This is a genomic window from Klebsiella sp. BIGb0132 (assembly GCF_024810075.1).
In the GTDB taxonomy this organism is placed as follows: Bacteria; Pseudomonadota; Gammaproteobacteria; order Enterobacterales; family Enterobacteriaceae; genus Klebsiella; species Klebsiella terrigena.
Map to the genome: position 1 here is coordinate 1 of NZ_JANUDW010000006.1, position 115,343 is coordinate 115,343.

Annotated in this window: 104 protein-coding genes, 2 tRNA genes, 2 pseudogenes and 1 CRISPR repeat array (1 of these 109 running past the window's edge); of the genes and pseudogenes, 49 read left to right on the forward strand and 59 right to left on the reverse strand. The window is 58.7% G+C overall.

All coding sequences use genetic code 11. The annotated features are described in order from the left end of the window. Positions 1–263 precede the first annotated feature (263 nt). The 11 genes from M2416_RS16680 to mltB form a co-directional block, all read right to left on the reverse strand. Positions 264–340, reverse strand: a tRNA-Arg gene (locus tag M2416_RS16680). Positions 341–343: 3 nt separating this feature from the next. Beyond that, a tRNA-Ser gene (locus M2416_RS16685) sits at positions 344–436 on the reverse strand. 324 nt (positions 437–760) lie between these two features. Beyond that, positions 761–946, reverse strand: coding sequence for a carbon storage regulator CsrA (gene csrA, locus M2416_RS16690; protein WP_000906486.1), 186 nt, complete (start codon positions 944–946; stop codon positions 761–763). A 238-nt stretch (positions 947–1,184) separates the two neighbouring features. Next, positions 1,185–3,812 (reverse strand): alanine--tRNA ligase, encoded by a 2,628-nt coding sequence (gene alaS, locus M2416_RS16695; RefSeq protein WP_259225819.1) that lies wholly within the window; start codon positions 3,810–3,812, stop codon positions 1,185–1,187. Positions 3,813–4,066: 254 nt separating this feature from the next. Beyond that, complete coding sequence (recX, locus tag M2416_RS16700) at positions 4,067–4,567, reverse strand: recombination regulator RecX (RefSeq protein ID WP_041147727.1); 501 nt, start codon at positions 4,565–4,567, stop codon at positions 4,067–4,069. 134 nt (positions 4,568–4,701) lie between these two features. Beyond that, a complete protein-coding gene (gene recA / locus M2416_RS16705; RefSeq protein ID WP_041146866.1) occupies positions 4,702–5,760 on the reverse strand; it encodes a recombinase RecA in 1,059 nt (352 codons plus the stop codon). Between the two features lie 80 nt (positions 5,761–5,840). Beyond that, complete coding sequence (pncC, locus tag M2416_RS16710) at positions 5,841–6,338, reverse strand: nicotinamide-nucleotide amidase (protein WP_041146867.1); 498 nt, start codon at positions 6,336–6,338, stop codon at positions 5,841–5,843. Between the two features lie 136 nt (positions 6,339–6,474). After that, positions 6,475–7,356: a metal ABC transporter substrate-binding protein gene (locus M2416_RS16715; RefSeq protein WP_259225836.1), complete on the reverse strand. Its 882-nt coding sequence runs from the start codon at positions 7,354–7,356 to the stop codon at positions 6,475–6,477. 7 nt (positions 7,357–7,363) lie between these two features. Continuing rightward, positions 7,364–8,227 carry a metal ABC transporter permease gene (locus M2416_RS16720; protein WP_259225838.1) on the reverse strand — a complete coding sequence of 288 codons (864 nt, stop codon included), beginning with the start codon at positions 8,225–8,227 and terminating at the stop codon, positions 7,364–7,366. Then, a complete protein-coding gene (locus M2416_RS16725) occupies positions 8,224–8,934 on the reverse strand; it encodes a metal ABC transporter ATP-binding protein (protein ID WP_175636959.1) in 711 nt (236 codons plus the stop codon). Before M2416_RS16725 ends, M2416_RS16720 begins: the two co-directional genes overlap by 4 nt. A 203-nt stretch (positions 8,935–9,137) precedes the next feature. Then, on the reverse strand, positions 9,138–10,214 hold the full coding sequence (gene mltB, locus M2416_RS16730) for a lytic murein transglycosylase B (protein WP_045857697.1): 1,077 nt from the start codon (positions 10,212–10,214) through the stop codon (positions 9,138–9,140). 297 nt (positions 10,215–10,511) lie between these two features. Between mltB and srlA the strand changes: the two genes are divergently transcribed. From srlA to gutQ, 7 genes and pseudogenes are all read left to right on the forward strand, one after another. Then, the gene (gene srlA / locus M2416_RS16735) at positions 10,512–11,075 is read left to right on the forward strand and encodes a PTS glucitol/sorbitol transporter subunit IIC (RefSeq protein WP_041146872.1); all 564 of its coding nucleotides are present in this window, start codon (positions 10,512–10,514) and stop codon (positions 11,073–11,075) included. Next, positions 11,072–11,960: pseudogene (srlE, locus tag M2416_RS16740) on the forward strand (PTS glucitol/sorbitol transporter subunit IIB). The gene srlA and the pseudogene srlE overlap by 4 nt, the downstream one beginning before the upstream one ends. A gap of 13 nt (positions 11,961–11,973) precedes the next feature. Beyond that, positions 11,974–12,336, forward strand: a complete 363-nt coding sequence (srlB, locus tag M2416_RS16745) for a PTS glucitol/sorbitol transporter subunit IIA (protein ID WP_115192061.1) — start codon at positions 11,974–11,976, stop codon at positions 12,334–12,336. 17 nt (positions 12,337–12,353) lie between these two features. Continuing rightward, the gene (srlD, locus tag M2416_RS16750) at positions 12,354–13,133 is read left to right on the forward strand and encodes a sorbitol-6-phosphate dehydrogenase (protein WP_041146875.1); all 780 of its coding nucleotides are present in this window, start codon (positions 12,354–12,356) and stop codon (positions 13,131–13,133) included. A 65-nt stretch (positions 13,134–13,198) separates the two neighbouring features. Next, positions 13,199–13,558 carry a transcriptional regulator GutM gene (gene gutM / locus M2416_RS16755; RefSeq protein ID WP_259225856.1) on the forward strand — a complete coding sequence of 120 codons (360 nt, stop codon included), beginning with the start codon at positions 13,199–13,201 and terminating at the stop codon, positions 13,556–13,558. A gap of 68 nt (positions 13,559–13,626) precedes the next feature. Beyond that, complete coding sequence (srlR, locus tag M2416_RS16760) at positions 13,627–14,400, forward strand: glucitol operon DNA-binding transcriptional repressor SrlR (RefSeq protein WP_259225859.1); 774 nt, start codon at positions 13,627–13,629, stop codon at positions 14,398–14,400. Continuing rightward, positions 14,393–15,358 (forward strand): arabinose-5-phosphate isomerase GutQ, encoded by a 966-nt coding sequence (gene gutQ, locus M2416_RS16765; protein ID WP_041146878.1) that lies wholly within the window; start codon positions 14,393–14,395, stop codon positions 15,356–15,358. Before srlR ends, gutQ begins: the two co-directional genes overlap by 8 nt. Here the strand turns inward: gutQ and norR are convergent. Next, the gene (gene norR / locus M2416_RS16770; RefSeq protein WP_259225865.1) at positions 15,321–16,865 is read right to left on the reverse strand and encodes a nitric oxide reductase transcriptional regulator NorR; all 1,545 of its coding nucleotides are present in this window, start codon (positions 16,863–16,865) and stop codon (positions 15,321–15,323) included. The two genes, gutQ and norR, sit on opposite strands and share 38 nt — an antisense overlap. A 187-nt stretch (positions 16,866–17,052) precedes the next feature. Here norR and norV point away from each other — a divergent pair, with 187 nt between their 5' ends. From norV to M2416_RS16790, 4 genes are all read left to right on the forward strand, one after another. Then, positions 17,053–18,504 carry an anaerobic nitric oxide reductase flavorubredoxin gene (norV, locus tag M2416_RS16775; protein ID WP_259225875.1) on the forward strand — a complete coding sequence of 484 codons (1,452 nt, stop codon included), beginning with the start codon at positions 17,053–17,055 and terminating at the stop codon, positions 18,502–18,504. Beyond that, on the forward strand, positions 18,501–19,634 hold the full coding sequence (gene norW / locus M2416_RS16780; RefSeq protein WP_259225877.1) for an NADH:flavorubredoxin reductase NorW: 1,134 nt from the start codon (positions 18,501–18,503) through the stop codon (positions 19,632–19,634). Before norV ends, norW begins: the two co-directional genes overlap by 4 nt. 492 nt (positions 19,635–20,126) lie before the next feature. Further along, positions 20,127–20,351 carry a hypothetical protein gene (locus M2416_RS16785; protein WP_076946049.1) on the forward strand — a complete coding sequence of 75 codons (225 nt, stop codon included), beginning with the start codon at positions 20,127–20,129 and terminating at the stop codon, positions 20,349–20,351. A 799-nt stretch (positions 20,352–21,150) separates the two neighbouring features. Beyond that, positions 21,151–21,672 (forward strand): hypothetical protein, encoded by a 522-nt coding sequence (locus M2416_RS16790; protein ID WP_259225879.1) that lies wholly within the window; start codon positions 21,151–21,153, stop codon positions 21,670–21,672. A gap of 201 nt (positions 21,673–21,873) precedes the next feature. Here M2416_RS16790 and M2416_RS16795 read toward each other — a convergent pair whose 3' ends face one another. Together M2416_RS16795 and M2416_RS16800 are read right to left on the reverse strand one after the other, a co-directional pair. Beyond that, positions 21,874–22,593 (reverse strand): abortive infection system antitoxin AbiGi family protein, encoded by a 720-nt coding sequence (locus M2416_RS16795; RefSeq protein ID WP_259225886.1) that lies wholly within the window; start codon positions 22,591–22,593, stop codon positions 21,874–21,876. A gap of 642 nt (positions 22,594–23,235) precedes the next feature. After that, complete coding sequence (locus M2416_RS16800; protein WP_259225888.1) at positions 23,236–24,615, reverse strand: RES family NAD+ phosphorylase; 1,380 nt, start codon at positions 24,613–24,615, stop codon at positions 23,236–23,238. 114 nt (positions 24,616–24,729) lie between these two features. On the opposite strand from M2416_RS16800, the pseudogene M2416_RS16805 reads away from it, so the two are divergent. Both M2416_RS16805 and M2416_RS16810 read left to right on the forward strand, forming a co-directional pair. Continuing rightward, a pseudogene (locus M2416_RS16805) lies at positions 24,730–25,209 on the forward strand (transposase); the annotation flags it as partial. Positions 25,210–25,707: 498 nt separating this feature from the next. Further along, complete coding sequence (locus M2416_RS16810) at positions 25,708–26,169, forward strand: SymE family type I addiction module toxin (RefSeq protein ID WP_167691247.1); 462 nt, start codon at positions 25,708–25,710, stop codon at positions 26,167–26,169. Positions 26,170–26,218: 49 nt separating this feature from the next. On the opposite strand, the gene M2416_RS16815 is transcribed toward M2416_RS16810, so the two are convergent. The 4 genes from M2416_RS16815 to M2416_RS16830 all read right to left on the reverse strand — a co-directional run bounded on the left by M2416_RS16815 (position 26,219) and on the right by M2416_RS16830 (position 31,151). Further along, a complete protein-coding gene (locus M2416_RS16815; RefSeq protein WP_041146886.1) occupies positions 26,219–27,232 on the reverse strand; it encodes a HoxN/HupN/NixA family nickel/cobalt transporter in 1,014 nt (337 codons plus the stop codon). Then, positions 27,229–29,463, reverse strand: coding sequence for a carbamoyltransferase HypF (gene hypF, locus M2416_RS16820; protein WP_259225896.1), 2,235 nt, complete (start codon positions 29,461–29,463; stop codon positions 27,229–27,231). Before hypF ends, M2416_RS16815 begins: the two co-directional genes overlap by 4 nt. A 12-nt stretch (positions 29,464–29,475) precedes the next feature. Then, a complete protein-coding gene (hydN, locus tag M2416_RS16825) occupies positions 29,476–30,003 on the reverse strand; it encodes an electron transport protein HydN (protein ID WP_076946043.1) in 528 nt (175 codons plus the stop codon). 134 nt (positions 30,004–30,137) lie between these two features. After that, a complete protein-coding gene (locus M2416_RS16830) occupies positions 30,138–31,151 on the reverse strand; it encodes a LacI family DNA-binding transcriptional regulator (protein WP_259225899.1) in 1,014 nt (337 codons plus the stop codon). Between the two features lie 265 nt (positions 31,152–31,416). On the opposite strand from M2416_RS16830, the gene ascF reads away from it, so the two are divergent. Together ascF and M2416_RS16840 are read left to right on the forward strand one after the other, a co-directional pair. After that, positions 31,417–32,859 carry a PTS cellobiose/arbutin/salicin transporter subunit IIBC gene (gene ascF, locus M2416_RS16835; protein WP_259225912.1) on the forward strand — a complete coding sequence of 481 codons (1,443 nt, stop codon included), beginning with the start codon at positions 31,417–31,419 and terminating at the stop codon, positions 32,857–32,859. Positions 32,860–32,886: 27 nt separating this feature from the next. Beyond that, the gene (locus tag M2416_RS16840) at positions 32,887–34,311 is read left to right on the forward strand and encodes a 6-phospho-beta-glucosidase (protein WP_259225913.1); all 1,425 of its coding nucleotides are present in this window, start codon (positions 32,887–32,889) and stop codon (positions 34,309–34,311) included. A gap of 262 nt (positions 34,312–34,573) precedes the next feature. On the opposite strand, the gene hycI is transcribed toward M2416_RS16840, so the two are convergent. The 9 genes from hycI to hycA all read right to left on the reverse strand — a co-directional run bounded on the left by hycI (position 34,574) and on the right by hycA (position 42,395). Then, a complete protein-coding gene (gene hycI / locus M2416_RS16845; protein ID WP_115192051.1) occupies positions 34,574–35,059 on the reverse strand; it encodes a hydrogenase maturation peptidase HycI in 486 nt (161 codons plus the stop codon). After that, positions 35,052–35,462 carry a formate hydrogenlyase maturation HycH family protein gene (locus M2416_RS16850; protein ID WP_041146894.1) on the reverse strand — a complete coding sequence of 137 codons (411 nt, stop codon included), beginning with the start codon at positions 35,460–35,462 and terminating at the stop codon, positions 35,052–35,054. The genes hycI and M2416_RS16850 overlap by 8 nt, the downstream gene beginning before the upstream one ends. Further along, positions 35,459–36,226 carry an NADH-quinone oxidoreductase subunit B family protein gene (locus tag M2416_RS16855; protein WP_041146895.1) on the reverse strand — a complete coding sequence of 256 codons (768 nt, stop codon included), beginning with the start codon at positions 36,224–36,226 and terminating at the stop codon, positions 35,459–35,461. Before M2416_RS16855 ends, M2416_RS16850 begins: the two co-directional genes overlap by 4 nt. Beyond that, positions 36,226–36,768, reverse strand: coding sequence for a formate hydrogenlyase complex iron-sulfur subunit (locus tag M2416_RS16860; RefSeq protein ID WP_076946039.1), 543 nt, complete (start codon positions 36,766–36,768; stop codon positions 36,226–36,228). The genes M2416_RS16855 and M2416_RS16860 overlap by 1 nt, the downstream gene beginning before the upstream one ends. A 9-nt stretch (positions 36,769–36,777) precedes the next feature. Beyond that, positions 36,778–38,487, reverse strand: a complete 1,710-nt coding sequence (hycE, locus tag M2416_RS16865; protein WP_045857645.1) for a formate hydrogenlyase subunit HycE — start codon at positions 38,485–38,487, stop codon at positions 36,778–36,780. A gap of 18 nt (positions 38,488–38,505) precedes the next feature. Then, the gene (locus M2416_RS16870; RefSeq protein ID WP_259225919.1) at positions 38,506–39,429 is read right to left on the reverse strand and encodes a respiratory chain complex I subunit 1 family protein; all 924 of its coding nucleotides are present in this window, start codon (positions 39,427–39,429) and stop codon (positions 38,506–38,508) included. A 2-nt stretch (positions 39,430–39,431) separates the two neighbouring features. Further along, complete coding sequence (gene hycC / locus M2416_RS16875) at positions 39,432–41,258, reverse strand: formate hydrogenlyase subunit 3 (protein ID WP_259225923.1); 1,827 nt, start codon at positions 41,256–41,258, stop codon at positions 39,432–39,434. Further along, positions 41,255–41,863, reverse strand: a complete 609-nt coding sequence (locus tag M2416_RS16880) for a 4Fe-4S dicluster domain-containing protein (protein WP_041146900.1) — start codon at positions 41,861–41,863, stop codon at positions 41,255–41,257. The genes hycC and M2416_RS16880 overlap by 4 nt, the downstream gene beginning before the upstream one ends. A gap of 82 nt (positions 41,864–41,945) precedes the next feature. Further along, complete coding sequence (gene hycA / locus M2416_RS16885) at positions 41,946–42,395, reverse strand: formate hydrogenlyase regulator HycA (RefSeq protein WP_041146901.1); 450 nt, start codon at positions 42,393–42,395, stop codon at positions 41,946–41,948. Between the two features lie 214 nt (positions 42,396–42,609). Between hycA and hypA the strand changes: the two genes are divergently transcribed. The 8 genes from hypA (at position 42,610) to M2416_RS16925 (ending at position 50,146) form a co-directional block, all read left to right on the forward strand. Then, a complete protein-coding gene (gene hypA, locus M2416_RS16890) occupies positions 42,610–42,960 on the forward strand; it encodes a hydrogenase maturation nickel metallochaperone HypA (RefSeq protein ID WP_041146902.1) in 351 nt (116 codons plus the stop codon). Between the two features lie 87 nt (positions 42,961–43,047). Then, a complete protein-coding gene (hypB, locus tag M2416_RS16895; protein WP_259225934.1) occupies positions 43,048–43,920 on the forward strand; it encodes a hydrogenase nickel incorporation protein HypB in 873 nt (290 codons plus the stop codon). Further along, positions 43,911–44,183, forward strand: a complete 273-nt coding sequence (locus tag M2416_RS16900) for a HypC/HybG/HupF family hydrogenase formation chaperone (protein ID WP_259225936.1) — start codon at positions 43,911–43,913, stop codon at positions 44,181–44,183. The genes hypB and M2416_RS16900 overlap by 10 nt, the downstream gene beginning before the upstream one ends. Then, entirely contained in the window at positions 44,183–45,304 is a 1,122-nt protein-coding gene (gene hypD / locus M2416_RS16905; RefSeq protein WP_259225938.1) for a hydrogenase formation protein HypD, read from the forward strand. The genes M2416_RS16900 and hypD overlap by 1 nt, the downstream gene beginning before the upstream one ends. Next, complete coding sequence (gene hypE, locus M2416_RS16910) at positions 45,301–46,311, forward strand: hydrogenase expression/formation protein HypE (RefSeq protein ID WP_076946031.1); 1,011 nt, start codon at positions 45,301–45,303, stop codon at positions 46,309–46,311. Before hypD ends, hypE begins: the two co-directional genes overlap by 4 nt. A gap of 231 nt (positions 46,312–46,542) precedes the next feature. Then, complete coding sequence (gene flhA / locus M2416_RS16915; RefSeq protein WP_259225948.1) at positions 46,543–48,615, forward strand: formate hydrogenlyase transcriptional activator FlhA; 2,073 nt, start codon at positions 46,543–46,545, stop codon at positions 48,613–48,615. Between the two features lie 38 nt (positions 48,616–48,653). Beyond that, positions 48,654–49,082, forward strand: a complete 429-nt coding sequence (locus M2416_RS16920) for a TOBE domain-containing protein (protein ID WP_259225950.1) — start codon at positions 48,654–48,656, stop codon at positions 49,080–49,082. Positions 49,083–49,198: 116 nt separating this feature from the next. Continuing rightward, positions 49,199–50,146, forward strand: coding sequence for an alpha/beta hydrolase (locus tag M2416_RS16925; protein ID WP_259225952.1), 948 nt, complete (start codon positions 49,199–49,201; stop codon positions 50,144–50,146). 60 nt (positions 50,147–50,206) lie between these two features. Here M2416_RS16925 and M2416_RS16930 read toward each other — a convergent pair whose 3' ends face one another. From M2416_RS16930 to M2416_RS16945, 4 genes are all read right to left on the reverse strand, one after another. After that, positions 50,207–51,607, reverse strand: a complete 1,401-nt coding sequence (locus tag M2416_RS16930) for a glycoside hydrolase family 1 protein (RefSeq protein ID WP_259225955.1) — start codon at positions 51,605–51,607, stop codon at positions 50,207–50,209. 55 nt (positions 51,608–51,662) lie between these two features. Further along, positions 51,663–53,858: a CBM35 domain-containing protein gene (locus M2416_RS16935; protein WP_374761797.1), complete on the reverse strand. Its 2,196-nt coding sequence runs from the start codon at positions 53,856–53,858 to the stop codon at positions 51,663–51,665. An 11-nt stretch (positions 53,859–53,869) separates the two neighbouring features. Next, positions 53,870–55,207 (reverse strand): maltoporin, encoded by a 1,338-nt coding sequence (locus tag M2416_RS16940; RefSeq protein ID WP_041146911.1) that lies wholly within the window; start codon positions 55,205–55,207, stop codon positions 53,870–53,872. Positions 55,208–55,434: 227 nt separating this feature from the next. Beyond that, a complete protein-coding gene (locus tag M2416_RS16945; protein WP_041146912.1) occupies positions 55,435–56,706 on the reverse strand; it encodes a PTS sugar transporter subunit IIC in 1,272 nt (423 codons plus the stop codon). Positions 56,707–56,880: 174 nt separating this feature from the next. Between M2416_RS16945 and M2416_RS16950 the strand changes: the two genes are divergently transcribed. From M2416_RS16950 to sitD, 9 genes are all read left to right on the forward strand, one after another. After that, a complete protein-coding gene (locus M2416_RS16950) occupies positions 56,881–57,195 on the forward strand; it encodes a PTS sugar transporter subunit IIB (RefSeq protein ID WP_259225959.1) in 315 nt (104 codons plus the stop codon). A 10-nt stretch (positions 57,196–57,205) separates the two neighbouring features. Then, complete coding sequence (locus M2416_RS16955; protein WP_115192044.1) at positions 57,206–58,528, forward strand: PTS sugar transporter subunit IIC; 1,323 nt, start codon at positions 57,206–57,208, stop codon at positions 58,526–58,528. Between the two features lie 23 nt (positions 58,529–58,551). Continuing rightward, positions 58,552–58,866, forward strand: a complete 315-nt coding sequence (locus M2416_RS16960; protein WP_076946024.1) for a PTS lactose/cellobiose transporter subunit IIA — start codon at positions 58,552–58,554, stop codon at positions 58,864–58,866. Between the two features lie 87 nt (positions 58,867–58,953). Next, positions 58,954–59,868, forward strand: a complete 915-nt coding sequence (locus M2416_RS16965) for an ROK family protein (RefSeq protein WP_076946023.1) — start codon at positions 58,954–58,956, stop codon at positions 59,866–59,868. A 56-nt stretch (positions 59,869–59,924) separates the two neighbouring features. Further along, a complete protein-coding gene (locus M2416_RS16970) occupies positions 59,925–60,887 on the forward strand; it encodes a LacI family DNA-binding transcriptional regulator (protein WP_041146917.1) in 963 nt (320 codons plus the stop codon). A 268-nt stretch (positions 60,888–61,155) separates the two neighbouring features. Then, positions 61,156–62,073 (forward strand): metal ABC transporter substrate-binding protein, encoded by a 918-nt coding sequence (locus M2416_RS16975; protein ID WP_259225967.1) that lies wholly within the window; start codon positions 61,156–61,158, stop codon positions 62,071–62,073. Continuing rightward, a complete protein-coding gene (locus M2416_RS16980; RefSeq protein ID WP_259225969.1) occupies positions 62,070–62,891 on the forward strand; it encodes a manganese/iron ABC transporter ATP-binding protein in 822 nt (273 codons plus the stop codon). The genes M2416_RS16975 and M2416_RS16980 overlap by 4 nt, the downstream gene beginning before the upstream one ends. Continuing rightward, a complete protein-coding gene (sitC, locus tag M2416_RS16985; protein WP_041146920.1) occupies positions 62,888–63,736 on the forward strand; it encodes an iron/manganese ABC transporter permease subunit SitC in 849 nt (282 codons plus the stop codon). Before M2416_RS16980 ends, sitC begins: the two co-directional genes overlap by 4 nt. Beyond that, on the forward strand, positions 63,730–64,572 hold the full coding sequence (gene sitD, locus M2416_RS16990) for an iron/manganese ABC transporter permease subunit SitD (protein WP_259225977.1): 843 nt from the start codon (positions 63,730–63,732) through the stop codon (positions 64,570–64,572). The genes sitC and sitD overlap by 7 nt, the downstream gene beginning before the upstream one ends. Positions 64,573–64,608: 36 nt before the next feature. Here sitD and M2416_RS16995 read toward each other — a convergent pair whose 3' ends face one another. Further along, positions 64,609–64,953, reverse strand: coding sequence for a nitrous oxide-stimulated promoter family protein (locus M2416_RS16995; protein ID WP_259225979.1), 345 nt, complete (start codon positions 64,951–64,953; stop codon positions 64,609–64,611). 76 nt (positions 64,954–65,029) lie between these two features. Further along, the gene (locus M2416_RS17000) at positions 65,030–65,311 is read right to left on the reverse strand and encodes an Rdx family protein (protein ID WP_041146923.1); all 282 of its coding nucleotides are present in this window, start codon (positions 65,309–65,311) and stop codon (positions 65,030–65,032) included. A gap of 241 nt (positions 65,312–65,552) precedes the next feature. On the opposite strand from M2416_RS17000, the gene M2416_RS17005 reads away from it, so the two are divergent. The 6 genes from M2416_RS17005 to mutS all read left to right on the forward strand — a co-directional run bounded on the left by M2416_RS17005 (position 65,553) and on the right by mutS (position 74,366). Continuing rightward, positions 65,553–67,925, forward strand: coding sequence for a TonB-dependent receptor domain-containing protein (locus M2416_RS17005; protein WP_259225982.1), 2,373 nt, complete (start codon positions 65,553–65,555; stop codon positions 67,923–67,925). Positions 67,926–67,997: 72 nt separating this feature from the next. Continuing rightward, entirely contained in the window at positions 67,998–69,038 is a 1,041-nt protein-coding gene (locus tag M2416_RS17010) for a hemin-degrading factor (RefSeq protein WP_259225984.1), read from the forward strand. Continuing rightward, complete coding sequence (locus M2416_RS17015; protein WP_259225985.1) at positions 69,035–69,853, forward strand: heme/hemin ABC transporter substrate-binding protein; 819 nt, start codon at positions 69,035–69,037, stop codon at positions 69,851–69,853. Before M2416_RS17010 ends, M2416_RS17015 begins: the two co-directional genes overlap by 4 nt. Then, a complete protein-coding gene (locus M2416_RS17020; RefSeq protein WP_076946013.1) occupies positions 69,853–70,848 on the forward strand; it encodes a FecCD family ABC transporter permease in 996 nt (331 codons plus the stop codon). Before M2416_RS17015 ends, M2416_RS17020 begins: the two co-directional genes overlap by 1 nt. Next, positions 70,841–71,620 carry a heme ABC transporter ATP-binding protein gene (locus tag M2416_RS17025; RefSeq protein ID WP_259225990.1) on the forward strand — a complete coding sequence of 260 codons (780 nt, stop codon included), beginning with the start codon at positions 70,841–70,843 and terminating at the stop codon, positions 71,618–71,620. The genes M2416_RS17020 and M2416_RS17025 overlap by 8 nt, the downstream gene beginning before the upstream one ends. Positions 71,621–71,804: 184 nt before the next feature. Continuing rightward, positions 71,805–74,366, forward strand: a complete 2,562-nt coding sequence (gene mutS / locus M2416_RS17030; RefSeq protein ID WP_076946011.1) for a DNA mismatch repair protein MutS — start codon at positions 71,805–71,807, stop codon at positions 74,364–74,366. A gap of 96 nt (positions 74,367–74,462) precedes the next feature. On the opposite strand, the gene M2416_RS17035 is transcribed toward mutS, so the two are convergent. Continuing rightward, positions 74,463–75,350 carry a LysR family transcriptional regulator gene (locus tag M2416_RS17035; RefSeq protein ID WP_259225993.1) on the reverse strand — a complete coding sequence of 296 codons (888 nt, stop codon included), beginning with the start codon at positions 75,348–75,350 and terminating at the stop codon, positions 74,463–74,465. Between the two features lie 109 nt (positions 75,351–75,459). Between M2416_RS17035 and M2416_RS17040 the strand changes: the two genes are divergently transcribed. Both M2416_RS17040 and M2416_RS17045 read left to right on the forward strand, forming a co-directional pair. Then, entirely contained in the window at positions 75,460–76,674 is a 1,215-nt protein-coding gene (locus tag M2416_RS17040; RefSeq protein WP_259225998.1) for an MFS transporter, read from the forward strand. Then, a complete protein-coding gene (locus tag M2416_RS17045; RefSeq protein WP_076946008.1) occupies positions 76,671–77,048 on the forward strand; it encodes a DUF4440 domain-containing protein in 378 nt (125 codons plus the stop codon). The genes M2416_RS17040 and M2416_RS17045 overlap by 4 nt, the downstream gene beginning before the upstream one ends. A gap of 65 nt (positions 77,049–77,113) precedes the next feature. On the opposite strand, the gene rpoS is transcribed toward M2416_RS17045, so the two are convergent. The 13 genes from rpoS to cysG form a co-directional block, all read right to left on the reverse strand. Next, a complete protein-coding gene (gene rpoS / locus M2416_RS17050; RefSeq protein WP_076946007.1) occupies positions 77,114–78,106 on the reverse strand; it encodes an RNA polymerase sigma factor RpoS in 993 nt (330 codons plus the stop codon). A gap of 152 nt (positions 78,107–78,258) precedes the next feature. Further along, complete coding sequence (gene nlpD, locus M2416_RS17055) at positions 78,259–79,386, reverse strand: murein hydrolase activator NlpD (RefSeq protein WP_041146939.1); 1,128 nt, start codon at positions 79,384–79,386, stop codon at positions 78,259–78,261. Between the two features lie 124 nt (positions 79,387–79,510). After that, the gene (locus M2416_RS17060) at positions 79,511–80,137 is read right to left on the reverse strand and encodes a protein-L-isoaspartate(D-aspartate) O-methyltransferase (RefSeq protein ID WP_041146940.1); all 627 of its coding nucleotides are present in this window, start codon (positions 80,135–80,137) and stop codon (positions 79,511–79,513) included. Beyond that, positions 80,131–80,892 carry a 5'/3'-nucleotidase SurE gene (gene surE / locus M2416_RS17065; RefSeq protein ID WP_041146941.1) on the reverse strand — a complete coding sequence of 254 codons (762 nt, stop codon included), beginning with the start codon at positions 80,890–80,892 and terminating at the stop codon, positions 80,131–80,133. Before surE ends, M2416_RS17060 begins: the two co-directional genes overlap by 7 nt. Continuing rightward, on the reverse strand, positions 80,873–81,922 hold the full coding sequence (truD, locus tag M2416_RS17070) for a tRNA pseudouridine(13) synthase TruD (RefSeq protein WP_041146942.1): 1,050 nt from the start codon (positions 81,920–81,922) through the stop codon (positions 80,873–80,875). The genes surE and truD overlap by 20 nt, the downstream gene beginning before the upstream one ends. Continuing rightward, on the reverse strand, positions 81,919–82,398 hold the full coding sequence (gene ispF, locus M2416_RS17075; protein ID WP_259226012.1) for a 2-C-methyl-D-erythritol 2,4-cyclodiphosphate synthase: 480 nt from the start codon (positions 82,396–82,398) through the stop codon (positions 81,919–81,921). The genes truD and ispF overlap by 4 nt, the downstream gene beginning before the upstream one ends. Further along, entirely contained in the window at positions 82,398–83,108 is a 711-nt protein-coding gene (ispD, locus tag M2416_RS17080; RefSeq protein WP_115192025.1) for a 2-C-methyl-D-erythritol 4-phosphate cytidylyltransferase, read from the reverse strand. Before ispD ends, ispF begins: the two co-directional genes overlap by 1 nt. Before the next feature lie 19 nt (positions 83,109–83,127). After that, positions 83,128–83,439: a cell division protein FtsB gene (ftsB, locus tag M2416_RS17085; protein WP_045857570.1), complete on the reverse strand. Its 312-nt coding sequence runs from the start codon at positions 83,437–83,439 to the stop codon at positions 83,128–83,130. 140 nt (positions 83,440–83,579) lie between these two features. Then, positions 83,580–83,906: a DUF3561 family protein gene (locus M2416_RS17090; protein ID WP_041146946.1), complete on the reverse strand. Its 327-nt coding sequence runs from the start codon at positions 83,904–83,906 to the stop codon at positions 83,580–83,582. A gap of 48 nt (positions 83,907–83,954) precedes the next feature. Next, positions 83,955–84,560, reverse strand: a complete 606-nt coding sequence (cysC, locus tag M2416_RS17095) for an adenylyl-sulfate kinase (RefSeq protein WP_133600386.1) — start codon at positions 84,558–84,560, stop codon at positions 83,955–83,957. Continuing rightward, positions 84,560–85,987: a sulfate adenylyltransferase subunit CysN gene (gene cysN, locus M2416_RS17100; protein WP_041146948.1), complete on the reverse strand. Its 1,428-nt coding sequence runs from the start codon at positions 85,985–85,987 to the stop codon at positions 84,560–84,562. Before cysN ends, cysC begins: the two co-directional genes overlap by 1 nt. 9 nt (positions 85,988–85,996) lie before the next feature. Beyond that, a complete protein-coding gene (gene cysD, locus M2416_RS17105) occupies positions 85,997–86,905 on the reverse strand; it encodes a sulfate adenylyltransferase subunit CysD (protein WP_041146949.1) in 909 nt (302 codons plus the stop codon). Between the two features lie 32 nt (positions 86,906–86,937). Further along, on the reverse strand, positions 86,938–88,344 hold the full coding sequence (gene cysG / locus M2416_RS17110) for a siroheme synthase CysG (RefSeq protein WP_259226269.1): 1,407 nt from the start codon (positions 88,342–88,344) through the stop codon (positions 86,938–86,940). A 247-nt stretch (positions 88,345–88,591) separates the two neighbouring features. On the opposite strand from cysG, the gene M2416_RS17115 reads away from it, so the two are divergent. Both M2416_RS17115 and cas3 read left to right on the forward strand, forming a co-directional pair. Beyond that, positions 88,592–89,635, forward strand: coding sequence for an aminopeptidase (locus M2416_RS17115; RefSeq protein ID WP_076946004.1), 1,044 nt, complete (start codon positions 88,592–88,594; stop codon positions 89,633–89,635). 88 nt (positions 89,636–89,723) lie between these two features. Next, a CRISPR array of direct repeats spans positions 89,724–92,192; the repeat unit is 29 nt; unit sequence CGGTTTATCCCCGCTGGCGCGGGGAACAC. A 4-nt stretch (positions 92,193–92,196) separates the two neighbouring features. After that, entirely contained in the window at positions 92,197–93,423 is a 1,227-nt protein-coding gene (cas3, locus tag M2416_RS17120) for a CRISPR-associated helicase Cas3' (RefSeq protein ID WP_259226037.1), read from the forward strand. A gap of 54 nt (positions 93,424–93,477) precedes the next feature. Here the strand turns inward: cas3 and cysH are convergent, their stop codons facing one another. From cysH to cysJ, 3 genes are all read right to left on the reverse strand, one after another. Next, the gene (gene cysH / locus M2416_RS17125; protein WP_076946003.1) at positions 93,478–94,212 is read right to left on the reverse strand and encodes a phosphoadenosine phosphosulfate reductase; all 735 of its coding nucleotides are present in this window, start codon (positions 94,210–94,212) and stop codon (positions 93,478–93,480) included. A 78-nt stretch (positions 94,213–94,290) separates the two neighbouring features. Then, entirely contained in the window at positions 94,291–96,003 is a 1,713-nt protein-coding gene (cysI, locus tag M2416_RS17130; RefSeq protein WP_076946002.1) for an assimilatory sulfite reductase (NADPH) hemoprotein subunit, read from the reverse strand. Continuing rightward, a complete protein-coding gene (cysJ, locus tag M2416_RS17135; protein WP_259226044.1) occupies positions 96,003–97,802 on the reverse strand; it encodes an NADPH-dependent assimilatory sulfite reductase flavoprotein subunit in 1,800 nt (599 codons plus the stop codon). The genes cysI and cysJ overlap by 1 nt, the downstream gene beginning before the upstream one ends. A 319-nt stretch (positions 97,803–98,121) precedes the next feature. Here cysJ and queD point away from each other — a divergent pair, with 319 nt between their 5' ends. The 4 genes from queD to M2416_RS17155 all read left to right on the forward strand — a co-directional run bounded on the left by queD (position 98,122) and on the right by M2416_RS17155 (position 100,749). Further along, positions 98,122–98,484 (forward strand): 6-carboxytetrahydropterin synthase QueD, encoded by a 363-nt coding sequence (gene queD / locus M2416_RS17140; RefSeq protein WP_041146961.1) that lies wholly within the window; start codon positions 98,122–98,124, stop codon positions 98,482–98,484. A gap of 80 nt (positions 98,485–98,564) precedes the next feature. Then, on the forward strand, positions 98,565–99,836 hold the full coding sequence (locus M2416_RS17145; RefSeq protein ID WP_259226050.1) for an FAD-dependent oxidoreductase: 1,272 nt from the start codon (positions 98,565–98,567) through the stop codon (positions 99,834–99,836). Next, the gene (locus tag M2416_RS17150) at positions 99,827–100,087 is read left to right on the forward strand and encodes a ferredoxin family protein (protein WP_143717437.1); all 261 of its coding nucleotides are present in this window, start codon (positions 99,827–99,829) and stop codon (positions 100,085–100,087) included. Before M2416_RS17145 ends, M2416_RS17150 begins: the two co-directional genes overlap by 10 nt. Before the next feature lie 86 nt (positions 100,088–100,173). Beyond that, positions 100,174–100,749 (forward strand): glycerol-3-phosphate responsive antiterminator, encoded by a 576-nt coding sequence (locus M2416_RS17155; protein ID WP_041146964.1) that lies wholly within the window; start codon positions 100,174–100,176, stop codon positions 100,747–100,749. Here M2416_RS17155 and M2416_RS17160 read toward each other — a convergent pair. From M2416_RS17160 to M2416_RS17180, 5 genes are all read right to left on the reverse strand, one after another. Next, positions 100,746–101,600 (reverse strand): electron transfer flavoprotein subunit alpha/FixB family protein, encoded by an 855-nt coding sequence (locus M2416_RS17160; RefSeq protein WP_259226058.1) that lies wholly within the window; start codon positions 101,598–101,600, stop codon positions 100,746–100,748. The genes M2416_RS17155 and M2416_RS17160 overlap by 4 nt on opposite strands. Continuing rightward, positions 101,597–102,379: an adenine nucleotide alpha hydrolase family protein gene (locus M2416_RS17165; protein ID WP_259226060.1), complete on the reverse strand. Its 783-nt coding sequence runs from the start codon at positions 102,377–102,379 to the stop codon at positions 101,597–101,599. Before M2416_RS17165 ends, M2416_RS17160 begins: the two co-directional genes overlap by 4 nt. Further along, a complete protein-coding gene (locus M2416_RS17170) occupies positions 102,357–103,769 on the reverse strand; it encodes an MFS transporter (protein WP_259226065.1) in 1,413 nt (470 codons plus the stop codon). Before M2416_RS17170 ends, M2416_RS17165 begins: the two co-directional genes overlap by 23 nt. Positions 103,770–103,880: 111 nt before the next feature. Beyond that, positions 103,881–105,335, reverse strand: coding sequence for an FAD-binding oxidoreductase (locus tag M2416_RS17175; protein ID WP_259226067.1), 1,455 nt, complete (start codon positions 105,333–105,335; stop codon positions 103,881–103,883). Between the two features lie 193 nt (positions 105,336–105,528). Continuing rightward, positions 105,529–106,314, reverse strand: coding sequence for an SDR family oxidoreductase (locus M2416_RS17180; RefSeq protein WP_045857545.1), 786 nt, complete (start codon positions 106,312–106,314; stop codon positions 105,529–105,531). Positions 106,315–106,632: 318 nt separating this feature from the next. Here M2416_RS17180 and M2416_RS17185 point away from each other — a divergent pair, with 318 nt between their 5' ends. Together M2416_RS17185 and M2416_RS17190 are read left to right on the forward strand one after the other, a co-directional pair. Next, entirely contained in the window at positions 106,633–107,931 is a 1,299-nt protein-coding gene (locus M2416_RS17185; RefSeq protein WP_259226070.1) for an MFS transporter, read from the forward strand. Between the two features lie 25 nt (positions 107,932–107,956). Continuing rightward, positions 107,957–109,435: an FGGY-family carbohydrate kinase gene (locus M2416_RS17190; protein WP_259226076.1), complete on the forward strand. Its 1,479-nt coding sequence runs from the start codon at positions 107,957–107,959 to the stop codon at positions 109,433–109,435. Between the two features lie 38 nt (positions 109,436–109,473). On the opposite strand, the gene queE is transcribed toward M2416_RS17190, so the two are convergent. Then, on the reverse strand, positions 109,474–110,145 hold the full coding sequence (queE, locus tag M2416_RS17195; protein WP_041147731.1) for a 7-carboxy-7-deazaguanine synthase QueE: 672 nt from the start codon (positions 110,143–110,145) through the stop codon (positions 109,474–109,476). A 482-nt stretch (positions 110,146–110,627) separates the two neighbouring features. Between queE and M2416_RS17200 the strand changes: the two genes are divergently transcribed. Continuing rightward, entirely contained in the window at positions 110,628–111,737 is a 1,110-nt protein-coding gene (locus tag M2416_RS17200) for an SDR family oxidoreductase (protein WP_259226078.1), read from the forward strand. A 68-nt stretch (positions 111,738–111,805) separates the two neighbouring features. Here M2416_RS17200 and eno read toward each other — a convergent pair whose 3' ends face one another. The 3 genes from eno to mazG all read right to left on the reverse strand — a co-directional run. Next, positions 111,806–113,104 (reverse strand): phosphopyruvate hydratase, encoded by a 1,299-nt coding sequence (gene eno / locus M2416_RS17205; RefSeq protein ID WP_041146973.1) that lies wholly within the window; start codon positions 113,102–113,104, stop codon positions 111,806–111,808. An 80-nt stretch (positions 113,105–113,184) separates the two neighbouring features. Then, positions 113,185–114,822 (reverse strand): glutamine hydrolyzing CTP synthase, encoded by a 1,638-nt coding sequence (gene pyrG / locus M2416_RS17210; protein ID WP_041146974.1) that lies wholly within the window; start codon positions 114,820–114,822, stop codon positions 113,185–113,187. Positions 114,823–115,046: 224 nt separating this feature from the next. Continuing rightward, a protein-coding gene (gene mazG, locus M2416_RS17215; RefSeq protein ID WP_041146975.1) for a nucleoside triphosphate pyrophosphohydrolase crosses the window boundary here: on the reverse strand, positions 115,047–115,343 show its 3' end. Its footprint extends 495 nt past the window's final position; only the last 297 of its 792 coding nucleotides appear in the window; its start codon lies beyond the right edge, outside the window — the gene reads right to left on this strand; its stop codon occupies positions 115,047–115,049.

The following is a 115,343-nucleotide window of genomic DNA, read 5'->3' on the forward strand; positions in this document are numbered from 1 at the left end:
ATCCGGGAGGATTCGAACCTCCGACCGCTCGGTTCGTAGCCGAGTACTCTATCCAGCTGAGCTACGGATGCATCAGGGGGAACTTCTTTACTACAAGCAAGTGTGGCAAATTAACCATTGCTACACTTCACAAGATGGTGCATCCGCAAGGATGACTCACTGTGCTGGCCCTACGGGCCGCTGCTTACGCAGCGCTATCTTTCCTGGTGTGCGGCTATCTCGCATACCGTGAAACAACAGGATTGCTGTTATCTCGGAGAAGATGGTGCATCCGGGAGGATTCGAACCTCCGACCGCTCGGTTCGTAGCCGAGTACTCTATCCAGCTGAGCTACGGATGCAAATGGCGGTGAGGCGGGGATTCGAACCCCGGATGCAGCTTTTGACCGCATACTCCCTTAGCAGGGGAGCGCCTTCAGCCTCTCGGCCACCTCACCACACGCCTCTTTCGAGTGCTTCGAAGAACTTGTTTCTGCTCTTCGTCGCTGCGATGGCGCACATATTACTTTCTGGTACTTATAAGTCAAACAATTTTTCGAGACCTTTTTTCTGTTTGCACACTTACCGCGCAATCAGCCTGCAAAAACGGCAAAAAGAGCGTTTAATCAACAGGAATTCAGGGGTTAGAGCCAGCTAAAAGCAAAAAATAAACGCGACGGGCGATGGACAAGTAACGGAAAAGAGAGGCGTCGGGAGTAGAAAAGAGAGAGAAATTGGCTGGCGGTGGGATGCGCCTCACGAAATCGCGAGGCGCGAAAACCTTAGTAACTGGACTGCTGGGATTTTTCAGCCTGGATACGCTGGTAGATCTCTTCACGATGCACGGAGACTTCTTTAGGGGCATTAACGCCAATACGTACCTGGTTACCCTTAACCCCTAAAACTGTCACAGTGACCTCATCTCCAATCATGAGGGTCTCACCAACTCGACGAGTCAGAATCAGCATTCTTTGCTCCTTGAAAGATTAAAAGAGTCGGGTCTCTCGTATCCCGGCATTATCCATCATATAACGCCAAAAAGTAAGCGATGACAAACGCCTCACGGCGTAAGCAGTCATGGCATCACATTCTGTTAAACCTAAGTTTAGCCGATATACACAACTTCAACCCGACTTTATCGTTATCAGTGCTTCTCTTGCAAGATACCGTAATCCGAAGATGACGGCACCTATGCGTTTATAGTTATTACAGTTTTGCGCTTACCCAGCCTTTCACACTGGCTAACGCAGAAGGGAGGGCAGACGCATCGGTACCACCGGCCTGAGCCATATCCGGACGACCGCCCCCTTTACCGCCCACCTGCTGAGCGACCATACCAACCAGCTCCCCTGCCTTCACGCGGTCTGTCACATCCTTAGACACACCGGCAATCAGAGAAACCTTACCATCCGCCACCGTGGCTAACACTACAACCGTTGAACCCAGCTGGTTCTTCAGATCGTCAACCATGGTACGCAGCATTTTTGGCTCAACGCCGACCAGCTCGCTGACCAGCAGCTTAACGCCGTTAATCTCTTCCGCTTTGCTGGAGAGGTTTGCGCTCTCCTGCGCTGCCGCCTGCTCTTTCAGCTGCTGCAGCTCTTTTTCCAGCTGGCGAGTACGTTCCAGCGCGGAGCGTACCTTGTCGCCGAGGTTATGGCTATCGCCCTTCAGCAGCTGTGCGATGTCGCCCAGCAAATCGCTTTGGGAATGCAGGCTCGCAATCGCGCCTTCACCGGTCACCGCTTCAATACGGCGCACGCCCGCGGCGGTCCCGGATTCGGAGGTGATGCGGAACAGGCCGATATCGCCGGTCCGCGCAGCGTGAGTACCGCCGCACAGCTCGGTGGAGAAATCACCCATTTTCAGGACGCGAACGCGGTCATCATACTTCTCGCCGAACAGCGCCATGGCGCCAGATTCGCGAGCCGCGTCGATATCCATGATGTTGGTTTCGATAGCCAGGTTGCGGCGAATTTGTGCATTGACCAAATCTTCAACCGCGCGGATCTCTTCCGGTTTCATCGCTTCAAAATGCGAGAAGTCAAAGCGCAGCGCTTTGTCATTGACCAGAGAGCCTTTCTGAGCCACGTGCGTACCGAGAACCTGGCGCAGCGCTGCATGCATCAGGTGGGTCGCGGAGTGGTTCAGACGGATACGCTGGCGGCGAGCGCGATCGACATCGGCCTGCACCGCGTCACCCACCTTCAGGGTACCGCCGGCCACTTTACCGATATGACCAATAGCCTGGCCGTACTTCTGCGCATCGCTGACGATAAACGAGAAGCCCGCGCCTTTCAGCTCGCCCTTATCGCCGACCTGACCGCCGGACTCTGCATAGAACGGCGTCTGATCCAGAATAACAACCGCTTCCTGGCCGGCGCTGACGCTATCAACCGCTTTGCCGTCGATGAACAGCGCGGTGATCTTGCCGTTCAGCTCGAGGCTATCGTAGCCTTTAAACTCAGAAGCACCCTCAACGCGGATCATCGCATTGTAGTCGGCGCCGAAGCCGCTGGACTCGCGCGCGCGACGGCGCTGCTCTTCCATTGCCGCTTCGAAGCCTGCTTCGTCAACTTTGATATTACGCTCGCGGCACACGTCCGCGGTCAGGTCGACCGGGAAGCCGTAGGTATCGTACAGGCGGAAGGCGGTTTCACCGTCCAGGGTGTCGCCCTTCAGCTTAGCCAGCTCTTCGTCGAGCAGCGCCAGGCCGCGTTCCAGAGTACGGGCAAACTGCTCTTCTTCCGTTTTCAGAACCTGCTCAACCTGAGCCTGCTGCTGCTTCAGCTCTTCGCCGGCGGCGCCCATGACCTCTATCAGCGGCGCAACCAGTTTCCAGAAGAAGGCATCCTTCGCACCGACCATATTGCCGTGGCGGACGGCACGGCGAATGATACGACGCAGCACGTAGCCGCGGTTTTCATTCGACGGAATCACGCCATCAGCGATCAGGAACGCACAGGAGCGAATATGATCGGCAATCACGCGCAGCGACTTGTTGGTCAGATCGGTGGCGCCGGTCACTTTGGCGACGTTCTCGATCAGCTGACGGAACAGGTCGATGTCGTAGTTGGAGTTCACGTGCTGCAGAACGGCGGCGATACGCTCAAGGCCCATACCGGTATCAACAGACGGCTTCGGCAGCGGCTCCATGGTACCGTCAGCCTGACGGTTAAACTGCATGAAGACGATGTTCCAGATCTCAATGTAGCGATCGCCGTCCTCTTCCGGGCTTCCCGGAGGGCCGCCCCAGATGTGGTCGCCGTGGTCAAAGAAGATTTCGGTGCACGGGCCGCAGGGGCCGGTATCGCCCATCTGCCAGAAGTTATCGGAGGCAAACGCGCCGCCTTTATTGTCGCCAATGCGAATAATGCGCTCACGCGGAACGCCAACCTCGTTGGCCCAGATGTCGAAAGCTTCGTCATCGGTTTCGTAAACGGTTACCCACAGCTTTTCTTTCGGCAGAGCGAACCAGTTTTCACCGGTTAACAGCTCCCATGCGTACTTGATGGCATCCTGCTTGAAGTAGTCGCCGAAGCTAAAGTTGCCCAGCATTTCAAAGAAGGTGTGGTGACGCGCGGTATAGCCGACGTTTTCCAGATCGTTGTGTTTACCACCCGCACGAACGCAGCGCTGCGAGGTAGTCGCACGGGAATAATTACGCTTGTCGAGGCCAAGGAACACATCCTTGAACTGGTTCATCCCGGCGTTGGTAAACAGCAGGGTCGGGTCGTTGTGCGGCACCAGGGAGCTGCTGGCAACTACCTGATGTCCCTTACTATGGAAAAAATCGAGAAACGCCTGACGGATCTCAGCAGTGCTCTTGCTCATAATTATCCTGAAATCAAGCTATACACTTCATCCTTCACGCCGCCTCGACGCTGGCTGCGCGCGTTCACCTCAGCTACGTACCTTTGTACGCCTCAGGGACTCACTCCGTTGCCGCCTTGATGCGGCGTGAATGATTTTGTGTATAAGGAATAATCGCCCTGGGCGCTGATTGCCTTTTAAACAGCCAGCGGCCGGACGGAATAAAGTGGGAATAAGATAAGTTTTCTTTACGGGGAAGTAAAATCCCCGATGGGTCAATCTGCAAAATTTCGCCAGATTTCCTGGATATCTTCCATTAAGTAGCCGCGGTACAGCAAAAAGCGCTGTATTTTGACTTTTTCGGCAAATACGGTGGGGAGCGGATCGCCATACTTCCTCTGCGCCTGCTCTTTCGCCAGCAGCGCCCAGTCGATTTCGCACTCGCGCATTGCGCGCTCGCCCTCTTCTCGGGCAATGCCTTTCTGGTTCAGCTCCTGGCGGATGCGCGCCGGGCCGTAGCCTTTGCGGCTCCGGCTGGCAATAAACTGGCGGACAAAGCGCTGGTCATCGAGGTAGCGGTTTTCGATGCACCAGGCCACAACGCGATCGACCTCTTCCGGCGTAACGTCCAGCGCCTCGGGGCCATTTTTCCCCATAACCGGCGCGGCCAGCTTGCGCCGCAGCTCCTGTTCGCTATGGTCGCGCATTGCCAGAATACGAATCGCGCGATCCAGCAGACGTGCGTAGCCGGAACGGCGGGATGAAGATTCAGTCACGGGCACCTCGATAATCAAAAAGCAAAAGGGCCGCATAAGCAGCCCCTTGTTTTCCCGTCTTGTTCAAATCGCACGTGCGCTGGCTTTGCCTGCCCTGCCACCTGAACGCTTCAGGAGATAATTACCTGACGGTATCAGAAATCCTGTTCGCTTGCTTCTTCGCTTTTACCATCAACCACGAAGTCCGGCGTAGCGTCCTGGTTGTTCAGCAGCAGTTCACGAACTTTCTTCTCGATCTCTTTCGCCGCAGCCGGGTTCTCTTTCAGCCAGGAGATAGCGTTCGCTTTACCCTGGCCAATTTTGTCGCCGTTATAGCTGTACCAGGCGCCCGCTTTTTCAATCAGCTTCTCTTTCACGCCCAGATCGACCAGCTCGCCGAAGAAGTTGATGCCTTCGCCGTAGAGGATCTGGAACTCAGCCTGCTTGAACGGCGCGGCGATTTTGTTCTTCACGACCTTCACGCGGGTTTCGCTACCAATGACGTTATCGCCATCTTTTACCGCACCGATACGGCGGATATCCAGACGCACGGAAGCGTAGAATTTCAGCGCGTTACCGCCGGTGGTGGTTTCCGGGTTACCGAACATCACGCCAATTTTCATACGGATCTGGTTGATGAAGATCAGCAGCGTGTTGGACTGCTTCAGGTTACCGGCCAGCTTACGCATCGCCTGGCTCATCATACGCGCCGCGAGGCCCATGTGAGAGTCGCCGATCTCGCCTTCGATTTCCGCTTTCGGCGTCAGCGCCGCAACGGAGTCGACCACCAGCACGTCTACCGCACCGGAGCGCGCCAGCGCGTCACAGATCTCAAGCGCCTGTTCGCCGGTGTCCGGCTGAGAACACAGCAGGTTGTCGATATCGACGCCCAGCTTGCGGGCATATACCGGATCCAGCGCGTGCTCTGCATCGATAAAGGCACAGGTTTTACCTTCACGCTGCGCGGCGGCGATAACCTGCAGGGTCAGCGTCGTTTTACCGGAAGATTCTGGCCCGTAGATTTCGACGATACGGCCCATTGGCAGACCGCCAGCGCCGAGGGCGATATCCAGGGAAAGCGAACCGGTGGAGATAGTTTCCACGTCCATGGAACGGTCTTCACCCAGGCGCATGATGGAGCCTTTACCGAACTGTTTTTCGATCTGGCCCAGTGCTGCCGCCAACGCTTTCTGTTTGTTTTCGTCGATAGCCATTATTACTCCTGTCATGCCGGGTGGAACCGGGTAGTGAATTCTGTTCTGTTGAAGCAATTATACTGTATGCTCATACAGTATCAAGTGTTTTGTAGAAATTGTTGCCAGAGCAGCTGCAGGGCGTAGGCCGTGGCCTGACGGCGCACCGACTCGCGGTCGCCGGCGAAACATTCCCGCTGCGTGACCCCCTGCCCGTTGGCGCAGGCCACGCCAAACCACACCGTTCCGACGGGCTTTTCCGCGCTGCCGCCGTCCGGCCCGGCCACGCCGCTCACCGAGATCGCGTAGGTGGCGCGGGCGGCGCGCAGTGCGCCAATCGCCATCTCCACCACCACCGGTTCGCTCACCGCGCCGTGCTCGGCCAGCGTCGCTTCGCTGACGCCAATCATCTGCGATTTAGCTTCATTGCTGTAGGTGACAAAACCGCGCTCAAACCACGCCGAGCTGCCGGCGATATCGGTCAGTACTTTAGCAATCCAGCCGCCGGTACAGGATTCAGCCGTGCTCACCGTGGCGCCCTGCGCCTTCAGCGCCCGCCCAACCTGCTCACTCAGCTGCATTAATTCGGAATCTGTCATCGTCGCCCCGTTTAAGCCAGATAAAGAGGCCATCAAAGATAGCACTTTCAGCACAGATGTGGGGACGAGGAGAGGAATTTACGAGGGGGCTTGCGAAAATGAACGGTCCCGAGGGCCGGGACCGTAGAATAGCGCGTTACTTCATGCTGCCGGCAATCAGCTCGACGTTATGACGCATCATTTTCACGTAGCTGTCCGCCACGCCGCCCGGTTTGGACAGCGCTTCCGGATAGAGCTCGCCGCCCGGCTGCGCGCCCGTGGCGTTGGCAATCTGCTTCACCAGCCGCGGGTCGAGCTGATTTTCCATAAACCAGGTGTGCACGTTATCGGCTTTAATCTGTTGAATCAGTGCCGCAACCTGCGCGGCGCTGGCTTCGCTCTCCGACGACAGCCCCTGCGGCGCAAGGAAGGTCACGCCGTAGGCGCGGCCAAAGTAGCCGAACGCATCATGGCTGGTCAGAACCTTACGCTTCGCCTGCGGAATGGCGCTGAACTGGTTCTTCGCCCAGCCGTGAATCTCATTGAGCTGGCCGATATAGCGCTTGCCGGAGACCTCAAGCGCTGCTTTATCCTCAGGGTCGGCTTTGACCAGCCCGCTGAGGATATTTTGCGCGTACAGCGCGCCGTTGGCGGCGCTGTTCCAGGCGTGCGGATCGGTCACCGTTTTCCCGTCCTCATCGAGGGTATGGGTTTTTACGCCCGTCGACGCCACCACCAGCTCGCCTTTGAATCCCGATGCCTTAATCAGCCGGTCGACCCACCCTTCCAGCCCCAGGCCGTTGACCACCACCACGTCGGCCTTGCTGAGCAAGGCGCTGTCCTGCGGCGATGGCTCAAAGGTGTGCGGGTCGCCGTCGGGGCCAACCAGCGTATCGACGTGAACGTGCTCGCCGCCAACCTGCTGCACGATATCGCCCAGCACCGAAAAACTGGTGACCACGTTGAGCGTTTTCGCCATCGCCCCCTGCGCCGCCAGGCCCAGCGCCAGCGCTAAAACTACCCCGGTACGTTTCTTCATATTTTCCTTACCCCATTAATTTGCGCCAGCCGACCACCAGCCGGCTGCGCGTGCCAAAAAACACCGAAATAAAAAAGATCCCGCTGGCAGTCAGCACGATGGCCGGGCCGGCGGGCAAATTCGCCGCCCACGACAGGCTGAGCCCCATCCAGGCGCAGGCGCTGCCGAACAGCGCCGCCAGCAGCAGGATGGCGGGCAGGGTCCGCGCCCAGCAGCAAGCGGCCACCGCCGGGAGCATCATCACCCCCACCGCCATCAGGGTGCCCAGCACCTGGAAACCCGCCACCAGGTTCAGCACCAGCAGCGCCAGAAACAGGCCGTGCAGCAGCGCGGGCAGCCGGCGGTTATTGACCTGCAGCCACGCGCTGTCAAAGGCCTCGCTCACCAGCCCGCGGTAGAGCAGCGCGACGCAAATCAGCGTTAGGCTGGCGACTCCGGCGACGAACAGCGCCGCGTCGTTATCCACCGCCAGAATCGAACCAAACAGCAAATGCAGCAGGTCGACGCTGGAGCCGCGCAGCGACACCAGCGTCACCCCCAGCGCCAGCGAGCCGAGATAAAACCCGGCGAAGCTGGCGTCCTCTTTGAGCGGCGTGCGGCGGCTGACCCACCCCGCCACCAGCGCCACCGCAATGCCGGCGATAAAACCGCCCACCGACATCGCCAGCAGCGACATGCCGTTAAGCAGATAGCCCACCGCGACGCCGGGCAAAATCGCGTGCGACAGGGCATCGCCCATCAGGCTCATACGCCGCAGCAGCAGGAAAACCCCAAGCACAGTGGTGCTCAGCGAAAGCGCCAGGCATACCACCAGCGCGCGGCGCATAAAGCCGAATTCGATAAAGGGCTGAAAGAAGGTGTGCCAGATCATGCCAGCCTCGCGGAGTCGAAGGCAGGAAGCACCTCGCCGGTCTCGCCCCAGCGGGCGTGCCGGGACTCGAGCAGCAGGGTTTCCGGGAAATAGTCGGCGACGCGCTGGCTATCGTGCAGCACCGCCAGCACGGTCTGCCCCTGCCGGTGCATCTCGAGGATCAGCGTCATCAGCTCGCGGCTGGTCGACTCATCGATCCCGGTAAAGGGCTCATCGAGCATCACCAGCGGCGCCTGCTGGACCATCACCCTGGCAAACAGCATGCGTTGGAACTGCCCCCCGGACAGCGCTTCAATCGGCGTTTTCGCCATTGACGCCAGGCCAACGCGATCCAGCGCCGCGTCAACGCGCCGGCGGAACTCGCCGCCTATGCCGCGCAGAAGCGAGACCTGCGGCCAGGCGCCCTGGTTCACCACGTCCCGAACCACGAGGGGAAACTGTGATTCCAGCGAATGCCGCTGCGCCAGCCAGCCGATAACCGGGCGCGACGCGCGCCAGTGCAGGCAGCCGCTCACCGGGGGAATAAACCCGGCCAGCGTTTTTAACAACGTCGATTTACCGCAGCCGTTGAGGCCGACGATGGCCGTCAGGCTGCCTGCAGCGATAACGCCGCTTAGCGCGGGGGTGATCGCCAGCTCTTCATACCCGGCTACCAGGTTTTCCAGTTCGATCATGGCAGGGTTACCGCCCACCAGGTCGCCAGCCACAGCAGCGCCAGCAGGACGCAGGCGAAGCCCACGCGCAGCGCGGCGGAGCTTGAAAAAAGAGAGATGAACATCTTTGCCTCAATCAATATGTTATAACGTAACATTATTGGATCGGCGGAATAATGTAAATCAGCGTCAACGAAGGGAAATGCTGCAAAATGTAACAGACTCCCCTCCAGGCAGAGGGAAGTCTCGGGGAAGGCTTACTGCCCGCGGGCCTGAGAAACGGCCAGGCCGAGCTGCCAGACGGCCATCGCGTAGTGGGTGCTGTGGTTATAGCGGGTGATGGTGTAGAAGTTCGGCAGCCCGTACCAGTACTGGTAGCCGGTGCCAATATCGAGGCGCAGCAGGCTCGCCTGCTGATGGTTACCCAGCGGCTGCGTTGGCGTCAGGCCGGCCGCCGTCAGTTGCGATACGCTATAACTGGTCTTAAAGCCGTTCTCCAGCCCCGGCGCCTGACCCATTGCCGGTACCGCAACCAGATCGCCGCTCACCCAGCCGTGCTGCTTGAAGTAGTTGGCTACGCTGCCGATTGCATCCACCGGGTCCCACAGGTTGATATGCCCGTCGCCGTTGAAATCCACCGCGTACTGGCGGTACGAGGAGGGCATAAACTGGCCATAGCCCATGGCGCCGGCGAACGAGCCTTTGAGGTCCAGCGGATCGTCGCTTTCGCTGCGCGCCATCAGCAGGAAGGTTTCCAGCTCGCCGGAGAAGTACTCCGCGCGTCGCGGATAGCTAAAGGAGAGCGTCGCCAGCGCGTCGAGAATGCGGGTTTTCCCCATCACGCGGCCCCAGCGGGTTTCCACGCCGATAATACCGACGATGATTTCCGGCGGTACGCCGTAGACCTGCCAGGCGCGGTTCAGCGCGTCCTGATACTGATTCCAGAACGCCACGCCGTTTTGCACGTTATCCGGGGTAATGAACTGCTTTTTGTAGCGCAGCCACGCGCCGTTCGGCCCGGTCGGCGGCAGCCCGCTCGGGGCCTGGCGGTCCATCAGGCGCAGGACGTAGTCCAGACGCTTAGCCTGGGAGAGAATTTCGTGCAGCTGCTGCCGGTCAAATCCGTGCTTGCTCACCATTTTGTCGATGAACTGCTCCGCAGCAGGATTGTTGGCGAAATCTCCCCCCATATTCATAACGTTATGCTGCGGCTCCAGCAGGAAGCCACCGGATCCTCCCGTGGTCTCCGTTACTGCGGTGGCTTTAGGTTTGCTGCTACAGGCAGCGAGGAGTACGCACAGCGGGAGTAGTGCCAGATAGCGACGCTTCAACATGGGGCTTCCATTTAACAAATTCGGCAAAGGGTAATTATGGTAAAGCATGCGGCCGTCAACAAGGAAGCGGCAATCTATTCGCGGACAAAATAGTCCTGCCCGCTCCCCTCGCTCCCCGTCCAAAGATCCTCTTCCCGGCCAATTTTTAGGGCAAAATTTTCATCCCGTCGGCAATAAACTTTCAAATTAAAATATTTATCTTTCATTTTGCGATCAATTTAACACTTTTAAACCTTTCAAAGTGATTAAAATCAGCTGCCAGTTAGCAAGAAAAATAACGCTACAAAGGAGAGAATAATGATCGAAGTTATTACCCACGGCGCCGAATGGTTTATCGGCCTGTTTCAGAAGGGGGGCGAAGTCTTTACCGGGATGGTGACCGGGATCCTGCCTCTGCTGATCAGTCTGCTGGTTATCATGAACGCGCTGATCAACTTTATCGGCCAGCAGCGGATCGAAAAGCTGGCGCAGCGCTGCGCCGGCAATCCGGTCTCCCGCTACCTGCTGCTGCCCTGCATCGGGACCTTCGTTTTCTGTAACCCAATGACCCTGAGCCTCGGGCGCTTTATGCCTGAGAAGTACAAGCCCAGCTACTACGCGGCGGCCTCCTACAGCTGCCACTCCATGAACGGCCTGTTTCCCCATATCAACCCCGGCGAGCTGTTCGTCTATCTCGGGATCGCCAACGGCTTAACCACCCTCGGCCTGCCGCTGGGGCCGCTGGCGGTGAGCTATCTGCTGGTCGGCCTGGTGACCAACTTCTTCCGCGGCTGGGTGACCGATCTGACTACCTCCATTTTTGAGAGAAAAATGGCCATCCAGCTTGCACAAAAAGTACATCTGTCCGGAGCTGCATCATGACGCGTATTCGTATTGAAAAAGGGGCCAGCGGCTGGGGCGGCCCGCTGGAGCTGGACGCCGTAGAAGGCAAAAAAATTGTCTATATCACCGCCGGAAGCTGAGATCGGCGTGGCGATCATTGACTGCGGCGGCACCCTGCGCTGCGGTATCTACCCGAAGCGGCGAATTCCGACCATCAATATCCACGCCACCGGCAAGTCCGGGCCGCTGGCGCAATATATCCTTGAGGACATCTACGTCTCAGGCGTTAAGGAAGAGAATATCCACCCCGTCGACGGCGCCGACGCCGGCGAACCGGCCCCGCGTCAGCCCGCGGGTCGCGATTACGACGCCAGCAAAAAAATCACCGAGCAGAGCGACGGCCTGCTGGCCAAGGTCGGCATGGGCATGGGCTCCGTGGTGGCGGTGCTGTTCCAGGCCGGGCGCGACACCATCGACACGGTGCTGAAAACCATCCTGCCGTTTATGGCCTTCGTCTCGGCGCTGATCGGCATCATCATGGCCTCGGGCATTGGCGACTGGATTGCCCACGGCCTGGCGCCGCTCGCCAGCCATCCGTTGGGGCTGGTGACGCTGGCGCTGATCTGCTCCTTCCCGCTGCTGTCGCCGTTCCTCGGCCCCGGCGCGGTTATCGCCCAGGTTATCGGCGTGCTGATCGGCGTGCAGATTGGCCTCGGCAATATTCCGCCGCATCTCGCCCTCCCCGCCCTGTTTGCGATTAACGCCCAGGCGGCCTGCGACTTTATTCCTGTCGGCCTGTCGCTTGCCGAAGCCCGGCAGGAGACGGTGCGCGTCGGGGTGCCTTCGGTGCTGGTCAGCCGCTTCCTGACCGGTGCGCCAACGGTGCTGATCGCCTGGTTCGTTTCCGGATTTATTTACCAATAAGAGGTTCCTGAAGATGACCGTGATTTACCAGACCACCATTACGCACATCGGCGCCAGCGCGACGATGGCGCTGGAGGAGCAGATGCTGATTACCTTCCGCGAGGGCGCGCCGGCGGATATCGAAGAGTACTGCTTTATTCACAACCACGGCGAGCTTGTCGGCGCGCTGGCGCCGGGAGCGGAGCTGCAGCTGGGGGATCGCTGCTACCCGGTCACCGCGGTCGGCGACGTGGCGGAGCAGAATCTGCGCGAGCTGGGCCATATCACGCTGCGCTTCGACGGCCACCGCGTGGCGGAGTTTCCGGGGACGGTTCACGTGGCCGGCCCGGTACCGGAGGCGATCGCCCCCGGCTGTGTACTGAAATTTTTTGCTTAGGCTGTAAGGAGAGAACTATGAGTCAGGTTGCTGTTGTCATCGGCGGAGGACAAACCTTAGGTGAGTTTCTGTGTCGTGGCCTCGCCGCGCAGGGGTATCGCGTGGCGGTGGTAGATATTCAAAGCGATAAGGCCACCCGCGTGGCGCAGGCGATTAACGCCGAGTATGGCGAAGGGACGGCGTACGGTTTTGGCGCCGATGCGACCAGCGAGGCCAGCGTCGTCGCGCTCGCCCGCGGCGTCGACGAGATATTCACCCGCGTGGACCTGCTGGTCTACAGCGCCGGGATCGCCAAAGCGGCCTTTATCAGCGACTTTGCGCTGGGCGACTTCGACCGCTCGCTGCAGGTCAACCTGGTGGGCTACTTCCTCTGCGCCCGCGAGTTTTCACGGCTGATGATCCGCGACGGCATTCAGGGACGCATCATTCAGATCAACTCCAAATCCGGCAAGGTGGGTAGCAAGCATAATTCCGGCTACAGCGCGGCGAAGTTTGGCGGCGTCGGCCTGACCCAGTCCCTGGCGCTGGATCTGGCGGAGTACGGCATTACCGTGCACGCGCTGATGCTCGGCAACCTACTGAAGTCGCCAATGTTCCAGTCGCTGCTGCCGCAGTACGCCCACAAGCTGGGCATTGCCGAAGACGAGGTCGAGCAGTACTACGTCGACAAGGTTCCGCTCAAGCGCGGCTGTGATTATCAGGACGTACTCAACGTGCTGATGTTCTACGCCAGCCCGCAGGCCTCCTACTGCACCGGGCAGTCCATCAACGTCACCGGCGGCCAGGTGATGTTTTAACCGCCGCTTCCCGGATCGCGCCGCGGTCCGGGCTCTTCCCGATACCACGCCTCAAGGAGATATTCATGGTTAGCGCATTGATTACCGTCGCCGCCATCGCCTGGATAGCCCAGCTCGCCTTCGGCGGCTGGCAGATCCGCCGCTTTAACCGCGCGTTTGATACGCTCTGTCAGCAGGGCCGCGTCGGCGTCGGGCGCTCGGCGGGCCGCTTCAAGCCGCGGGCCATCGTCGCCATCGCGGTTGATGAACACGACCGCATCAGCGGCACCCTGCTGATGAAGGGCCTGACCATCTTCGCCCGTCCACAAAAAATCCCGGCGCTTGAGGGCAAACTTTTGCAGGAATTGCGGCCGGATATGATCTTTCCCCATGATCCGCTCTGTCGGAATGCACTATCATTAGCGCTTAAACCGAAACAGGTATAATTTCGTTGTAAAAGTAAATATCTTGCGAAATTATCACATCGAAACTTTAAACGCAGGATGTAACCGCTATGAAACCACGTCAGCGACAGGCAGCTATTCTTGAGCATCTGCAGTCGCAGGGTAAGTGCTCGGTCGAGGAGCTGGCGCAACACTTCGCTACCACCGGCACGACGATCCGCAAGGATCTGGTGACCCTCGAACACGCCGGCACCGTCATTCGCACCTACGGCGGAGTGGTGTTGAATAAAGACGAAAGCGACCCGCCTATCGATCATAAAACGCTGATCAATACCGCCAGGAAGGCGCGTATCGCCGAAGCCGCCGTGCGTTTTATTCACGACGGCGACTCGATTATCCTCGATGCCGGCAGTACGGTGCTGCAGATGGTCCCCCTGCTCAGCCGCTTCAATAACATCACCGTCATGACCAACAGCCTGCATATCGTCAACGCCCTCTCTGAGCTTGATAACGAACAAACGATCCTGATGCCCGGCGGCACCTTTCGCAAAAAATCAGCCTCCTTTCACGGGCAGCTGGCGGAGAATGCCTTCGAGCAGTTCAGCTTCGACAAGCTGTTTATGGGGACCGACGGCATCGATCTGAACGCCGGGGTCACCACCTTCAACGAGGTGTATACCGTCAGTAAAGCGATGTGCAACGCCGCCAGGGAGGTGATCCTGATGGCCGACTCATCGAAGTTTGGCCGCAAAAGCCCAAACATCGTCTGCGGCCTTGAAAGCGTGGATATGCTGATTACCGATGCCGGTATCGACCCGACCTTCCAGCGGGCGCTGGAAGAAAAAGGCATCAAAGTGATTATAACTGGAGAAGATCATGAGTAACTTTCTGTTAGAAGCCGGACGCCAGACCCTGCAGCTGGAGCTCCAGGAGGCGAGCCGCCTGCCTGAACGCCTGGGCGACGACTTCATCCGCGCGGCGGAAACCATCATCCACTGCGAAGGCAAACTGATTGTCTCCGGTATCGGCAAATCGGGCCATATCGGCAAAAAGCTGGCGGCGACCTTTGCCAGCACCGGCACGCCGGCGTTTTTTGTCCACCCGGCGGAAGCGCTACACGGCGATCTGGGAATGCTCGACGGCCGCGACGTGATGCTCTTTATCTCCTACTCCGGCGGGGCGAAGGAGCTCGACCTGATCGTGCCCCGGCTGGAAGAAAAATCGATTCCTCTGCTGGCGATGACCGGCAAATCGAAATCCCCGCTGGCGCTGGCGGCCAGGGCGGTGCTGGACATTGCCGTAGAGCGCGAGGCCTGCCCGATGCACCTCGCCCCGACCTCCAGCACCGTCAACACCCTGATGCTCGGCGACGCCCTGGCGATGGCGGTAATGCAGGCCCGCGGCTTCAATGAAGAAGATTTTGCCCGCTCGCATCCGGCCGGCGCGCTCGGCGCGCGGCTGCTGAATAAAGTGCATCATCTGATGCGTCGCGACGAAGACGTGCCGCGCGTTGACGTCACCGCCAGCGTAATGAGCGCCATGCTTGAACTCAGCCGCACCGGGCTGGGGCTGGTGGCGGTATGCGATGCGCAAAACCGCGTCGAGGGCGTATTCACCGACGGCGACCTGCGCCGCTGGCTGGTGGGCGGCGGCACCCTTGAGGATACCGTCAGCCGCGCGATGACCCGCAACGGCGTGACGCTGCAGGATCAAAGCCGCGCGGTTGACGCCAAAGAGCGCCTGATGAAGCACAAGATCAGCGCTGCTCCGGTAGTGGATGAGCGCGGCCAGCTGGTCGGCGCGATTAACCTGCAGAACTTTTATCAGGCCGGGATTCTTTAAGCCCCAGACGCTTCGCCAGCCGATGCAGGTTGGCGACGTCCATTGCCAGCGCCCGGGCCGCCGCCGCCCAGCTGCGGTTATTCTCCGCCAGCGCCCGGGCAATCGCCTCGCGCTGGAAGGCCTCCGTCGCCTCGCGCAGGTTTATCGCCTGCGTCGGCGCCAGCGGCGCGGCGCTCGGCAGGTTTGGCGCTTCGCCGGCAAACTGAAAGTGCTGCGGCTCCAGCACGATGTCATCACCCGCCTGGGTCGCCCGCGCCAGCACCACCGCGCGATGAATCGCATGCTCCAGCTCGCGGACGTTGCCCGGCCACGGCCAGGCGCTCAGCCTTGCCCGCGCGGCGCTGCTTAACACCACCTGCCCCAGCCCCATCCGCAGGCGACACTGCTCGCAGAAATAGCCAGCCAGCAGCACCATGTCCTGGTCCCGCTCGCGCAGCGCCGGCACCGACAGCGGAAAGACGCTCAGCCGGTGATAGAGATCGGCGCGAAAGCGCCCTTCGACCACCTCCTGGCGCAGGTCGCGGTTGGTGGCCGCCAGCACCCGCACGTCCACCCGCAGGCTGCGATCGTCCCCGACGCGCTGAATATCGCCATACTGCAGCACGCGCAGCAGCTTCGCCTGCAGCGCCAGCGACAGCTCGCCAATCTCATCGAGGAACAGCGTGCCGTTATCGGCCATTTCAAACTTGCCGCTGCGGTTGCTGATAGCCCCGGTAAAGGCCCCTTTGACGTGGCCGAACAGCTCGCTCTCGGCAACGCTTTCCGGCAGCGCCGCGCAGTTGAGGTAGACCAGCGGATTGGCGGCGCGCGGCGAGCCCTGATGCACGGCTTTCGCCACCAGCTCCTTGCCGGTGCCGGTTTCACCGTCTATCAGCACGTTGAGATCCGATGCCGCGACGATATCAATCTCCTTTTTCAGCTGCAGCATCGGCGCCGAAAGGCCAATAATCTCCTGGCGGTCGGCGGCCGGATAGCTCGCGCTCGGCTCCGGCAGCACGTTCTGGTTCTCCAGGCGGGCGATCAGCAGCGCATTGTTGAGCGCCCCCGCCACCAGCGCGGCAATCAGCCGCAGCTCCTCATCGCTGAAGCTGTCAAAGCGGTCGGCGTCCATGCCGTCGAGGGTCAGCGCGCCGATCAGCGTCTGCCCGGCAAACAGCGGCAGCCCTACGCAGGCGTGAACCTTGAGGCTTTCCTGGCCGGGGATCAGCCCGTCATACGGGTCCGGCAGGTCGCTATCTGCCGGGAAGCGCACCACGTCGCCGGCGCGGGCGATCGCCTCCAGGCGCGGATGCCCTTCGAGGGAAAAGCGCCGCCCCAGCACGTCCTGGGCGAGGCCGTCGATCGCCAGCGGCACAAACTGGTGCGCCTCATAGCGCAGCAGCGCCGAGGCATCGCAGCCGAGGATCTGCCGCAGGGTGGCAATCAGGCGTGGGAAACGGTCGGCGTGGCCGATATCGCTTTGCAAATCAATGGCGATTTTCGCCAGCGCCTCTACGGAAAAGCTCATCGCTGCCTCACTGTCATTTTGACAACCAAAATAGTCATAACGACTATTTTAACCATTGTCACTTTGACATCAATGTTTTTAGCAAAAAATAATAAATCAATAAAAATCAACAAATTAAAAAGTTGGCACGCAACTTGATATAAGCAAAACATCTTATTTTGAAAACGCTGAATTAATTGAGGTTGTTATGTCTATTCTGGTTAAAAATAACATTCATTGGGTTGGCCAACGCGACTGGGAAGTGCGCGATTTCCACGGAACCGAATATAAAACGCTGCGCGGCAGCAGCTACAACAGCTATCTCATCCGCGAAGAAAAGAACGTCCTGATCGATACCGTGGATCATAAATTCAGCCGCGAGTTCGTGCAGAACCTGCGCAGCGAAATCGACCTCGCCGATATCGACTACATCGTAATTAACCATGCGGAAGAGGACCACGCCGGAGCGCTGACCGAGCTGATGAACTCGATCCCGGACACCCCGATTTACTGCACCGCCAACGCCATCGACTCCATCACCGGTCACCACCATCACCCGGAGTGGAACTTTAAGGTGGTGAAAACCGGCGACAGCCTCGACCTCGGCAACGGTAAGCAGCTGATCTTCGTGGAAACCCCGATGCTGCACTGGCCGGACAGCATGATGACCTACATGACCGGCGACGCGGTGCTGTTCAGCAACGACGCCTTCGGCCAGCACTACTGCGACGAGCACCTGTTCAACGATGAAGTGGATCAGACCGAGCTGTTCGAGCAGTGCCAGCGCTACTACGCCAACATCCTGACGCCGTTCAGCCGCCTGGTGACGCCGAAAATTACCGAAATCCTCGGGTTCAACCTGCCGGTGGATATGATCGCCACCTCCCACGGCGTGGTATGGCGCGACAACCCGACGCAAATCGTCGAAATGTATCTGAAATGGGCGGCGGATTATCAGGAAGACCGCATCACCATTTTCTACGACACCATGTCCAACAACACCCGCATGATGGCCGACGCTATCGCCCAGGGCATCACCGACATCGACCCGCGCGTGGCGGTGAAAATCTTTAACGTCGCCCGCAGCGACAAAAACGAAATTCTCACCAACGTCTTCCGCTCAAAAGGCGTGCTGGTGGGCACCTCGACCATGAACAACGTCATGATGCCGAAAATCGCCGGCCTGGTGGAGGAGATGACCGGCCTGCGTTTTCGCAACAAGCGCGCCAGCGCCTTTGGCTCCCACGGCTGGAGTGGCGGCGCGGTTGACCGCCTCTCTACCCGCCTGCAGGATGCCGGCTTTGAAATGTCCCTGAGCCTGAAGGCGAAATGGCGCCCGGACCTGGATGCGCTGGAAATTTGCCGCGAGCACGGCCGCGAAATCGCTCGCCAGTGGGCCCTCTCCCCGCTGCCGGCCAGCGCTGATAAAAAAGCGTCGGCTGAACAGAGCGACTGCGCCTGCGCCGCCGCAGCGGCGGCCGACCTCGGCCCGTCAATGCAGTGCAGCGTGTGCCAGTGGATCTACGATCCGGCGAAAGGCGAACCGAACCAGGACGTCCAGCCCGGCACCCCGTGGAGCGACGTGCCGGATAACTTCCTGTGCCCTGAGTGCTCTCTCGGCAAAGATGTCTTTGACGTTCTGGCAACGGAGGCAAAATGAGTGATGGCATCGTCATCATCGGCTCGGGCTTCGCGGCCCGCCAGCTGGTAAAAAATATTCGTAAGCAGGACCCGCAGATCCCGCTGACGCTGATTGCCGCCGACAGCATGGATGAGTACAACAAACCGGATCTCAGCCACGTCATCAGCCGCGGTCAGAGCGCCGACGATCTGACCCTGCAAACCGCCGGCGAGTTTGCCGAACAGTATAATCTGCGCCTGTTCCCGCATACCTGGGTGAGCGACATCGACGCCGAGAGCAAAGTGGTCAAAAGTCAGGATCGCGAGTGGCGCTACGACAAGCTGGTGCTGGCGACCGGCGCCGCGCCCTTTATTCCGCCGGTGCCGGGCCGCGAGCTGATGCTCACCCTCAACAGCCAGCGGGAGTACGGCGCCGCCCAAACCCGGCTCCACGACGCGCGGCGCGTGCTGATCGTCGGCGGCGGGCTGATCGGCTGCGAGCTGGCGATGGATTTCTGCCGCGCCGGCAAAGCGGTGACGGTGGTCGATAACTCCGCCAGCGTGCTGTCAGCGCTGATGCCGCCGGAGGCCAGCAGCCGCCTGCAGCATCGGTTAACCGACATGGGCGTGCACCTGATGCTGAAAACCCAGCTCGAAGGGCTGGAGCAAACCGCTGACGGCATCCGCGTAACCGTCGATCGTCAGCGCAACGTGACCGTGGACGCGGTGGTTGCCGCCGCCGGCCTGCGTCCGGAAACCGCCCTGGCGCGTCGGGCAGGCCTTGAGATTAACCGCGGCGTGGTGGTCGATAGCCGCCTGCGCAGCAGCCATCCGGCAATTTTTGCCCTCGGCGACTGCGCCGAAATTAACGGCATGGTGCTGCCGTTCCTGCAGCCTATTTTGCTCAGCGCCATGTGCCTGAGCAAAAATCTGCTGGAGCAGCCGGGCGAGCTGAAGCTGCCGCCGATGCTGGTGAAGGTAAAAACCCCGGATCTGCCGCTGCATCTGGCCGGAGATACGCGGCGCGAAGACCTGACGTGGAATATCGTGGCCGCCAACGACGGCCTGGTGGCTAAAGGCGTGGATGCGGAAAACCAGCTGCGCGCCTTTGTGGTCAGCGAAGACCGGATGAAAGAGGCCTTCGCGCTGCTCAAGCAGCTGGTGAGCTAAGCGCTTTCCCGGGTCGGATGTCAGCGCCTTGCCCGTGTATGGATACCCCCGTTATACAACCCTCTCTTGAGTTGTGTAACGGGGGTATATTGCGTTCGTATATCCGGCCCCTCTTTCAACACCATCACCATCGTATACGGCCAGGATGCTATCTGCGCCCCTGCTTCCCTTCGGGCTATCGGCTTTTTGTCAGAGCGCCTTTAGCCAGGCCAGCTTATTATGAGAAATGTTTATCTGGTAAAAATGCTCAACCAATTGCGTCCATTGCTCCCTGGTTTCGCAAAGTGAATGGGCTAACGCCAAAAGACGTGTGTGGAAGGTGAAGAGTGCCCTGCAGACCTACACTCGCCTGGAGGCCAGGCCTGCCACGGACAGAATCACCGCAAAATCCTTCAGGACGAGAATTAGTTTTACCCCTACATTTAGTGGTGGTTACGTGAAGGAGGTTCATCTATTCTGCCTTTATCAACGAGCAGGCCGGAGTCACTCTTTGTGGATAATCCCATTCTTCAGAAAACCCTCATTATCGTTATTCTCATTCTGTGGGTAATCGATGAATTCCGGACCAGGAAAAGAAAAACCGCTGACCCCGCTATTGAAGCCGCTGATGCCAGGGAACGCCATCAATGGCGCTATCTCAGATGGGGGTTCCGGGCAATACAAGCGGCAGCGACGGTGTATATCGTCGTTCAGCTGATTCAGGTATTGCTGAGATAGATGACACAGGCAGGTACAGCTGGACAGACACATTTTACTGTCCAGTTGGGCCTTGGTGAGCGCCATGAGTGCCAGGAACGGACATTGTTGCCATCTATCTGCACAAATCTGTGGTGAGCCGCTCACTTTTGGGGGAATGAGTTCCTCAACTGTTTGCGTTTATAAACACAATCCCTTAGATTCTCTCCTATTATCTACTAACATTTTATCTAGTGAAAATGCCCAGTAATCATATGTATGCAAGTCTATTATCTTAAAAAAACTTAAAGTTGGCACATCAAGGAAGTGGCTTACGGTCTATTACTGAGTTTTCTCTCTATTCCGATAGTCAACCAATTGGGGCGGTTGATGATGATTCAGTTTACTGTTTTCTGAATATGTTACCCAGGATAACCAAACAATCCACTGTTGCATCTTCAATTACAGTGCGCACAAAGTGGTATAGTGACTTAAACAATATGATTTTTTCTAGTTCTGAAAGTCATACAAAGGATTATCATGGTGGGTGGTATAATGATGAAATAGCTGCGCTTTCAAGTTTATTACTTGGTGTCCGTTTTCATGCTGGGTCAATTACTCGTCACTATGATTACTACACAGGTGATTTCGGAAGGATTCAAGCGGAGAGTTCTTTAAATATAACAAACCCATAGTACCTAATGATCTCAAATAAATTGATATAACTAGCCTTAAAGTACTTAACAATTTACATCTCTTAAGTGAAAAGAATTTCAACCATTGAATTAGAGCGGCCAGAAGCTATCAAAATGCATTATGGATCTGCGAGTCATCTCCAAATATGAGTTGGCTATTGATGGTGTCAGCCCTAGAATGTGCGGCCAGTCAATGGGCAAAATCCACTGCGTCTAAAGAAGAAAGATTTAAACATGCCAAGCCTGAATTATATGAAAAATTGGATACCAATGAATTTAGACATTTAATCCCTATTATTGCTAATGAGTTTAAAAATTCATTTGGAGCGACAAAGAAGTTTGTGGATTTTTGCCTCTATTTCCTTCCAGATGAACCTAATGTGAGGCCAAAAGCAGGAAGAATTGATTGGGAAAAAGAATCGTTATCAGCAACTTTTAAAAAAATATATTGCTACCGTTCTAAGGCATTACATAGAGGACAACCATTTCCTGAGCCGATGTGCTCCCATCCTGAAGTATGGGATGGGTATACTGCTGAGCGAGCGAGAGCATGTTCAACCTTAGGTGGAACATGGTTGAATGAAGATGAGCCAATTAATTTAAACACATTCAACTTTATAACCCATTCCATTTTGAATAAGTGGTGGCAATCTTTATTACCAAGTTAACACTGTAAGTATCAGTGAAAACCGCACCATGTAATTTTATATATGTACCAGACTGGAGGAAAATGTCCTCTTATCGCTCACAGCGAACCTTCAACCAAGCTAGCTTGTCCGCTTTGCCAAAAGCGGACTAATATTAAATCAAAAAAAACAACAATATTTGCAGATGAAAATTTAAAAACATTATCCAAAATGATGCGCAATTTAAAAATCATCAAATACATGTGTTGTTATTAGTAATTTCGGCATGATCAAGGCAAATTCATTTTCATCAAAAATAGACTGTAATTTTTTTACTATTTTACGACTCATAATTTCATCTTTAATGAATATGTATTTCACATCATCCAGTGAAAAATTCAATTGAGAGATCCCCTCTTTACTTATTGAATTATTAGCCTCAGTTTTCCAGTCGGTATTTGGTATAACCTTTCTTATTGGGATAATATCTGAGTCTATGTCAGGGATATAACGCCATTCATGTTCATTCGCAAAGCGATAATTTTCAATCAATGGTTTTTTAGTTCTAACTAAATCACCCTCATAATTTTTCATATATCTCATTGTATTAATAAAGTCATTGTATTGTTCTAAAGCCATCTTATATTCTTCAAGAGAACCCTCTGATTTAAGATGCTTCATTAAGTCTCTTAATTCACGTAATCTTGTATCTAAACGATCAAACATTGAACAGTCTTTGCTGATGTAACTGACAGGATTTAATCCTTTACTAATTGCCCATTTTTTATTAAGCGCTATGCCATATTTCCCATACTTGGTTATATGCTCATTCAACTGAGAAAGACGGATATCACAAAATGAAACCATTGGAATACCAAATGTTCTACTTGCATCCGTCCCTATTATTTCTTCTTTCGCATATGAAACTTTAAAAAACATACCCTCTAATATGTTAATTAACACATTAGAGCGCCTCGTGAAATGACATACCACACTGGGATATAAACTGCGCTCTAATTTACCTTTACTCATATACACCCCGAAACTTTCATAATATAAGCAACCTTAAATCAATTTGTTGACATGCCTAATTGAATGTCATATAGAGTAATTGAATTTTATATTTATTTCTATAGTTTAATTGCGTTTATGTCATGGTTAATTATGATGCTGACATTTGTGAATGTCAGTATGTTTTTTTGTAAGATTGTTAACATAATGTTCAGCAACTGCGCCAGAATATTAAAATATATCGCATTGCTCATACAAGCCTGATGCTTTGCATTCCGTTTAGTGCCAGCAATTGAGCATTGCTAATCGTATTGCATTTTTGTTGACTAAGAGTATATTTGAACCTGAGCAAAGGTGACTATCCACAGGGTCTGACTTGCTCCCCGTAGATTAATACACCGCAATTTTAGTAATGTAGTGGTTAGAATAATTACCAACTTCCGCTCATCGCTCAAAACAGACGTGTCTGTTCACCAATCTGTCCGCTTGGTATCAAGGGACGCCAGTAACGCTATACCGGCGACACAGGGTGAGTTCCTCCCTTAACTGTCCTCACATCATCTTTATAATGGTTTACCCTGATGTAACGGATGATCAGAAGTCCATCAGGTCATCGAATTTCTGAGGTGGCTCTTGTTTTTTAACACTATCTCCCTGATGAATCTCCGTCTCACTTGTTCTGTATTTTACACCAGTAATTTTATGATAAGTCATACTGTTGGTTTTCATCAGTAGTGCATCATTTGTGTCATGCGAGGATGAAAATGAGCCCATATATCTCGGTTTCATTTGTTCCTCAACTATCAATTTAATTTCCGGAACAAAAGCATACTGGTCATCTTCGATGTGTTCATACATCTCAACATTATATCGGCGAGATTTATCTGCGGCATGCCTGACGCCGGAAGACTTATTGAACAGAACGACATTATATCCTGTTTCAGCATCCTCACCATTGGCATCTACCTGGGTAGATTTAAAGCTGACCCCATCAAGCTTAAATTTATTTCGGTCACCTAGGTAATCGGCAACCACTTGGGTGATGAGGTAATCACTGTCCTGCCTTTTTCCAAAAGTAGGAAGCGTCAGCTTACGGGACAGCGTACTGAAAAAGATCGCGCGCTCACTGGTTTTGCGAGTCTGAGGATCAAATTTACTACCTGAGCCGAAACTAAGCGAGTCAAGGGCAGAAATGTCCAGCACTTTTAGCTCGCGTAACGGTACAAAAGAGGCTGTTACTACAATACTGCCGACGGGCGGCCTTACTTCAGCAATTGCCAAATTCACTGAGGTTGCACCGTAAAATACTGAAATCCCTTGTGCGTTCATACGGCCCGACCGCGCCAAAGTTGTTGGGGGAGGTCCAAAATTTTTCTCGGGCTGCTCCAAGGCTTGCTTTACTTCCTCTTGGTCCTCAAAGACCCTTGCACGAAAAAGATGAACCTCATCAGTCAGAGTTTTTATCGGTGAATTACTGTCTCTGTTTTTTAGTTTATCGATATCACTGAAAAGTGAATCCAGGAAATCATTAACTTCACGGTTAAAATATCGCGTTTCTTTCATAAGGGAGTCAGTGGCTTTACTCCAGGTATGCGCAAGCTCTCCGCTAGAGTGATTTATATGCCGATAAACAAACCCATCATCATACCGGATGTAGTCATAATCGTTATGCGGGTTATATTCATCACAAAGAAATTGATAAATATCTTCAGCTACGTCCCATTCGACGCCTAGTTCTCCGCAGATGACATCCTGCGCGCTATCACCACGCCCGGAATCATAGATATCCTCATACATATCATAGTAGTATTCAAAAACCTCGTTCATCATCCTGAGGATATATTCGAGGTGGATATTTTTACGTTTCCGTTTGCAGTAAGAGCAAATCCGATCGTTATTACCGGTTTGTCTTATATGCTGCATGACATATTTATCATTCACGCATTTATGACAAATATACTTATCTTCCCACATTTTTTACCCACTCATCATCTGCTGATACAAGGTCACTTTCCTGCAATTTTATAATTAAATCAAGCATAAAAAATCCCTTCTCACCTCAGTGCTTTCAGTGTAAAAATAGATGGAGTGATGGACATAACTTGCATCCGAAATCACGAAGGCTGGCTGTATCTGGCCTTGGTTGATGACCTGTTCTCACGCAAAGTGGCTAGCCAATGTAACCCTGGGTCACAAAAGTTGCTGTCCTGAATGCGCCTATGATGGCCGTGTGGAGACAGAATCCTCAAAAACAGGTGTTTGTTCATTCTGAACAAGAAATCCAGTACACAAGCCGTGAGTGGCAATAGTTCCTGAAATCACACTGACTGGAAGGCAGTATGAGCCATCGTGGTAACTGTCACGGCAACGCAGTTGCAGAGAGTTTTTTTTCAGTTACTGAAGCGAGAATGGATTAAGAAAAGATCTACGAAACGCGAAGATGTTCGTAGTGATATTTTTGATTATATCGAAATATTTTATAACAGTAAGTGTTGGCTTGGTTCGAGTGATCGGATGCCAGCTACCGAATATGAAAAGCAATATCATCAACGGTTCAGAAATATCTAGATTATTCGTAGAGATTCATATTGATTGATACAAGATAGTATTAGTAATGTGCTGCACTGATAATAATTACGAACTTCCGCCCCTCGCTCATACCAGCCCTTTCACCTTACCGTTCACCTTGTTGCCTGTAACATCTGACTCGCCCCAGTGTCCAGGTGACGGAATGAGGTATTCCACAGTCCGCCGTTCTTGCGAAAGGCATTGGATAGATACCCTCAATGCCGCTACCCATGACAAAATCCCCGTGTACTCTTATTAATAATGCAACGTTGCATGATTTTATATTCTTTCCTGAATCCCCTTCGCATTACTCAATGTTGTCCATGATATATATACTGTGTTTTTATTCAGTGCAGTATAATAAATAAACCCAGATAAAACCCTCACCAGTCATAACGGAAGGATGGAATAAGCAGGAAGATTTTTAAAGAGCGCGGTATGAAAGTGTAACCAGCACTTCCACACCGCTAACCACAGACAACTAAAAGGGAGTTGAATATGGCTGAGCAGAATTTTAAGCCAGAAAGTGCTATTGCCAAAATAGATTCTGATGAATCAGAAACGAGTGGTAAAAATTGCGAGCTGGAACGTAAAAAATCCGTTAAGCACTTGCAGAATAAATCCACAACGGAGTCACCGCTACCGCTTGACCGCACGGAGTTTTATGACCGTATGCGGCATGACTATATCCCGCTCCAGGGTGACTGGCTTTCGCAGGCCGGATTTACGTCGGGTATGCCGGTAAGAATCAGAGTGATGCCAGATTGCATTGTGATCACCGCCCAGAACAGCCGGGAGCTGTTCGGCTGTGCCGAAGGGTTAAGCGCGGCTCATTTCAGCAAGAAGAAAATGGACTTGTGGATCAAGACGTTTCCCGGTGCGCTTAACGATACCGGTGACCTGCCGGTCATCCGGCGGGAGAATCCCCGCTATGATTGCCTGAAGCGAAGCCGTGACTGACCCTTAAGGTAAAATCCCGGCTCAGGCGGCCGGGACGATATCCCCCGACCTACTGCGCCAGATTATCGTATCCGCGCCAGCGATAGTTAATCACCGACAGCACCCAGCAGGCGACAAACAGCCCGATGACTACGAAGCCGGCGTTGCCAAGATTATCGTTCAGCGCCGCCACCCAGCGCCACGGCCCGCCGCTGAGCGCAAACTTATCCATCAGCAGGCCCAGCGCCTCCATGCCGCCGATAAACAGCGCCACCACCACCGAAGTCCCGGTAATGGTCATATTGTAATAGAGCTTGCGCTGCGGCTTGCTGAACGCCCAGCCGTAGGCGCCGACCATCAGCACGTTATCGAGGGTATCCACCAGCGCCATGCCGCTGGCAAACAGCGCCGGGAAGACCATTATCGACCAGATAGAGATGCCGCTCGAGGCGCTGGCGGCGGAGATCCCCAGCACGCCAATCTCGGTCGCGGTATCAAACCCGAGGCCGAACAGAAAGCCGACCAGGTACATCTGCCAGCTGCGGCTAATCAGGCGGAAGGTTTTGCCGAACAGCCAGCTCATCATGCCGCCGCCCGCCGCCACCTCGTCGCTCACCTTCTCCCCGCGCTTCCACGCCTGAAAGCTACGCCAGACGCTGCGCAGAATAACCAGATTGATAAAGGCCATCAGCAGCAGAAACAGCGCCGAAACGGCGGTGCCGATCGCGCTGCCGGTATCGTGAAACCAGCTCATCTGCTGGCCGAACGCCGTCGCGGTAGCGGCAATGGCGGCGGAGGCCAGCACCACTATCGACGAGTGCCCCAGCGAAAACCAGGCGCCCACGCCGAACGGACGCCGCCCCTGCTGCATCATCTTGCGCGTCACGCTATCAATCGCCGCAATATGATCGGCATCGACCGCATGACGCAGGCCGTATCCCCAGGCCAGCAGGCTGGCGGCCATCAGCGCGCCGCTGTCGCCAAAGGCCTGCCACGCCCAGACCCAGGCGACCAGGTTGGCCACAATAAGCCCCAGCACCAGCGCTGCGGCGCGCGGCTGCTGGCGTAAAATCGTCACTATCATGATGGTGTCCTGTGAGCCTGCCAGCGGGCGGCGGCGACCGCCGCCTGACCAAACGCGATGGCTCCATCACCGGCAGGCAGCTGATGCGGAAACAGCAGAGTAAAATCCGCCAGATAAAACGTCAATCGGCAAACCAGTAGCCGGTTGTGCAGCACCCCGCCGCTAAACACCAGCGTAGAGATGCCGCGCCTGGCGGCGTGGTCGCGCACCATTGCCGCCAGCCCGCGGGCCAGCGCATCGTGAAAGGCCCAGGCCTTGTGTGCCGGCTGCGCCTGCCAGCCTAGCCACAAGCGCCAGAAGGTGGCGAGATCCAGCTGGCCGTCGCGCCACGGCAGGCTAACCGGATGGTCGACGCCCTCGCAGGTCGCCGCCAGCGCCTCCAGCCGGCAGGCCGCTTCCCCTTCGTAGCTCAGCGTGGTCGGCGCGCAGCCCAGCGCGCAGGCCACGGCATCAAACAGCCGCCCGCAGGAAGAGGCCTGAGGCGCATTAATTCCCCGTTCGACGGCGCGGGCAACCAGCGGCCACGCCTGCCGGAGCAGAGCCTGGGTTTCGGGATAGCGTTGCCACTCCGGCACAAAGGCCAGGCAGTGGGCCAGCAGGTTGCGCCACGGCTGACGCGCCGCCAGATCGCCGCCGGGGAGCGCCACCGCCGGCAGACCCGCCAGATGCTCGCACTGGCGGTAATTCACCCGCAGGCATTCGCCGCCCCACAGCGCACCGTCTTCCCCCATGCCGATGCCGTCCAGCACCAGGGCGATGACGTCCCCGCCCGCCAGCGGCCAGCCGTGCTCCGCCAGGCAGGCGGCGGCGTGGGCGTGGTGGTGCAGCACCCGCTCGGTCGGCAGCGGCATCGACGCCGCCCACTTCGCCGAACGGTAGCCCGGATGCGCATCGGCCACGATCCCCTGCGGGGTAAAAGCGTAAATCTCCTGCATCAGGCGCAGCGCCTCGCGCCACTGCGCCTCCACGCCCTCATCGCCGAGGTCGCCAAAATGCTGGCTCAGCACCGCTTCACCGCCGCGCACCAGGCAGAAGGTATTTTTCATATCCGCGCCGAGGCACAGCAGCGGCGGGACGTCATGAAACCCCGGCGGCAGCGGCAGCGCGTCCGGCACATAGCCGCGCGAACGGCGCAGCATCTCCCCGCTTTGCCGCACCACGGAATCATCCATCCGCTGCACGATATCGCGGTTATGCAGCAAAAATCCGTCGGCAATCCCGGCTAAATCCGCCAGCGCCCGCTCGTTAGTCAGCGCCGGAGGGCGCCCGCTGAGATTGCCGGAGGTCATCACCACCGGGCGCGCCAGCGCCTGCAGCACCAGGTGCTGCAGCGGGTTCGACGCCAGCATGACGCCCGCCTCCGCCAGTCCCGGCGCGATATCGTCGCACAGGCCGTCGATCCGCGTTTTATTCACCAGCACCACCGGCGCGGCGGGCGACGACAGCAGCGCCAGCGCCTCGGCCGGCAATCCCTCCGCCGTCGGCAGCATCACCGCCAGCGGCTTAGCCGGGCGATGCTTGCGCTGGCGCAGGGTCGCCACGGCGCCCGCGTTTCCGGCGTCGCAGGCGAGATGGAAGCCGCCAAGCCCTTTAATTGCCACAATCTGTCCGGCAGCAATCCGCTCCGCTGCCGCCCGCAGCGCCGCCTCGCCGTAGCAGCGCTCCTCCCCGCTGCGCCACTCAAGCCGCGGCCCGCACGACTCGCAGGCCACCGGCTGGGCATGAAAGCGCCTGTCGGCCGGATTGCGGTATTCGGCTTCGCAGGACGGGCACAGCGGGAACGGCGCCATCGCGGTAAACGGGCGGTCGTAGGGCATGGCGCGAATAATGGTAAAGCGCGGTCCGCAGTGGGTGCAGTTGATAAACGGATAGCGGTAGCGGCGCTCCCCGGGATCGTTCATCTCCGCCAGGCACGCCGGACAGGTGGCGGCATCGGGAACGATCTGCGTGCGCATGGTTCCGCCTCCGCTGCGGCGGATGGTGAACGCCTTAGGCAGGGCCTGCCAGACAAACGGCGCGGCCCGCGCGCTGTCGATTCGCGCCAGCGGCGGACAGTGGCGAGCCAGCGCGGGGATAAACTCCGCCTCGTCGCCCAGCAGGCGCACCAGCACGCCGTCGCCGTCGTTGCACACGTCGCCGAGGCGCCCTAAGCGCTGCGCCAGCTGCCAGACGAAGGGGCGAAATCCCACCCCCTGCACCTTGCCGCGGATGCGGATTTCCACCCCGTTCATGCCGCTATCGTCCTACCAGGCCAGCGCCGTACGACGACGTTTTTCAATATTCATCTGCTCGAGCTTGTTGCGGTCAACGCAGATAAGCGCGTGCGTCGGGCAGACGTCCATACAGGCTGGCCCCTCTTCGCGATGATGACAAAGGTCGCACTTATTGGCTTCGGCTTTTTCCGCCGTCACGTTCAGGCCCGCGCCGCTATGGCGGATCACCGGACGCACCACCACTTCCATCGCCCCGTACGGGCAGGCCACGACGCAGGTTTTGCAGCCAATGCAGCGCTCCTGCATCACGTGGACAAAGCCCTTATCGCGGCTGATGGCCCCGTTCGGGCAGACGTTAGCGCAGGGCGCGTCTTCACACTGACGACAGGCGGTGGCCGTCGACACGTTGACGCCCTTGATCACATGGATACGCGGTAAAAAAGATTTTGGCGTCAGCGCGGCGCAGTCCTGATTAGCCTGATGAGAGACCACGCAGGCGACTTCGCAGGTGCGACAGCCGATGCATTTGCTCGCGTCGGCAATAATGAAACGGTTCATCCATTTCTCCAGCAGTAAGAAGGTTACGCGCCGGAGTATGCATAATACGTTCCAGTTTTTATCGCATTGATAGTAAAGGAGATTAATTAGCTGGTTTCTGTCATCGTCAGATGTGACGATGACAGATGACGATCTCAGACGCCGGGGCCAGCGGTAAGAGAATCACGCTCAATCAGCTCGCCGGGGAAGGTTTGCTGGAATTTTAAATCGCCGCCGTCGAGCATAAAAATCAGCCGGTTAATGCTCTCTTTGATCATCTCCGTCACCGGAATTTTGACGCTGGACAGCGCCGGGATCATGTAGGGCGCCAGCACGATGTCATCGAAGCCAATCACCGACACCTGCTCCGGCACCTTCACGCCGTGCAGATGCAGCTGCTTCATCGCGCCAATCGCCATATCGTCGTTGCTCGCCACCAGCGCGCTGTAGCTAACGCCGCGCTGACGCAGCGTCTCAACCCCAGCCGCGCCGGTTTCCGGCGTCCATTTTCCCTTCACGATCAGCGCTTCGTTGAGCGCGATATCGTGCTGGGCCAGCGCCTCTTTGTAGCCGGCAAGGCGCTCGATGCCGGTAGGCGAATCCAGCGAGCCGGTGATAAAGGCAATCTCGCGATGGCCGCGGGCGATGAGCTGGCGTACCGCGGCCAGGGCCGAGGCTTTTTGATCGGACCAGACGCAGTGGCTGGCGTTGCGCCGCAGGCGGCGGTTAAGCACCATGATCGGCCTTTCGTGCTGCTCAACGATGGCGTCCATTTCATCGACGCTCAGAAAGCGCGGGTAGATAATAATCGCGTCGCAGCGCAGGTCGAGCAGGTACTGAATCGCCTCCCGCTCCTCGTCGGCGCTGTGCTTGCCGTCGGCGAGGATCAGCTGACGCCCCTTGTCTTCGGTCATCCGCGCGACCTGAAACAGCAGCTCGCTGAAGTAAACCCCGTGATAGAGGGTATTGGTAACCACCAGCCCCAGGGTCTGGCTCTTTTTGGTAGCCAGGTTGCGCGCCAGCAGGTTCGGCCGGTAGCCGCTTTCGGCAACGGCCTGGAACACGCGATCTTTCGTCTCCTGGCTGACGTAGCCGTTGCCCGATAGCACCCGCGAAACCGTCGCCTTCGACACCCCTGCGCGCTTAGCGACCTCCAGCATCGTTGCCATGTTGTTCTTCCTGTTGCAAAAGATGCCCGCAGTGTACTGCACGCCCTGCCGTTTTACAGCCTTGACGCGCGCGCCGGGCAGATTCTTTTCTGCGGCATAAGCCGATCAAAATCACAAAACAGAAATATGATTTTTTTAGATCTTGTTTGCCCTGGTGAAACTCATCATGATTTTGTGGAACCGGTTTCCTACCTATGCACGCTGCCCTGCCGCTTTGCGGCGCGGTGAAAAGCCAGTACCCCATTGATAAACAGGATAAAATCCGATGTCTAAAAATTATGCAGCCCTGGCACAGCAGATCGTCTCGGCGATTGGCGGCGTTGATAACGTCACCGCCGTCACCCACTGCATGACCCGCCTTCGTTTCGTGGTCAAAGACAACGAGCGGGTGGATAGCGCGACCCTAAAAGAGCTGAAAGGCGTCCTGGGCGTCGTGCGCAGCGATAACCAGTGCCAGGTGATCGTCGGCAACACCGTCTCCCAGGCCTACCGCGAAGTAATGAGCCTGCTGCCGGGTGAGATGCGCCCGGCGGAGCCCGTGGGCAAGCCGCCGCTGACCTTCAGGCGGGTCGGCGCCGGGATCCTTGATGCGCTGATCGGCACCATGTCGCCGCTGATCCCGGCGATTATCGGCGGATCGATGGTCAAGCTACTGGCGATGATCCTCGAGATGAGCGGCGTCCTGCCGAAAGGCGCGCCGACGCTCACCATCCTGACGGTGATTGGCGACGGCGCCTTCTTCTTCCTCCCGCTGATGGTCGCCGCCTCCGCGGCGGTCAAATTCAAAACCAATATGTCGCTGGCAATTGCCATCGCCGGGGTGCTGGTGCATCCGAGCTTTATTGAGCTGATGGCCAAAGCCGCTCAGGGCGAGCACGTCGAGTTCGCCTTTATTCCGGTCACCGCGGTGAAATATACCTACACCGTGATCCCGGCGCTGGTGATGACCTGGTGCCTCTCTTATATCGAGCGCTGGGTCGACAGGATCACCCCGGCGGTGACGAAAAACTTCCTTAAGCCGATGCTGATCGTGCTGATCGCCGCGCCGCTGGCCATTCTGCTGATCGGCCCGCTCGGGATCTGGATCGGCAGCGCCATCTCGGCGCTGGTTTACACCGTACACCACTACCTCGGCTGGCTGTCGGTGGCGATTATGGGCGCCCTGTGGCCGCTGCTGGTGATGACCGGGATGCACCGCGTCTTTACGCCGACTATCATTCAGACCATTGCCGAAACCGGCAAAGAGGGGATGGTGATGCCGTCAGAAATCGGCGCCAACCTGTCGCTGGGCGGCTCGTCGCTGGCGGTGGCGTGGAAAACGAAAAACCCGGAGCTGCGCCAGACGGCGCTGGCGGCGGCAGCCTCGGCTATTCTGGCCGGGATCTCCGAGCCGGCGCTGTACGGGGTCGCAATACGGCTTAAACGCCCGCTGATCGCCAGCCTGATCAGCGGCTTTATCTGCGGCGCGGTAGCCGGTATCGCCGGGCTTGCCAGCCACTCAATGGCGGCACCGGGGCTGTTTACCAGCGTCCAGTTCTTCGATCCGGCGAATCCGATGACCCTCGTCTGGGTCTTCGGCGTGATGGCGCTGGCGGTGGTGCTGTCGTTTGTGCTGACCCTGCTGCTCGGCTTTGAGGATATCCCGGTGGAAGATGCCGCCGCCGATGCCCGACAGCGCCAGGCGACGGCCGAAGCATCGCACGCCTGAACATAATTTTTGACACAGAGGTAACGCATGGCGACTTTTCCAAACGGATTTTTATGGGGCGGCGCACTGGCCGCCAACCAGGCTGAAGGGGCATATCTGGAGGGCGGCAAAGGGCTGACCACCGTCGATACCCTTCCCCACGGCGCCAGGCGCCTGCCGGTCAAGCTGGGGCTGGAAAAGCGCTTTCAGCTGCGTGACGATGAGTTCTACCCCAGCCATACGGCGATCGATTTTTATCATCGCTATAAAGAGGATATCGCCCTGATGGCGGAGATGGGCTTTAGCGTATTTCGCACCTCTATTGCCTGGAGCCGCCTGTTCCCCAACGGCGACGAGCAGGAGCCGAATGCGCAGGGGATCGCCTTCTACCGCTCGCTGTTTGAGGAGTGTAAAAAGCACAATATCGAGCCGCTGGTGACCCTGTGCCACTTCGACGTGCCGATGCATCTGGTGACCGAGTACGGCTCGTGGCGCAATCGCAAAATGGTCGGGTTCTTCACCCACTACGCCCGCACCTGCTTTGAAGCCTTCGACGGGCTGGTGAAGTACTGGCTGACCTTCAACGAAATCAACATCATGCTCCATAGCCCCTACTCCGGCGCCGGCCTGGCGTTCGAAGAGGGGGAGAATCAGGATCAGGTGAAGTACCAGGCCGCGCACCACGAGCTGATTGCCAGCGCCCAGGTGACCAAAATCGCCCACGAGGTAAACGCGCAGAACCAGGTCGGCTGCATGATGGCGGGCGGCAACTTCTACCCCTGGTCCTGCAAGCCGGAAGATGTGTGGATGGCGCTGGAGAAAGATCGCGAAAACCTGCTCTTTATCGACGTGCAGGCGCGCGGCGCCTGGCCGGTATGGGCGGCGCGGATGTTCCGCGAGAAGGGCGTGACGATTGTCAAAGAGCCGGGCGACGACGAGATCCTGCGCAACACCGTCGATTTTGTCTCCTTCAGCTACTACGCCTCGCGCTGCGCCTCGGCGGAGATGAACGCCAGCAATACCAACGCGGCCAATATCGTGAAGTCGTTAAAAAACCCCTATATTCAGGCCAGCGAATGGGGCTGGGGAATCGACCCCCTCGGCCTGCGCATCACCATGAATATGATGTATGACCGCTACCAGAAGCCGCTGTTCCTCGTGGAAAACGGCCTCGGCGCGCGGGATGAAATCGACGCCAACGGCGAGATTAACGACGACTACCGCATCAGCTATCTGCGCGAGCACATCAAAGCGATGGGCGACGCTATCGAAGACGGTATTCCGGTAATGGGCTACACCAGCTGGGGCTGTATTGATCTGGTGGCCGCCTCCACCGGCGAGATGAGCAAACGCTACGGCTTCGTCTACGTTGACCGCGATGACGCCGGCAACGGTACCCTCGACCGTAAGCGCAAGAAGTCGTTCTGGTGGTATAAAAAGGTCATTGCCAGCAATGGGGAAGATTTGGCGTAGTGTGCCCCGCGGACTGAGGGAGCCTCAGCTTAACAAACACCTGCAACACGGAAATTTTCCCGGCTTGCGCTACGCTTAGCCGGGCTACAGGTTCATCAACGCCCGCGGACCGGTAGCCCGGACAGATGCGCAGCATCGCCTCCGGGACTGGCAAACGCTACGGGTGACAAAAGTCGTCGTAGCCCGGGTAAGGCGTTTACGCCGCGACCCGGGAAAAAAGTACGCTTGCTCCCCCAGGCCGAACTTCCGGCTCGCGCTGCGCTTAGCCGGGGAACGCCGGCTCCTCTGCGGCTTCAAGTGCCGCAAAACCGCCATTCCCCTGCCAGCCATCAAGCCGCGCGTACACCACCTCGACCGCGTCCTTAATCGGCTGGGTCATCGGATAGTAGAAGCCGACGATATCCGGCTGAATGCCTAAGAAAATCACCTCGCCAACGTCCTCTTTCAGCTGATCGATCAGATAATTGAGCGGCATATTGTGGGTGGTCATCATAAACATCTCGGCGATGTCGTCGGGATCGACGATGCGGATCTCGCCGGGGTTAAGCCCCATATCGGTGGCGTCGACGATCAGCAGGCGGTCGGGGCGCAGCTCGCGGATCGCGACGACGTCGTTTTCCGGGGCGCTGCCGCCGTCAATCACCACCCAGCCGCCCGTCGGGTTTGCCGCGCACATTTCCGCCAGCAGCGGACCCGCGCCGTCGTCGCCCATCATGCTGTTGCCCACGCAGAGTAAAACGTCAGTCACGGAGTCTCCTCACCATCAGATAGATGGCGCTTTCCTGGTGAATATCGTGAAGCATGCTGAGCATCAGCCTGCTCCACGCCTGCTGTGCCGGCGTCTGCCCGGCCTGCGCCTTATCGAAGGCGTTGGCCAGCATGGTGACGTGATTGCTGTCGATAACGATTTCGCCGTACTTCGGCACGCCTTCCATTTTACGCCGGGCGGTGCTGCCCGCCTCAAGGGTGGCGATCCACGCCAGGTACTCATCCCACGGGCAGCTCAGCGCCGTTTCCAGGCAGTCGATAACCCCGAGATGGTGACCAATCGCCAGGCTGTAATAGACAACCTGCTGCGCCTGGTCAGGCGTGGCGTCATTCTCATCGATAAATTTACGGCTCAGCTGGCTGAACACCACCGTTTCGCTCATCGGATGCGCGCCTCCTCAACCACCTGATTGAGATGGGTGACTATCTCGGTCAGACGCGGATCTTTTTCCGCCTCCAGCCAGCGCACAACCTGGCTGTCGCCCTGGCCGAGCAGGCGCATATAGTCATCGGCAATCTGCCGACCGTAGCGATAGCCCGCCAGGCGGCGCGCTTCGCGGTCGATGCGCACCCGCAGCGGCTGGACCATATTCGGATGCAGAATTTCCGCCGCCTTCTCATCCTGCTCGCCCGGCAGCCGGGCGTGAATTTTCTGCTCCAGCAGGCCCAGCGCCATGGCAAAGCCGTACAGCGTCGCCGCCGGCGTCGGCGGGCAGCCGGGAATATAGACGTCGACCGGCACAATTTTGTCGGTGCCGCCCCAGACGCAGTACAGATCGTGGAAGATGCCGCCGCTGTTGCCGCAGGCGCCGTAGGAGATGCAGATTTTCGGGTCCGGCGCAGACTGCCAGGCGCGCAGCGCCGGTGAGCGCATGGCGCGGGTCACCGCCCCGGTGAACAGCAGGATATCGGCGTGACGCGGCGACGGAACGACCTTTATTCCGAAGCGTTCGGCGTCAAACAGCGGCGAAAGGGTGGCAAAAATCTCAATCTCGCAGCCGTTGCAGCCGCCGCAGTCCACGCGGTACACGTAGGCGGAACGCTTAATACTCTTCAGCAGCGATGCCTTCATGCTGGCGATAGACTCATCTACCGTCATCGGCACAGGAATGCCGTTTTCATCGCGCGGGCCCAGTAAATTGCTCATCAGCTGGCCTCTCTCATATGGCGAGTCAGTTCAATACGATCGGACGGCACCAGGCACTTCTGGCGCTTGCACTCCGGGCAGGTCTCGAAGCTTTCGCGGTGCAGCTCGGCGCGGGTATCGCCGTTGTGCTCCAGCAGCGCGATGGCGTAATCGATCTCTTTTTGCACGGCGAAAGGACGCGCGCACGCCCGGCAGCGGCAAATATCAAAGCGCGACTGCTGGAGGAAATCCTCTTTCTTCCACACCGCCAGCTCGTACTCCTGCGAGAGCTTAATCGCCGCCGTCGGGCACACCTCCTCGCAGCGGCCGCAAAAGATGCAGCGCCCGAGGTTGAACTGCCACGCCAGCTGGTGAGTGACGAGGTCGGTCTCCACCGTCAGGGCATTCGACGGGCAGGCGTTAACGCAGGCCGCGCAGCCGATGCACTGCTGGGGGCTGTGCTCCGGCTTGCCGCGGAAGTTTTTATCTACCGGCATCGGCTCCAGCGGGTAAGCGTGCGTCGCGGCGCCGGTCTTAATGACTTTTTTGATAAAGGTAAACATGGCGGCTCCTTATTTCAGCGGCGAGTTTTTACGCTCGATGCTGTAGCGCTCCAGCTCTTTGTACGGCACCACTTTGCTTTTCTTCTTCCGCACGTCGACCACGGTCATTCGGTCGGTACAGGAGTAGCAGGGATCGAGGCTGCCGATAATCAGCGGCGCATCGGAAACGGTGTTGCCGCGCAGCATATAGCGCAGGGTCGGCCAGTTGGCGTAGGTCGCCGCCCGGCAGCGCCAGCGGTAGAGCTTCTGGTTGTCGCCGGTCATGCTCCAGTGGATATCATCCCCGCGCGGCGCTTCCGAGAAGCCCAGCGCAAAACGGTGTGGGATATAGGTGAAGCCGTCCACCATCAGCGGGCCGCCCGGCAGATTGTCGAGGCCAAAGTCGATCATATTCAGCGCGGTGTAGACCTCGTTGATGCGCACCTTGAGGCGCGAAATCACGTCGCAGCCCTGCTCGCTGTGCACTTCCATCGGCAGCAGGCCGTAGCCGACGAACGGATGGTCGGCGCGGGTATCGCGCGCGTGGCCGCTGGCGCGCACCATCGGGCCAACGTTGCTGAAGTCGCGGGCGATTTGCGGGTCGAGGCGGCCGATGCCGACGGTGCGCTGCGCCATGTTCGGCGTGCTGAGCAGCATTTCCACCAGCTCCTGCACGTCGCGGCGCATCTGCTGCGCCAGCTGGCGGGTCTGGATCATATCCTCTTTCAGCAGGTCGCGACGGATGCCGCCAATCAGGTTCAGGCCGTAGGTTTTACGCGCCCCGGTGAGGATCTCCGCCATTTTCATCGACGTCTCGCGCACGCGGAAGAACTGCATAAAGCCGGAGTCGAAGCCGGTGAAGTGGCAGGCGAGGCCGAGGTTGAGCAGGTGCGAATGCAGACGCTCCACCTCCAGCAGAATGGCGCGGATCATCTGCGCCCGCTCCGGCACTACGATGCCCATCGCGTTCTCAACCGAGGTGGTGTAGGCGGTGCTGTGGGCAAAGCCGCAGATGCCGCACACCCGGTCGGAGAGGAAGGTCACTTCGTTGTAGCCCATCCGGGTTTCCGCCAGCTTCTCCATCCCGCGATGGACGTAGAACAGGCGGTAGTCGGCGTCGATAATATTTTCGCCGTCAACGAACAGGCGGAAGTGGCCCGGCTCATCGGAGGTGACGTGCAGCGGGCCAATCGGCACCACGTTATTCTTCTTACTGCCCAGCTCGTTAATGAACTCGTAGGTTTCCGCATCGGTGGTCGGCGCCGGGCGCTGACGGTAATCCATGCTGTCTTTGCGCAGCGGGTAGAGTTCGTCCGGCCAGTCGTCCGGCAGCACCAGACGGCGCTCGTCCGGCAGGCCAACCGGCAGCAGGCCGTACATGTCGCGCACTTCGCGCTCGCCCCATACCGCCGCGGGCACCCGCGGCGTCACCGACGGATATTCCGGCTTATTGGCGTCCACTTCCACGCGCACGGTTATCCAGCATTTGGTCCCCTGCTCCATCGACAGCACGTAGTAAACAGCATAGTGGCCGTTGAGCTTGCGCTCGTCGTTGCCGAACAGCACCGACAGCCAGCCGCCCTGCCGGTAGTAGAGAAACTCCACCACTTCCGGGAGATAGTTGATCTTCACCGTGACGGTGAGCTGATCGTTGGTCTGCCAGGCCTCGTCCAGCACCACGCCCGGGAAGGCCTGATGCAGCGCGGCGAGATAGCGTTGACCCGGTTTTTCTTCGTTCATATATAAAACTCTCTTAAATCACGCCACCAGCAAGGAGACGAAGGCTAAAAAGGCAAAGCCAAAACCGGCCCAGGTAACGCGGGACGTGGCACAAAAGCGCAGGCGCGCCATGCTGTTTTCAAACAGGGCAATAATCAGGACGCCGGCCACCAGCTTGACGACCGCGACGACCAGCGCCAGCAGCAGCCCGCCGATGCTAAAGCTGGTCATCTGCCCCCACGGAATAAACACGCCGACAAACATCTGCAGGACCACCAGCTGCTTGAGGCTAATCCCCCATTTCAGCACCGCGAAGCCGCTGCCGCTGTATTCGGTCAGCGGCCCTTCCTGCAGCTCCTGCTCCGCCTCGGCAAGGTCGAACGGCAGCTTGCCCATTTCGATAAAGGTGGCAAAAGCGCAGGCGGCCAGCGCGAGGAGCAGCGGAATGCTGCGCGCGGCGGGCCAGTGGTAGACGGTGTCGGTGATGCTGCTGATATGGGTTGAGCCGGCAACCTGCGCCGCCACCCACAGTCCCAGCAGCAGAATCGGCTCCACCAGCACGCCGAGCATCGCTTCACGGCTGGCGCCGATGGCGGTAAACGGGCTGCCGGTGTCGAGCCCGGCGATCGCAAAGAAGAAGCGGGCGATGGCAAACAGATAGATCAGCGTAATCAGGTCGCCCAGCCCCGCCATCGGCGAGTCTACGGTGACCACCGGCAGCGCGGTGGCGATGGTCAGCATCACGCCGACCATCACGTAGGGCATCAGGCGGAATACCCAGCCGGAGGCGTCTGGGCCGATACTCTGGCGCCCCAGCAGCTTGATAATGTCCCGATACTCCTGCAGCACGCCCGGCCCGCGGCGGTTATGCAGACGGGCGCGGGCAACGCGGGTGATGCCGGACAGCAGCGGCGCGGCGGCAAACAGCACCAGCGCCTGCAACAATGCAACGAATACGCTCATTCTCAGGCTCCTCGTGAAATGACAATAACCACCAGCACCGCCAGCTCAATCAGCGCAACGCTGCGCAGCAGCGCGGGCGCGGAGCCGCTGTGCCAGCCGGGGATCAGGCGTACCGGGTTTAGCCAGTGGCGCAGCTTGAGCAGCGGGGCAAAAGCCTCTTTGACCGGCATCGCGAAGCCGTGAGCGGTCACCACCATCGATTTCTCATGGTCGTAGCCGCAGACCCAGGCCGCGCCGCGGGAGCGCGACGGCAGGCGGTCGCCTTTGAAGAAAATCATCAGCAGCAGCGGCAGCAGCGGGCAGGCGATCAGCAGAATGGCGATCGGCGGCTGCGACACCACGCTCGCGACCTGAGCCTGGGCCGGCACCACGCCGCCCACCAGCGGCAGAAGCCACGGCGCGGCCACCCCGCCAATCACGCAGCAGAGCGCGGAAAGCACCACGCTGAAGGTCATCAGCCACGGGGCGCAGGTGGCGTTTTCCGCCTGCTGGCTCCGCGGCGCGCCGAGGAAGGTGACGCCGTAGACTTTGGCCATGCACATCACCGCCAGAGCGCCGGTCATCGCCAGGCCCACAGCCAGCATTGGCCCCAGCAGGCGGCCGATAAACGCCCCGCCGGTGCTGAGCTTAAAGAACGACTGATAGATAACCCACTCGCCGGCAAAGCCGTTCAGCGGCGGCAGCGCCGCCATCGCCATCAGGCCCACCAGCATAGAGAGCGAAATCAGCGGCATTCTTTTACCGATGCCGCCGAGCTTTTCGATATCGCGGTGGCCGGTGCGGAACCACACCGCCCCGGCGCCAAGGAACAGCGTGGTTTTGAACAGACCGTGGTTGATCAGGTGATACATCCCGCCGATAAAGCCCAGCACCATCAGGCTGGCGTTATTGAGGGCCACGCCGGTGACGAAGGCGCCGAGCCCCAGCAGGATGATGCCGATATTTTCCAGGCTGTGGTACGCCAGCAGGCGCTGGATGTTGTGCTCCATCAGCGCGTAGAGCCCGCCGATAAAGGCGGTGATCATCCCCAGTACCAGCAGCAGCACGCCCCACCACAGCGGCGGCACGCCGCCGGCCAGGGAGACCGTCAGGATGCCGAACAGCCCCACCTTCATCACCACAGTGGAGAACAGCGCGGCGGCCGGCGCGCTGGCGTCGGCGTGGGCCTGCGGCGCCCAGCCGTGCAGCGGAATGACTCCCGCCAGCAGCGCAAAGCCTACCAGCGCCGGGAGCCACAGCAGCATCTGCTGCGGGGCGCCGGCGGCCAGCAGGCTAATCTGCGCCAGATCGAGCGTGCCGTAAAACGACCACACCAGCCAGCAGCTCCACGCCAGCAGCAGCGTGCCGAAGCGGCCCAGCGCAAACCACAGCTTGCCGGACTGCGCGCAGCCGGTGAGGAAGGCGCCGCACAGGGCCATAATTTCCGCCATCACCACCAGGCTGCCGAAGCTGGTCGTCACGACGGCGCAGGTGGCGGCCGACAGCAGCAGGTTGACCAGCAGGCCGTTTGCTTTTACCTCTGGATGACGGTGCCAGGAGATATTAAATAGCGAAATCGGCAGCGCCGAGAGGCCGATGGCCAGCAGCCACAGGGCGTTAATCCCGCTAATCCGAATCGGCAGGGAGAGCATCTGCAGCATCCCGGCGCTCACCCGGCCCGGCATCAGCAGCGTCCCCATTCCGACGACGATCAGCATCGCGCTGGCTACCGCCCCGCCGATCCCGGCAATCGCGCCGCTGAGCGGCTTTCTCACGCTAAAGAGCAGCGCCAGCACGGCGCTGACGGCGTACCAAACCACCGCCTGATTGACTAAAGAGATGATGTTCACTTCACGCCCCCCTGTTGCGCCTGAAACAGCGACAAATCGCCGAGGTCGGCATTAAAAGTCAGCTCGCGCTTGCGCCTGCTGGCCTGGGCGATATCGCGGATATCCACCAGCAGCAGCGCCTTTGTCGGGCAGGTACGCACGCAGGCGGGCCCCTGCTCATCGAAATGGCACAGATCGCATTTCACCGCGATGGCGCGCACGCCGGGTACCCAGTCGAGCAGCGAACTGACGCGGGCGGGCGCGGGCGGCGCGGCGGGCGCCAGCGGCGTATTGGCGTTTGCCGGAATATCCAACGGCCGGCTGCCGGAAAATTCGATCGCGCCAAACGGGCAGGCGATGCCGCACAGCTTGCAGCTTACGCACAGGCTTTCGTTTAGCTGGACCGCGCCGTCGATGCGGTTAATGGCGTTAACCGGACACACCGCGGCGCAGGGGGCGTCTTCGCAGTGGTGGCACATCTGCGGCGCAGATTCTTTTTCATTACGCATGACCTGCAGTCGCGGCATCGCCTGCAGGCCCTGCTGGCGATGCGTCTCAGCGCATGCGGCTTCGCAGGTGCGACAGCCGATACAGACGGTGGAGTCAGCAATTACAAAACGGTTCACCGGGTCTTCCTCGGGTGAAAGTCATTTTTGACGAAATCAGGTGGTGCAGATGTCATTTTCGACACTCGTCGACACCTTGCGCTTAGTGGGCCCGCTGCAGATGGCTTAAATCCACCGGCTGGTCCTGTTCCATGGCCTCATACAGGCGGTCGTACACGGTCGCCACGATCGCCAGATAGTGCTCCAGCACCTGCTCGCGGGAGCGGTTGCTGATGCGCCCGTCGACGGTGCCGTCGGAGGCCAGCGTCGCCTGCGCAATCAGGCGCTTATCTTCGCCATTTTTGCTTTCTACGTAGTATTCGATGGTGTGGCTGTTAAAGCCTTCCGCCAGCGCGACAAACACCTGAAAGTGGCCGAACAGCACGAAGCACAGCTCTTTGTCCGGCGCGCAGCTCATCGCATGATGCAGGCGCGCTTTCGACAGGGTGATGCCCTGAACCAACGAGTTGCAGTAGGTGTGCCACTGCTCCTGATGCTGGCGGTGACGATCGGCGATGTAGTCCGCCTTTTCACTTATTTCCCAAATAGTCATCTCGGATCCCCCGGTTGCATGAGATGCACTGCACAAGCATTTTCCATGCCAGTTTTTATATTATTGATATTTAAAGAAATTAATAAAAACAGGGGCCTTCAGCGACATGTCGATGACGTCACCAGGCCATCGTCATCGACAGTTTCTCCGACCGTACCGATGCCCTGGCATCGTTATTGCATATACGGTCAATTACGGCGATGTGGAGGCCACCATGCACGAAATCACTCTTAGCCAGCGGGCGCTGGAAATTATTGAACAGCAGGCGCAGCAGGCCGGCGCGCGGCGGGTCAGCGGCGTGTGGCTCAAGGTTGGGGCCTTTTCCTGCGTCGAGGCCAGCGCGCTGACCTTCTGCTTTGAGCTGGTGTGCCGCGGCACGCTGGCGGAAGGCTGCGAGCTGCATATCGCCGAGCAGCAGGCCGAATGCTGGTGTGAGTCCTGCCAGCAGTACGTGCAGCTGATCTCTCAGCACGTGCGGCGCTGCCCGCAGTGTCAGAGCGACGGGCTGCAGATAGTGGCGGACGACGGCTTACAGATTCAAAGAATAGAAGTGATCCCCGCCTGATTCGGCCGGGATCGCGGCGGCCGACGCGCGAGCGCGGCCAGCACAGAAACAACGTGCAGTATGACGGGATAGATCAGGAGTAAAACTATGTGTACCACCTGCGGCTGTGGGGAAGGCAACCTTTATATAGAAGGTGATGAACGTAACCCCCACTCGGCATTTCGCAGCGCCCCCTTCGCGCCGGCCACGCGCCAGCCGATGACCATTACCGGCGTCAAAACCGACGGCTTTACCCCCAGCCGCTCTGCCGAGGGCGACCTGCACTACGGCCACGGCGAGGCGGGTACCCATGCGCCGGGAATAAGCCAGCGTAAAATGCTGGAGGTTGAAATTGACGTGCTGGATAAAAACAACCGCCTGGCCGCCCGCAACCGCACCCGCTTTGCGGCCAAAGACCAGCTGGTGCTGAACCTGGTCTCCAGCCCCGGCTCCGGTAAAACCACCCTGCTGAGCGAAACCCTGCTGCGCCTGAAGGCGAAAAGCGCCTGCGCGGTGATTGAAGGCGACCAGCAGACGGTCAACGACGCGGCGCGCATCCGCGCCACCGGCACGCCGGCCATTCAGGTCAACACCGGCAAGGGCTGCCACCTCGACGCGCAGATGATCGCCGAGGCCGCTCCGCGCCTTGAGCTTGCCGATGGCGGCATCCTGTTTATTGAAAACGTCGGTAACCTGGTGTGCCCGGCGAGCTTCGATCTCGGCGAGCGGCACAAGGTCGCGGTCCTGTCGGTAACCGAAGGTGAGGACAAGCCGCTGAAGTACCCGCATATGTTCGCCGCCGCCAGCCTGATGCTGCTGAACAAAATCGATCTCCTGCCGTACCTCAACTTTGACGTTGAGCAGTGCCTCGCCTGCGCGCGGGAGGTGAACCCCGAGATTGAGATAATCCTGCTTTCCGCCACCAGCGGCGAGGGCATGGAGCAGTGGCTCAGCTGGCTGGAGGCGCAGCAATGTGCATAGGCGTTCCGGGACAAATTTGCGCCATTGAGGGCAGCCAGGCCAGGGTCGAAGTCTGCGGCATCCAGCGCGAGGTCGACCTGACCCTGGTGGGCGCCGTCGATGAGCTGGGCCAGCCGCGGCTCGGCCAGTGGGTGCTGGTGCACGTCGGCTTCGCCATGAGCGTCATTAATGAAGCCGAGGCCCGCGATACCCTCGCGGCGCTGCAAAATATGTTTGAGGTCGAGCCGGACGTCGGCGCCCTGCTGTTCGGCGAGGAGCGATAATGCGTTTCGTTGATGAATACCGCGCGCCGGAGCAGGTGCTGCAGCTGGTGGAACACCTGCAGGAGCGCGCTCACCTGCTGCCGCATACCGCCGCCCGCCCGCTGCGGATTATGGAGGTCTGCGGCGGCCATACCCACGCCATCTTTAAGTTCGGTCTCGACCAGCTGCTGCCGGAAAATATCGAATTTATCCACGGCCCCGGGTGCCCGGTCTGCGTCCTGCCGATGGGCCGCATTGACGCCTGCATTGAGATTGCCGGCCGTCCGGGGGTTATTTTCTGCACCTTCGGCGACGCGATGCGCGTCCCGGGAAAAAATGGCTCCCTGCTGCAGGCAAAATCGCGCGGCGCCGACGTGCGCATCGTCTATTCGCCGGTTGATGCCCTCAGGCTGGCGCAGCAAAACCCCGACCGCGAGGTGGTATTCTTCGGGCTGGGCTTTGAAACGACCATGCCCGCCACCGCGCTGACCCTGCGCCAGGCGCGCGAACGCGGCGTCGAAAACTTCTTCTTTTTCTGCCAGCACATCACCCTGCTCCCGACCCTGCGCAGCCTGCTCGATACTGCGGACAACGGTATCGACGCCTTCCTCGCCCCCGGCCACGTCAGCATGGTCATTGGTACCGAAGCCTACGGGTTTATCGCCAGCGACTACCGCCGACCGTTAGTGGTCGCTGGATTCGAACCTCTTGATCTACTGCAAGGCGCGGTGATGCTGGTTGAGCAGACAATAGCGCGGTGCAGTCAGGTCGAGAACCAGTATCGTCGCGTGGTCCCTGATGAAGGTAACCCCCTGGCGCAGCGGGCGATTGCCGAGGTGTTCTGCCTCTCCGGCGACAGCGAATGGCGCGGGCTTGGGGTTATCAGCGATTCCGGCGTTCGGCTGACGCCTGAGTATCAGCGTTTCGACGCCGAAGCCCATTTTCGCCCAACGCCGCAGCGCGTCTGCGACGACCCGCGAGCCCGCTGCGGCGAGGTGCTGACCGGGCGCTGCAAACCGCATCAGTGTCCGCTATTCGGCCAGGTCTGTAATCCGCAAAGCGCGTTCGGCGCGCTGATGGTCTCATCAGAAGGCGCCTGCGCCGCCTGGTATCAATATCGCAGTCAGGAAAACGAAGCATGAAAAGCATCCAGTTAGCGCACGGCAGCGGCGGTCAGGCGATGCAGCAGCTGATCGCCTCCCTGTTTATGCAGGCCTTCGCCAACCCGTGGCTGGCGGAGCAGGAGGATCAGGCGCGGCTTGACCTGGCGCAGCTTGCCGCCCAGGGCGATCGCCTCGCCTTCTCCACCGACGGCTACGTTATCGATCCGCTGTTCTTTCCCGGCGGCGATATCGGCAAGCTGGCGGTGTGCGGCACCGCTAACGACGTGGCGGTGAGCGGTGCCCTGCCGCGCTACCTCTCCTGCGGATTTATTCTCGAAGAGGGGCTGGAGATGGCCACCCTCGAGAAGGTGGTTAACAGCATGGCGCAGACCGCGCAGGCGGCGGGCATCGCCATCGTCACCGGCGATACCAAGGTCGTGCCGCGCGGGGCGGCGGATAAGCTGTTTATCAATACCGCCGGGATTGGCGCAATCCCCTCGGCGATCCGCTGGGGAGCGCGGCAGATTGCGCCCGGCGACGTGCTGCTGGTCAGCGGCACGCTGGGGGATCACGGGGCCACCATTCTCAATTTACGCGAAGGGCTCGGGCTGGACGGGGCGCTCGCCAGCGACTGTGCGGTACTCACCCCGCTGATTCAGTCGCTGCGCGACCTTCCCGGAGTGAAAGCGCTGCGCGATGCCACCCGCGGCGGCGTTAACGCGGTAGCCCATGAGTTTGCCGCCACCAGCGGCTGCGGGATTGAGCTGAATGAACGCGAGCTGCCGGTCAACGATACCGTTCGCGGCGTTTGCGAACTGCTGGGGCTCGATGCCCTTAACTTTGCCAACGAAGGCAAGCTGGTTATCGCCGTCGCTCGCGATGCGGCGGAAGCGGCGCTGGCCCGGCTGCGGGCCCACCCGCTTGGCCGCCACGCGGCGATTGTTGGCGAAGTGGTTGCGCGCAGCGGCGTGCGGTCAGTCGGCCTGTACGGCGTTAAGCGCACGCTGGATCTTCCTCACGCCGAGCCGCTGCCGAGAATTTGTTAACGGTGCGGGCCCCCGGATTGCGGCTAACGCCTTATCCGGGCTACAACACTGCGCCCACCTGTAGCCCGGCTAAGCGCAGCGCGAGCCGGGAAAAGCCAGCATGATTATCCAGCCCAAACCAGCGGGCACCCACGGATGGGTTAATGGCGGTCACAACCGCTTTATTAACAGACTATTATTTGTGTCATCACTTTCTTCTGCGCCGCTTTGCGGCGCTTTTGGACTTAAGCAATGTCGTATACACCGTTGGGCGATTTTGGACAGCAGGGTCTGTTCGACATCACCCGAGTTTTATTACAGCAGCCCGATCTAGCCGCGCTGAGCGAAACGCTGACGCGTCTGGTCAGACAGTCCGCGCTGGCGGATCGCGCCTCTATTCTTCTGTGGAACGCCGGCAATCACCGGGCGGCCAGATACGCCTGCGACGAAGCAGGCCTGCCGGTGAGCTACGAAGATGAGACCGTACTCGCTCACGGGCCGGTGCGGCGCCTGCTCTCGCGCCCCGACGCGCTGCACTGCGACCGCGCCACCTTTGTCGAAGCCTGGCCGCAGCTGGCCGATAGCGGCCTCTACCCGTCGTTCGGCTATTACTGCCTGCTGCCGCTGGCGGCAGAGGGCCGCATCTTCGGCGGCTGCGAATTTATCCGCAACGATGCCCGTCCGTGGACGGAAAAAGAGTATCAGCGCCTGCACACCTTCACGCAGATCGTCGCCGTGGTCACCGAGCAGATCCAGAGCCGGGTCAGCAATAACGTTGATTACGATCTGCTGTGCCACGAGCGCGATAACTTCCGCATTCTGGTTGCCATCACCAACGCCGTGCTCTCCCGGCTGGATATCGACGAGCTGGTCAGCGAGGTCGCCAAAGAGATCCACCGCTATTTCCGCATCGACGCCATCAGCGTGGTGCTGCGCAGCGGCCGCAAAGGCAAGCTGAACATCTACTCGACCCACTACCTCGACGCCAGCCATCCGGTGCACGACCAAAGCGAGGTCAACGAAGCCGGGACGCTGACCGAGCGGGTGTTCAAAAGCAAAGAGATGCTGCTGCTCAATCTGCACGAGCACGACTCCCTGGCGCCGTACGAAAAAATGCTCTTCGAGATGTGGGATAACCAGATTCAGACCCTGTGCCTGCTGCCGCTGATGTCCGGTAATACCCTGCTTGGGGTGCTGAAGCTGGCGCAGTGCGATGAGAAGGTCTTCACCACCACCAACCTGAAGCTGCTGCGCCAGATCGCCGAGCGCGTGTCGATCGCCGTCGATAACGCGCTGGCGTACCGCGAGATCCAGCGCCTGAAAGAGCGGCTGGTGGATGAGAACCTCGCGCTGACCGAGCAGCTCAACAACGTCGAGAGCGAGTTTGGCGAGATAATCGGCCGCAGCGAAGCGATGCACAGCGTGCTCAAGCAGGTCGAAATGGTGGCGCACAGCGACAGCACCGTGCTAATCCTCGGCGAAACCGGCACCGGTAAAGAGCTGATTGCCCGCGCGATCCATAACCTCAGCGGCCGCAACGCCCGGCGGATGGTGAAAATGAACTGCGCGGCGATGCCCGCCGGGCTGCTGGAGAGCGACCTGTTTGGCCACGAGCGCGGGGCCTTTACCGGCGCCAGCGCCCAGCGTATCGGTCGTTTTGAGCTGGCGGACAAAAGCTCGCTGTTTCTCGATGAGGTCGGCGATATGCCGGTTGAGCTGCAGCCGAAGCTGCTGCGCGTGCTGCAGGAGCAGGAGTTTGAGCGCCTCGGCAGCAATAAGCTGATCCGCACCGACGTGCGGCTGATCGCCGCGACCAACCGCGATCTCAGGCAGATGGTCGCCGATCGCGAGTTCCGCAGCGATCTCTACTACCGGCTCAACGTTTTCCCGATCCACCTTCCGCCGCTGCGCGAGCGTCCGGACGACATACCGCTGCTGGTCAAAGCCTTCACCTTTAAAATTGCCCGCCGACTGGGGCGCAATATCGACAGCATTCCGGCGGAAACCCTGCGCACCCTGAGCCGCATGGAGTGGCCGGGCAACGTCCGCGAGCTGGAAAACGTCATTGAGCGCGCGGTGCTGCTGACCCGCGGCAGCGTGCTGCAGCTGTCGATGCCCGAGCTGAACATCGAGCCGGAGCCGATGGCGGCAGAAATTCTGCCGCAGGAGGGCGAGAACGAGTATCAGCTTATCGTGCGGGTGCTGAAAGAGAGCAACGGCGTGGTTGCCGGCCCCAAAGGCGCCGCCCAGCGGCTGGGCCTAAAGCGCACCACCCTGCTGTCTCGCATGAAAAGATTGGGCATTACCAAAGATGAGCTAGTATAGGTTCGACACGCACTCAACCAGCTACACAAGGAGATTCTATGGCGGTATCAGCACGTAATCAGCTCACCGGCACGGTGAGCGCAGTGGCCACGGGCGCAGTGAACGATGAGGTTGAATTAACCCTCGCGGGCGGCGCAAAGCTGGTGGCTATTGTCACCCACAGCAGCAGGGAGGCGCTGGGCCTGGCCGCAGGAAAAGAGGCCATCGCGCTGATTAAAGCGCCGTGGGTCACCCTCGCCACCGAAGACTGCGGCCTCAGGTTCTCCGCGCGCAACCAATTTGCCGGCAGCGTGACCCGCGTAACGCAGGGCGCGGTCAACGACACCGTACATATTCAAACCGATGCCGGTTTTGAGGTTGTCGCGGTTGTCACCAACGAAAGCCAGCAGGAGATGCAGCTCGCCCAGGGCAGCCGCGTGATTGCGCTGATCAAGGCCTCGGCAATTCTGATCGCCACCCGCGCCTGAGTCAGATAAGAAACGCCGTTTCATTTCACTTTAAGTGAAACGGCGTTCTGTGAGGCAACTCGCGTTAGCCGCCGCTAATCAATGATAAATAAGCATTTTCCATAACGGAGATGCTCATGACGCGTTTACCTCTGACGGCGGCCGTCGCGCTGCTTTTATCTTCTCAGGCGGCGCTGGCCGCGCTGCCGACGCTGACGGTTTGGCCCGACGGCGAAGCCCCCGGCGCCAAAAACAGCCCTGCCCGCTACGCCCTCGTCGATCGCAGCCAGGACCCGGCGCTGCCCGACCGCGCCGTCACCGGCATTCGGGCGCCGGAAATTACCGTCTATGCGGCGGAAAAACCCAACGGCATTGCGCTGCTGGTCACCCCCGGCGGCTCCTATCAGCGGGTGGTGCTGGATAAAGAGGGCAGCGACCTCGCCCCCGTTTTCAACGCCGAGGGCTACACCCTGTTTGTGATGACCTATCGGATGCCGGCAGATGGCCACGCGGAGGGCAGCGACGCGCCGCTGGCCGACGCCCAGCGCGCGCTGCGTCTTCTGAGGGCGCGCGCCGCCGACTGGCATATCGACCCGCACAAAATTGGCGTCATGGGCTTTTCCGCCGGCGGTCACGTCGCGGCCAGCCTGGAGACCCGCTACAACGAGCCGGTATATACCGCCGTGGATGCTATCGACGGGCAGAGCGCGCGCCCGGACTTCGTGGTGCTCGGCTATCCGGTAATCTCTATGGATCCCACGATTGCCCACCCCGGCTCGCGCCGGGCGCTGATTGGCGAGGAACCGACGGCGGAACGGCTGCACCGCTATTCGCCGGAGCAGAACGTCACCCCGGAGACGCCGCCGACCTTTATCCTGCATGCGGTGGACGACCCGTCGGTGCCGGTAGATAACTCGCTGGCGATGTTTAACGCGCTGCGCGCCCAGCGGGTGCCGACGGAGCTGCATCTGTTTGCCGAGGGCAAGCACGGCTTCGGGATTCGCGGGGCCCGAGGACTGCCCGCCGCCGAATGGCCCCGGCTGGCGATGAACTGGATAGCCTCGCTGCCGGCGGTAAAAAAGTAGCCCCTTTCAGAGCACAACCCCGGAGAGGGCGTTGCCGCAATCCGGGGCCCGTGCGCAGGGCTATTTTTCGACCGTAAATCCGTTACCGGCGGCCAGCTCGGCAAACCACAGCGCGTTGCGCTTGATCTGCCGCTCGCCGGTTTGCAGATTGAGCCGCCAGAAACCGTAGCGCCGCTTGAAGGCGTTAATCCACGACCAGTTATCGATAAAGGTCCATTGATGCACGCCAAAGCAGCTGGCGCCGTCGGCAATAGCCCGATGCAGCTCAACCAGATGCTCCTCCATCAGGTTGATACGAAACGCGTCCTCAATCACCCCGTCCTCCCCCGGCTCCCCTTCGGACTGCAGATCCATAGCAATGCCGATTTCAGCGAGATACCACGGGATATTGCGGTAGTTGTCGCGGATATTAAGGGCAATATCGTAAATCGCCTGCGGCAGAATTTCGTTATTGTCGCGGTAGGGGTTAAAGCGCCCCTGCGGATTAACGTAGTTTTCGAAGTAAAACTCGGGGGTAAAATAGTCCAGCGTGTAGTCGCTCTCACGCGCCTGGACCCGGCGAGGAACGTAGTAGTTGACGCCGAGGAAATCGATGCGCGAGGAGGTTATCAGCTCGGCATCCCCTTTTGCGATTTCCGGCAGGCAGCCGTGTAGGGCAAGAATTTCGCACAGCTCCTTCGGGAACTGGTGCTTAACCAGCGGATCGAGGAAGCTGCGGTTAAAGAACAGATCCGCATACCAGGCGGCTTTTTTATCCTCCGCGCTGTCGCTGCGGGTATAGGAGGGCGTCAGGTTCAGCACCACGCCGATCTGACTCTCGAGCGCCAGCTCGCGGAACGCGCCCACCGCCTTCGCGTGGGCCAGCATGATGTTAAACGCCACCTGCGCCGCCAGCCTGCCGTCCTTTTTACACGGATAGTGGAAATCGTACAGATAGCCGCCCTCCACCGGAACAATCGGCTCGTTGAAGGTTATCCAGTACTTCACCTTATGGCCGAACAGCTCGAACGCGGTGCGGGCAAAGCGGGCGAAAAGCTCGACGACGTGGGCCGATTCAAAACCGCCGTACTGCTCCTGTAGCGCTTCCGGCATATCGAAGTGATAGAGGTTGATCATCGGCTCGATGCCGCTCTCGATCATCTCATCAAGGTAGTCGTTATAGAAACGCACCGCCGCCGCGTCGGGGGCACCGGTTTCAAAATCGGCGATCAGCCGCGACCACTGAATCGAGGTGCGAAAGGAGTTGAAGCCGGTCTGCTTCATCAACGCCACGTCCTGCGGATACTGGCGGTAGGTATCGCAGACGACCTGCGGGCCCACCTGCTGATAAAAACGCTCCGGCTGAGCGGCAAACCAGCTGTCCCAGATGGAACGATGCGGCTTGTCGGTTACGCCTTCCGTTTGCGGGCCGGATGCCGCCGCGCCCCAAAAAAAACCGTCCGGAAACTGATACCGGGTCATAACGCCTCCTGTAAGTTAAAAAAAGGCTGCGCGCAACCGGCGCAGCCAATAGGTACTACTCTGCAATCACTTCGATCGATTTGATAAACATATATCCCCAGTCGCCGGCAAATTTGCCAAAGTCGATGCGGTTGTCGCCAGCTTTCAGCTCCACCGGCACCTGCAGCTGCTGGCCCTGCTCATCGGTGGCCGGGAATTCGACCGCTATCGGCGCGCCGCCGTTAACGATAAACGAGTTTTTCTTACCGCCCCATTTGCCGTTAAAGGTCACCCGCAGCTGATACTTGCCGCTCCACGGCGCCGGCACCTGCCAGCTCACCCTGTCGCCATCGTTGGCAAAGGGCCCGAGGAAGCCGTCGGCGCCGGTCGTCAGCGCATCTTTCTCGCTGTTGGCCGCCACAATCTTGCCCCGGCTGACGTCAAAGATTTCGCCCGTAAAACGGCAGTAGTCGGCGGGTGCTTTGCCCGCGGCTTGCGCTACCGTTACCCTGACGGTTTTACGGCTTTTAAGCAGGCCGTCGTCGGCGGTCAGGGTCAGGGCGTACTCGCCGGGGGCGCTGAACCAGGCGCGGGTTTCTGCCCTATCGCTGGCGCAGAAATGGGCCTGCTCGTTGCCGCCGCTGCTCCAGCTGACCTTGACGCTATCGTCCGGAAGGGCGTCATCGCGCCAGCTGGCGGCAAGCAGCAGCCCCCGGTCCTGGGTGGTGGTTAAGGACTCGGGCAGATCCACCACCGGCGGCTGATTCTCCTGAGTGTGCTTAACGCTAATCACGTTGGAGGGGGCCGAGGTCCCGCTCTCATTTTTAGCCACCACCCGATAAAAGTAGGTATGACCCAGCTGCAAAGTGCGATAGCTATCGCGGAACAGATTCATGGTTAACGGATCCCACTCGTTCACGCCGTCGGAAATATCGCTCCCCACCACCTTCCACGGTCCTTTTGCCGACCCGGCGCGCTCCACGTCATAAGCGCGTCCCACCGCCGCCCCCATCCAGTTGATGGCAAACGGCGAGTCCGTCTCCCGCAGCTTCGGCGCGTCCGGCTTCGGCAGCGGCGGCGCGCTCTCCTGCCCGGCCATCTGCGCCGAGGCGGTTCGCACCAGGTTCACCACCTCCATCTCCTGGTTGGATTTTCCCTCCACCGGGAAGCCCGGCAGATGGTAGCTATAGTGGCCGGTTGACTCTTTATGCCAGTAGAAGCCGCCGTCATGACGATGGCCGCGGAAGCCCCAGATCAGCCCGCCCGCCGCCCGCGCGCCGTCGACCTCGCTGTGGACAATCGACTGCATAATGGCGTTGAGCTGCTGCGCATCCAGCAGGCCGAACTCGCCGACCATGTACACTTTTTTGCCGCCGGCCGAGCGCAGGTCCTTCTTCACCTGCTCAGGATGGTTGTTCTCGGCGTTGGTGTAGTAATGGTTGCTGACGATATCAACGTTGGGGTCGTTTAGAGCAAACTCGTTGATTTTCTTATAGGTGCCGTCAACCACCAGCTGATGCGGCGCCCACTTTTTGATCCACGCGGCGGTCTGCTGCAGGAACGCCGCGTTGGTATCCTCCAGTTCGTTACCGGTTTCCCAGGCCATAATGGCCTTTTCGTCATAGTAGGCGCGGCCGGTCACGCTGTTGGTCCGGGTGATCACCTGACGGATCACGTCGAGATAGGCCCGGTAGGTTTGACTGTCGGTGCGATAAAAGTCGGCCGGCTTTTCATGATAAAACGCCGCCAGCTGCTCGCGGCCGCCCCACCACCACCAGTGATCGATAAAAGGCAGGATCAGGCGCAGCCCCTGCTTGTCCGCTTCGGCAATCATATTGTCGTAAACCCGCATCGCCTTTTCGTTCAGGCGCGGCATGCCGTCCGCGGTTGCCGGCGCCAGGATATGCGTTTCGCGCCCGCAGGCCTTATCAAACTCCTGCTGAACGGAGAGGACGTACACGCGCTGCGCTTTCGCGCCGGTCTGCACCATCGCCCTGATCCAGTTCTCCTGCTCGTCGGCGGTCGGCCATCTGAAATACTGCCCCCAGCCGCGGGTATCGGCCCGGCACGGGCCGCGGGCATCGTCCTCAATGCGGTGTAGCTCCGGCGCATGAATTCCGGCAAAGCGGAAAACCTTGTCGCCATCCTTCAGCATCGCGCCATCGCGGGTAATAAAGTTCTCGAAGTGTGAGCGTTCTGCCGCCATGGCCCCGGCGCTTCCCAGGGCCGACAGCAGCGCTATCAGCACGACCTTTTTCACGGGATAAATCATCGTTTCGCTCCTTAGAACCACACTTCGGCCTGAACGCCAAAATTCAGCGTGTCGGTGTCACCGCTGCGCGAATAGCCACCGGCAGAAATGGTATTGGTGCTCCAGTCATAGTTACCGTCGAGGGCGTCGGAGACGCCTTTATCCCACTTGGCGTAGGTGACAAAAAAGCGCAGCTGCGGTCGGGTCCAGTAGCCGGAATCAAAGGTTAACGTCGGGGCGATAGTGACTTTGGTCAGGCCGCCTTTTCCTTTGCCATCAACCCCTTTGTAGTTGCTATCATCGAGATATTCGTAGCCCAGCTCGTACTGCATGGCGAAGTTTTTGGTAATTTGCTGATACGGGCGGATCCCGGCGACCCAGCTTGAGCGGCCCCAGCCGTTCGCATCGTCAGTCCACCACCGGTAGTTCTTATCCTTCTGGTAGTAGGCAAAGGTAGAAACCTCCCAGTCCCCCATCGAGGCAAGGTTATCCAGCACCACGCGCCAGGACTGGGTATCTTCAAGGTTGGCCCATCCCCAGCCGTTTTTCCCCAGCGAATCGCCCGCTGCCAGTCCGCGTCCGTACTGGAAGACCACCCGCGAATAGCCGCCGGTCAGGCCGTAGAAACCATCGAAGTTATAGACGCCGGTTATGCCGTAGCCTTTTTCGGCCGCCGTCGGGTGGTTCTCATTGCGGTTCATATGGTGGCCGATAAGCTCCAGGTCGAGGCCGGTGCCGGCAATCTTTTTAAACCACAGGTTGAGGGAGTAGTCGTCCGGGTAGCCCTGATCGCCCTTATCGACCGGGTAGGCTTTGGTTTCATCGGTTGGGGAGAAGGCGTAGACCCCGGCATCGAAGCGGGCGAAGCCCAGATCCATGTTATCGAAGCCGCCGCCGGTGCCGTTGTACTGAATGTACTCCCAGTCGAACTGGTGGCTGGAGGTGTTGGAGCTGCTGTAGCGCTTACCGCCCCAGAAGGTCATCTCTGGCGCGAAATCGAGATTCGACAGCTCGGCAAAGCCTTCACGGAACTGCACATCGTGGCCGTCGTCATCCTGACAGTTCCAGTCAGAGGTGCATTTCGACTGGTGGGTAATATTGGCCTGGATCCGCGCCACCGCGCCGGAGTCAGACTTCAGCGTTACGGTGGGGATCAGCTCGATCTTGGTGTCCTCTTCGTTGCCGAGGCGCCATTTCCCGTCCGGCATCAGGCCGACGGAGTCGGCGCGGTTGCCGTCAGAGTTGGCAAGAATGCCGGATCGGATATAGCCGTGCAGCGCAAAATCATATTGCGGATCGGCGCTGGCGCAGTCGCTCATTACCGCCAAAGCGAGCAAAGACAGAGGTATTGATGAGTTAAGCCTTATCATTATTTTTTTCCTTCGTTCGTTATTTTTTATTAACAGGGTCTGGAACGTCAGGAAATTTACGGATCAAAAACGGAAATGTACATCCACAAACGGAAAGCGCTTTCCGTAATTGCCGGATTAGTTCACAAAATTGATTATAACCAGCAAGAATTCGTGACGCTCATCACATAAATAGCTTCGACATAAAAAAGCCCGCATTCGCGGGCTGGTTTCATGGCGGGAAGGGGCTAGCGTTCGGCGTCGGCGAGCTGGCGCTCGTAGACCTTGAAGAAGGGGCGGTACAGCATCCACGAGTTGAAAATGGCGAACAGGCTCATGCACAGATTTTTCCAGCTGCCGTTCGCCGACCATGCCGCGCCGAGCGGCGACGGCATCGACCAAGGCAGCATCGCCACCGCGCGATCGAGGATGCCAAGGTGCGTTAAATACCATGCAATACAGGCATTTATCAGCGGCACAAAAATAAACGGCAGCAGGAATACCGGGTTCATAATAATCGGAAAGCCGAACAGTATCGGCTCATTGATGTTAAACAGGGACGGCAGCAGGCCAATTTTTCCCACGCTTTTCAGCTGCCGGGAGCGGCTGCGCATCGCCATAAAAACCAGCGGCAGGGTGGAGCCAATGCCGCCAATCAGCAGGTAGAAATCCCAGAATCCCTGGAGATAAATATGCGGCAGCGTCGCGGCGCCGGAGGCGAGGGCCTGCTGGTTTTCAAAGAGATAGGTCATCCAGAAGGGATTCATAATGCCGGTAATAATCAGGGCGCCGTGAATGCCGACAAACCAAAGCAAGTTACAGATAAATAAAGAGATAAGTACCGCCGTCAGGGTGTCAGACGCGATCACCAGCGGCCGTACCGCTTCGCTGATGAGCTCCGGCAATATTCTCCCGCTGGTCTGCAGCAGAACGGCGTTGATGACGCTAATGGAGAGCATCACCACCAGCAGCGGAATCAGCAGCTGAAAACCGTTGCGGGTCATCAGCGGGACCTCTTCCGGCAGCCGGATGCACCAGCCTTTTCTGTAGAAAAAACGAATTATTTCAATTGAATAGACGCTTGAAATAAGCGCAGTGAATATCCCCATCCCGCCGAGGAAGATATTGGTCGCGCCGTTATCGCGAAAGCCGATAAACAGCAGGAAGGCCAGGCAGCCGGTCAGGCCACACAGCCGCTCCGGCAGGCGATACTGCTTGGCAAGGCTGGCGCTGGCGCCGAAGGCCACGATCAGCGCCACCAGGCCAATGGTCAGCTCAAACGTCGGCAGCAAGATTGGCCGCAGCTGCAGGTAAAACTGGCCAAACGCCGATGCGCCGTTAATGGAAACGGGCGGAAACAAAATGGGTACCAGCAAACTACCAACAATCACAAACGGCATGGCCAGCGCGAAGCTATCGCGCATCGCCGTAATGTGGTTATTGCGCGTCAGAACGTTGGCCAGCGGCGCCAGCCGCTGCTCGATGATGTCGACGGCAACATTCATCAACTGAAAGTTCATAGTGCTACCTTTTGAGATGTGTATTTACGCCGCGATGATGGCGCACAACCACATAAAGTAAAAGCCTGCCATAGGTGATCGTTGTCACAATTAATAAATCCACAAACGGAAAGCGCTTTCCGTTTTGTATCCCGATGACTATAGTCCGGACATCTAACCCATCGGGAGCCGTATATGAAAAAGATAATGTTGTGTTGTTCTGCGGGGATGTCCACCAGCCTGCTGATGAAGAAAATGATCGACGAAGCGGAGAAGCGAGGCCTGGCGGTTGAGATCAGGGCCTTCGGCGTGGCGGAGTTCGCCGAGCAGGTTGCGCACTACCAGGTCGTGCTGCTGGGTCCGCAGGTCAAATACATGCAAAAGGATCTGCAAAAACAGGCCGACCGCTACGGGATCCTCGTGGAGCCCATCAACATGATGGATTACGGCATGCAGAAAGGCGGTGCGGTGCTCGATTTCGCGCTCGCTCTGATCGATAACCAGCATTGAGGGAAAGAAGATGAGCTCTCTGTACGCCAAACTGATCGCCGTGATCGAGCAAAAAATTACCCCGATGGCCGGCGCCATCGGCCAGCAAAAGTACGTCACCTCGATTCGCGACGGCTTTATTACCGCCCTGCCCTTTATGATCGTCGGCTCCTTCCTGCTGGTCTTTATCTTTCCACCGTTTTCCCCGGACACCAGCTGGGGCTTTGCCCGCGCCTGGCTGCAGTTCTCCCTCGATCATCGTGAAGCGCTGATGTTGCCGTTTAACTTCAGCATGGGGGTCATGACGCTGTTTATTGCCGTCGGCATCGCGGCAAGCCTGGCGAAGCACCATAATCTGGACTCGTTGACCGCCGGCATGCTGTCGCTGATGTCATTCCTGCTGGTCGCCGCGCCGCTGAAAGACGGGCAGATCTCCACCGCCTATTTCTCCGGCCAGGGGATCTTCACCGCTATTCTGGTGGCTATTTACTCTACCGAGCTGTACGCCTTCCTCAAGCGCCACAACGTAACCATTCGCCTGCCGCCAGAGGTGCCAGCGGGCGTTGCGCGTTCGTTTGAAATCCTTATCCCGGTGCTGGCAGTGGTGCTGACCCTCCACCCGCTCAACCTGTTTATCGAAGCGCAGCTGGGGATGATCATTCCGGAAGCGATCATGTCGCTGGTGAAACCGCTGGTCGCAGCCTCGGATACTCTGCCGGCGATCCTGATCTCGGTGCTGGTATGCCAGGTCCTGTGGTTCGCCGGGATCCACGGCGCGCTGATCGTCACCGGAATTATGAACCCGTTCTGGATGGCTAATCTGTCGATCAACCAGGCGGCAATGGCCGCAGGCACCGCCATTCCGCATATCTACGTGCAGGGCTTCTGGGATCACTATCTGCTGATCGGCGGCGTGGGATCGACCCTGCCGCTGGCGCTGATGCTGCTGCGCAGCAAGGCCGTTCATCTGCGAACCATTGGCCGAATGGGCGTGGTGCCGGGCGTATTTAACATCAACGAACCGATTCTGTTCGGCGCGCCGATCATCATGAACCCGCTGTTCTTCCTGCCGTTCGTGCTGGTTCCGATGATTAACGCCACCCTCGCCTGGTTTGCGCTGAAGCTGGATCTGGTGAGCCGCGTGGTCTCGATGACGCCGTGGACCACTCCGGCCCCTATTGGCGCCTCCTGGGCGGCAAACTGGAGCTTTAGCCCGGTGATCATGTGCCTGATCTGTATGGGAACCGCGATGGTGATGTACCTGCCGTTCCTGCGCGCTTATGAAAAGCAGCTGCTGAGCCAGGAAAGCCATAACGCCGAAACCGGGTCGCAGGCCGCGACGCAATCCGCATAATTTAGATTATTCAGAGGTAAGTCATGGAATTAGAAGAACAGGTCATGGGCATTATTATCAATGCCGGCCAGGCGCGCAGCCTGTGCTACGAAGCGCTGAGCTGCGCCAAAGAGGGTGATTTTGACGCTGCCGATGCAAAGATGAAAGAAGCGGCCCATTTTTCCCGCGAAGCGCATCTGGTTCAGACCCGGCTGATTGAGGCCGACGAGGGCGAAGGCAAAACCAAAATGACGCTGGTCATGGTGCACGCCCAGGACCATCTGATGACCTCCATTCTGGCGAAAGAGCTGATCGCCGAACTGATCGCCGTTTATCGCTCGCGGCCGCTGCAGGCGTAGCGTTTACCCGGCGCCGTTAGCCCACAGCCCCGGCCCGCTGCGCCGGGGCTGTGGGCAACCTACGCGCCATCCAGTATGGAGGCAACTATGCTACATCTTGGTTTAGATATCGGCGGCACCAAAATGGAAGCCGTTCTGCTCACCCCTCAGGGCGAGTGCGTCTATCGCCAGCGCCGCCCAACGCATAAAGAGAGCTACGAGGCGTTCATCCACCAGCTGCTCGGCCTGATCGAGACCGTGCGCGACTGGAGCGAGCGCCCGTTTTCGATTGGAGTCGGCCTGCCCGGCGCTATCGACCCGCAGAGCGGTTTGATCAAAAACTGCAACTGCCTGGTGCTGAACGGCCACGATCTGCGCAGCGATCTAATGCAGCGGCTCGGCCAGCCGGTGTGGATCGCCAACGACGCCGACTGCTTCACCCTTTCCGAAGCGGTAGACGGCGCGGGCGCAGGATCTATGACGGTTTTTGGGGTGATTATCGGTACCGGCTGTGGAGGCGGCATTGCCGTCAATCAGCAGCTGCTAAGCGGGCCCAACGCGATCGCCGGCGAGTGGGGCCACAACCCGCTGCCGGGCTATACGCCGCAGCGGGATGGCCCCGCTCAGGCCTGCTACTGCGGGAAGCAAAACTGCATTGAGAGCTTTATCTCCGGCAGCGGATTTGCCCGGCGATACGGCGAGCAGGCGCAGGCGGAAGCGATAGTTGAGGCCGCGCAAAATGGCGATCCGCAGGCGCTCGCCCACTGGCGGCACTTTATCGACGCCTTTGCCCGCAGCCTGGCCTCGGTGATTAACATCCTCGATCCGCAGACGATCGTGCTGGGCGGCGGCCTGTCCAACGTCGGGCAAATTTACCGCGATCTGCCCCCCGCCATCGTGCCCTATCTGTTCTCCGATAGCTGCCATACCGCGATCAAACAGGCCCGCTTCGGCGACGCCAGCGGCGTGCGCGGCGCGGCCTGGCTCCCGGTTCTGGCGGGCGCTGAAGGCCGGTGGCGATAGACACTTTTTTCAGCAGGTATGCTAAGCTAGGCGAAAATATCCAGACAGAAAAGACCATGCCAACCATTGATGATGTTTCAAGATTAGCGAATGTCTCCAGAGCGACGGTTTCTCGCGTGCTGACCGGCACCCGTGGCGTTCGCGAGGAGAGCCGGGAAGCCGTGCTGCGAGCCGTTGAAGAGCTCAACTATCGCCCGAGCTTTGCCGCGCAAAACCTCGCCAGTCAGACATCAAATCACGTTGGCCTGGTTATCCCGACGCGCGACGAGAGCAGCGGAGCGCGCCTGCTTCCCCAGCTGTCGCAGGCCCTCAAGGGATTAAACAAAAATCTGCTGGTGCAGTACGTCACCGACGGGGTGGAACAGGCCGCGGCGGTGGACGACCTTCAGCGCCAGTGCGTGGCGGTGGTGGTGCTCGGCGCGGTCTCGCCGGACGCCCCGCGCAACGTTATCTCCTTCGACCGCTTCAGCGTGGCGGGGATCAACAACCAAGGCTACGACTACGCCTTTGCCACCGAAAGCGCCTGCCGCTACGTCATCGGCAAGGGCCATCGCAATATCGCGCTGTTGACCGATAACGCCGACGATGACGCCAGCCGCCAAATGCTCGAAGGCTACCGGAACGTGCTGCAAAACTACTCCATTCCCTTTAACCGTCAGCTGATGCTGGCGGCTAACGATGACGTTGAGCAGGCGCTGCTGACGCTGATTAACAGCTTCAGCAAGTATTCGGTCATTATCGTCAAGCGCGATCGCTACGCGGCGGAAGCCATGCGCCTGCTGCGCGAGTTTAACATCGCCGTGCCGCAGGAGGTGTCGCTGCTCAGCCTCGAGGACTCCCCGCTCGCTTCGCTGCTCAATCCGCCGCTGACCTGTATCTCATGGCCGCTGGAGCAGCTGATGGAGAGCTGTATTCAGCGGATCCGCAGCCTGATTGACGAACGCCCGGCGTTTAGCGCCGAGGGCCGCACGCTGGCGGGCCGCCTGATCCCGCGCCAGTCGGTAGCCGATATCTCCTGACGTTCTCCCCCGGCCGCTCACGGTGGCCGGACTCGCTCCCGGCTTTCCCTGCTTCTCTTTTCTTGTTCTTTTTCTTTCTTTTCTCTTTCTCTTGTTGTTGCTCTTTTTCCCTGCGCCCCTCATCTGCTGCGCCGCGCTATCGTTCCCACGCTCATTATTCACCCGCCATCTAAATAATAATCATTTTCATTTATCAATAGCCTGTGCTATACAACATAGCACAGGCTATAAATGATGCTTAATTAACCGCAACGTTGTGAGGGATCCTATGCTGCACCTGCCACCGCTGAAACACCTGATGTTTGCCGCCACTTTGGCGATCCTCGCCGTCGCCCCCGCGCAGGCGAAAGAGAAATTTAAGGTCATCACCACCTTTACGGTGATCGCCGATATGGCGCAGAACGTGGCCGGCGATGCCGCCGAGGTGAGCTCAATAACCAAGCCGGGAGCCGAGATCCACGAGTATCAGCCGACGCCGGGCGATATCAAGCGCGCCCAGGGGGCGCAGCTGATTCTCGCCAACGGTCTGAACCTCGAGCTGTGGTTTGCCCGCTTCTACCAGCATTTAAACGGCGTACCGGAAGTGGTGGTCAGCAACGGGATCCAGCCGATGGGCATCAGCGATGGCCCTTATAACGGCAAGCCCAACCCGCACGCGTGGATGTCGGCGGACAACGCCCTAATCTACGTCGATAACATCCGCGACGCGCTGGTGAAATACGATCCGGACAATGCCGACGCCTATCGCCGCAACGCCGAGACCTACAAGGAAAAAATCCGCCAGACCATGGCGCCGCTGAAAGCGCAGCTGGCGAAGCTACCGGAGGATAAGCGCTGGCTGGTCACCAGCGAAGGCGCATTCTCCTACCTCGCCCGCGATAACGGCCTGCAGGAGCGCTACCTCTGGCCGATTAACGCCGACCAGCAGGGCACGCCGCAGCAGGTGCGTAAAACCATCGACACCATGAAAAAAGAGCATATCCCGACCATCTTTAGCGAAAGCACCATCTCCGATAAGCCGGCGCGCCAGGTCGCACGTGAAGCGGGCGCCCACTATGGCGGCGTACTCTACGTTGACTCCCTGAGTACCGCCGATGGCCCGGTGCCGACCTATCTCGATCTGCTGCGGGTGACCACGCAAACCATCGTCCAGGGCATCAACGACGGCCTGAGGAAACAGTCATGAGTACAGCGACGGCCGGGCTGGTCATCGACAGGGTCAGCGTCACCTACCGCAACGGCCATACCGCGCTGCGGGATGCCTCCTTCAGCGTCCCACAGGGTTCAATTGCCGCGCTGGTCGGCGTCAACGGCTCGGGGAAATCAACCCTGTTTAAGGCGCTGATGGGCTTCGTGCGCCTGGCGCGCGGCGAGATTGCGATCCTCGGTCAGCCGGTCAACCGCGCGCTGCGGCAAAACCTCGTGGCCTACGTCCCGCAGTCCGAGGAGGTCGACTGGTCGTTCCCGGTGCTGGTGGAAGACGTGGTGATGATGGGCCGCTACGGCCATATGGGCTGGCTGCGGCGGGCAAAGCCTCGCGACCACGAGATCGTTGACGCGGCGCTGGCGCGCGTAGGCATGAGCGAATACCGCCATCGGCAGATCGGCGAACTCTCCGGCGGGCAGAAGAAGCGCGTGTTCCTTGCCAGAGCCATCGCCCAGCAGGGCAAAGTGATCCTGCTGGATGAACCCTTTACCGGCGTTGACGTGCAGACCGAAGCGCGGATCATCGCCCTGCTGCGGGAGCTGCGCGATGAGGGCTGCACCATGCTGGTCTCAACCCACAACCTCGGCTCGGTGAGCGAGTTTTGCGACTACACCGTGATGGTCAAAGGCACCGTCCTCGCGAGCGGCCCAACCGAAACCACCTTTACCGCCGAGAATCTGGAGCTTGCCTTTAGCGGCGTGCTGCGCCACGTGGTGCTCAAAGGCGGCGAGGATCGGATTATTACCGACGATGAGCGGCCGTTTATCAGCCGTCGGGCGACGGGAGGCGAAGGATGAGCTGGCTGATGGAGCCGTTTGGCTATCAGTATATGCTGAACGCGATGTGGGTCTCCGCCCTGGTCGGCGGCGTGTGCGCATTTCTCTCGTGCTACCTGATGCTTAAAGGCTGGTCGCTGATTGGCGACGCCCTGTCCCACTCGATCGTCCCCGGCGTGGCGGGCGCCTATATGCTCGGCCTGCCCTTTGCGCTGGGCGCCTTTCTCTCCGGCGGGCTGGCGGCGGGCAGCATGCTGTTTCTCAACCAGCGCTCAAAGCTCAAGGAGGATGCAATTATCGGGCTGATTTTCTCCTCCTTCTTCGGTATCGGGCTGTTTATGGTGTCGCTCAACCCGACCTCGGTCAATATTCAGACCATCATCCTTGGCAATATTCTGGCGATTGCCCCGGAGGATATTATCCAGCTGGCGGCGATTGGCTTTATTTCGATAATCATCCTGCTGCTGAAGTGGAAAGATCTGATGGTCACCTTTTTCGATGAAAGCCACGCCCGCTCCATCGGCCTCAACACCACCGGCCTCAAGCTGCTGTTCTTCACCCTGCTGGCAGCCTGTACCGTAGCGGCGCTGCAGACCGTGGGCGCGTTTTTGGTGATTTGCCTGGTGGTCACCCCCGGCGCCACCGCCTGGCTGCTCACCGACCGCTTTCCGCGCCTGCTGGCGATTGCCGTCGCCATCGGCAGCCTGACCAGCTTTTTCGGCGCCTGGCTGAGCTACTATCTGGACGGCGCCACCGGCGGCATCATCGTGGTGGCCCAAACGCTGCTGTTTTTGGTGGCATTCGTCTTCGCGCCAAAGCACGGCCTGCTTGCCAGCCGCCGTCGCGCCAGGGAGGCCTCATGCTGACCGCTCTGCTCGAACCCTTCCAGTTCTCTTTTATGATCAACGCCATGCTGGTGGCGGCGATCGTTGCCGTTCCCTGCGCCCTGCTGTCGGTGTTTTTGGTACTGAAAGGCTGGGCGCTGATGGGCGACGCCATGAGCCACGCGGTATTTCCCGGGGTGGTGGTGGCGTATATCGTCGGCATTCCCTTCGCCATCGGCGCCTTTATTGCCGGGCTGTTCTGCGCTATCGCCACCGGCTATCTTGATGACAATAGCCGTATCAAGCGCGATACGATCATGGGGATCGTCTTTTCCGGCATGTTTGGCGCCGGGCTGGTGCTGTACGTCGCTATTCAGTCCGAGGTGCATCTCGACCATATTCTGTTCGGCGATATGCTGGGCATCTCCGCCAGCGATATCGTGCAAACGTCGACGATCGCCCTGGCTATTGCGCTGATTATTGGGCTGAAGTGGCGCGATTTTCTGCTGCACGCCTTCGACCCGCATCAGGCTAAGGCCAGCGGTTTACGCTGCGGGCTGCTGCACTACGGGCTGCTGTGCATGATTGCGCTGACGATCGTCGCGACGCTGAAAGCGGTGGGGATTATTCTGTCGATTTCGCTGCTGATCGCCCCGGGCGCCATCGCGCTGCTGCTGACGCGGCGCTTTATCAGCGCGCTGCTGCTGGCGGTGGCGCTTGCCGTGAGCTGTTCTCTGGGGGGCGTCTGGCTGTCGTTCTATCTCGATAGCGCCCCGGCGCCGACCATCGTGGTGCTGTTCACCGCGCTGTTCATCATGACGTTCGTATATACGTCGATCCGCGATAGCCGAACGCAGGCCGAATCCACAGAGGCGTAGGGCCGCGGCGAGCGCCAGGGCCCGGAAAGGTGCCGGCTATTTTTTAGGCCGGTATTTTTCCGGCAGCTCGGGGACCGGACGGCGGTCATCAATCAGATGACGGATGGTTAATATCGGGTGGCGCCAGAGCATTCGCGGCCCCGCCCAGCGCATGATCTGCTTCATCTCTTCGCGTTTCCCCGGCTGATAGCAGTGTACCGGGCACTGCTTGCAGGCCGGCTTCTCTTCACCAAACACGCATTTATCCAGCCGCTTATCGGCATAGGCGTTGAGCGCCTGATAGTGCTCCGCGTCGGCCGTGGCGTCGGGGCAGCGGCGCTGATAGAGCGAAATCATCCTGCTGATGGTCTCTTTTTCGCGATCGATACGTTTACCCGCCATAGCCACTCCCCGGCAACAAAGATGCACGTATAATACACCTTCAGGCGGCGCGGTGCAGCCGGTTACTCCCTGAGGATTAGGCCGGTTTATCCAGGTGTCCCAGCGGTTTTTCCGGGAAGCAGACGTCGCGTACCCGACGCTTGAGCTCCGCCGCGTCGGGGAAGCCCTCATCCTGCTTGCGATCCCAGATTTGCACGTCGTCGACGGTGATGGTGAATATTCCCCCGGTTCCCGGCACCAGCGTGACCGAGCCGATGTCGGTGCTGAAGGTGTGCAGCAGCTCCTGCGCCATCCAGCTGGCGCGCAGCATCCAGTTGCACTGGGAGCAGTAGGTGATGGTAATGGCGCGCTTAGTCATTGTTATCCTCAATAGTTTCCACCTGAATGATCAGGTTCGTTAATCGTTAAGCCGAATTGTAATCAACTTTATGAATAAAATGTGGAGATATAATGAATTAGTTGCAAATGGTAATACTTATCATTAGTATTCGCAAAATCACAGGGAATGAATTCGCCAGCGCAGGGAAATAACGGGGTGAATCGACAAATCTGGAAGTAACGCGTGAGCCGATACTAATAATTATCAAGGCGTGGCTACTATGTACAAACCCACTCAATCAACGGCATGGTTTAAAAAAAGCCTGCTGGTGACTTCTTTGCTCGCAGCAATTTATCAGACCTCCGCCGGGGCGGCTGACAGCACCAATAAAAACCTTACCAGCGATGCGCTATCCGATGATAGCTCGGAGCTGATGACCGTGACCGCCCCCGCCCCCGAGCTGAAAGCCGGCAGCGAACACACCATTAGCGCTCAGGATCTGCAGGACAAAGGCGCCAAAGATTTTGGCTCCATCATGCGCTATGAGCCGCTGATTGGCGCCACCGGCGCCAGCGGCGGTTCGGGCAATGGTAAAAGCGGCTTCGACCGCGGCGGCTACACCGGCTACAACATTCGCGGCATGGAGAGCAACCGCGTCGGGATCGACGTCGACGGCATCGCCCAGCCAAACGCCACCGGACGCAGCTACGTCAGCCGGGCGGGTCTCAACACCTTCGGTATCGGCCGCGACTACATTGACCCGTACATGTACGGCAGCATCAATATTCAGTCCGGCGCCACCTCCAGCGAAACGGCCAACAGCTCCATCGGCGGTAACGTCTCTTTCCGTCCGAAATCTGCCGATGACTACCTGCGTCCAGGCAAAACCAGCGCCTTCGGCTACCAGAGCGGCTACGACTCCGCCGACCGTAGCTGGCACAACGGCGTCACCATCGCCGGCGGCGACGAGACCCTGCGCGGGATCTTCGTCTACAGCCGTCGCGACGGCCAGGAAACGGAAAATAACAGCGGAACCGTCGATTCGTATCCGGCCAACTGGCACTCCGACGCCTTTATGACCTCCGGGATCTGGCAGCCAAATGACGAGCATAAGCTGACCGGCACCTTCGATTACTACCATAAAACCAACCATACGCACTACGACGCCTGGGACTCCAGCGGCAACAGCGTTATCGGCACCGCCAACCAGACCAGCCAGACGCGCCGCTGGGGGCTGAGCCTGAAAGACGACTGGACGCCAATGAACGACTATATCGATAGCGTGTCGACTAAGGTCTACTACCAGCATACCGAGGCCCACGACTGGACCTATATGCCGGATAGCACCGCCCTCTCCATGGAGACCGTGAACTCGAACTTTGACACCGACACCTGGGGGTTCCAGACCGCGCTGGCCAAATCCGTGGGCCGCCACGATCTGAGCGGCGGCCTCAACGCCAGCACCACCAAAACCCAGCGTCCGTTCAGCCAGTCGCCGGTGCCGAGCGTCTACACCGCGATCATGCAGCCGGAAGCGGATAGCCGCGGCTACATCATCGCCGGCTTCGTGCAGGATAAGATTAACTTCGATCTCGACAGCCATAACTTCGCCGTGATCCCGGGCATTCGCGTCGTGCATCAATCGACCAAGCCGGAGAACCTCTCGGACCTGACCACCAACAGCAGCGTGCTGACCGGCTCCGCCGTCTCGACGCTGTACGGTAAGAACTCCGACACCCAGGCGCTGCCGTCGCTGGTCCTGCAGTACGATATGACTCCGCGCCTGATGACCTACCTGCAGTACCAGCGCGGGGCTCAGTTCCCGAACGCCAGCCAGCTGTACGGCTCGTGGAACCTCGGATCCAGCTATGCCGGACGGGCGCAGTACGCGCTGATCGGTAATACCGATCTGAAAACCGAAACCAGCGATAACTTCGAGTGGGGGATGAAGGGCGAAGTGACGGAAGGCATCACCATGCGCACCGCCCTGTTCTACAACAGCTACAAAAACTTTATCGCCTACAGCCGCTACACGCGCTCCGGCAACCCGGACCAATTCACTAACGTACCGTCGAATATCTATACCATTTATCAGGCGGAAAACCGCGATAAGGCCTATATCTACGGCGGCGAAATCAGCGCCAAATTTAACTTCGGCACCTGGTTTGAAGAGGTTAACGGCCTGAGCGCCACCCTCGCCTACGGCTACAGCGAAGGGAAATCGAAGTCCAGCTATAACGGCGACAAGTACGTCGACCTCGATAGCGTCGCGCCAATGAAGGCGATCGTCGGCGTCGCCTGGGACGACCCGGCAAAAGTCTACGGTACCGCGCTGACCGCGACCTTTGTGAAGGGCAAACGCGCCAGCACCACCAACCGCGAAAGCTATACCAACACCGGCTCGGCAATCACCGACTCCACCAGCGAATATATGCGCGTGCCCGGCTACGGTATGCTCGACTGGACCGCTTACTGGCAGGTGGCGAAAAACGTGCGCCTGAACGGCGGGGTTTACAACATTACCGACCGTAAGTACTGGGATTACCTGAGCAGCCGCAATATCGAGACATCGACCAACCAGGATGCCAACGATAAAGCGCTGGCGACGATGCCTGGCCGTACCTGGCAGCTGGGCGTGAACGTCGATTTTTGATAGACCCAATAATAAGAAACCTGCCCCCGGCCGCGATGCCGGGGATACTCATCGTAGAGAAGGATGTGAATTATGCGAGACGCTCAACATCAACATGCCCCGCTGTGGCAGCGCTACCTGACCACTAAAGCGCAATCTTCCGCCAAATACGCCCGCGATATCGCCGCCGAAATGGGGATTAGCGAAGCCGAACTGACCGAAGCCCGCCTCGGCTACGATGCCGTGCGTCTGCAGGACGACGCCCGCGCGATCCTCGCCGCGCTGGAAGCAGCCGGTGAAACGAAGTGTATTTGCCGCAACGAATATGCGGTCCACGAGCAGGTCGGCGAATTTACCCACCAGCACCTCAACGGCCACGCCGGGCTGGTGCTCAACCCGCGGGCCCTCGACCTGCGCCTGTTTCTCAGCCAGTGGGCCAGCGCGTTCCACCTGACCGACGGCGATCGCCAGAGCATTCAATTTTTCGATCATCACGGCGACGCGCTGCTGAAGGTCTACGCCACCGAACAAACCGATATCGCCGCCTGGGACGCGCTGATTGCCGGGCACACCCAGAGTGAACCGACGCCGCTGGCGATCCGTCCGGTCGAGGCAGCAAAATATGCCGACACCGTTGACGCCGCCGCGCTGGAGAGCGAGTGGCGCGCGATGACCGACGTACACCAGTTCTTCGGCCTGCTGAGAAAGCATAACCTGTCGCGCCAGCAGGCTTTCCGGGCGGTGAGCGACGACCTCGCCTGCCGCGTCGAAAACGATGCCCTGCCGCGCCTGCTGGGCGCCGTCCGCGAAGAGGGCAACGAAATTATGATTTTCGTTGGCAACCGCGGCTGCGTGCAAATTTTCACCGGCGCGCTCGAAAAGCTGCTGCCGATGCGCGGCTGGCTCAATATTTTCAACAGCACCTTTACGCTGCACCTGCGCGAAGACAGCGTTGATGAGGTTTGGGTGACCCGTAAACCGACCTCTGACGGCCACGTCACCAGCATCGAGCTGTTCGCCAAAGACGGCACGCAGATAGCCCAGCTCTTCGGCCAGCGCAGCGAAGGCCACCCGGAGCAGGAGCAGTGGCGCAGCCAGGTTGACCGTCTGACGACGGAAGGACAGATCGCATGAAACGCTGGCTCGTACTGCTGACGGCCTTGCCGCTGTTTGCCAGCGCCGCCGCCGAGCGCATCGTCTCTCTCGGCGGCGACGTCACCGAAGTGGTTTTCGCCCTCGATGCCCGGCAGCAGCTGGTTGCCAAAGATAGCACCAGCACCTGGCCCGCTGAGGCCCAGTCGCTGCCGGACGTCGGCTATCTGCGCCAGCTCAACGCCGAAGGGATCCTCTCGCTGCGTCCGACCCTCGTGCTGGCCAGCGCCCAGGCCCAGCCTTCGCTGGTGCTAAAAAAGGTGCAGGAGAGCGGCGTGAAGGTCGTTGACGTGCCGGGGGGCTACAGCCTGGCGTCAATCGATAGCAAGGTCGCCACGATTGCCGCGGCCTTAGGTAAACAGGCGCAGGGCGATGCGCTGCTGCAGAAGGTGCACCAGCAGATCGCGCAGATCCCTACCCAACCGCTTAACAAGCGGGTGCTGTTTATTCTCAGCCACGGCGGGATGAACACCCTGGTCGCCGGGAAGCAGACCGCGGCCGACGGGGCGATCCGCGCTGCCGGCCTGCAGAACGCGATGCAGGGCTTCGACCACTACCGCAGCATGTCCCAGGAGGGCGTGGTCGCTAGCCTGCCGGACCTGGTGGTGATTTCTGCCGACGGGCTCAAGGGCATGGGAGGCGAAGGGGGACTGTGGAAGCTTCCCGGCCTCGCGCAAACCCCGGCGGGCCGCCATAAGCAGGTACTGGTGATCGATGATATGGCGCTGCTCGGGTTTGGCCCGCGCACGCCGCAGGCGGTCATCACGCTGCGGCAGAAAGCGGAGCAGCTGCCCTGATGCGTGCCGCTCCCGCCCGTACTCTGTGGCTGATGCTGCTGCTGCTGGCTGGGCTGACGCTGTTCGCCACCACGCTTGGGGCGATGCGTCTGCCGCTCGCCAGCCTGTGGCCGTCCGGAGATGAGATGCTGCGCCATATCTGGCTGACGATCCGTCTGCCCCGCGTGCTGCTGGCGCTGCTGGTCGGCGCCGCGCTGGCGCTCTCCGGCTGCGTGATGCAGGGGCTGTTTCGCAACCCGCTCGCCGACCCCGGCCTGCTGGGGATCAGCAGCGGTGCGGCGCTGGCGGTGGCCTGCTGGCTGGTGCTGCCGCTGTCGGTGCCGGTACTGGTGGCGCTGTATGCCCCGATGCTGGCGGCCTTTATCGGCAGCATGGCGGTGATGGTGGTGATTTTTATCCTCAGCCGGGCCGGAGACGGCTCGCTGTCGCGCCTGCTGCTGGTGGGGATTGCCATCAACGCGCTGTGCAGCGCGCTGGTGGGGGCGCTGGCGTGGATAAGCAACGATGCCCAGCTGCGTCAGCTTTCCCTGTGGGGAATGGGCAGCCTCGGCCAGGCGGAGTGGTCTACGCTGCTGGTGGCGGCCACGCTGATGGTCCCGGCGTCAGCGGCGGTATGGCTGATGGCCTCGCGCCTCAATTTGCTGCAGCTTGGCGATGAGGAAGCGCACTATCTCGGGGTCAACGTCCGGGCGCTGCAGCGGCTTCTGCTGCTGTGCAGCGCGCTGCTGGTGGCGGCATCGGTCGCCATCAGCGGGGTGATCGGCTTTATTGGCCTGGTGGTTCCGCATCTGATGCGGATGTGGCTGGGGCCGGACCATCGCGGCCTGGTCCCCGGCTCGCTGCTCGCCGGCGCGATTTTACTGCTCCTCGCCGATACCCTCGCCCGCACCGTCGCCGCGCCCGCTGAAATGCCGGTCGGCCTGCTGACCAGCATGCTCGGCGCCCCGTGGTTTTTATGGCTTATTTTCCGCCAGCAGAGGACGGTCAATGGATAACAGCTATATCGCCCGCTCGCTGTCGCTGTGCGTCGGCCAACGCCTGCTGATTGACGACATTTCTCTCCAGCTGAGCGCGGCCGGAATGACGGCGCTGATTGGCCCGAACGGCGCGGGCAAATCGACCCTGCTCCGCCTGCTGACCGGCTTTTTAACCCCCGACAGCGGCGAACGGCGCGTGGAGGGACGGCCGCTGGAAAGCTGGACGCCGGAGGCGCTCTCCCGCCGCCGGGCGGTGATGCTGCAGCGCACCCAGCTGCACGCCGACTGGCCCGTCGAGACGGTGATCGCCATGGGGCGCTCGCCGTGGGGCAAAACCCCGGACCTGCAGACCGTGCGCAGGGTGATGGCGGAGACCGGCTGCAATCATCTGGCCGGCAGGCGCTACCCTTCGCTCTCCGGCGGCGAGCAGCAGCGGGTGCAGCTGGCCCGCTGTCTCGCCCAGCTGTGGCGCGACGACGCGCCGCAGGGCTGGCTGTTTCTTGATGAGCCAACCTCGGCGCTGGATCTTTACTATCAGCAGCATCTGCTGCGCCTGCTGAAACGCCTGACCCGCAGCGGCCTGCTGCACGTCTGCATCGTGCTGCACGATCTTAACCTCGCCGCGCTGTGGGCTGACCATATCCTGCTGATGCATCAGGGAAAGCTGGTGGCGGAAGGCACGCCGCATGAGGTGATACAGCAGCCGATTATCAGCCGCTGGTACGGCGCCGACGTGCGCACCGGCCAGCACCCCGACCACGCCATTCCGCAGGTCTATCTGGCGCCCTAATCCCATCGTGAGCCGCGCGGCCGTCCGCGCGCTCCGCTTTGGCAACTGGAACGCGGATCGCGACATCTTGTTTCGTCACTTTCCCTGAAAGTCGTATCTCCGTTATGATGTCTCTCCCATGTGATACCAACGAAAACAAAAAAGATCGCAACCCATTAAAACCCAGGGAGCTGGATAACTTTCTATGAGTACAATCGACAATCTCGACGCCCACACTCCGATGATGCAGCAGTATCTGAGGCTGAAAGCGCAGCATCCAGAGATCCTGCTGTTCTACCGCATGGGCGACTTTTACGAGCTGTTCTATGACGACGCTAAGCGCGCCTCGCAGCTGCTTGATATCTCGCTGACCAAACGCGGCGCTTCGGCGGGCGAGCCGATCCCGATGGCCGGGATCCCCCACCATGCGGTGGAAAACTACCTCGCGAAGCTGGTGAATCAGGGCGAGTCGGTGGCGATTTGCGAGCAGATTGGCGATCCGGCCACCACCAAAGGGCCGGTCGAACGGAAAGTCGTGCGCATCGTCACGCCCGGCACCATCAGCGATGAAGCGCTGCTGCAGGAGCGTCAGGATAATCTGCTGGCCGCCATCTGGCAGGACAGCAAAGGCTTCGGCTATGCGACGCTGGATATCAGCTCCGGGCGTTTTCGTCTCAGCGAGCCGGCCGATCGCGAAACCATGGCGGCAGAACTGCAGCGCACAAACCCGGCAGAGCTGCTGTATGCCGAAGATTTTGCCGAAGCGGCGCTGATTGAAGGCCGCCGCGGCCTGCGCCGCCGTCCGCTGTGGGAGTTTGAAATCGACACCGCGCGCCAGCAGCTGAACTTACAGTTCGGCACCCGCGACCTGGTGGGCTTCGGGGTTGAGAACGCCCCGCGCGGCCTGTGCGCGGCGGGCTGCCTGCTGCAGTACGTCAAGGATACCCAGCGTACCTCCCTGCCGCATATCCGCTCGATTACCATGGAGCGCGAGCAGGACAGCATCATCATGGATGCCGCCACCCGCCGTAACCTTGAGATCACCCAGAACCTGGCCGGCGGCACTGACAATACCCTCGCCTCGGTGCTCGACTGCACCGTCACCCCGATGGGCAGCCGGATGCTTAAGCGCTGGCTGCATATGCCAATCCGCAACAGCGCGGTGCTGATCGAGCGCCAGCAGACCATCGGCGCCCTGCAGGAGCGCTATAGCGAACTGCAGCCGGTGCTGCGTCAGGTCGGCGATCTCGAACGTATTCTGGCGCGCCTGGCGCTGCGCACCGCGCGGCCGCGCGATTTAGCCCGCATGCGCCACGCCTTCCAGCAGCTGCCGGCGCTGCGCGACATGCTGGCCGAGGTCCCCTGCGCTCCGGTGCAGCAGCTGCGCGATAAAATGGGCGAGTTCGCCGAGCTGCGCGAGCTGCTGGAAAAGGCTATTATCGACGCGCCGCCAGTGCTGGTGCGCGACGGCGGCGTGATTGCCCCGGGCTATAACGAAGAGCTCGACGAGTGGCGCGCGCTGGCCGATGGCGCCACGGACTACCTCGATAAGCTGGAGGTTCGCGAACGCGAACGGCTGGGGCTGGATACGCTGAAAGTGGGCTACAACGCGGTCCACGGCTACTACATCCAGATCAGCCGCGGCCAGAGCCAGCACGCGCCGATTCACTACGTCCGTCGCCAGACGCTAAAAAACGCCGAGCGCTACATTATTCCTGAGCTCAAGGAGTATGAAGATAAGGTGCTGACCTCGAAGGGCAAGGCGCTGGCGCTGGAGAAACAGCTCTACGACCGCCTGTTTGATATGCTGCTGCCGCATCTCGCCGACCTGCTGCAGAGCGCGAGCGCGCTGGCGGAGCTGGACGTGCTGATTAACCTCGCCGAGCGCGCCGAAACCCTCAACTACTGCTGCCCGACCTTTAGCGATAAGCCGGGCATCCGCATCGTCGAAGGCCGCCACCCGGTGGTGGAGCAGGTGCTAAAAGAGCCGTTCATCGCCAACCCGCTCACCCTATCGCCGCAGCGGCGGATGCTGATTATTACCGGTCCGAATATGGGCGGTAAAAGTACCTATATGCGCCAGACCGCGCTGATTGCGCTGCTGGCCTGGATCGGCAGCTACGTTCCGGCGCAAAAGGTCGACATCGGCCCTATCGACCGCATCTTTACGCGCGTCGGCGCGGCGGACGATCTGGCAAGCGGACGCTCAACCTTTATGGTCGAGATGACCGAAACCGCCAATATTCTGCATAACGCCACCGAGCACAGCCTGGTGCTGATGGACGAAATTGGCCGCGGTACCTCAACCTACGACGGGCTGTCGCTGGCGTGGGCCTGCGCCGAGAGCCTGGCAAATAAGATAAAAGCGCTGACCCTGTTTGCCACCCACTACTTCGAGCTCACCCAGTTGCCGGAGAAAATGGAAGGAGTGGCTAACGTCCATCTGGACGCGCTGGAGCACGGCGACACCATCGCCTTTATGCACAGCGTTCAGGACGGCGCGGCGAGCAAAAGCTACGGCCTGGCGGTGGCGGCGCTGGCGGGGGTGCCAAAAGAGGTGATCAAGCGCGCGCGCCAGAAGCTGCGCGAGCTGGAGAGCATTTCGCCCAACGCCGCGGCGACCCAGGTTGACGGCACGCAGATGTCGCTGCTGTCGGCGCCGGAGGAGACCTCCCCGGCTCTCGAAGCGCTGGAGCATCTTGACCCCGATACGCTGACGCCGCGCCAGGCGCTGGAGTGGATCTATCGGCTGAAAAGCCTGGCGTAATCCTCTTATCCTCTGAACGTCACTCCCGGGCGACACTGCTGTGCCCGGGAGTGAACCGCAGAAGTGGCCCAAGAAGTAGCCAAAGAAACCGGTATGTTACCCCACCCGCTGACGTAAAAAATCGATAAACGCCCGCACCCGGGTCGGCACGTGCCGCGCATCCGGATAGACCGCATAGACCCCCTGCGGCGGAAAGCTAAGTTCCGGCAGCAGATGAACCAAACGCCCCTCAGCCAGCGCTGAGGCCACCAGCCACTCCGGCAGCAGCGCCACGCCGCTGCCGGCCAGGGCGAAGGCCATCAGCGCGTTGGCGCTATCCGCCGACAGCCGCGGGGGCTTTTTAATTTCAAAGTCGATAGCCTTGCGGTCCCGACCGCTGAGCTGCCAGCGCAGCGGAGTTTGCAGGCGCTCGTGAATAATCCACTCGGCCTGGGCCAGCTGTTCAAGGGTTGTCAGCGGATGCTGCGCCAGCCACGCGGGTGCGGCAACGGGCAGGATCGCAAAACGCGAGATCAGCGCCGCGCGGTAGCGCGAGTCCGCCAGCGTCCCGAGACGAATGGCGACATCAAAGCGTTCGGAGATTAAATCGGCGTGGTGCGAGGACGAAACGTGGCGCACGCGCAGCGCCGGATGCAGCTGGCTAAATTCGGCCAGGGCGGGAACGATCGCCCGCGTCCCGTACTCCGGGGTGGTGGTGATGCGCAGCTCGCCGCTCAACCCGGCGTGGCTGGCCCGCACCTCATCCTGGAGATTTTCCGCCGCCTGCAGCAGCCCGACGCCGCGCTGATAGAACACCGTCCCCGCGTCCGTCAGGGTCAGCCGCCGCGTGGAGCGTAAAAGCAGCGTCACGCCAAGCTCGCTCTCCAGCTGCCGCACGTTAAAGCTCACCACCGCCTTGGTCTGGGCCAGAGCGACCGCGGCCGCGGTAAAACTTCCGCAGTCCACCACCGCCACAAACATCGCCATACGTTGCAGATTCAGCATGCTAATTCAGCTTATTGTCAAAAATTATCAGACAGTATATCCCGCTTCGCCGCGTTTATCCCCGCGACGTCGGGGTTTAGAGTAGCGACCTTCTTTACCGGAGATCGCCATGACGTATCGCAGCAAGGTTGCCACCGTTTTTCTGCTCGGTTTTTTTCTCGACTTAATCAATATGTTCATCGCCAGCGTTGCCTTTCCCGACATGAGCCGGGCGCTTAACGCTTCCGTCGGCGAACTCACCTGGGTCAGCAACGGCTATATCGCCGGGCTCACGCTGGTGATCCCCTTCAGCGCCTGGCTTGCACAGCGATTTGGCGCCCGCCGCGTTTTTCTGCTGTCGCTGCTGCTGTTCAGCGCGGCGGCGCTGGGAGCCGGAATGGCGGATTCGCTGAGCGCGCTGATTTTCTGGCGCGCGCTGCAGGGGATGGGCGGCGGACTATTAATTCCCGTTGGTCAGGCGATGACCTGGCAGTACTTTCAGAGCCACGAGCGGGCAAAGCTCTCCGCCGCGGTGATGCTGGTCGGGCTGCTGGCGCCCGCCTGCTCTTCGGCTCTTGGCGGGCTGCTGGTACAGACCTTCAGCTGGCGCTGGGTCTTCTTTGCCAGCCTGCCCGTCGCTTTTCTGACGCTTGTCCTGGCCGCCTGCTGGCTTGAGAAAGAGGCGAAGGCGACGCGTCCAAGGCGCTTTTTTCACCTGCCGCTGCTGGCCGACCCGCTGCTGCGCTTCGCGATGCTGATTTACCTCTGCGTTCCCGGCACGTTTATTGGCATCAACGTCGTCGGCCTGTTTTACCTGCAAACCCTCACCGGCATGTCGCCCTCCGCCGTCGGGTCGCTGATGCTGCCGTGGTCGCTGGCATCGTTTGTGGCGATTACGCTGACCGGCAGATACTACAATCGCTTCGGCCCCCGGCCGTTTATTATCAGCGGATGCCTGCTCCAGACGGCGGGGATCCTGCTGCTGATCGGCGTAGGCCCGCAGACTCCGGCGATCGCCCTGATAAGCGCCTTCACCCTGATGGGCGCGGGCGGCAGCCTGTGCAGCAGCACGGCGCAAAGCAGCGCCTTTTTGAATATCGCCAATCACCACCTGCCGGACGCCAGCGCGCTGTGGAATATCAACCGCCAGCTCAGCTTTTTAGCCGGCGCGGCGCTGCTGGCGACGCTGCTCAGCGTCCTGCTCCACCACTACCCCACCGCGCTGGCATGGCGCGGAGTGTTTATTACCGCGGCCGGGGTAACCCTTATCCCCCTGCTGAGCTGCCTGCGATTCGACAACCGGGCGCTGGTCCTGCGCCTGCATAGCAAAATGGAGAAGAAATGAGCGCATATTTTGAGGAAGTTCTTGATGCCCACGTGGTTATTGCAAGCTGGTTAGGCCGCAAGGAAGGGAGCGCGGAGGCGTTAATGGCGCGTTTTACCCCGGATTTTACGCTGCTCACCACCGGTGGCGCCCGTATGGACCATCCCACGGTCAGCGATTTTTTCCAGCAGGCCGGCGGCAGCCGCGCGGGCCTGACCATCGCCATTGATAGCCTCACAGAGCTTGCCCGCTGGCACGACGGCGCGGCGGTTCTCTATCGGGAAACGCAGACCCTTCCCGGACAGGCGCCGACGGTGCGCTGGTCAACGGTGGTGTTCAGGCAGGAGGATGAGCGGATTTTGTGGCGCCACCTGCAGGAGACCTGGCAGGGGTAGAGTAAGGCAGGCCAGAAAAGGAAAAGGCCCAATCGAAGGATCGGGCCTTTTTTAAGAAAAATGTCTTATTCGCGGAATAGCGCTTCGATGTTCAGCCCCTGACCCTGCAGGATTTCCCGCAGGCGGCGCAGGCCTTCAACCTGGATCTGACGCACGCGTTCGCGGGTCAGGCCAATTTCACGACCTACATCTTCAAGCGTAGCGGCTTCATAGCCCAGCAGGCCAAAACGACGCGCCAGGACTTCACGCTGCTTGGCGTTCAGTTCGAACAGCCATTTGACGATGCTTTGTTTCATATCATCGTCCTGCGTGGTGTCTTCCGGGCCGTTATCTTTTTCATCGGCCAGAATATCCAGCAGCGCTTTTTCCGAATCACCGCCCAGCGGCGTATCCACCGAGGTGATGCGCTCGTTCAGACGCAGCATACGGCTAACGTCATCAACCGGCTTATCCAGCTGTTCGGCAATCTCTTCCGCACTCGGCTCGTGGTCCAGCTTATGGGACAACTCGCGCGCGGTACGCAGATAGACGTTCAGCTCTTTAACAATATGGATAGGTAAACGAATGGTACGGGTTTGGTTCATAATCGCCCGTTCAATCGTTTGACGAATCCACCAGGTTGCATAAGTTGAAAAACGGAACCCACGTTCCGGGTCAAACTTTTCAACCGCGCGGATCAGCCCCAGGTTGCCCTCTTCAATCAGATCCAGCAGCGCCAGACCACGATTGCTATAACGACGGGCAATTTTTACCACCAGACGCAGGTTACTTTCTATCATCCGGCGGCGTGAAGCGACATCACCACGCAACGCGCGTCGGGCGAAGTAGACCTCTTCTTCAGCCGTCAGCAGCGGGGAATAACCAATCTCACCAAGATAGAGCTGTGTCGCATCAAGCACGCGTTGCGTTGCGCCTTGCGACAGGAGATCCTCCTCGGCCAGATCGTTATCACTGGGTTCCTCTTCTACTAAGGCTTTCTCGTCGAAAACCTCAACTCCGTTCTCATCAAATTCCGCGTCTTCATTTAAATCATGAACTTTCAGCGTATTCTGACTCATAAAGATGGCTCCTACCCGTGATCCCTGAGCAAAGCACCTTCGCTAAATATCATTCAAACGTCGCCAGGACAGCTTTTTAGCCCCAATGCAGAGCGGCATTGACCGCCCCGGCGCCTTTTAACTGACGTTATGCTTATGCGTACTTCGCCAAATTATCGCTGCGGTAAATACTGCAGCGGGTTGACGGATTTCCCCTTGTAACGAATTTCAAAATGTAATCTTGTCGAGCTGGTTCCGGTGCTACCCATGGTAGCGATTTTCTGCCCCGCTTTAATTTCCTGTTGCTCCCGGACCAGCATGGTATCGTTATGAGCGTAGGCACTCAGGTAATCATCGTTGTGTTTGATGATAATAAGATTACCGTAACCGCGCAGTGCGTTACCGGCATAGACGACGCGTCCATCAGCGGTCGCGACGATAGCCTGTCCTTTACTGCCTGCAATGTCGATGCCTTTATTACCGCCCTCGGCGCCGCTAAAGTTCTCGATAACCTTGCCATCAGTCGGCCAGCGCCATGAAGAGATCGGCGAACTGGTTGACGTGCTGCTTGCAGTCGGTTGGTTGCTGCTGATAGCTGGAGCCGTAACCGGCGCAACGACTGTCGTTGCTGGCTTATTATTCGGCAACATCTTAGTAGCATTCTGTTCACCTGAGGATTCAGAATACGTAATAGTTGGTTGCGACGCAACCACTGCGGTTGATTTTTGTGCAGGATGTGCGGCCGCCGTCGCACCTCCGCTTGCCTGAGCGCTGGCCTGAGCAACGGCGTTATCGCCGGTGATTGGCTGGCCCGCGGAGTTGCCGACCTGCAGCGTCTGGCCGACGTTCAGGCCGTACGGTGCCGGGATATTATTACGCTCAGCAAGGTCGCGGAAATCGTTGCCTGTCACCCAGGCAATATAGAACAGCGTGTCGCCGCGTTTGACGGTGTAGCTGCTGCCGCCGGTATAGCTGCCTTTCGGAATATCGCCATATTTGCGGTTATAAACGATCTTGCCGTTCATGGTCTGCACCGGCTGCTGGGCTACCGGCTGCTGGGCCATCGGCTGAATTTGGGTCGGCTGGGTCTGAACCGGCTGCGCCTGAGGCACGGCGGTGGATCCCGTTTTAGCCGGCGGGGTAATCAGCATCCCGGAGCTGGTCCCGGAGGAGGAAGCTCCTCCCGCCGAACTGACCGGTGCAGGCGGATTATTCGTGTTTGTACAGCCTGCCAGCCACAGCGAAACCAGCGATAGTGCCGCAATACGGCTTAAGGTAAATTTTGGGCTTCCCGCGCTCATTTATCCCCCAGGAATAGGTTAACTACCAATATCTTGCTTACCGGGCAACGCCCGGCCAGGACACTGAAAATGTGTCCACCCTACGCCTAAAATCAGGCAAAAAAAACCTGGAATAATCCGGGTCTCACGCCAGCTCCCCTTGTACCAGAGGAACGAAGCGAACGGCTTCGACGGTATCAATAACAAACTCATTACCGCGACGACGGATCCGTTTCAGAAACTGATGCTCTTCACCTACCGGTAAAACCAGCACGCCACCTTCATCCAGCTGCGCCAGCAGGGCCGGCGGAATTTCCGGCGGCGCGGCGGTGACGATAATCGCATCAAAAGGTGCTCGCGCCTTCCAACCCTGCCATCCATCGCCATGACGGGTTGAAACATTATGTAAATCAAGTTGTTTGAGGCGACGCCTCGCCTGCCACTGCAGGCTCTTAATACGCTCGACCGAACAGACGTGATGCACCAGTTGCGCCAGGATCGCCGTCTGATAGCCCGAGCCGGTGCCAATTTCCAGCACCCGTGACTCCGGCGTCAGCGTCAGAAGCTCCGTCATCCGCGCCACCATGTAGGGCTGCGAAATGGTTTGCCCCTGACCAATCGGCAGCGCGGTGTTTTCCCACGCCTTATGTTCGAAGGCCTCATCGACAAACTTTTCCCGCGGCACCAGCGAAATCGCTTCGAGCACGCGCTCGTCAACGATGCCCTGAGTGCGGAGCTGATTCAGCAGGCTTTCAACACGTTTGCTTACCATTGGCTGTCTACTCCGACGCGATCGAGCCAGTCGGTGACCACTTCATGGGCCTGGTGGGCGGTTAAATCAACGTGCAGCGGCGTCACCGAAACGTAGCCTTCATCTACCGCCGCAAAGTCGGTATCGGGCCCGGCATCGTGCTTCTCGCCCGGCGGGCCAATCCAGTACAGGGTATTGCCGCGCGGATCTTTTTGCGGGATAACCTGATCGGCCGGATGGCGGCTGCCGCAGCGGGTCACGCGGATGCCTTTAATCTGCTCAAGGGGCAGATCGGGGACGTTGATATTGAGAATGCGCCCGGTGCGCAGCGGCTCGCGGCTGAGCGCGCGCAGAATGGTGCAGGTGATGGCCGCCGCGGTGGCGTAATGCTGATGGCCGTTTAGCGAAACGGCCAGCGCCGGAAAGCCAAGGTGGCGGCCTTCCATCGCGGCAGCAACGGTACCGGAATAGATAACGTCATCGCCAAGATTCGGCCCGGCGTTGATACCGGAGACCACGATATCCGGGCGAGGGCGCATCAGGGCGTTAACGCCGAGATAGACGCAGTCCGTGGGCGTGCCCATCTGGACGGCGATATCGCCATTGTCAAAGGTGAAGGTACGTAGTGAAGACTCCAGCGTCAGGGAGTTCGATGCGCCGCTGCGGTTACGATCGGGTGCGACAACCTGGACCTCAGCGAATTCCCGTAAGGCCTTCGCCAGGGTCTGAATGCCCGGCGCATGAATCCCGTCATCGTTACTCAGCAATATTCGCATAGTCACCCGTTGTATTGATAAGTTCCCTTACCACGCTGGTGGCGAAGCTGCCCGCTGGCAGCCAGAAACGCAGTTCAACGGTGACGTCATCCCACCAGTTCCAGCGCATCTGCTGCGGGTAGAGCAGCATCGCCCGGCGTGCCGCCTCTACTTTTTCACGCACCAGCAGCGCCTGGAGCTGCGTCTCTTCGGCCACCGCCGCCTGCTCGGCGGCCAGCGCATCGCGTTGGCTGCCCCAGTCGCCGCTACCCGGCAGCGCAGCGGTAATCAGCAGCTCGCGGTTATCAACCCGCCCCTGCAGTTCCGCCAGCTCTTCAGGCGCAGCGACAAACCAGCTGCCGCGCCCCGCTAATTGTAGCGCATCGCCATCAACAACCTGATTAAATTCTGTTTTTTTTAATCTAATACTGACCTGCTGATTAAACAAGCCGCTACGCGCCGCCGAGAGCCAAAAACTGCGTTTATTTCGATCGCGTACCGGGGCTCCGCTCTCTGCCCAGCGCAGCGCGCCCAGCAGGTTGCTGCCGCCAATTCCAAAACGCTGCGCGCCAAAATAGTTCGGCACGCCGCCGGCAGCGATGGCCTGCAGGCGCTGCTCGACATCATCGCGGTGGCTGACTTCGCGCAGGATCAGGGTGAACTGGTTGCCCTTCAGCGCCCCAAGGCGCAGCTTGCGCTTATGGCGCGCGTACTCCAGCACCTGGCAGCCTTCGAGCTGAAACTTGCTGAGGTCAGGCATCTCTTTACCCGGCACCCGGGCGCAGAGCCACTGTTCGGTTACCGCGTGCTTGTCCTTCTGCCCGGCAAAGCTGACTTCCCGGGCATGGATTTTAAGAAATTTTGCCAGCGCGTCCGCAACAAAGCGCGTGTTGCACTCCTTTTTGAGGATCCGCACCAGCACGTGCTCGCCTTCGCCATCGGGCTCAAAGCCGAGGTCTTCTACCACCACGAAGTCTTCCGGGCTGGCTTTCAGCAGCCCCTGCCCCTGCGGTTTACCGTGCAGCCAGGTGAGTTCGTTGAAGGCGATCATTGCGCCGCCTTACGCAGCAGCGCCACCGCTTCACAGGCAATGCCTTCGCCGCGCCCGGTAAAGCCGAGCTTTTCGGTGGTCGTCGCCTTCACGTTGACGTCGTCCATATGGCAGCCAAGATCTTCGGCGATGAAAACGCGCATCTGCGGAATATGCGGCAGCATTTTCGGCGCCTGGGCAATGATGGTGACGTCGACGTTGCCGAGGGTATAGCCTTTCGCCTTAATCCGGCGCCAGGCTTCGCGCAGCAGCGCGCGGCTGTCGGCGCCTTTGAAGGCCGGATCGGTGTCAGGGAACAGCTTACCGATGTCCCCCAGCGCCGCCGCGCCCAGCAGGGCATCGGTTAGCGCATGCAGCGCCACGTCGCCATCGGAGTGGGCCAGCAGCCCCTTCTCGTAAGGAACGCGCACCCCGCCAATAATGATTGGGCCTTCACCGCCAAAAGCGTGTACGTCAAAACCATGTCCAATTCGCATTAAGCCTTCTCCTGGTGTCGGGAACGGGTAAGGTAAAATTCTGCCAGCGCCAGGTCTTCCGGGCGCGTCACTTTAATATTATCAGCGCGTCCGGCTACCAGTTCGGGATGGAAGCCGCAGTACTCCAGCGCCGACGCTTCGTCGGTGATGGTTGCGCCTTCGTTGAGCGCACGCGTCAGGCAGTTAAAGAGTAATTCACGCGGGAAAAACTGCGGCGTCAGCGCATGCCACAGGTCGTTGCGATCGACGGTATGGGCAATGGCGACCTTGCCGGGTTCAGCGCGCTTCATGGTATCGCGAACCGGTGCCGCCAGGATGCCGCCAACGCGGCTGGTTTCGCGCAGCGCCAGCAGGCGGGTGAGATCGTCCTGATGCAGGCACGGGCGCGCGGCGTCATGCACCAGCACCCACTGCGCATCGGGCAGCGCCTGCAGGCCAGCAAGAACGGAGTCGGCGCGTTCGCTGCCGCCGTCAACGACGGTAATCTGCGGGTGGGAAGCCAACGGCAGTTGGCTAAAGCGGACATCGCCGGGGCTGACGGCAATCACCACGCGCTGGACGCAGGCGTTGGTCAGCAGCGCGGCGACCGCGTGTTCGAGAATCGTTTTGTTACCGATTGAGAGATATTGTTTCGGGCATTCCGTTTGCATACGACGGCCAAAACCGGCCGCCGGCACCACGGCGCAAACGCCCGGAAAAGTGGCTGCCATGTCGTAATCCTGGGCTTATTTATCGATTATTCTGCGCCGAACCCTGATTGCGCTTAGACGCATCCGGGACCAGACGATAAAACGTTTCACCCGGGCGGGTCATACTTAGCTCGTTGCGCGCGCGTTCTTCGATAGCTTCCTGACCGCCGTTGAGGTCGTCGATTTCCGCAAACAGCTGATCGTTGCGCGCTTTTAGTTTACCGTTAGTGTCCTGCTGAGCGGAGACATCGTCATTAACCCGACTATAGTCATGCAGACCATTTTTGCCGAACCACAGCGAGTACTGTAGCCAGACCAGCAAAGCCAATAATAGCAGCGTTAATTTACCCATCCTGCCCCCTGAAAAACGGCATCATCATCCGATAACTCGCCCGAGCGTTTTACTCCGACGCGCGGACGATGCCGCGTAACGCGGGGACTGTACCACATTTTTGTCGTCGATACCCAGGCTTGATTCATACGCCAAAAGGACTATCCCAGCAGCCAGAGAAACAGCAGGCCGAACATCAGTCCGATAGTCAAAATCGTCGCGCAGGAGCTATAGAGGAGTTTACCATTCAACAGCGAATGCAGCGCAATACCGACCACCACGGCGACCGGCATCAGTGCAAGGAAGAACGGCCAGGTGTAGAGAAGGAAAAACAGCGTGTTGCTGCCATAGATGAGGAAGGGGATACCCAGCGCCAGCAGCCACGAGATAAATCCCACGGCGGCGCCTGACAAAGACCAGGTGGTCTCGTCATTCGCCACCGGAGGTGGTTCTGAACGAATCATACTGAGGTTCTGGGTATTACGCATATCGAATCCTGTTCACCGGGCGACCAGCATCTCAGTGCCGCCACCGTTTCAGGATCTGATAATATCTCGCTGTCTGAGCAGGTCTAATAGTTGGTGCACCAAATTTGTTACCAATTGTTCACCATCCAGATGAATTTCCGCCTTTTCCGGCGCTTCATACACGGAGTCAATCCCGGTGAAATTGCGTAATTCGCCGGCGCGCGCCTTCTTGTATAGCCCTTTCGGATCTCGCGCCTCGCAGATGGCCAGCGGCGTATCGACGAACACTTCGATAAAGCGCCCTTCCCCCAGCCGCTCGCGCACCGTCTGCCGTTCGGCGCGGTGCGGGGAGATAAAGGCCGTCAGGACCACCAGTCCGGCCTCAACCATCAGCTTAGCCACTTCACCCACGCGGCGAATGTTCTCTTTGCGATCGTCGTCGCTAAATCCCAGGTCGCTGCACAGGCCGTGGCGAACGTTATCGCCGTCCAGCAGATAGGTGCTGACACCGGCCTGCTGAAGCGCCTCCTCCAGCGCGCCGGCAACGGTCGATTTACCGGAGCCGGAGAGCCCGGTAAACCACAGCACCACGCCGCGATGGCCGTGGCGCTGCTCGCGCTGCTGCTGAGTGACCGGATGGGCATGCCAGACGACGTTTTCGTCATGCTGCGCCATTACTTGCCTCCCAGCAGATCGCGAGCGTCCCAGTGCGGGAAATGCTTACGGATAAGCTGGTTCAGCTCCAGCTCAAACGCGCTGAACGACGAAGCGGACGCCTGAGCGTGCTCCTGCGGTTCGCGCACCATGCCGGCACCGACGGTCACGTTCGACAGGCGGTCGATAAAAATAAGCCCCCCGGTCACCGGGTTGTTTTGGTATTTGTCCAGCACCAGCGGCTCGTCAAAGGTCAAATCCACAAGGCCGATGCCGTTGAGCGGCAGCGATTCCACTTCTCGCTGGGTCAGATTGTTAATATCAACCTGGTAGCGAATGCCGTCCACGCGGGCGCGGGTTTTCTTGCCGGCAATTTTGATATCAAAGCTCTGGCCCGGAGAGAGCGCCTGTTCAGCCATCCACACCACGTCAATGCTGGCGCTCTGCACGGCCGGCAGGGATACCTGCGCATCGACCAGCAGGTCGCCGCGGCTGATATCAATCTCATCCTTCAGCACGATGGTGATCGCTTCCCCGGCACCGGCTTCCAGCAGGTCGCCGTCAAAGGTCACGATGCGCGCGACGCTGGATTCCACGCCCGACGGCAGCACCTTCAGACGCTGGCCGACCGTCACTTTGCCGGAGGCTACGGTACCGGAGAAGCCGCGGAAATCGAGGTTGGGACGGTTAACAAACTGCACCGGGAAACGCAGCGGCTGGCTTTCGACCGGGTGATGGATCTCTACGGTTTCCAGCACTTCCAACAGCGTCGGACCGCTGTACCAGCCCATCTTGTCGCTCTGGCTGGCAACGTTGTCCCCTTCCAGGGCGGAAAGCGGCACGAAGCGAATATCGAGGTCGCCAGGCAACTGCCCGGCAAAGGTCAGATACTCTTCGCGAATCTGATTGAAGCGCTCTTCGCTGAACGCCACGAGGTCCATTTTATTCACCGCCACCACCAGGTTTTTAATCCCCAGCAGCGTCGAAATAAAGCTGTGACGACGGGTCTGATCCAGCACGCCTTTGCGCGCGTCAATCAGCAGGATCGCCAGATCGCAGGTCGAGGCGCCGGTCGCCATATTGCGGGTGTACTGCTCGTGCCCCGGCGTATCGGCAATAATAAACTTGCGCTTTTCGGTAGAGAAATAGCGGTAGGCCACGTCGATAGTGATGCCCTGCTCGCGCTCCGCCTGCAGGCCATCCACCAGCAGCGCCAGATCCAGCTTCTCGCCCTGGGTTCCGTGACGCTTGCTATCGTTGTGCAGCGATGAGAGCTGATCTTCATAGATCTGGCGGGTATCGTGCAGCAGGCGACCAATCAGCGTGCTTTTGCCGTCATCGACGCTGCCGCAGGTCAGGAAACGCAGCAGGCTTTTGTTCTGCTGCGCGTGCAGGTAGGCTTCAACGCCGCCTTCATCAGCAATTTGTTGTGCAATTGTCGTATTCATGGCGGCTCCTTAGAAATACCCCTGACGTTTCTTCAGCTCCATCGAGCCGGCCTGATCGCGGTCAATCATGCGACCCTGACGTTCGCTGGTCGTGGAGACCAGCATCTCTTCAATAATTTCCGGCAGCGTTTGCGCGTTGGACTCCACCGCGCCGGTCAGCGGCCAGCAGCCGAGGGTACGAAAACGCACCATCTGCTGTTTAATAACCTCACCCGGCTGCAGGTCGATGCGGTCGTCATCGATCATCATCAGCATGCCGTCACGCTCGAGAACCGGGCGCTCTGCCGCCAGGTACAGCGGTACGATTTCGATATTTTCCAGATAGATGTACTGCCAGATATCCAGCTCGGTCCAGTTAGAGAGCGGGAACACGCGGATGCTTTCGCCTTTGTTAATCTGGCCGTTGTAGTTGTGCCATAGCTCCGGGCGCTGGTTTTTCGGATCCCAGCGGTGGAAGCGGTCGCGGAACGAGTAGATACGCTCTTTGGCGCGAGACTTTTCTTCATCGCGGCGGGCACCGCCGAACGCGGCGTCGAAGCCGTATTTGTTCAGCGCCTGCTTGAGACCTTCGGTCTTCATGATATCGGTATGCTTGGCGCTGCCGTGGACAAACGGGTTGATGCCCATCGCCACCCCTTCCGGGTTTTTGTGCACCAGCAGCTCGCAGCCGTAGGCCTTCGCGGTACGGTCACGGAACTCGTACATCTCACGGAATTTCCAGCCGGTATCAACGTGCAGCAGCGGGAACGGCAGGGTTCCCGGATAAAACGCTTTACGCGCCAGGTGCAGCATCACGCTGGAATCTTTGCCGATGGAGTACATCATCACCGGATTTGAAAATTCGGCGGCCACCTCGCGAATGATATGGATGCTTTCCGCCTCCAGTTGTCGCAGGTGAGTGAGTCGTTTTTGGTCCATTACCGTTCCTTATAAGGCCTGTTGCACCGGGCCTAAGCCAGATTGACCACAGAAGAGTCAAAGCCCTCTGCGTTCGTTGTGTGTTGAAACCAGGCGAGCTGCTGATGGAGCTGCACCACTTCACCCACCACCAGCAGGGCCGGCATTGGGGCATCTTTCGCCAGGTGTTCCAGTTGTTCTAACGTGCCGGTCGTCGTTTGCTGATCGGCGCGCGTACCGCGGGAGATAACCGCCACCGGCGTGTTTCTGTCGCGCCCGTGGGCGATCAGCTGCGCGCTAATTTCTGCCGCCTTCATCGTGCCCATGTAGATAGCCAGCGTTTGCCGGCTCTGCGCCAGCAGCGCCCAGTCGAGCGCCGCGCTGTCCGCCTTGTAGTGGCCGGTGACGAAGGTCACGCTCTGCGCGTAATCGCGGTGGGTCAGCGGGATCCCGGCGTACGCCGTCGCGCCCGCTGCTGCGGTTACGCCGGGAACAACCTGAAACGATATCCCCGCCGCCGCTGCCGCCTGCAGCTCCTCGCCGCCGCGGCCGAAAATAAACGGATCGCCGCCCTTCAGGCGCACCACCGTTTTGCCCTCTTTCGCCGCCTCGACCAGCATCCGATTCGTCTCATGCTGCGGCACCGAATGCTCGCTGGCGCGTTTACCAACGCAGATCATCTCCGCATCGCGGCGTACCAGCTCGCGGATCTCCGGCGTCACCAGATGGTCGTAAAACACCACGTCCGCCCGCTGCACCGCCTGCAGGCCGCGCAGGGTAAGGAGTCCGGCATCACCCGGTCCGGCGCCGACAAGTATGATTTCACCCGACCGCTTTTCCGGCTGATGAAGCTCATCTTCCAGCGCCTTATCCGCAGCGGCTTTATTTCCGGCAATCATCAGGCTGGCAAAGCGGCCGTTGAAAACGCGCTCCCAGAAACGACGTCGCGCCGCGGTGGTGGTGAGATGCGTTTTAATATGATGCCGCCAGTAGCTTGCCGCTTCGGCAACGCGTCCGAGGTTGGTCGGCAGCAGGGCTTCAATTTTTTCGCGGATCAGCCGCGACAGTACCGGCGCCGATCCGCCGGAGAAAATCGCCACCAGCAGCGGCGAGCGATCGACAATGGAGGGGAAGACCACCGAGCAAAGCGGCTGGTTATCCACCACGTTAACCAGGCGAAAGCGGGCGTTCGCCGCGGCGGAAACCCGCTGGTTCAGCGCGTCATCTTCGGTGGCGGCAATCACCAGGAAAACGTCGTCGATCTGCTGTTCCTGAAACTCCTGCGCGCGCCACGCGATCTCCTGGCGTTCGACCTGTTCAGCAAGCTCATCGGATAGCGCAGCGGCCACAACCTGCACCTTCGCCCCCGCCCGACGCAGAAACATTATCTTGCGCGCGGCAATCTCACCGCCGCCGATAACCAGCACCGGCCGCGCTTTTAATTCGGCAAATAAGGGCAAATAGTCCACGATGTAACAGCTCGCTTACAATCAGTCATAGTGCGACTATAGGGTGCCACTTAGAGCAAATGAAATTACGAAATGGAATGAGTTGTTACTCAAAGGAATAACGACCTGGGAAAGCTAAGATCAAAAAGTGCTTAACATGCGACTTTTCCGCTATTTAAGAGCAAATGAAATTGTTTAACCTCGGTCACAGTTTCATACTAAGCGGGTCAAATTGTTATGTTCCCGTAAGGACCCTCATATGTTTTCCGCGTTGTGCCGCCGCCTGCTTCCACTGGCGCTTGGCGCAGGTTTTGTCTTCTCCGCCCCGGCTTTTAGCGCTATGGGCGAAACCGCTAATACGCAGGCTCGTCATATCGCCACCGTTTTCCCCGGAAGAATGACCGGATCGCCAGCAGAGATGCTGTCGGCGGACTACCTGCGTCAGCAGTTCGCGCAGATGGGCTACCAGAGCGATATCCGCAGCTTTCATACCCGCTATATCTACACCACCAAAAACCAGCGGCAGAACTGGCAAAACGTTACCGGCAGCACGGTGATTGCCGCCCACGAGGGCAAGGCGCGCCAGCAGATAATCATCATGGCGCACCTCGATACCTACGCCCCGATGAGCGATAGCGACGTGGAAAAGAACCTCGGCGGCCTGACCCTGCAGGGGATCGACGACAACGCCCTTGGCCTTGGCGTGATGCTGGAGCTGGCCGAGCGTCTCAAGAACGTGCCTACCCATTACGGCATTCGCTTTATCGCGTCCAGCGGTGAAGAGGAGGGTCGCCTCGGGGCGCAGAATCTGCTGCAGCGGATGAGCGATGCGGAGAAGAAAAACACCCTGCTGGTGATCAACCTCGATAATCTGGTGGTCGGCGACAAGCTCTATTTTAATAGCGGCCGCAGCACGCCGGCATCGATTCGCAAGCTCACCCGCGACCGGGCGCTGGCCATCGCCCGTAGCAAAGGCGTTGCCGCCTTCAGCAACCCGGGGCTGAACCGCGACTATCCGCAGGGCACTGGCTGCTGTAACGACGCCAGCGTTTTTGATAGCGCCGGGATCCCGGTGCTGTCGGTGGAGGCCACCAACTGGTCGCTCGGTAAGAAAGATGGTTTCCAGCAGCGGGCAAAATCACCCACCTTCCCTGACGGCTCCAGCTGGCACAGCGTGCAGCTGGATAATCAGCAGCATATCGACAAGGCGCTGCCCGGCCGCATCGAGCGGCGCAGCCGCGACGTCGTCAAGGTGATGCTGCCGCTGGTGAAAGAGCTGGCGAAGGCCGATAAGCGCGGCTAGCCGGTATTTTGCTGGTCAGCCAGGAAGGGTCATATCCCCATTGGCGCGGGGAACACATTCTCTGCGCCATTTCGGTGATATCAGTTGTCGGTTTATCCCCGCTAAGGCGGGGAACACATGATTCCAAGCCAGACTTTAAAGTCCGTATCCGGTTTATCCCCGCTGGCGCGGGGAACACGGTCTGGTTGAGCACCTGGTCAACAACATGGACGGTTTATCCCCGCTGGCGCGGGGAACACTGCCACCTCGGGGATTGCGCTGCCAGTACCGACGGTTTATCCCCGCTGACGCGGGGAACACACAAATCGCCAGGATTTGGCGATCAGTTCATCCGGTTTATCCCCGCTGGCGCGGGGAACACATAACGAAACGCTGAATGCCGCGGGCTATGCGCGGTTTATCCCCGCTGGCACGGGGAACACCGGCGCTTGGCGTCGTTCAGATTCAGGCGACGCGGTTTATCCCCGCTGGCGCGGGGAACACAGGCTATTACTATGAACGAAAGGACATTAAGACGGTTTATCCCCGCTGGCGCGGGGAACACTCACCTCTTTGGTCTACACCAGATCTATGCTTCGGTTTATCCCCGCTGGCGCGGGGAACACTGCAGAATGGTCCCGATGTAGATCACATCAAACGGTTTATCCCCGCTGGTGCGGGGAACACTAACGCGCAACCACCGTGCCTGCATTTTCACGCGGTTTATCCCCGCTGGCGCGGGGAACACACTGGTATATGGCCCGAGAAACATTCGCCGGACGGTTTATCCCCGCTGGCGCGGGGAACACACATGAACCGTACCGTTGGCCAGGCTCTGGACCGGTTTATCCCCGCTGGCGCGGGGAACACTCAGCTGCCGAGCGAGGACAAACTGAAGCGGGCGGTTTATCCCCGCTGGCGCGGGGAACACACTTTGGCGATAAACTCGTCGAGGCCGCAATCCGGTTTATCCCCGCTGGCGCGGGGAACACTGGTATTTGGTACCGCTGCTCACGCGAACCATCGGTTTATCCCCGCTGGCGCGGGGAACACTGAACGACGCGCCGGTGATACGACCACGATCGCGGTTTATCCCCGCTGGCGCGGGGAGCACACAAACAACGCCCAGATGATCGCCCAGTTGCCCGGTTTATCCCCGCTGGCGCGGGGAACACGCGTCATTTTAAAAGCATGAGTGTATGGAGTGCGGTTTATCCCCGCTGGCGCGGGGAAAACGAGCAGTAAATTGCACGGTCTGGTCTGGGAAGCGGTTTATCCCCGCTGGCGCGGGGAACACGTTCGCGGCACCAACCTGAGCGAGAGCGAGGCCGGTTTATCCCCGCTGGCGCGGGGAACACTCGATCATCCCGATCTCTAACGGCGATGTGAGCGGTTTATCCCCGCTGGCGCGGGGAACACCGCAGTGCTTAGCTGCTGACGGGTAACCAGCACGGTTTATCCCCGCTGGCGCGGGGAACACCCCGCTGTCGATGAGGGAGAGAGCTCCGCGCTCGGTTTATCCCCGCTGGCGCGGGGAACACTAATCACCAGGCTGTGGCCTCAATGACATATCCGGTTTATCCCCGCTGGCGCGGGGAACACATGTACTGGTTGTCGAACATCTCGATCCCGTTCGGTTTATCCCCGCTGGCGCGGGGAACACAACGCGGCAGACGAGCACTAATATACCTGGTGCGGTTTATCCCCGCTGGCGCGGGGAACACTCGGATAAAGGAACACCATCTGTAAAATGACACGGTTTATCCCCGCTGGCGCGGGGAACACTTTTGCAATGCCGAGCTGATAGCTAACAACTGCGGTTTATCCCCGCTGGCGCGGGGAACACTCAACCCCATTCACCGCCGGCCGCAATATCGGCGGTTTATCCCCGCTGGCGCGGGGAACACAGTTCCAATAAATTTATGACATCCCTGCGTGCCGGTTTATCCCCGCTGGCGCGGGGAACACTGATGTAAGGTGGTAACACCCTCATCAATCTACGGTTTATCCCCGCTGGCGCGGGGAACACTGTCGCTGGCCTACAACATCGGCACTCGAGCGCGGTTTATCCCCGCTGGCGCGGGGAACACCATTCGTCATGGGCTTCCCGCCTTGCACAGACCGGTTTATCCCCGCTGGCGCGGGGAACACTGGTGATGCTGGCCGCCTGGCTGTCGATCTTCCGGTTTATCCCCGCTGGCGCGGGGAACACTCGCCGAACCGCAGCGGTTCGTGTCCCAGGTCCGGTTTATCCCCGCTGGCGCGGGGAACACGGCGGCAGGGCGGCGGCGGCCTCTTTACAGTGCGGTTTATCCCCGCTGGCGCGGGGAACACCCGGATTCCGCACCGGCATTGATGGGGAATGGCGGTTTATCCCCGCTGGCGCGGGGAACACATTATTTTCTGTATAAAACCCTTACGTTGTTCCGGTTTATCCCCGCTGGCGCGGGGAACACTCGACAACAACAACGAGAAGCTAAAACAGTTCCGGTTTATCCCCGCTGGCGCGGGGAACACCGTCTTTATTTCGAATAATCGTGGTCATTGTACGGTTTATCCCCGCTGGCGCGGGGAACACGAAATTGCTCAGCGCATTTAACAAGGGTGCGGGATTTGCCACTACCGAAACGGACAGTGATGCGGGCTACCCATGGTTAAGCCATCTATCTGCCACAGGGCTGACAGAAGAAGCGCTCACAACACGCCCGGAAGTTCAGCGCACCGTTATCGTTAGCTGGCTCCAGCAACATCGGGAAGCGCTGGAAATTATCTATCGTGCAGTCGAAGCCGGGCAATGCGTATGTTGGATCCGTAATACGGTTGATGAAGCACGCAAAGGTTATCAGCAGCTGTTGCATGAAAAGCGCATTCCTGAACAGGACCTGCTACTTTTCCACAGCCGCTTCGCCTTTACCGATCGTATTGCCATTGAGAATAAAACCCTCGGCTGGTTCGGCAAAGATGCACCCGTTTCAGCGCGGCGGGGGAAAGTATTGATCGCCACTCAGGTTGTCGAACAAAGTCTCGATCTGGATTTTGACTGGATGATCTCGGATCTGGCGCCAATAGATTTGTTGATCCAGCGCGCCGGTCGACTTCAGCGCCATATCCGCACTGCCGGTGGGGAACGCAAAGCGATACTGCCCGATGAACGTCAGCCACCGATACTGCATATTTTAGCGCCAGAATGGCAGGAACAGGCCGGGCAAGGTTGGCTGGGAAATGAGCTGCGAGGAACCGGCTTCGTTTATTCCGACCACGCCTGCCTATGGCGCACTCAGGCGCTGCTGCGTCAATATGGCGAAATCAGGATGCCGGAAAATGCCAGGGCATTGGTTGATGGCGTCTATGAACAGAAAATTCCTGCCCCAACCAGCTTACAGGCACTTTCTGACGTCGATTTCGGCAAGGTGCTGAGCCAACGTTCCGTCGCAACGCAAAACCTACTACGCCACGATATCGGCTACGATCGGGAGGCCAGCGATTTCTTATGGGATAAAGATCGGGAGTTTTCTACCCGTCTGGGCGAAGAGAGCGTTGATATCTACCTCGCCTGGCTGGATGAAGAAAATGAACTGCATCCTATCGTGATGGAGGGCGACTTCCGCTGGGAAATGAGCCGATTATCGGTACGTCGATCGTGGTGGAAAAAGAGATCGGCAGGATTTTTACTTCCCGGCGAGGAGGCGCTTGAACGATTTCGTAAGAAACAACATCGCCCGTCCGCGCAGGTGGTGCTGGTATCGTCAGAAGGTGAAGCGAGTTACTACAGTAAACGGGAGGGGCTAGCCAGTAATACCTCAGGGTAAAAGTCCTGCACCAATACTCCCGGAAGCGGCGCGATGCGCCGTCCGGGACTTTTCTCAACCCTCGTGCAGCCCGCACTCGCGCTTCAGGCCGAAGAAGCGCGTCTCTTCTTCCGCCATCCCCGGCTCCCATTTGCGGGTGGTGTGGGTATCCCCCACCGAGAGGTAACCCTGATCCCACAGCGGATGGTATTTCAGACCGTGCTTCTGCAGGTACTGATACACGGTGCGGTTATCCCAGTCGATAATCGGCAGCAGCTTAAATACCCCGCGCTGAATCGCCAGCACCGGCAGCGTTGCCCGGCTACCTGACTGCTCGCGGCGCAGGCCGGCAAACCAGGTACGAGTGTTTAGCTCCTGCAGGGCGCGGTTCATCGGCTCAACCTTGTTGATGTCATTGTATTTCTCAATGCCGTCAACGCCCTGCTCCCACAGCTTGCCGTAGCGGGCTTCCTGCCAGGCCGGGCTGGTCTGCGCCCGGTAAACCTTCAGGTTCAGCTGCAGCTTGTCGGTTAGCTCATCGATAAACTGATAGGTTTCCGGGAACAGGTAGCCGGTATCGGTAAGGATCACCGGAATATCCGGACGGATCTGGTTAACCAGATGCAGGCTAACCGCCGCCTGAATACCAAAGCTTGAAGAGAGTGCGTAGTCGCCGGGCAGGTTTTCCAGCGCCCACGCCACGCGTTCTTCGGCGCTGAGCTTCTCCAGCTGAGCGTTGGTTTCTGCCAGCTGCAGTACGCGTTCAACTTTCGGCAGTTCATTTAGCGCGTTGAGATCGAGTACGGACATAGTTACCTCGTTATTTTCCCTTCACCTTATCCCCTTCCCGTCAACGGAGAGGGGATCGTCAGGCGTGGATAAAGACCTTTATTCCCAGAAATCACGGGCTGGATCGAGCACCGGGCGCACGATACCCGCACGCACCGTAAAGTCGCCGAAGCCTTCACCCGCTTCGCGCTCTTTCGCCCAGCGCCCGACCAGTTCGTCAATCGAGTCGAGAATTTCCGACTCGGTAATATTTTCGCGATACATACGCGGAATACGCGTTCCGCTGCGGTTGCCGCCAAGGTGCAGGTTATAGCGGCCCGGCGCTTTACCGATCAGGCCAACTTCCGCCAGCAGGGCGCGGCCGCAGCCGTTCGGGCAGCCGGTCACGCGGGTGACGATATGCTCCTCGCCCACCCCGTACTTGCTCATCACGCCGTCCACCTTATCGATAAATGACGGCAGGAAGCGTTCCGCCTCGGCCATCGCCAGCGGGCAGGTTGGGAAGGAGACGCAGGCCATCGAGTTTTCACGCTGCGGGGTGACGCTATTCATCAACCCGTGATCGCGAGCCAGCTTCTCGATCTTCGCCTTCTGATCTTCCGGCACACCGGCAACGATCAGGTTTTGGTTGGCCGTGATGCGGAACTCGCCTTTATGGATCTTAGCAATCTTCAGCAGACCCGTTTTCAGCGGACGCCCCGGATAGTCAAGGATACGACCGTTTTCAATAAACAGCGTCAGGTACCAGTTATTATCGATACCTTTTACCCAGCCAATCCGATCGCCGCGACCGGTAAACTCGTAGGGGCGGATCGGCTCGAACTTAATGCCGGCACGGCGCTCAACTTCGGCTTTAAAGGTGTCAACGCCAACGCGTTCCAGGGTGTATTTCGTTTTTGCATTTTTGCGGTCGGTACGGTTGCCCCAGTCGCGCTGGGTCGTGACCACCGCTTCCGCCACGGCCAGAGTGTGCTCAAGCGGCAGGTAGCCGAATTCGCTGGCGGTGCGCGCATAGGTTTTCTTGTTGCCGTGCTCAATGGACAGACCGCCGCCCACCAGCAGGTTAAAGCCCACCAGCTTGCCGTTTTCGGCAATCGCCACGAAGTTCATATCGTTGGCGTGCAGATCGATATCGTTCTGCGGCGGGATAACCACGGTGGTTTTGAACTTACGCGGCAGATAGGTCTGGCCAAGGATCGGCTCTTCGTCGGTGGTGGCCACCTTCTTCTGATCGAGCCAGATCTCCGCGTAGGCGCGAGTGCGCGGCAGCAGGTGCTCGGAGATCTTTTTCGCCCACTCGTAGGCTTCAGCATGCAGCTGAGACTCGTTCGGGTTAGAGGTGCACAGCACGTTACGGTTCATATCGTTGGCCGTCGCCAGCGCGTCCAGCCCCACCGAGTGCAGCATCTGGTGCACCGGCTTGACGTTCTTCTTCAGAATGCCGTGGAACTGGAAGGTCTGACGGTTGGTCAGACGAATGCTGCCGTAGATGGTGTTATCGGCGGCAAACTTGTCAATCGCCTGCCACTGTTTGGTGGTGATCACCCCGCCCGGCAGGCGGCAGCGGAGCAGCATCGCGTGACGCGGCTCCAGCTTCTGCGCCGCGCGTTCGGCGCGGATGTCGCGGTCATCCTGCTGATACATGCCGTGAAAGCGGATCAGCAGGAAGTTATCGCCCCTAAAGCCGCCGGTAAGGGGGTCGTTTAAGTCTTCTGCGATGGTGCCGCGCAGGTAGTTGCTCTCTACCTTCATACGCTCGGCGTCGGTCAGTTTACCTTCGACCACCAGCGGTCCTGGATGTTTTTCGCTCATTAGTAGACATCTCGCTGATAACGGCGCTCAACGCGCAGCTCACTTAAAAATTCGTCCGCCGCTTCGGCGTCCATCGCGCCGAATTCGGCAATCACTTCCAGCAGCGTCCGCTCAACGTCTTTCGCCATGCGATTGGCGTCGCCGCAGACATAAATATGGGCACCGTCATTAATCCAGCGCCACAGTTCGGCCCCCTGCTCGCGCAGTCTGTCCTGAACGTAGACTTTTTGTTGTTGATCGCGGGACCAGGCCAGATCGATGCGGCTCAGTACGCCCTCTTTGACGTAGCTTTGCCATTCAACCTGGTAAAGGAAATCTTCCGTAAAGTGTGGGTTGCCGAAGAACAGCCAGTTCTTGCCCTCGGCGCCTTCCGCCGCGCGCTGCTGCATAAATGCGCGGAATGGTGCAATGCCGGTACCCGGGCCAATCATGATGACCGGCGTCTGCGGGTTCGCAGGCAGGCGGAAGTTATCATTGTGTTCGATAAAGACGCGGACTTCGCCATCTTCTTCCACGCGATCGGCGAGGAAGCTGGAAGCGCCGCCGGCGCGCGCGCGGCCTTCAATATCATAGCGCACCACGCCAACGGTCACGTGAACTTCGTTTTCCGTTTCCGCCTGCGACGAGGCAATCGAGTACAGGCGCGGCGTAAGCGGGCGCAGCAGGTCAATCAGCGCCTGGGCATCCAGCTGTGCCGGCGAGAAGCGCACCATATCGACGATCGGCGTGGTGGCCGCGTAGTGCTGCAGCTGCGCTTTATCGCCCACCAGCGGCAGCAGCGTTTCGCTGCGCGTTAGGGTGGCATAGTTCTCCACGATGTTGGCGGTGTTCACCGTCAGCTCAAAGTGCCACGTCAGCGCTTCGGCCAGCGGCAGCGTCTTACCGTCTACGCTCACCGGCTCGTCGCCCTTCAGCCACAGCAGTTCGGCCAGCTCGTTGACCAGCGCCGGATCGTTCTGATACCAGACGCCCAGCGCATCGCCGGGCTGATAGCGCAGGCCGGAGTCGCCAAGATCGATTTCAACGTGGCGCACGTCTTTTTCTGAATCACGCCCGGTGATTTTTTGGTTTACCGAAAGCGTCGCGGTCAGCGGCGCTTCTTTGGTATAGGGGCTGGTGTGAATGTCATTGACCGCGCCGCTTGTCGTCAGCTGAGCCGGCGTCGCCGCCGGCGCACGGGCTTTCAGCACCTCGACCACGCGGGTGCGCCATTCGGCCGCGGCGCCCTGATATTCAACGTCGGAGTCAACGCGATCGAGCAGACGTTCCCCGCCCAACTCCGCCAGTCTGCTGTCGAAGTCTTTACCCGACTGGCAGAAGAATTCGTAGGAGGTATCGCCCAGACCAAAGACCGCAAAGGCGGTGCCTTCGAGCTTCGGCGCTTTTTTCGAGAGCAGGAATTTATGCAGCGCGACGGCCTCTTCCGGCGGCTCACCTTCACCCTGGGTTGAGGTCACGACGATCAGCAGTTTTTCGGAGGCTATTTGTTTGAATTTATAGTCGCCTGCGTTAACCAGCTTGACGTTCAGCTGCGCTGCCTGAAGGTCGTCACGCAGCGCTTCGGCCACGCGGCGGGCGTTGCCGGTTTGCGAGGCGGAAAGCAGCGTAATGCTCGGGACTTCCGCAGCCTGGGCCGGAGCGGCAGCCACCGCGCCGGAATGCTGATTCAGCACGCCCCAAAAATAGCCGGAAACCCAGGCAAGCTGGGTCGGTGTGAAGTCTGTCGTGGCCGCCTGCAGGCGCGCCATTTGCTCCGGGTTGAGCGGGAGCAAATTGGAAGATGGGACCTGTGTCGTCATGCGTCGTTATGTTCCAGTAAGCAAAGCTGTTATTCGCACCCTGTCAGCGCGGCAAAAACAGAAGAGAATGTAAGGTTAACGGCGCAGATAGTAACAATTAAAGAAGGGATGGAAATAACAAATAACCAAATGGACTAACCTGTTTTACCTATAGTTATTAACAACAAAATCGATTAAATAACCACATGAAATATAAAGAGATAATATGCATCAGTTCGGTGAATGTGGCGATTTTCCGCTCAGGGCCGTTTTAGTTAATGCTAAAAAATGTACTTTCCGGTACCCTACGGCGGTTTTTTTGTCTTATTGAGAGTAAAAGATGTCCACCACCCTGTTTAAAGATTTTATCTTCGAAGCCGCCCACCACCTGCCCCACGTACCGGAAGGTCATAAGTGCGGTCGCCTGCACGGTCACTCTTTTATGGTGCGTCTGGAGATTACCGGCGAAGTCGATCCGCATACGGGTTGGATCATGGATTTTTCCGAGCTGAAGGCCGCCTTTAAGCCGACCTACGATCGCCTGGATCACTACTATCTGAACGATATTCCAGGGCTGGAAAACCCGACCAGCGAAGTGCTGTCACGCTGGATTTGGCAACAGGTTAAGCCCGTAGTGCCGCTGCTGAGCGCGGTGATGATTAAAGAGACCTGCACGGCGGGCTGCATCTATCGCGGCGAGTGATTAAAGCCTTTGTGTCGATGGTCAATATTCCTTAGATAACGCCATGTTAGCCTAGATGCTCTCGGTATCTGGGGCGCAATATGGCTGACGATTTTGATATTATTATCATCGGTGCAGGGATAGCTGGCACCGCCTGTGCTCTACGCTGCGCGCGGTCAGGACTTTCGGTCCTGCTGCTCGAACGCGGCGAACTTCCCGGCAGTAAAAATCTCTCCGGTGGGCGCCTGTACTGCCGCGCGCTCGCCGAACTTCTCCCTCATTTTCAACAATCCGCCCCGCTTGAGCGTCGTATCACCCAGGAAAACCTGACCCTGCTGACCGACGATGGCGCCACAACCTATTCCAGCCTGCAGCCCAGCGGTGACTCCTGGAGTTTACTGCGCGCCCGTTTCGATCCGTGGCTGGTTAGCCAGGCCGAAGGTGAAGGCGTGCAGTGCGTGACCGGCGCGACGGTCACGGCGCTGTATCGCGAAAACGGCCGGGTTTGCGGGGTCATTTGCGATAATGAAACGCTGCGCGCCCGCTACGTGGTGCTGGCGGAAGGGGCCAACAGCGAGCTGGCGGAGCGCCACGGTTTACTCCCGCGCCCGTCCCCAACCGCCATGGCGCTGGGGATCAAAGCGGTGCTGGCAATGGAGCGCAAGACGCTGGAAGATCGTTTCCGCCTCGAGGGCAATGAGGGAGCGGCCATGATATTCACCGGCGGGGTCTGCGGGGATTTACCCGGCGGCGCGTTCCTTTATACCAATCAGGAGACGCTCTCATTCGGTATCGTCTGCCCGCTCTCCTCGCTGGGCAAAGGGACGGTACCTGCCTCCAGGCTGCTGGATCGCCTCAAATCCCATCCAGCCCTGCGCCCTCTGCTGCAGGGCAGCGAAACGCTGGAATACGGCGCGCATCTGGTACCTGAAGGCGGCCTGCACGGCATGCCGACGCAGTATGCCGGGGATGGCTGGCTGCTGGTCGGCGACACGCTGCGCACCTGCGTCAATACCGGCTTCACCGTGCGCGGAATGGACATGGCGTTAATCGGCGCCCAGGCGGCGGCGCAAACGTTAATCCACGCCTGTCGGCACGGCGCGCCGCAAAATCTGTTTGCGCAATATCAGCAGGAGATCGAGCGCAGCCTGCTGTGGGAGGTGCTGCAGCGCTACCGGCACGTTCCCGCGCTGCTGCAGCGCCCCGGCTGGTATCGCCGCTGGCCCGCGCTGATGGACGATATCTCCCGCGAACTCTGGCAGCAGGGCGAAGGCCCCGTCCCGCCGCTGCGTCAGATAGTCTGGCGTCATCTTCGCCGTCACGGCCTGCATCATCTGGCAGGCGATCTTGTCAGGAGCTTACGATGTCTGTAGCGCGTAACGTCTGGCGCCCCGCCGCCGACCCGCATATTGTCCCGACGGCTGCGCCCGACCAGGAAGTCGTCGAACGGCTCATTGCATCCTGTCCCGCCGGGCTTTTTTCACGGACTGCGGAAGGCGGCGTGCAGGTCGACTACCGAGGATGCCTGGAGTGCGGCGCCTGCCGGCTATTATGCGATGAGGCAACGCTCAAAGAATGGCGCTATCCTGACTCTGGATTTGGTATTACATTCCGTTTTGGCTAATAAAACGACGCTAAATAATTCAGGTTGCAGGACGGCTAGCGCATTCGCAGCCTGAATGATGACGAGAAAAATACGAAGGACACACCATGCCCCTGCTACACCTGCTACGACAAAATCCGGTCATCGCGGCCGTCAAAGATAACGCCAGCCTGCAGTTAGCCATCGATTCCGAGTGCCAGTTTATCTCCGTGCTGTACGGCAATATCTGCACCATCAGCAACATCGTGAAGAAAATCAAAAACGCCGGTAAGTACGCGTTTATTCATGTCGACCTGCTGGAGGGGGCGTCGAATAAAGAGGTGGTGATTCAGTTTTTGAAGCTGGTTACCGAAGCGGACGGGATCATCAGCACCAAAGCACCGATGCTAAAAGCGGCCAGGGCGGAGGGCTTTTTCTGCATTCATCGCCTGTTTATCGTCGACTCTATTTCCTTTCACAATATCGACAAGCAGGTGGCGCAGTCCAATCCGGACTGTATTGAAATCCTGCCGGGCTGCATGCCAAAAGTGCTGGGATGGGTGACGGAGAAGATTCACCAGCCGCTGATTGCCGGCGGCCTGGTCTGCGACGAAGAAGATGCGCGTAATGCGATGAAAGCTGGCGTGGCGGCCCTTTCAACCACCAACACCGGCGTCTGGAAATTAGCGAAGCAGCTTAACTAATCGTGCGCGCTGGCTGCCAGTGCTTCAAGCACCGGTAGCCATTCATCCACGATGCCTACATCTGCCTGGGAGAACACCGGCGCGCCGGCGTCATGATTAATCGCCACGATAAATCGGCTGTCGCGCACTCCCGCCATCAGCGCCGCCGCGCCCGATGCGCCCGCCACAATGCAGATATCCGGGGCCAGGAGATGGCCGGATATCCCCACCAGGCGATCGGCATCATGACCACCATTCATCACCCGCGCTCGGCTGTAGCCCGCTTCCGCGCCCAGATTTTGCGCAAGCGCCGCGATGCTTTCCGCATCGGCCTCCTCGCCGCCCTGCCCAACAACCAGCACCCGCTCCGCCGTGGCTAAAGGATGCGCTCCCGTGCGCTCAACGCGCTCAATCTCCGTCAGCCAGTCGGGCTGCGCCGCGGGGACGATACGGCGCTCCGGCAGGCCGCAAGGTAAATCCCCGGACGCCTTCCCCCCGGGCTGGCGCGCCAGTGAGAGGCACAGCGGCCGGGCGCTCACCTCCAGCGTGGCCGTCAGCGCGTTGCCCCAATAAGGCTTCGTCACCCAACCTTCCGCCGCGTTCAGCGATTGCACCTGACACACGCTGCGTCCCTGCAGGCGCCAGGCCAGCCGCGTGGCCAGCTCATCGGCCAGCGCCCCCGCCGGGAACAGCACTATATCCGCCGGCGTCTGCCGCCACTGAGCGACCAGCGCATCCAGAAGCTGCCCGGCAACCTCCGCCCCGGCGTCTGGCGTCCAGCGCTCGAGCTCCGCTGAAGCAAGATCGTTTCCCGCCAGCCAGCCGCCTATCGCGGCGCTGTCGCCGGCGGCCATCACTATCGCCACCTTCATGGCCGCATCCTCTCGCATAAATAGTTCTCCCACAGCGCCCTGGCTTTCTCCTGCGCCGTCGCGCCCTCCACGATAGCGGCCGCGCGCCGCTGCGCCGGACGAGTCAGACGCAGGCACCGTACGTCGGGCTGCACCTCAGCGGTCGCCGCCTGGCGCACGATGTCCGCCTTTGCCGCCGCCAGGCGCTGGCGCATGCCGGGTACCGGGAGCGCCACTTCGCCGCACTGCCTGACGGCAATCACCGCCGGTAGCTGCACCCGGCAGCGGCGGATGCCGGCGTCCGTGCGCTGCTCGACAACGGCGAAAGGCGGTTCGAGCGTAAAGCGTTCAACCTGGGTGAAACAGGGCCAGCCGAGCATTTCCGCCAGCAGAAACGGCGTCTGGCCATTTTGCCCCTCGCTGCTCTGACAGCCGGTCACGATCAGCTCCCCGCCGTGGCTGCGCTGCCAGCCGGCAATCTGTCCGGCGATAAACGAGGGCGCGAAGCGCAGATCCGCAGCCGTCTCCAGCAGCACCCGCTGGTCAAAGCCCAGCGCGGCAAAGTAGCGCAGCCAGTGCAGCGCGCGCTCGTCGCCAATGCTTAATGCGCTCAGGGTCATCCCGCAGCCCGCATTGCGCTGAGCCAGCAGCAGCGCGGCGGCAGCCTGCTCGTCGGCGCCGATGGCGCTGCGCAAGAGTGAGACATCCGGCCCGCAGGTATCCAGTGCGGCGGCCTGCCAGTCCTTTTCCGCCAGCATGCCGGCGTCCGGCTCAGGCTTAAACGCCAACAGAATGTTCATTCGCTCCTCCTTGTCTTTTATCGCCGCTCCCGGCGGCCACCAGCGGCAGCGCTTTGGTTTCCGGGGCCCACAGCCAGGTCACCACAAAGCCGATCAGCAGTACGCCGGCCAATAGCAAAAGGGTAACCGTCATCCCCCACTGCGCCAGGGTCCAGGGCAGCAGGCCGGTGCTGATGGCGGCCCCAAGCCGGCTCATGGCGGTTGCGAAGCCAACGCCCAGCGAGCGGATATCCGTAGGAAAGCTTTCCGCCGGTAAAATCCCCACCAGGTTGCTGACCGCCGAAATCGTGGTGCTGAATAAGATAAAAAGCAGCAGCGTCCAGTGGCTGCCCGCCGGCAGGCAGGCCATAACGATTAGCGTCGCCGCCAGCAACAGAAAGCTGCCGAGCAGGAAATGGCGGTGGGCCAGCAGATGGGTTAATACCAGGCCCAGCAGCGCGCCAACGATCAGCAGCGCATTCAGCATCAGGCTGGCGGTCAGCGCATCTTCAAGACCGATGGTTTCCGCGATGGTGGGCAGCCAGGTATAGATAACGAACCACGGGATCACCAGGCAGACGAAAAAGATGCTGTTAAATGCCGTTCGCCGCCAGTAGCGCGGTGAAAATAGCGTTCCGATCCGTTTATTGGTTGCCGCCACTACCTCATCGCCAAGCAGCACGTGCGGGCCAAAACAGCGGCGCACCACGGCGTGGGCCTCGGCGAAACGGCCCTGGCGCAACAGCCAGCGCGGAGACTCCGGCGTCCCCCAGCGCAGCAGCGTGATGAGCAGGGCCGGTAGCGCGGACGAGGCCAACAGCCAGCGCCAGGCTTCCGGGTTTTCGCTAATAAAATGGTGCCCGGCGAGGCTTGCCAGAACGTAGCCGACGGTCCACACCACGCTAAACGCGCCGAGCAGGATGCCCCGATGCCGGCGCGGCGCGAATTCGGCCAGCAGCGTATGGCCCACGGAGTAATCCCCGCCCAGGCCAATGCCTATGAGGATCCGCAGGCCAATGAGCTGTTCAGGCGTGGTGGCAAAAAACTGTAGAAAAGAGGCGACGGTAATCAGGACAAAGCTGAGGTTGAAAATCTTCTGCCGGCCAATATGATCCGAGACCCATCCGAGGATCAGGCTGCCGATAAACAGGCCAAGCAGCGCCGCCCCGCCGATCATCCCGGCCATAAAAGGCGTCAGGTGCATGGCGGGGGTCAGCTGGATAATGGCGTAACCGATGACGCCGAGGACGTAGCCGTCAACCAGATGCGCGCCGAAGGTTAGTGCGGCAATGCGGCAGTGAAAGCCGTTAAGCGGCAGGTCGTCCATTCTCACCGGTGAAGCGTTCATTTCTCCCCCTTCATGGTCCGGCAATAACGGCTTCCCGGTTGAGAAGCCGTATATAGCGCTCATACTTCAAGCCGCCTGCTGCGTTTGCTTTCCCCCGTCACATCGCAATCGTTGCTCCAGGGGATGGGCGCTTTTAGCGCCCGCAGGCGAGCCGAATTATTTTGGCTATCGCTCTTATTTTTCAATCGGGTAAATCGTGCCGGTATTCATGATACCGTTTGGATCAAACTGCTTCTTCAGCCCTTCCAGCAGCGGCCACGCGGTGCCGTGCTCCAGCTTGCTCCAGTGAACGCGGTGTTTACCAATCCCGTGGTGATGCACCATCGAGCCGCCGAGGCGAATGGTCTCTTCGCAAATGATCTTATTGAGCGGGTTGTGGTACTTATCAATCTCCTCCTCCGGCTTGCAGTCCACCACGTTGTAGTCGTAGACGAAGTACATATTGGTGCCGTTCATATAGCTATGAGAAGAGTGGCCGCCCAGCATGGTGATGTCGTCGGCGTGCGGGAACTCGATGCGGATGCGGTTGAGAACGCTTTCGTAGATCTCATTGATGCAGCTCCAGCAGCCCGATACCTCGGTGGTAAAGCCCATGTTGCCGGTTTTGAGGATCTGCACGCGTTCGGCGGCTACCTTTTCCGGGCCCCAGTTGAGGTGGTTAAACCAGGTTTCAATCAGCTTGCTGTCTACGAGCTGGCACTGCGGATAGCGCGCAACGACCTGCGCAATGCCTTCGCCGGTGGCTTTCGCTATCAGCGGGTTACCTTCAGCCATAAAGATCAGCACGCATTTGCCATCGGCAAAATGAGTAAAGTGCTGGGTGCCATCCTCGGCATCGTACAGGCGGGCAATTGACGGACGATAGCCCTCCACCATGACCTCGCGCAGGATGCTGAAGCCCACCTTCATATCATCCAGAACGTAGCCGTAGAACAGGTTATTTTCCGGCGTGAACCTGAAGATTTTCACCGTCACTTCGGTGATATAGCACAGCGCCCCTTCGTTGCCGATGATGATATGGCGAATATCCGGCCCGGCGGCACGGCGCGGAACGTTTTTGATGCGGGTGACGGAGCCATCGGGCAGCACGGCCTCCAGCCCGACCACCATATCTTCGATTGCCCCGTAGAGCGTGGAAAACTGGCCGATGCTACGGGTTGCCACCAGTCCCCCCATCTGAGCCAGCGGCTTAGACTGCGGCGAGTGCCCGGTAGTGTAGCCTTTTGCCCGCAGCGCGTTTTCGAGGATTTCCAGCGGCACGCCGCACTGCGCGGTTGCCTGCATATTTTCGATATCAATATTCAGGATTTGGTTCATCCCGGCGCCGTCCAGCACCACGGAATTTTCCACGACGGTTTCGAGGCCACCTTCGGTCGCCGAAGCGCCGGTACGCGGGACCCCGTTGATCTTATGCTGGTTCATAAAGGACAGCACGCTTGAAACCTGTTCGGTGGAGCCTAGCTTGACGACCGCGGCGGGCAGCGGCAGCGTAAAGACGCCGTGGATATCGGCATATTTACGAAAGCGGTCAATGCTGTTGCGCTTTAACACGGTTTCATCGGTAATCACGCGATCGGAACCGACAATTTCTTTTAACTGGTCAACAATCGCTTCACGGGATAAAGACATAGTAATACCTTCCTGATAATTAATTCGGAATAGACGCGGCATCACGCAAGCTGCTTCTTTATTAACGGTCGATATAAACCCCAATGACATCGGGTGCGATGTTCGCGGGGACTTCTTTTATTTCAGCCTCGATGCATATTGCGTGATATTACGTAAGACAATAAATAAAAATACAGAAACCACCGATTGAAAATTAACGCACCAGATAACCGCCATCGACCACCAGCAGATGACCGTTAACATAATTGGATGCCTGACTGGCTAAAAATACGGCTGCCCCCATGAGATCCTGAGTATCACCCCAGCGGTTTGCCGGAATATGGTCCAGCACGCGCTGATTGGTTTCCGGATTGCTGCGGGTAGCCAGCGTAATATCGGTAGCATAATAGCCAGGGGCGATGCCGTTGACCTGAATATTATACTGGCCCAGCTCGTCGCAATAGGCTTTAGTGAAACCGGCAAGCGCGTGCTTCGTTGCCGAATAAGCCGGTGACCACTGGCCGCCGAGGTAAGAAAATAACGAGCAGATATTAATAATTTTGCCGCTATTTTGCGGGATCATAATTTTTGCCGCTTCATGGCTGAGCTCGAACGGCGCCGTCAGATTAACATCGATCATCGGATCCCAGTCCGCCCGCCCGAAGTCCAGCACCTTATTGAGCTTACAAATCCCGGCATTGTTGACCAGGATATCGACCGTACCGAAGCGCTCACAGCAGGCGGCGACGATCCGCTGCGGCGCGCCTTTGGCGGTAATATCCACCTGCATAAACTCAACTTCAACGCCCTGTTTTTCAATGATTTCTTTTGTCTCTCCGTTGTCCTTAACGACGCTTGGGATAAACAGATTGGCGCCGGCTTTCGCCAGCGCCATGGCAAAGGCCTGACCCAGCCCGCTATTGCCGCCGGTGACAATTGCCGTTTTACCTTTCAGAGAGAAGAAATCCATTGAGAATGCGTTAAGAGATTCGATTGACATAGTTGGCTCCAAATTCCTTTAGGCAAAAAAAAAGAAAGGTAACTTCCCCCACGAGAGGGAAGTTACCTTTCTCATTGTCTCTGGTAACTGAGCTAAATTTTTAGCACAGCGCTCGGGCAGCTAATGTGATCGCAATCACAGATAAATATTTCACTCATAAATTAAGCGTAAAACTACGAAGCGTGATTATTCTCACACTAAAACCCACGCCGGCATGTTATTCCTAATCGCAATTACTAGAGACCAGAGAAAAGTAATCCACCTGCAAAGGCGGCTTACTTTTCTCTTTTTTTCGTCTATTCAAAATGAGATCACGATATGCAACAGAATTCATATCGCCGTTGGATAACTCTTGCCATTATTAGCTTTAGCGGCGGAGTCAGCTTTGACCTTGCCTATTTACGCTATATCTATCAAATCCCAATGGCAAAATTTATGGGATTTAGCAATACCGAAATCGGCTTAATTATGAGCACCTTTGGTATTACCGCCATTATTCTCTATGCACCCAGCGGGGTTATTGCCGATAAATTCTCGCATCGCAAAATGATTACTTCAGCGATGATCGTGACCGGCCTGCTCGGTTTAATAATGGCAACCTATCCGCCGCTGTGGGCCATGCTTTGTATTCAGGTCGCCTTTGCCATCACCACCATTCTGATGCTGTGGTCCGTTTCAATTAAGGCCGCCTCGCTGCTCGGCGATCATAGCGAGCAGGGGAAAATCATGGGCTGGATGGAGGGGCTGCGCGGCGTTGGCGTTATGTCGCTGGCGGTATTTACCATGTGGGCTTTTTCCCGCTTCGCGCCCGACGATAGCAACAGCCTGAAGGTCGTTATCCTGATTTACAGCGTGGTTTACATCCTGCTGGGGATACTGTGCTGGTTCTTTGTCAGCGACGCCCCCCAGCGCGGCGGCGCGGCGCAGGAAGAGAAAAAAGCGTTTCAGCTAAGCGATATCCTCGCCGTCCTGCGCATCAGCACCACCTGGTACTGCAGCATGGTCATCTTTGGCGTCTTTACCATCTACGCCATCCTCAGCTACTCCACCAACTACCTGACGGAAATGTACGGCATGTCGCTGGTGGCCGCGAGCTATATGGGGATCGTCATCAACAAAATCTTCCGCGCGATTTGCGGCCCGCTGGGCGGCATTATTACCACCTACAGCAGAGTCAAATCCCCGACCCGCGTTATTCAGCTGCTGTCGGTGGTGGGGGTTCTGGCGCTGGTCGCCCTGCTGGCCACCAATTCACACCCGCAGTCCGTGGCGATGGGGATCGGCCTGATTCTGCTGCTGGGCTTCACCTGCTACGCTTCGCGCGGGCTCTATTGGGCCTGCCCCGGCGAAGCGAGGACCCCGGGCTATATTATGGGAACCACCGTCGGCATCTGCTCGGTCATTGGCTTCCTCCCCGACGTTTTTGTCTATCCGATCGTCGGCCACTGGCAGGACACCCTCCCCGCCGCAGACGCCTATCGCAACATGTGGCTGATGGGCCTGGCCGCGCTGAGCATGGTGATCCTCTTTACCTTTTTACTGTTTCGAAAAATACGCCGCACCGACGCCGCAACAGCGCGCGAGGCATCGCTTGCCGCAGAGACTGCCGGCGAGTGAGGGTGAAAATTAAAGGAGAATAATAATGTCGAAGAAATACATCATTGGAATCGATGGCGGGAGCCAGAGCACCAAGGTCGTGATGTACGACCTGCAGGGAAACGTGGTCTGCGAGGGCAAGGGCCTGCTGCAGCCCATGCACACCCCGGACGCCGATACGGCGGAGCATCCTGATGATGATTTGTGGACCTCGCTTTGCCTCGCCGGGAAGGATCTGATGAGCCGGTTTACCGGCCAGAAAGAGGATATTGTCGGCATCGGCCTGGGCTCGATTCGCTGCTGCCGCGCGCTCCTTAAAGCCGACGGTACGCCCGCGGAACCGCTGATTAGCTGGCAGGACGCCCGCGTCACCCGGCCTTATGAGCACACCAATCCCGACGTGGCCTGGGTCACCTCATTTTCCGGCTATCTGTCGCACCGCTTAACCGGCGAGTTTAAGGACAATATCGCCAACTACTTTGGCCAGTGGCCGGTGGATTATAAAACCTGGGCGTGGAGCGACAATGAGGCGGTTATTAAGCAGTTTAATATTCCGCGCCGGATGCTATTCGACGTGCAGATGCCCGGTACGATTCTGGGTCATCTCACCGACCAGGCGGCCCGCGCAACCGGCTTCCCGGCAGGATTGCCGGTTATCTGCACCACCAGCGATAAGCCGGTTGAGGCGCTCGGCGCAGGGCTGCTGGATGACGAAACGGCGGTTATCTCATTGGGCACCTATATCGCCCTGATGATGAACGGCAAAGCGCTGCCGAAAGATCCCGTCGCCTACTGGCCGATTATGTCCTCCATTCCCGAGACGCTGCTGTACGAGGGGTACGGTATTCGCAAGGGAATGTGGACGGTGAGCTGGCTGCGGGACATGCTGGGCGAATCCTTAATTCAGGACGCCAGGGCCCAGGAGCTGTCGCCGGAAGATCTGTTAAACAAAAAGGCCGCAGCGGTGCCGCCGGGCTGCAACGGTTTAATGACCGTACTGGACTGGTTAACGAACCCCTGGGAGCCCTATAAGCGCGGGATCATGATCGGTTTTGATTCCAGCATGGACTACGCGTGGATTTATCGCTCCATTCTGGAGAGCGTTGCGCTGACGCTGAAAAATAACTACGACAATATGTGCAATGAAATGAACCACTTCGCTAAACATATCATCATTACCGGCGGCGGTTCGAACAGCAACCTCTTTATGCAGATCTTCGCCGACGTCTTTAACCTGCCGGCCAGGCGCAACGCGATTAACGGCTGCGCCAGCCTCGGGGCGGCAATCAACGCCGCGGTGGGATTGGGTTTATATCCCTCATACCAGGCAGCGGTTGAAAATATGGTGCGGGTAAAAGATACCTTCATACCGGTAGAAGAGAATGCCAGCCGCTATGAGGCGTTAAATAAGGGAATTTTCAGGGAGTTAACCACCTATACCGATCCGATTTTGAAAAAGTCGTATGCGGTCATCCACGGAAACCTGGAAAACGTCGACGCGATTCAAAGCTGGTCGAACGCGTAGCGGAGGCGCCGGGTAGAGGAGATCTACCCGGCGCTTTATCAGGCAATATTCAGATACTTGTGCGTTTGCATCGACAGCCGCCAGTTGCGGGCAATGCAGGTCTCGATGCACAGACGCGTCGCATCCTCTTTCTGGCTGATAGGCTGCAGAGCGATAATCCGCGGCTTGTCGTCGGTCAGCGTTTCCAGCAGTTCATCCAGCGCTTCGATATCGCGCACGCGACCCACCGGATGCTTGATTTCATCCGCGCGCAGCAGCGCCTGCGACAGCACGTCGTAACCGCCGCGCATGTTGACCTTAGGGGAAACCGTCACCCAGGCTCGTGGGCTGCAGCGCACTTCATGGGTGCCGCTGGTTTCAATCTGGCAGCTGAAGCCGTTATGCTCAAGCAGGGTCGTCAACGGGGTGAGATCGTGGATGCAGGGCTCACCGCCGGTGATCACCACGTGACGAGCGGTCCACCCCTGGCGGCCAATAATCGCCAGCAGATCTTCGCCGCTGGCCGGGCCCCATTTATCGCTCTCTTTGGTTTTCGCCAGAATGCTAAACAGCGACACTTCCCGATCGGCAAGTTTGTCCCAGGTATGTTTGGTATCGCACCAGGCGCAACCAACCGGGCATCCCTGCAGGCGAATAAAAATGGCGGGCACGCCGGTAAAGTAACCCTCGCCTTGCAAGGTCTGGAACATCTCGTTAATCGGGTACTGCATAATCATCTCTGTTTAGGTTCTAAACGATCATTATCGCAGATTTGCACGCCCAGGTCTTGTCCTCAGCTGCGATGGCGCGCGCTTCACTCCACCCAGCCCTAAGGCCAACCATCAGAAGATAAAACTGCGGTTATTGTTCCTCTTCACGCCGCCAGATTTATAAACTTTCCGCCGCCGGGTAATAATTCATTTTATTTTTTAGATTCACGTCTTTGATGTAACCAAATGTTTTAAGTATTACATTTTATAAAAATTTAAAAAAACCGATCTTTAAATAAAATAACCATTAAAATCATACATGTACAAACTGATACATGAAAGAACGAATCTTTATAAATAGCCTGATGTCGAATCCAATCCGCGCCAGTTCATAACCTTAACACCGTCTTAAGGAATGGCCTAAATGGCCCATTTGCCATTTACCCGCCGTTTAGTTTAGCCCGCCTAGAATCCACTCGACTAACCATGATGAGACTGTATCCATGAATACATTATTAATAACAGGCGTTACCGGATTTCTGGGTGGAGCAGTTCTAGAGAATATCCTCAATCAAAAAAATGGGGTTAATCTGCTGCTTTTAGTTCGTGCCGATAATGGTGAAGCAGCGCTTGCCCGGGTTAAAGACAATCTGCGTAAATTCAATATCGCCGAGGAGACGCTGGCGACGCTGAGCACCCGGCACATCCTGCTGGGTGATTTGGCGAATCCAGAAGGATTCCTTGCCGATCCGCGCCTCGACGGCGTCACCCACGTGCTCAACTGCGCCGCCGTCGCCTCGTTCGGCAACAATCCGCTGATCTGGAAAGTCAACGTTGAGGGGACGCTCCGCTTTGCCCAGCGCATGGCTGAGGTCTCCGGGCTGCAGCGCTTCCTGCACGTTGGCACGGCAATGTCGTGCTCGCCGGAGCCTGATTCTCTGGTTGCGGAAAGCGCCGAATTCCGCGAGCGCGCCGAGCACCTTGTGGAGTACACGCACTCTAAATCGACCATCGAGCGGCTGATGCAGCAGGCGTGCCCGACACTCCCGCTGACTATCGCCCGCCCTTCTATCGTCGTCGGCCATACCCATCACGGCTGCCAGCCCTCCAGCAGCATCTTCTGGGTATTCAGCATGGGACTGATGCTGCAAAAGTTCATGTGTTCGATGGAGGACAGGATTGATGTTATTCCCGTTGATTACTGTGCCGACGCGCTGCTGATGCTGCTCGACAGCCCGCTGGCTCGTGGAGAAGTGGTGCATATTTCGGCGGGGGAGGAAAATAGCGTCAAGTTTGCCGAGATTGACAGCGCGATGGCCTCAGCGCTGGAGCGTCTGCCGGTCGGCGACAGCTATGCCCAGGTGAGCTACGAGACGCTGGTTAAGATGCGCCGTGAGCTAAAAGATATCTTTGGTCCGTGCAACGAGCGCCTGATGCTCAAAGCCATGCGCCTGTACGGCGCGTTCGCCACGCTTAACGTCCGCTTCAGTAACGATAAGCTGCTGAGTATGGGGATGCCCAAACCGCCGCGCTTTACCGATTACATTGACCGCTGCGTGCAAACGACCCGCGGGCTTTCTATTCCGCAGCAGATGGCCGTCGACTTTAAATAATTGCCGGTCTGCGGACAAAAAAAATGCCAGTCCGCAGACTGGCATTTTTATATCAGATAAAGACGGGCTTATGCCTGACCTTTGATCTCTTTACGACCGTTGTACGGTGCTTTTTCGCCCAGAGCTTCTTCGATACGAATCAGCTGGTTGTATTTAGCAACGCGGTCAGAACGGCTCATAGAACCGGTTTTGATCTGGCCTGCAGCGGTACCAACAGCCAGGTCAGCGATGGTAGCGTCTTCAGTTTCGCCTGAACGGTGAGAGATAACGGCAGTGTAGCCAGCGTCTTTCGCCATTTTGATCGCAGCCAGAGTTTCGGTCAGAGAACCGATCTGGTTGAATTTGATCAGGATGGAGTTAACGATGCCTTTGTCGATACCTTCTTTCAGGATCTTGGTGTTGGTTACGAACAGATCGTCACCAACCAGCTGGATTTTGTCGCCCAGAACTTTAGTCTGGTATGCAAAGCCGTCCCAGTCAGATTCGTCCAGACCGTCTTCGATAGAGACGATCGGGTACTGTTTGGTCAGGTCTTCCAGGAAGTGAGTGAACTCTTCAGAGGTGAACGCTTTGTTGCCTTCGCCGGCCAGAACGTATTTACCGTCTTTGTAGAATTCAGAAGCCGCGCAGTCCATCGCCAGAGTGATGTCGGTGCCCAGCTCGTAGCCAGCAGCTTTAACCGCTTCAGCGATAACTGCCAGAGCTTCAGCGTTGGAGCCCAGGTTCGGCGCGTAGCCGCCTTCGTCACCTACTGCAGTGTTCATGCCTTTAGCTTTCAGAACTTTAGCCAGGTTATGGAACACTTCAGAACCCATACGTACGGCTTCTTTCAGGGATTTAGCGCCAACCGGCTGAATCATAAATTCCTGGATGTCGACGTTGTTGTCCGCGTGCTCGCCGCCGTTGATGATGTTCATCATCGGAACCGGCATGGAGTATTTGCCCGGGGTACCGTTCAGCTCAGCGATGTGTTCGAACAGCGGCTGACCTTTAGCAGCTGCTGCTGCCTTGGCGTTCGCCAGGGACACGGCCAGGATTGCGTTCGCACCGAAGTTAGATTTGTTTTCAGTACCGTCCAGATCGATCATGATCTTGTCGATGCCAGCCTGGTCTTTGGCGTCTTTGCCAAGGATTGCCTGAGCGATCGGGCCGTTAACCGCGCCAACAGCTTTCAGTACGCCTTTGCCCATGAAACGGGATTTGTCGCCATCGCGCAGTTCCAGCGCTTCGCGGGAACCAGTAGAAGCACCTGACGGAGCTGCTGCCATACCAACGAAACCACCTTCCAGGTGTACTTCGGCTTCAACAGTCGGGTTACCACGGGAGTCGATGATTTCACGACCGATGACTTTAACGATTTTGGACATTAGATTTTCCTCAGTACAAGTTAAACTAAAACTCCAGACAAACAATGCACCCGGATGGGTGCATTGCCGTTCTAACTCTTTTACTTCGCCTGACGCTTCTGATACTCGCTTGCTGCTTTCACAAAACCAGCGAACAGCGGATGACCATCACGCGGCGTAGAAGTAAACTCCGGGTGGAACTGGCAGGCAACAAACCACGGATGGTTCGGCACCTCGATGATCTCGACCAACTGATCGTCCCCGGAACGGCCCGCAACGCGCAGGCCCGCATTTTCAATAGGTTTCAACAACATGTTGTTGACTTCATAACGGTGACGATGGCGCTCGGTGATTGTCGGCTCGCCGTACAGCTGGCGTACCAGGCTATCTTCGTCCAGCTGACACTGCTGCGCGCCCAGGCGCATGGTGCCACCGAGATCGCTTCTCTCGGTACGGACTTCGACGTTGCCTTCTTCATCACGCCATTCGGTAATGAGCGCCACAACCGGGAACTTACAGTCTGGCACAAATTCCGTGGAGTTGGCGTTCTCCATCCCCGCTACGTTGCGCGCGAACTCAATCAGCGCAACCTGCATACCCAGGCAGATACCCAGATATGGAATATTGTTTTCACGCGCAAAGCGCGCGGTGGCAATCTTACCTTCAACGCCGCGGTAGCCGAAGCCGCCCGGGATCAGGATAGCATCTAAATTCTTCAGAATTTCAACGCCGCGCGTTTCCACATCCTGCGAGTCAATCAGCTTGATGTTAACGGTCACGCGATTTTTCAGACCGCCGTGTTTCAGCGCTTCAATCACCGATTTGTAGGCATCCGGCAGCTCAATGTACTTACCGACCATACCGATGGTGACTTCGCCTGCCGGGTTAGCTTCTTCGTAGATAACCTGTTCCCATTCGGCCAGGTTTGCTTCCGGACAGTTCAAGCTGAATCGTTTACAAATATAATCGTCCAGACCCTGAGATTTCAACAGGCCCGGAATTTTATAAATGGAATCGACATCTTTCAGAGAAATAACGGCCTTTTCCGGGACGTTACAGAACAATGCAATTTTAGCACGTTCGTTCGCCGGGACCGCCCGATCGGAGCGACAGATCAGAATATCTGGCTGAATACCGATAGAAAGCAGCTCTTTTACGGAGTGCTGAGTCGGTTTGGTTTTGACTTCACCGGCTGCTGCCATGTATGGCACCAGGGTCAAATGCATGAACAGGGTATGCTCGCGGCCAATTTCTACCGCCATCTGACGGATAGCTTCGAGGAACGGCAGGGATTCGATATCACCGACGGTACCGCCGATTTCAACCAGCACCACGTCGTGACCTTCGCCACCGGCAAGCACGCGCTCTTTGATTGCATTCGTAATGTGCGGAATAACCTGTACGGTTGCGCCCAGGTAATCACCACGGCGCTCTTTGCGCAGGACGTCGGAGTAAATACGACCCGTAGTGAAGTTATTGCGGCGGCTCATTTTGGTGCGGATGAAACGCTCGTAATGGCCCAGGTCCAGGTCGGTTTCAGCGCCGTCTTCAGTAACGAACACTTCCCCGTGTTGGATAGGACTCATGGTACCCGGATCGACGTTGATGTACGGATCCAGTTTCATCATGGTCACGTTAAGCCCACGGGCCTCGAGAATAGCTGCGAGGGATGCTGCGGCAATGCCTTTACCCAGAGAGGATACGACCCCGCCGGTCACAAAAATATAGTTCGTTGTCATGCTGAACCTGAGAAGTTAGGGTGAAACGATGGAATAACCAGGACGGGAAAGTAGTATACCCGAACACGACGAGCGCCACAAACTTTCATTACTCCGTCTCCTTTCCAGGTCATGACAAACATAGGGAGTGAGAAAATAGCCCCTTTTGGGTAAATGTTTTTGACGCAAATCAAGCGCTTGTCATTTAAAAAATCACACAAATAGCGCTTGATCACGAAAACTCGTTAGAGATCAGTTTCCTGCCGCTTTACCTCTTGCCACACTTCTTCCATGGTATCAAGGTCCACGCCGGTCATCTCCAGCCCGCGAGCGCTCACAATGCGCTCAACTTCGCGGAAGCGACGCTCAAATTTCAGGTTGGCTTTTTGCAGCGCGGTTTCAGCTTTGACGCCTAAATGACGGGATAAATTGACCGTTGCAAACAGCAGGTCGCCCACTTCCTCCTCCAGTTTAGCTTCATCTACCACCGCCTGCTGCACTTCGTGCATCACCTCATCGATCTCCTCGTGCACCTTGTCCAG

Bases quoted from the DNA above. Each gene is read 5' to 3' on its own strand.
- csrA (WP_000906486.1), bottom strand. From the start codon at position 946: ATGCTGATTCTGACTCGTCGAGTTGGTGAGACCCTCATGATTGGAGAT.
- alaS (WP_259225819.1), bottom strand. From the start codon at position 3,812: ATGAGCAAGAGCACTGCTGAGATCCGTCAGGCGTTTCTCGATTTTTTC.
- recA (WP_041146866.1), bottom strand. From the start codon at position 5,760: ATGGCTATCGACGAAAACAAACAGAAAGCGTTGGCGGCAGCACTGGGC.
- pncC (WP_041146867.1), bottom strand. From the start codon at position 6,338: ATGACAGATTCCGAATTAATGCAGCTGAGTGAGCAGGTTGGGCGGGCG.
- M2416_RS16715 (WP_259225836.1), bottom strand. From the start codon at position 7,356: ATGAAGAAACGTACCGGGGTAGTTTTAGCGCTGGCGCTGGGCCTGGCG.
- M2416_RS16720 (WP_259225838.1), bottom strand. From the start codon at position 8,227: ATGATCTGGCACACCTTCTTTCAGCCCTTTATCGAATTCGGCTTTATG.
- mltB (WP_045857697.1), bottom strand. From the start codon at position 10,214: ATGTTGAAGCGTCGCTATCTGGCACTACTCCCGCTGTGCGTACTCCTC.
- srlA (WP_041146872.1), top strand. From the start codon at position 10,512: ATGATCGAAGTTATTACCCACGGCGCCGAATGGTTTATCGGCCTGTTT.
- srlB (WP_115192061.1), top strand. From the start codon at position 11,974: ATGACCGTGATTTACCAGACCACCATTACGCACATCGGCGCCAGCGCG.
- srlD (WP_041146875.1), top strand. From the start codon at position 12,354: ATGAGTCAGGTTGCTGTTGTCATCGGCGGAGGACAAACCTTAGGTGAG.
- gutM (WP_259225856.1), top strand. From the start codon at position 13,199: ATGGTTAGCGCATTGATTACCGTCGCCGCCATCGCCTGGATAGCCCAG.
- srlR (WP_259225859.1), top strand. From the start codon at position 13,627: ATGAAACCACGTCAGCGACAGGCAGCTATTCTTGAGCATCTGCAGTCG.
- gutQ (WP_041146878.1), top strand. From the start codon at position 14,393: ATGAGTAACTTTCTGTTAGAAGCCGGACGCCAGACCCTGCAGCTGGAG.
- norR (WP_259225865.1), bottom strand. From the start codon at position 16,865: ATGAGCTTTTCCGTAGAGGCGCTGGCGAAAATCGCCATTGATTTGCAA.
- norV (WP_259225875.1), top strand. From the start codon at position 17,053: ATGTCTATTCTGGTTAAAAATAACATTCATTGGGTTGGCCAACGCGAC.
- norW (WP_259225877.1), top strand. From the start codon at position 18,501: ATGAGTGATGGCATCGTCATCATCGGCTCGGGCTTCGCGGCCCGCCAG.
- M2416_RS16790 (WP_259225879.1), top strand. From the start codon at position 21,151: ATGAGTTGGCTATTGATGGTGTCAGCCCTAGAATGTGCGGCCAGTCAA.
- M2416_RS16800 (WP_259225888.1), bottom strand. From the start codon at position 24,615: ATGTGGGAAGATAAGTATATTTGTCATAAATGCGTGAATGATAAATAT.
- M2416_RS16810 (WP_167691247.1), top strand. From the start codon at position 25,708: ATGGCTGAGCAGAATTTTAAGCCAGAAAGTGCTATTGCCAAAATAGAT.
- M2416_RS16815 (WP_041146886.1), bottom strand. From the start codon at position 27,232: ATGATAGTGACGATTTTACGCCAGCAGCCGCGCGCCGCAGCGCTGGTG.
- hypF (WP_259225896.1), bottom strand. From the start codon at position 29,463: ATGAACGGGGTGGAAATCCGCATCCGCGGCAAGGTGCAGGGGGTGGGA.
- hydN (WP_076946043.1), bottom strand. From the start codon at position 30,003: ATGAACCGTTTCATTATTGCCGACGCGAGCAAATGCATCGGCTGTCGC.
- M2416_RS16830 (WP_259225899.1), bottom strand. From the start codon at position 31,151: ATGGCAACGATGCTGGAGGTCGCTAAGCGCGCAGGGGTGTCGAAGGCG.
- ascF (WP_259225912.1), top strand. From the start codon at position 31,417: ATGTCTAAAAATTATGCAGCCCTGGCACAGCAGATCGTCTCGGCGATT.
- M2416_RS16840 (WP_259225913.1), top strand. From the start codon at position 32,887: ATGGCGACTTTTCCAAACGGATTTTTATGGGGCGGCGCACTGGCCGCC.
- M2416_RS16850 (WP_041146894.1), bottom strand. From the start codon at position 35,462: ATGAGCGAAACGGTGGTGTTCAGCCAGCTGAGCCGTAAATTTATCGAT.
- M2416_RS16855 (WP_041146895.1), bottom strand. From the start codon at position 36,226: ATGAGCAATTTACTGGGCCCGCGCGATGAAAACGGCATTCCTGTGCCG.
- M2416_RS16860 (WP_076946039.1), bottom strand. From the start codon at position 36,768: ATGTTTACCTTTATCAAAAAAGTCATTAAGACCGGCGCCGCGACGCAC.
- hycE (WP_045857645.1), bottom strand. From the start codon at position 38,487: ATGAACGAAGAAAAACCGGGTCAACGCTATCTCGCCGCGCTGCATCAG.
- M2416_RS16870 (WP_259225919.1), bottom strand. From the start codon at position 39,429: ATGAGCGTATTCGTTGCATTGTTGCAGGCGCTGGTGCTGTTTGCCGCC.
- hycA (WP_041146901.1), bottom strand. From the start codon at position 42,395: ATGACTATTTGGGAAATAAGTGAAAAGGCGGACTACATCGCCGATCGT.
- hypA (WP_041146902.1), top strand. From the start codon at position 42,610: ATGCACGAAATCACTCTTAGCCAGCGGGCGCTGGAAATTATTGAACAG.
- hypB (WP_259225934.1), top strand. From the start codon at position 43,048: ATGTGTACCACCTGCGGCTGTGGGGAAGGCAACCTTTATATAGAAGGT.
- M2416_RS16900 (WP_259225936.1), top strand. From the start codon at position 43,911: ATGTGCATAGGCGTTCCGGGACAAATTTGCGCCATTGAGGGCAGCCAG.
- hypD (WP_259225938.1), top strand. From the start codon at position 44,183: ATGCGTTTCGTTGATGAATACCGCGCGCCGGAGCAGGTGCTGCAGCTG.
- hypE (WP_076946031.1), top strand. From the start codon at position 45,301: ATGAAAAGCATCCAGTTAGCGCACGGCAGCGGCGGTCAGGCGATGCAG.
- flhA (WP_259225948.1), top strand. From the start codon at position 46,543: ATGTCGTATACACCGTTGGGCGATTTTGGACAGCAGGGTCTGTTCGAC.
- M2416_RS16920 (WP_259225950.1), top strand. From the start codon at position 48,654: ATGGCGGTATCAGCACGTAATCAGCTCACCGGCACGGTGAGCGCAGTG.
- M2416_RS16925 (WP_259225952.1), top strand. From the start codon at position 49,199: ATGACGCGTTTACCTCTGACGGCGGCCGTCGCGCTGCTTTTATCTTCT.
- M2416_RS16930 (WP_259225955.1), bottom strand. From the start codon at position 51,607: ATGACCCGGTATCAGTTTCCGGACGGTTTTTTTTGGGGCGCGGCGGCA.
- M2416_RS16935 (WP_374761797.1), bottom strand. From the start codon at position 53,858: ATGATTTATCCCGTGAAAAAGGTCGTGCTGATAGCGCTGCTGTCGGCC.
- M2416_RS16940 (WP_041146911.1), bottom strand. From the start codon at position 55,207: ATGATAAGGCTTAACTCATCAATACCTCTGTCTTTGCTCGCTTTGGCG.
- M2416_RS16945 (WP_041146912.1), bottom strand. From the start codon at position 56,706: ATGAACTTTCAGTTGATGAATGTTGCCGTCGACATCATCGAGCAGCGG.
- M2416_RS16950 (WP_259225959.1), top strand. From the start codon at position 56,881: ATGAAAAAGATAATGTTGTGTTGTTCTGCGGGGATGTCCACCAGCCTG.
- M2416_RS16955 (WP_115192044.1), top strand. From the start codon at position 57,206: ATGAGCTCTCTGTACGCCAAACTGATCGCCGTGATCGAGCAAAAAATT.
- M2416_RS16960 (WP_076946024.1), top strand. From the start codon at position 58,552: ATGGAATTAGAAGAACAGGTCATGGGCATTATTATCAATGCCGGCCAG.
- M2416_RS16965 (WP_076946023.1), top strand. From the start codon at position 58,954: ATGCTACATCTTGGTTTAGATATCGGCGGCACCAAAATGGAAGCCGTT.
- M2416_RS16970 (WP_041146917.1), top strand. From the start codon at position 59,925: ATGCCAACCATTGATGATGTTTCAAGATTAGCGAATGTCTCCAGAGCG.
- M2416_RS16975 (WP_259225967.1), top strand. From the start codon at position 61,156: ATGCTGCACCTGCCACCGCTGAAACACCTGATGTTTGCCGCCACTTTG.
- M2416_RS16980 (WP_259225969.1), top strand. From the start codon at position 62,070: ATGAGTACAGCGACGGCCGGGCTGGTCATCGACAGGGTCAGCGTCACC.
- sitC (WP_041146920.1), top strand. From the start codon at position 62,888: ATGAGCTGGCTGATGGAGCCGTTTGGCTATCAGTATATGCTGAACGCG.
- sitD (WP_259225977.1), top strand. From the start codon at position 63,730: ATGCTGACCGCTCTGCTCGAACCCTTCCAGTTCTCTTTTATGATCAAC.
- M2416_RS16995 (WP_259225979.1), bottom strand. From the start codon at position 64,953: ATGGCGGGTAAACGTATCGATCGCGAAAAAGAGACCATCAGCAGGATG.
- M2416_RS17000 (WP_041146923.1), bottom strand. From the start codon at position 65,311: ATGACTAAGCGCGCCATTACCATCACCTACTGCTCCCAGTGCAACTGG.
- M2416_RS17005 (WP_259225982.1), top strand. From the start codon at position 65,553: ATGTACAAACCCACTCAATCAACGGCATGGTTTAAAAAAAGCCTGCTG.
- M2416_RS17010 (WP_259225984.1), top strand. From the start codon at position 67,998: ATGCGAGACGCTCAACATCAACATGCCCCGCTGTGGCAGCGCTACCTG.
- M2416_RS17015 (WP_259225985.1), top strand. From the start codon at position 69,035: ATGAAACGCTGGCTCGTACTGCTGACGGCCTTGCCGCTGTTTGCCAGC.
- M2416_RS17020 (WP_076946013.1), top strand. From the start codon at position 69,853: ATGCGTGCCGCTCCCGCCCGTACTCTGTGGCTGATGCTGCTGCTGCTG.
- M2416_RS17025 (WP_259225990.1), top strand. From the start codon at position 70,841: ATGGATAACAGCTATATCGCCCGCTCGCTGTCGCTGTGCGTCGGCCAA.
- mutS (WP_076946011.1), top strand. From the start codon at position 71,805: ATGAGTACAATCGACAATCTCGACGCCCACACTCCGATGATGCAGCAG.
- M2416_RS17035 (WP_259225993.1), bottom strand. From the start codon at position 75,350: ATGCTGAATCTGCAACGTATGGCGATGTTTGTGGCGGTGGTGGACTGC.
- M2416_RS17040 (WP_259225998.1), top strand. From the start codon at position 75,460: ATGACGTATCGCAGCAAGGTTGCCACCGTTTTTCTGCTCGGTTTTTTT.
- M2416_RS17045 (WP_076946008.1), top strand. From the start codon at position 76,671: ATGAGCGCATATTTTGAGGAAGTTCTTGATGCCCACGTGGTTATTGCA.
- rpoS (WP_076946007.1), bottom strand. From the start codon at position 78,106: ATGAGTCAGAATACGCTGAAAGTTCATGATTTAAATGAAGACGCGGAA.
- nlpD (WP_041146939.1), bottom strand. From the start codon at position 79,386: ATGAGCGCGGGAAGCCCAAAATTTACCTTAAGCCGTATTGCGGCACTA.
- M2416_RS17060 (WP_041146940.1), bottom strand. From the start codon at position 80,137: ATGGTAAGCAAACGTGTTGAAAGCCTGCTGAATCAGCTCCGCACTCAG.
- surE (WP_041146941.1), bottom strand. From the start codon at position 80,892: ATGCGAATATTGCTGAGTAACGATGACGGGATTCATGCGCCGGGCATT.
- truD (WP_041146942.1), bottom strand. From the start codon at position 81,922: ATGATCGCCTTCAACGAACTCACCTGGCTGCACGGTAAACCGCAGGGG.
- ispF (WP_259226012.1), bottom strand. From the start codon at position 82,398: ATGCGAATTGGACATGGTTTTGACGTACACGCTTTTGGCGGTGAAGGC.
- ispD (WP_115192025.1), bottom strand. From the start codon at position 83,108: ATGGCAGCCACTTTTCCGGGCGTTTGCGCCGTGGTGCCGGCGGCCGGT.
- ftsB (WP_045857570.1), bottom strand. From the start codon at position 83,439: ATGGGTAAATTAACGCTGCTATTATTGGCTTTGCTGGTCTGGCTACAG.
- M2416_RS17090 (WP_041146946.1), bottom strand. From the start codon at position 83,906: ATGCGTAATACCCAGAACCTCAGTATGATTCGTTCAGAACCACCTCCG.
- cysC (WP_133600386.1), bottom strand. From the start codon at position 84,560: ATGGCGCAGCATGACGAAAACGTCGTCTGGCATGCCCATCCGGTCACT.
- cysN (WP_041146948.1), bottom strand. From the start codon at position 85,987: ATGAATACGACAATTGCACAACAAATTGCTGATGAAGGCGGCGTTGAA.
- cysD (WP_041146949.1), bottom strand. From the start codon at position 86,905: ATGGACCAAAAACGACTCACTCACCTGCGACAACTGGAGGCGGAAAGC.
- M2416_RS17115 (WP_076946004.1), top strand. From the start codon at position 88,592: ATGTTTTCCGCGTTGTGCCGCCGCCTGCTTCCACTGGCGCTTGGCGCA.
- cysH (WP_076946003.1), bottom strand. From the start codon at position 94,212: ATGTCCGTACTCGATCTCAACGCGCTAAATGAACTGCCGAAAGTTGAA.
- cysI (WP_076946002.1), bottom strand. From the start codon at position 96,003: ATGAGCGAAAAACATCCAGGACCGCTGGTGGTCGAAGGTAAACTGACC.
- cysJ (WP_259226044.1), bottom strand. From the start codon at position 97,802: ATGACGACACAGGTCCCATCTTCCAATTTGCTCCCGCTCAACCCGGAG.
- queD (WP_041146961.1), top strand. From the start codon at position 98,122: ATGTCCACCACCCTGTTTAAAGATTTTATCTTCGAAGCCGCCCACCAC.
- M2416_RS17145 (WP_259226050.1), top strand. From the start codon at position 98,565: ATGGCTGACGATTTTGATATTATTATCATCGGTGCAGGGATAGCTGGC.
- M2416_RS17150 (WP_143717437.1), top strand. From the start codon at position 99,827: ATGTCTGTAGCGCGTAACGTCTGGCGCCCCGCCGCCGACCCGCATATT.
- M2416_RS17155 (WP_041146964.1), top strand. From the start codon at position 100,174: ATGCCCCTGCTACACCTGCTACGACAAAATCCGGTCATCGCGGCCGTC.
- M2416_RS17160 (WP_259226058.1), bottom strand. From the start codon at position 101,600: ATGAAGGTGGCGATAGTGATGGCCGCCGGCGACAGCGCCGCGATAGGC.
- M2416_RS17165 (WP_259226060.1), bottom strand. From the start codon at position 102,379: ATGAACATTCTGTTGGCGTTTAAGCCTGAGCCGGACGCCGGCATGCTG.
- M2416_RS17170 (WP_259226065.1), bottom strand. From the start codon at position 103,769: ATGAGCGCTATATACGGCTTCTCAACCGGGAAGCCGTTATTGCCGGAC.
- M2416_RS17175 (WP_259226067.1), bottom strand. From the start codon at position 105,335: ATGTCTTTATCCCGTGAAGCGATTGTTGACCAGTTAAAAGAAATTGTC.
- M2416_RS17180 (WP_045857545.1), bottom strand. From the start codon at position 106,314: ATGTCAATCGAATCTCTTAACGCATTCTCAATGGATTTCTTCTCTCTG.
- M2416_RS17185 (WP_259226070.1), top strand. From the start codon at position 106,633: ATGCAACAGAATTCATATCGCCGTTGGATAACTCTTGCCATTATTAGC.
- M2416_RS17190 (WP_259226076.1), top strand. From the start codon at position 107,957: ATGTCGAAGAAATACATCATTGGAATCGATGGCGGGAGCCAGAGCACC.
- queE (WP_041147731.1), bottom strand. From the start codon at position 110,145: ATGCAGTACCCGATTAACGAGATGTTCCAGACCTTGCAAGGCGAGGGT.
- M2416_RS17200 (WP_259226078.1), top strand. From the start codon at position 110,628: ATGAATACATTATTAATAACAGGCGTTACCGGATTTCTGGGTGGAGCA.
- eno (WP_041146973.1), bottom strand. From the start codon at position 113,104: ATGTCCAAAATCGTTAAAGTCATCGGTCGTGAAATCATCGACTCCCGT.
- pyrG (WP_041146974.1), bottom strand. From the start codon at position 114,822: ATGACAACGAACTATATTTTTGTGACCGGCGGGGTCGTATCCTCTCTG.